At 62.7% G+C, this 113,364-nt stretch carries 102 protein-coding genes and 2 tRNA genes (2 of these 104 cut by a window edge); 58 read left to right on the plus strand and 46 right to left on the minus strand.

Features of this window, described 5'->3' with window-relative positions:
• The 7 genes from AC1RTB_RS04975 to AC1RTB_RS05005 all read right to left on the minus strand — a co-directional run.
• Positions 1-180 carry the 5' end (the start) of an ABC transporter permease gene (locus tag AC1RTB_RS04975; protein ID WP_492876318.1) on the minus strand. 822 nt of this gene lie to the left of the window's left edge, so only the first 180 of its 1,002 coding nucleotides appear in the window; its start codon is at positions 178-180; its stop codon lies off the left edge, out of view.
• A gap of 236 nt (positions 181-416) precedes the next feature.
• On the minus strand, positions 417-2,024 hold the full coding sequence (locus AC1RTB_RS04980) for an ABC transporter substrate-binding protein (RefSeq protein ID WP_492875296.1): 1,608 nt from the start codon (positions 2,022-2,024) through the stop codon (positions 417-419).
• Positions 2,025-2,267: 243 nt separating this feature from the next.
• Positions 2,268-3,095, minus strand: coding sequence for an ABC transporter ATP-binding protein (locus AC1RTB_RS04985; RefSeq protein ID WP_492875297.1), 828 nt, complete (start codon positions 3,093-3,095; stop codon positions 2,268-2,270).
• On the minus strand, positions 3,092-3,943 hold the full coding sequence (locus tag AC1RTB_RS04990) for an ABC transporter ATP-binding protein (protein WP_492875299.1): 852 nt from the start codon (positions 3,941-3,943) through the stop codon (positions 3,092-3,094). Before AC1RTB_RS04990 ends, AC1RTB_RS04985 begins: the two co-directional genes overlap by 4 nt.
• A 1-nt stretch (position 3,944) precedes the next feature.
• Entirely contained in the window at positions 3,945-4,853 is a 909-nt protein-coding gene (locus AC1RTB_RS04995; RefSeq protein ID WP_492875300.1) for an ABC transporter permease subunit, read from the minus strand.
• Positions 4,854-4,862: 9 nt separating this feature from the next.
• On the minus strand, positions 4,863-5,867 hold the full coding sequence (locus tag AC1RTB_RS05000; RefSeq protein WP_492875302.1) for an ABC transporter permease subunit: 1,005 nt from the start codon (positions 5,865-5,867) through the stop codon (positions 4,863-4,865).
• 112 nt (positions 5,868-5,979) lie between these two features.
• Positions 5,980-7,575 carry an ABC transporter substrate-binding protein gene (locus AC1RTB_RS05005; protein ID WP_492875303.1) on the minus strand — a complete coding sequence of 532 codons (1,596 nt, stop codon included), beginning with the start codon at positions 7,573-7,575 and terminating at the stop codon, positions 5,980-5,982.
• 454 nt (positions 7,576-8,029) lie between these two features.
• On the opposite strand from AC1RTB_RS05005, the gene AC1RTB_RS05010 reads away from it, so the two are divergent.
• A complete protein-coding gene (locus AC1RTB_RS05010; protein ID WP_492875304.1) occupies positions 8,030-10,363 on the plus strand; it encodes a long-chain fatty acid--CoA ligase in 2,334 nt (777 codons plus the stop codon).
• A gap of 955 nt (positions 10,364-11,318) precedes the next feature.
• On the opposite strand, the gene AC1RTB_RS05015 is transcribed toward AC1RTB_RS05010, so the two are convergent.
• Both AC1RTB_RS05015 and AC1RTB_RS05020 read right to left on the minus strand, forming a co-directional pair.
• A complete protein-coding gene (locus AC1RTB_RS05015; protein WP_492875306.1) occupies positions 11,319-11,771 on the minus strand; it encodes an SRPBCC family protein in 453 nt (150 codons plus the stop codon).
• A 73-nt stretch (positions 11,772-11,844) separates the two neighbouring features.
• Positions 11,845-12,582: a class I SAM-dependent methyltransferase gene (locus tag AC1RTB_RS05020; protein WP_492876320.1), complete on the minus strand. Its 738-nt coding sequence runs from the start codon at positions 12,580-12,582 to the stop codon at positions 11,845-11,847.
• Positions 12,583-12,774: 192 nt separating this feature from the next.
• Between AC1RTB_RS05020 and AC1RTB_RS05025 the strand changes: the two genes are divergently transcribed.
• Complete coding sequence (locus AC1RTB_RS05025; protein WP_492875308.1) at positions 12,775-14,577, plus strand: IlvD/Edd family dehydratase; 1,803 nt, start codon at positions 12,775-12,777, stop codon at positions 14,575-14,577.
• Between the two features lie 24 nt (positions 14,578-14,601).
• Here AC1RTB_RS05025 and AC1RTB_RS05030 read toward each other — a convergent pair whose 3' ends face one another.
• From AC1RTB_RS05030 to AC1RTB_RS05050, 5 genes are all read right to left on the minus strand, one after another.
• Positions 14,602-14,847 (minus strand): hypothetical protein, encoded by a 246-nt coding sequence (locus AC1RTB_RS05030; protein WP_492943796.1) that lies wholly within the window; start codon positions 14,845-14,847, stop codon positions 14,602-14,604.
• 42 nt (positions 14,848-14,889) lie between these two features.
• Positions 14,890-15,660, minus strand: coding sequence for a DUF899 domain-containing protein (locus AC1RTB_RS05035; RefSeq protein WP_492875312.1), 771 nt, complete (start codon positions 15,658-15,660; stop codon positions 14,890-14,892).
• 72 nt (positions 15,661-15,732) lie between these two features.
• Positions 15,733-16,179 carry a GFA family protein gene (locus AC1RTB_RS05040; protein WP_492875314.1) on the minus strand — a complete coding sequence of 149 codons (447 nt, stop codon included), beginning with the start codon at positions 16,177-16,179 and terminating at the stop codon, positions 15,733-15,735.
• Between the two features lie 110 nt (positions 16,180-16,289).
• Positions 16,290-16,757, minus strand: coding sequence for an SRPBCC family protein (locus tag AC1RTB_RS05045; protein ID WP_492875316.1), 468 nt, complete (start codon positions 16,755-16,757; stop codon positions 16,290-16,292).
• Entirely contained in the window at positions 16,741-17,100 is a 360-nt protein-coding gene (locus tag AC1RTB_RS05050) for an ArsR/SmtB family transcription factor (protein WP_492875318.1), read from the minus strand. Before AC1RTB_RS05050 ends, AC1RTB_RS05045 begins: the two co-directional genes overlap by 17 nt.
• Before the next feature lie 152 nt (positions 17,101-17,252).
• Between AC1RTB_RS05050 and AC1RTB_RS05055 the strand changes: the two genes are divergently transcribed.
• From AC1RTB_RS05055 to AC1RTB_RS05065, 3 genes are all read left to right on the plus strand, one after another.
• On the plus strand, positions 17,253-17,963 hold the full coding sequence (locus tag AC1RTB_RS05055; RefSeq protein WP_492875320.1) for a DUF6065 family protein: 711 nt from the start codon (positions 17,253-17,255) through the stop codon (positions 17,961-17,963).
• A 116-nt stretch (positions 17,964-18,079) separates the two neighbouring features.
• Positions 18,080-18,478, plus strand: a complete 399-nt coding sequence (locus AC1RTB_RS05060) for a hypothetical protein (RefSeq protein WP_492875322.1) — start codon at positions 18,080-18,082, stop codon at positions 18,476-18,478.
• Between the two features lie 74 nt (positions 18,479-18,552).
• Positions 18,553-18,951 carry a hypothetical protein gene (locus tag AC1RTB_RS05065; RefSeq protein WP_492876322.1) on the plus strand — a complete coding sequence of 133 codons (399 nt, stop codon included), beginning with the start codon at positions 18,553-18,555 and terminating at the stop codon, positions 18,949-18,951.
• A gap of 7 nt (positions 18,952-18,958) precedes the next feature.
• On the opposite strand, the gene AC1RTB_RS05070 is transcribed toward AC1RTB_RS05065, so the two are convergent.
• Together AC1RTB_RS05070 and pdxR are read right to left on the minus strand one after the other, a co-directional pair.
• Entirely contained in the window at positions 18,959-20,548 is a 1,590-nt protein-coding gene (locus tag AC1RTB_RS05070; protein WP_492875324.1) for a trimethylamine methyltransferase family protein, read from the minus strand.
• Positions 20,549-20,730: 182 nt separating this feature from the next.
• Entirely contained in the window at positions 20,731-22,224 is a 1,494-nt protein-coding gene (pdxR, locus tag AC1RTB_RS05075; RefSeq protein WP_492875326.1) for a MocR-like pyridoxine biosynthesis transcription factor PdxR, read from the minus strand.
• Between the two features lie 250 nt (positions 22,225-22,474).
• On the opposite strand from pdxR, the gene pgi reads away from it, so the two are divergent.
• The 3 genes from pgi to AC1RTB_RS05090 are packed head-to-tail and all read left to right on the plus strand — an operon-like array spanning position 22,475 to position 25,329.
• On the plus strand, positions 22,475-24,118 hold the full coding sequence (gene pgi, locus AC1RTB_RS05080) for a glucose-6-phosphate isomerase (protein ID WP_492875328.1): 1,644 nt from the start codon (positions 22,475-22,477) through the stop codon (positions 24,116-24,118).
• A gap of 5 nt (positions 24,119-24,123) precedes the next feature.
• Positions 24,124-24,837: an HAD family hydrolase gene (locus tag AC1RTB_RS05085; RefSeq protein ID WP_492875330.1), complete on the plus strand. Its 714-nt coding sequence runs from the start codon at positions 24,124-24,126 to the stop codon at positions 24,835-24,837.
• 27 nt (positions 24,838-24,864) lie between these two features.
• Entirely contained in the window at positions 24,865-25,329 is a 465-nt protein-coding gene (locus AC1RTB_RS05090) for a GNAT family N-acetyltransferase (RefSeq protein ID WP_492875332.1), read from the plus strand.
• Between the two features lie 250 nt (positions 25,330-25,579).
• Here AC1RTB_RS05090 and AC1RTB_RS05095 read toward each other — a convergent pair whose 3' ends face one another.
• A complete protein-coding gene (locus AC1RTB_RS05095) occupies positions 25,580-26,755 on the minus strand; it encodes an Mrp/NBP35 family ATP-binding protein (protein ID WP_492875334.1) in 1,176 nt (391 codons plus the stop codon).
• A 219-nt stretch (positions 26,756-26,974) separates the two neighbouring features.
• On the opposite strand from AC1RTB_RS05095, the gene AC1RTB_RS05100 reads away from it, so the two are divergent.
• From AC1RTB_RS05100 to AC1RTB_RS05150, 11 genes are all read left to right on the plus strand, one after another.
• Positions 26,975-27,388 carry a VOC family protein gene (locus AC1RTB_RS05100; protein ID WP_492875336.1) on the plus strand — a complete coding sequence of 138 codons (414 nt, stop codon included), beginning with the start codon at positions 26,975-26,977 and terminating at the stop codon, positions 27,386-27,388.
• Between the two features lie 32 nt (positions 27,389-27,420).
• Positions 27,421-27,828 carry a DoxX family protein gene (locus tag AC1RTB_RS05105; protein ID WP_492875338.1) on the plus strand — a complete coding sequence of 136 codons (408 nt, stop codon included), beginning with the start codon at positions 27,421-27,423 and terminating at the stop codon, positions 27,826-27,828.
• Between the two features lie 26 nt (positions 27,829-27,854).
• A complete protein-coding gene (locus tag AC1RTB_RS05110; protein ID WP_492875340.1) occupies positions 27,855-28,406 on the plus strand; it encodes an SRPBCC family protein in 552 nt (183 codons plus the stop codon).
• Between the two features lie 84 nt (positions 28,407-28,490).
• Complete coding sequence (locus AC1RTB_RS05115) at positions 28,491-28,868, plus strand: VOC family protein (RefSeq protein WP_492875342.1); 378 nt, start codon at positions 28,491-28,493, stop codon at positions 28,866-28,868.
• Positions 28,869-29,282: 414 nt separating this feature from the next.
• Positions 29,283-30,182 (plus strand): LysR family transcriptional regulator, encoded by a 900-nt coding sequence (locus AC1RTB_RS05120; RefSeq protein ID WP_492875344.1) that lies wholly within the window; start codon positions 29,283-29,285, stop codon positions 30,180-30,182.
• Between the two features lie 140 nt (positions 30,183-30,322).
• Positions 30,323-30,802, plus strand: coding sequence for a formate dehydrogenase subunit gamma (locus AC1RTB_RS05125; protein WP_492875346.1), 480 nt, complete (start codon positions 30,323-30,325; stop codon positions 30,800-30,802).
• Positions 30,799-32,355: a formate dehydrogenase beta subunit gene (locus tag AC1RTB_RS05130; RefSeq protein WP_492875348.1), complete on the plus strand. Its 1,557-nt coding sequence runs from the start codon at positions 30,799-30,801 to the stop codon at positions 32,353-32,355. The genes AC1RTB_RS05125 and AC1RTB_RS05130 overlap by 4 nt, the downstream gene beginning before the upstream one ends.
• Before the next feature lie 11 nt (positions 32,356-32,366).
• Entirely contained in the window at positions 32,367-35,246 is a 2,880-nt protein-coding gene (fdhF, locus tag AC1RTB_RS05135; protein WP_492875350.1) for a formate dehydrogenase subunit alpha, read from the plus strand.
• Between the two features lie 151 nt (positions 35,247-35,397).
• A complete protein-coding gene (gene fdhD, locus AC1RTB_RS05140; RefSeq protein WP_492875352.1) occupies positions 35,398-36,225 on the plus strand; it encodes a formate dehydrogenase accessory sulfurtransferase FdhD in 828 nt (275 codons plus the stop codon).
• Complete coding sequence (locus tag AC1RTB_RS05145) at positions 36,215-36,466, plus strand: formate dehydrogenase subunit delta (protein ID WP_492875353.1); 252 nt, start codon at positions 36,215-36,217, stop codon at positions 36,464-36,466. The genes fdhD and AC1RTB_RS05145 overlap by 11 nt, the downstream gene beginning before the upstream one ends.
• Positions 36,467-36,823: 357 nt before the next feature.
• Positions 36,824-37,141, plus strand: coding sequence for a hypothetical protein (locus tag AC1RTB_RS05150; RefSeq protein WP_492875355.1), 318 nt, complete (start codon positions 36,824-36,826; stop codon positions 37,139-37,141).
• 1 nt (position 37,142) lies between these two features.
• Here the strand turns inward: AC1RTB_RS05150 and AC1RTB_RS05155 are convergent, their stop codons facing one another.
• On the minus strand, positions 37,143-37,760 hold the full coding sequence (locus tag AC1RTB_RS05155) for a DedA family protein (protein ID WP_492875357.1): 618 nt from the start codon (positions 37,758-37,760) through the stop codon (positions 37,143-37,145).
• Positions 37,757-38,356: a class I SAM-dependent methyltransferase gene (locus AC1RTB_RS05160; RefSeq protein ID WP_492875359.1), complete on the minus strand. Its 600-nt coding sequence runs from the start codon at positions 38,354-38,356 to the stop codon at positions 37,757-37,759. Before AC1RTB_RS05160 ends, AC1RTB_RS05155 begins: the two co-directional genes overlap by 4 nt.
• A 210-nt stretch (positions 38,357-38,566) precedes the next feature.
• Between AC1RTB_RS05160 and AC1RTB_RS05165 the strand changes: the two genes are divergently transcribed.
• The gene (locus AC1RTB_RS05165; RefSeq protein ID WP_492875361.1) at positions 38,567-39,241 is read left to right on the plus strand and encodes a response regulator transcription factor; all 675 of its coding nucleotides are present in this window, start codon (positions 38,567-38,569) and stop codon (positions 39,239-39,241) included.
• Positions 39,238-40,620, plus strand: coding sequence for a sensor histidine kinase (locus AC1RTB_RS05170; protein ID WP_492875363.1), 1,383 nt, complete (start codon positions 39,238-39,240; stop codon positions 40,618-40,620). The genes AC1RTB_RS05165 and AC1RTB_RS05170 overlap by 4 nt, the downstream gene beginning before the upstream one ends.
• Here the strand turns inward: AC1RTB_RS05170 and AC1RTB_RS05175 are convergent.
• Positions 40,617-41,390, minus strand: a complete 774-nt coding sequence (locus tag AC1RTB_RS05175) for a DeoR/GlpR family DNA-binding transcription regulator (RefSeq protein WP_492876324.1) — start codon at positions 41,388-41,390, stop codon at positions 40,617-40,619. The two genes, AC1RTB_RS05170 and AC1RTB_RS05175, sit on opposite strands and share 4 nt — an antisense overlap.
• Before the next feature lie 217 nt (positions 41,391-41,607).
• Here AC1RTB_RS05175 and AC1RTB_RS05180 point away from each other — a divergent pair, with 217 nt between their 5' ends.
• From AC1RTB_RS05180 to AC1RTB_RS05190, 3 genes are all read left to right on the plus strand, one after another.
• On the plus strand, positions 41,608-42,492 hold the full coding sequence (locus tag AC1RTB_RS05180; protein WP_492875365.1) for a phosphotransferase: 885 nt from the start codon (positions 41,608-41,610) through the stop codon (positions 42,490-42,492).
• Between the two features lie 2 nt (positions 42,493-42,494).
• Positions 42,495-44,936, plus strand: coding sequence for a GcvT family protein (locus AC1RTB_RS05185; RefSeq protein WP_492875366.1), 2,442 nt, complete (start codon positions 42,495-42,497; stop codon positions 44,934-44,936).
• An 85-nt stretch (positions 44,937-45,021) separates the two neighbouring features.
• On the plus strand, positions 45,022-45,495 hold the full coding sequence (locus tag AC1RTB_RS05190; protein ID WP_492943797.1) for a CAP domain-containing protein: 474 nt from the start codon (positions 45,022-45,024) through the stop codon (positions 45,493-45,495).
• A 376-nt stretch (positions 45,496-45,871) separates the two neighbouring features.
• Here the strand turns inward: AC1RTB_RS05190 and AC1RTB_RS05195 are convergent, their stop codons facing one another.
• The 7 genes from AC1RTB_RS05195 to AC1RTB_RS05225 all read right to left on the minus strand — a co-directional run bounded on the left by AC1RTB_RS05195 (position 45,872) and on the right by AC1RTB_RS05225 (position 53,691).
• Positions 45,872-46,792, minus strand: a complete 921-nt coding sequence (locus AC1RTB_RS05195) for a DMT family transporter (RefSeq protein WP_492875370.1) — start codon at positions 46,790-46,792, stop codon at positions 45,872-45,874.
• Positions 46,793-46,903: 111 nt separating this feature from the next.
• Positions 46,904-47,149 (minus strand): hypothetical protein, encoded by a 246-nt coding sequence (locus tag AC1RTB_RS05200; RefSeq protein ID WP_492875371.1) that lies wholly within the window; start codon positions 47,147-47,149, stop codon positions 46,904-46,906.
• An 83-nt stretch (positions 47,150-47,232) separates the two neighbouring features.
• Positions 47,233-48,525, minus strand: coding sequence for an amidohydrolase family protein (locus tag AC1RTB_RS05205; protein WP_492875373.1), 1,293 nt, complete (start codon positions 48,523-48,525; stop codon positions 47,233-47,235).
• Positions 48,522-49,463 (minus strand): ABC transporter permease, encoded by a 942-nt coding sequence (locus AC1RTB_RS05210; protein ID WP_492875375.1) that lies wholly within the window; start codon positions 49,461-49,463, stop codon positions 48,522-48,524. The genes AC1RTB_RS05205 and AC1RTB_RS05210 overlap by 4 nt, the downstream gene beginning before the upstream one ends.
• Before the next feature lie 226 nt (positions 49,464-49,689).
• The gene (locus AC1RTB_RS05215; RefSeq protein WP_492875377.1) at positions 49,690-50,739 is read right to left on the minus strand and encodes an ABC transporter permease; all 1,050 of its coding nucleotides are present in this window, start codon (positions 50,737-50,739) and stop codon (positions 49,690-49,692) included.
• Between the two features lie 234 nt (positions 50,740-50,973).
• Entirely contained in the window at positions 50,974-52,506 is a 1,533-nt protein-coding gene (locus AC1RTB_RS05220) for an ABC transporter ATP-binding protein (protein ID WP_492875379.1), read from the minus strand.
• A 159-nt stretch (positions 52,507-52,665) separates the two neighbouring features.
• A complete protein-coding gene (locus tag AC1RTB_RS05225; RefSeq protein ID WP_492875381.1) occupies positions 52,666-53,691 on the minus strand; it encodes a BMP family protein in 1,026 nt (341 codons plus the stop codon).
• A 223-nt stretch (positions 53,692-53,914) separates the two neighbouring features.
• Between AC1RTB_RS05225 and AC1RTB_RS05230 the strand changes: the two genes are divergently transcribed.
• From AC1RTB_RS05230 to AC1RTB_RS05245, 4 genes are all read left to right on the plus strand, one after another.
• Complete coding sequence (locus tag AC1RTB_RS05230) at positions 53,915-55,669, plus strand: ABC transporter ATP-binding protein (RefSeq protein ID WP_492875383.1); 1,755 nt, start codon at positions 53,915-53,917, stop codon at positions 55,667-55,669.
• A gap of 164 nt (positions 55,670-55,833) precedes the next feature.
• Positions 55,834-56,481, plus strand: a complete 648-nt coding sequence (locus AC1RTB_RS05235) for a glutathione S-transferase family protein (protein WP_492875385.1) — start codon at positions 55,834-55,836, stop codon at positions 56,479-56,481.
• Between the two features lie 12 nt (positions 56,482-56,493).
• Complete coding sequence (locus AC1RTB_RS05240) at positions 56,494-56,847, plus strand: ArsR/SmtB family transcription factor (RefSeq protein ID WP_492875387.1); 354 nt, start codon at positions 56,494-56,496, stop codon at positions 56,845-56,847.
• Positions 56,844-57,314 (plus strand): SRPBCC family protein, encoded by a 471-nt coding sequence (locus AC1RTB_RS05245; RefSeq protein WP_492875389.1) that lies wholly within the window; start codon positions 56,844-56,846, stop codon positions 57,312-57,314. The genes AC1RTB_RS05240 and AC1RTB_RS05245 overlap by 4 nt, the downstream gene beginning before the upstream one ends.
• Before the next feature lie 2 nt (positions 57,315-57,316).
• Here AC1RTB_RS05245 and AC1RTB_RS05250 read toward each other — a convergent pair whose 3' ends face one another.
• Positions 57,317-58,798: an aldehyde dehydrogenase family protein gene (locus AC1RTB_RS05250; protein WP_492875391.1), complete on the minus strand. Its 1,482-nt coding sequence runs from the start codon at positions 58,796-58,798 to the stop codon at positions 57,317-57,319.
• A gap of 119 nt (positions 58,799-58,917) precedes the next feature.
• Positions 58,918-59,562, minus strand: coding sequence for a carbonic anhydrase (locus tag AC1RTB_RS05255; protein ID WP_492875392.1), 645 nt, complete (start codon positions 59,560-59,562; stop codon positions 58,918-58,920).
• A gap of 243 nt (positions 59,563-59,805) precedes the next feature.
• Between AC1RTB_RS05255 and AC1RTB_RS05260 the strand changes: the two genes are divergently transcribed.
• Positions 59,806-59,976: a hypothetical protein gene (locus AC1RTB_RS05260; RefSeq protein WP_492875394.1), complete on the plus strand. Its 171-nt coding sequence runs from the start codon at positions 59,806-59,808 to the stop codon at positions 59,974-59,976.
• Between the two features lie 16 nt (positions 59,977-59,992).
• Here the strand turns inward: AC1RTB_RS05260 and AC1RTB_RS05265 are convergent, their stop codons facing one another.
• The 7 genes from AC1RTB_RS05265 to AC1RTB_RS05295 all read right to left on the minus strand — a co-directional run bounded on the left by AC1RTB_RS05265 (position 59,993) and on the right by AC1RTB_RS05295 (position 68,038).
• Positions 59,993-61,306 (minus strand): BatD family protein, encoded by a 1,314-nt coding sequence (locus AC1RTB_RS05265; protein ID WP_492875396.1) that lies wholly within the window; start codon positions 61,304-61,306, stop codon positions 59,993-59,995.
• Complete coding sequence (locus AC1RTB_RS05270; protein WP_492875398.1) at positions 61,303-62,868, minus strand: vWA domain-containing protein; 1,566 nt, start codon at positions 62,866-62,868, stop codon at positions 61,303-61,305. The genes AC1RTB_RS05265 and AC1RTB_RS05270 overlap by 4 nt, the downstream gene beginning before the upstream one ends.
• The gene (locus tag AC1RTB_RS05275; protein ID WP_492875400.1) at positions 62,865-63,872 is read right to left on the minus strand and encodes a vWA domain-containing protein; all 1,008 of its coding nucleotides are present in this window, start codon (positions 63,870-63,872) and stop codon (positions 62,865-62,867) included. Before AC1RTB_RS05275 ends, AC1RTB_RS05270 begins: the two co-directional genes overlap by 4 nt.
• A complete protein-coding gene (locus tag AC1RTB_RS05280) occupies positions 63,859-64,386 on the minus strand; it encodes a DUF4381 domain-containing protein (RefSeq protein ID WP_492875402.1) in 528 nt (175 codons plus the stop codon). Before AC1RTB_RS05280 ends, AC1RTB_RS05275 begins: the two co-directional genes overlap by 14 nt.
• Positions 64,387-64,388: 2 nt before the next feature.
• Positions 64,389-65,393, minus strand: coding sequence for a DUF58 domain-containing protein (locus AC1RTB_RS05285; RefSeq protein WP_492875403.1), 1,005 nt, complete (start codon positions 65,391-65,393; stop codon positions 64,389-64,391).
• Positions 65,394-65,404: 11 nt separating this feature from the next.
• Positions 65,405-66,379: an AAA family ATPase gene (locus tag AC1RTB_RS05290; protein ID WP_492875405.1), complete on the minus strand. Its 975-nt coding sequence runs from the start codon at positions 66,377-66,379 to the stop codon at positions 65,405-65,407.
• 93 nt (positions 66,380-66,472) lie between these two features.
• Positions 66,473-68,038, minus strand: a complete 1,566-nt coding sequence (locus AC1RTB_RS05295; protein ID WP_492876326.1) for an arylsulfatase — start codon at positions 68,036-68,038, stop codon at positions 66,473-66,475.
• A gap of 384 nt (positions 68,039-68,422) precedes the next feature.
• Between AC1RTB_RS05295 and AC1RTB_RS05300 the strand changes: the two genes are divergently transcribed.
• The 23 genes from AC1RTB_RS05300 to AC1RTB_RS05410 all read left to right on the plus strand — a co-directional run bounded on the left by AC1RTB_RS05300 (position 68,423) and on the right by AC1RTB_RS05410 (position 93,783).
• On the plus strand, positions 68,423-69,430 hold the full coding sequence (locus tag AC1RTB_RS05300) for an HAD family hydrolase (RefSeq protein WP_492875406.1): 1,008 nt from the start codon (positions 68,423-68,425) through the stop codon (positions 69,428-69,430).
• A 39-nt stretch (positions 69,431-69,469) separates the two neighbouring features.
• Positions 69,470-70,354 (plus strand): polyphosphate kinase 2 family protein, encoded by an 885-nt coding sequence (locus AC1RTB_RS05305; RefSeq protein WP_492875408.1) that lies wholly within the window; start codon positions 69,470-69,472, stop codon positions 70,352-70,354.
• A 99-nt stretch (positions 70,355-70,453) separates the two neighbouring features.
• The gene (locus AC1RTB_RS05310; protein WP_492875410.1) at positions 70,454-71,407 is read left to right on the plus strand and encodes a formylglycine-generating enzyme family protein; all 954 of its coding nucleotides are present in this window, start codon (positions 70,454-70,456) and stop codon (positions 71,405-71,407) included.
• Positions 71,408-71,548: 141 nt separating this feature from the next.
• Positions 71,549-71,812 carry a hypothetical protein gene (locus AC1RTB_RS05315; protein ID WP_492875412.1) on the plus strand — a complete coding sequence of 88 codons (264 nt, stop codon included), beginning with the start codon at positions 71,549-71,551 and terminating at the stop codon, positions 71,810-71,812.
• Positions 71,813-71,941: 129 nt separating this feature from the next.
• Positions 71,942-72,904, plus strand: coding sequence for a transcriptional regulator GcvA (gene gcvA, locus AC1RTB_RS05320; RefSeq protein WP_492875414.1), 963 nt, complete (start codon positions 71,942-71,944; stop codon positions 72,902-72,904).
• Between the two features lie 239 nt (positions 72,905-73,143).
• The gene (locus AC1RTB_RS05325) at positions 73,144-74,670 is read left to right on the plus strand and encodes an ABC transporter substrate-binding protein (RefSeq protein ID WP_492875416.1); all 1,527 of its coding nucleotides are present in this window, start codon (positions 73,144-73,146) and stop codon (positions 74,668-74,670) included.
• A 113-nt stretch (positions 74,671-74,783) separates the two neighbouring features.
• Positions 74,784-75,731 (plus strand): ABC transporter permease, encoded by a 948-nt coding sequence (locus AC1RTB_RS05330; protein ID WP_492875417.1) that lies wholly within the window; start codon positions 74,784-74,786, stop codon positions 75,729-75,731.
• On the plus strand, positions 75,728-76,606 hold the full coding sequence (locus AC1RTB_RS05335) for an ABC transporter permease (protein WP_492875419.1): 879 nt from the start codon (positions 75,728-75,730) through the stop codon (positions 76,604-76,606). The genes AC1RTB_RS05330 and AC1RTB_RS05335 overlap by 4 nt, the downstream gene beginning before the upstream one ends.
• Positions 76,603-77,601: an ABC transporter ATP-binding protein gene (locus AC1RTB_RS05340; protein ID WP_492875421.1), complete on the plus strand. Its 999-nt coding sequence runs from the start codon at positions 76,603-76,605 to the stop codon at positions 77,599-77,601. The genes AC1RTB_RS05335 and AC1RTB_RS05340 overlap by 4 nt, the downstream gene beginning before the upstream one ends.
• Complete coding sequence (locus tag AC1RTB_RS05345; RefSeq protein ID WP_492875423.1) at positions 77,598-78,698, plus strand: ABC transporter ATP-binding protein; 1,101 nt, start codon at positions 77,598-77,600, stop codon at positions 78,696-78,698. Before AC1RTB_RS05340 ends, AC1RTB_RS05345 begins: the two co-directional genes overlap by 4 nt.
• 2 nt (positions 78,699-78,700) lie before the next feature.
• Positions 78,701-79,696: a succinylglutamate desuccinylase/aspartoacylase family protein gene (locus tag AC1RTB_RS05350; protein WP_492875425.1), complete on the plus strand. Its 996-nt coding sequence runs from the start codon at positions 78,701-78,703 to the stop codon at positions 79,694-79,696.
• 1 nt (position 79,697) lies between these two features.
• Positions 79,698-80,765 carry a peptidase C39 family protein gene (locus AC1RTB_RS05355; protein ID WP_492875427.1) on the plus strand — a complete coding sequence of 356 codons (1,068 nt, stop codon included), beginning with the start codon at positions 79,698-79,700 and terminating at the stop codon, positions 80,763-80,765.
• A 78-nt stretch (positions 80,766-80,843) separates the two neighbouring features.
• Positions 80,844-81,386 (plus strand): Chromate resistance protein ChrB, encoded by a 543-nt coding sequence (locus AC1RTB_RS05360; RefSeq protein ID WP_492875429.1) that lies wholly within the window; start codon positions 80,844-80,846, stop codon positions 81,384-81,386.
• 48 nt (positions 81,387-81,434) lie between these two features.
• Positions 81,435-82,652, plus strand: a complete 1,218-nt coding sequence (locus AC1RTB_RS05365; RefSeq protein ID WP_492875431.1) for an MFS transporter — start codon at positions 81,435-81,437, stop codon at positions 82,650-82,652.
• A gap of 101 nt (positions 82,653-82,753) precedes the next feature.
• The gene (locus AC1RTB_RS05370; RefSeq protein ID WP_492875432.1) at positions 82,754-83,749 is read left to right on the plus strand and encodes a BMP family lipoprotein; all 996 of its coding nucleotides are present in this window, start codon (positions 82,754-82,756) and stop codon (positions 83,747-83,749) included.
• A gap of 32 nt (positions 83,750-83,781) precedes the next feature.
• On the plus strand, positions 83,782-85,350 hold the full coding sequence (locus tag AC1RTB_RS05375; protein ID WP_492876328.1) for an ABC transporter ATP-binding protein: 1,569 nt from the start codon (positions 83,782-83,784) through the stop codon (positions 85,348-85,350).
• On the plus strand, positions 85,325-86,422 hold the full coding sequence (locus AC1RTB_RS05380; RefSeq protein ID WP_492875434.1) for an ABC transporter permease: 1,098 nt from the start codon (positions 85,325-85,327) through the stop codon (positions 86,420-86,422). The genes AC1RTB_RS05375 and AC1RTB_RS05380 overlap by 26 nt, the downstream gene beginning before the upstream one ends.
• Before the next feature lie 2 nt (positions 86,423-86,424).
• On the plus strand, positions 86,425-87,384 hold the full coding sequence (locus AC1RTB_RS05385) for an ABC transporter permease (RefSeq protein WP_476783659.1): 960 nt from the start codon (positions 86,425-86,427) through the stop codon (positions 87,382-87,384).
• 1 nt (position 87,385) lies between these two features.
• Positions 87,386-88,183 carry a purine-nucleoside phosphorylase gene (locus AC1RTB_RS05390; RefSeq protein WP_492875436.1) on the plus strand — a complete coding sequence of 266 codons (798 nt, stop codon included), beginning with the start codon at positions 87,386-87,388 and terminating at the stop codon, positions 88,181-88,183.
• An 83-nt stretch (positions 88,184-88,266) separates the two neighbouring features.
• Positions 88,267-89,202: a sugar-binding transcriptional regulator gene (locus AC1RTB_RS05395; protein ID WP_492875438.1), complete on the plus strand. Its 936-nt coding sequence runs from the start codon at positions 88,267-88,269 to the stop codon at positions 89,200-89,202.
• 11 nt (positions 89,203-89,213) lie between these two features.
• The gene (locus AC1RTB_RS05400) at positions 89,214-90,449 is read left to right on the plus strand and encodes a phosphopentomutase (RefSeq protein ID WP_492875440.1); all 1,236 of its coding nucleotides are present in this window, start codon (positions 89,214-89,216) and stop codon (positions 90,447-90,449) included.
• Positions 90,442-91,440 carry a deoxyribose-phosphate aldolase gene (gene deoC / locus AC1RTB_RS05405; RefSeq protein WP_492876330.1) on the plus strand — a complete coding sequence of 333 codons (999 nt, stop codon included), beginning with the start codon at positions 90,442-90,444 and terminating at the stop codon, positions 91,438-91,440. Before AC1RTB_RS05400 ends, deoC begins: the two co-directional genes overlap by 8 nt.
• A 15-nt stretch (positions 91,441-91,455) precedes the next feature.
• The gene (locus AC1RTB_RS05410) at positions 91,456-93,783 is read left to right on the plus strand and encodes an aldehyde dehydrogenase family protein (protein WP_492875442.1); all 2,328 of its coding nucleotides are present in this window, start codon (positions 91,456-91,458) and stop codon (positions 93,781-93,783) included.
• A gap of 183 nt (positions 93,784-93,966) precedes the next feature.
• Here AC1RTB_RS05410 and AC1RTB_RS05415 read toward each other — a convergent pair whose 3' ends face one another.
• The 5 genes from AC1RTB_RS05415 to AC1RTB_RS05435 all read right to left on the minus strand — a co-directional run bounded on the left by AC1RTB_RS05415 (position 93,967) and on the right by AC1RTB_RS05435 (position 103,601).
• Entirely contained in the window at positions 93,967-100,824 is a 6,858-nt protein-coding gene (locus AC1RTB_RS05415) for an autotransporter domain-containing protein (RefSeq protein WP_492875444.1), read from the minus strand.
• A gap of 236 nt (positions 100,825-101,060) precedes the next feature.
• Positions 101,061-101,912 (minus strand): hypothetical protein, encoded by an 852-nt coding sequence (locus AC1RTB_RS05420; protein ID WP_492875446.1) that lies wholly within the window; start codon positions 101,910-101,912, stop codon positions 101,061-101,063.
• A gap of 248 nt (positions 101,913-102,160) precedes the next feature.
• Positions 102,161-102,237 (minus strand) — tRNA-Arg (locus AC1RTB_RS05425).
• A gap of 198 nt (positions 102,238-102,435) precedes the next feature.
• The gene (locus AC1RTB_RS05430) at positions 102,436-102,951 is read right to left on the minus strand and encodes a GFA family protein (protein ID WP_492875448.1); all 516 of its coding nucleotides are present in this window, start codon (positions 102,949-102,951) and stop codon (positions 102,436-102,438) included.
• Between the two features lie 2 nt (positions 102,952-102,953).
• Positions 102,954-103,601, minus strand: coding sequence for a TetR/AcrR family transcriptional regulator (locus AC1RTB_RS05435; RefSeq protein WP_492876332.1), 648 nt, complete (start codon positions 103,599-103,601; stop codon positions 102,954-102,956).
• Between the two features lie 128 nt (positions 103,602-103,729).
• Between AC1RTB_RS05435 and AC1RTB_RS05440 the strand changes: the two genes are divergently transcribed.
• Together AC1RTB_RS05440 and AC1RTB_RS05445 are read left to right on the plus strand one after the other, a co-directional pair.
• Positions 103,730-104,095, plus strand: a complete 366-nt coding sequence (locus tag AC1RTB_RS05440; RefSeq protein WP_492875450.1) for a VOC family protein — start codon at positions 103,730-103,732, stop codon at positions 104,093-104,095.
• Positions 104,096-104,261: 166 nt separating this feature from the next.
• Positions 104,262-104,663, plus strand: a complete 402-nt coding sequence (locus AC1RTB_RS05445) for a nuclear transport factor 2 family protein (RefSeq protein WP_492875452.1) — start codon at positions 104,262-104,264, stop codon at positions 104,661-104,663.
• 192 nt (positions 104,664-104,855) lie between these two features.
• On the opposite strand, the gene AC1RTB_RS05450 is transcribed toward AC1RTB_RS05445, so the two are convergent.
• Both AC1RTB_RS05450 and AC1RTB_RS05455 read right to left on the minus strand, forming a co-directional pair.
• Complete coding sequence (locus tag AC1RTB_RS05450) at positions 104,856-106,310, minus strand: DUF1254 domain-containing protein (protein ID WP_492875454.1); 1,455 nt, start codon at positions 106,308-106,310, stop codon at positions 104,856-104,858.
• A gap of 41 nt (positions 106,311-106,351) precedes the next feature.
• The gene (locus tag AC1RTB_RS05455) at positions 106,352-107,740 is read right to left on the minus strand and encodes a DUF1254 domain-containing protein (RefSeq protein WP_492875456.1); all 1,389 of its coding nucleotides are present in this window, start codon (positions 107,738-107,740) and stop codon (positions 106,352-106,354) included.
• Here AC1RTB_RS05455 and AC1RTB_RS05460 point away from each other — a divergent pair.
• Complete coding sequence (locus AC1RTB_RS05460) at positions 107,709-108,080, plus strand: hypothetical protein (RefSeq protein WP_492875458.1); 372 nt, start codon at positions 107,709-107,711, stop codon at positions 108,078-108,080. The two genes, AC1RTB_RS05455 and AC1RTB_RS05460, sit on opposite strands and share 32 nt — an antisense overlap.
• On the opposite strand, the gene AC1RTB_RS05465 is transcribed toward AC1RTB_RS05460, so the two are convergent.
• From AC1RTB_RS05465 to AC1RTB_RS05475, 3 genes are all read right to left on the minus strand, one after another.
• A tRNA-Arg gene (locus AC1RTB_RS05465) sits at positions 108,051-108,127 on the minus strand. The two genes, AC1RTB_RS05460 and AC1RTB_RS05465, sit on opposite strands and share 30 nt — an antisense overlap.
• A 172-nt stretch (positions 108,128-108,299) precedes the next feature.
• On the minus strand, positions 108,300-109,136 hold the full coding sequence (locus AC1RTB_RS05470) for a universal stress protein (protein ID WP_492875460.1): 837 nt from the start codon (positions 109,134-109,136) through the stop codon (positions 108,300-108,302).
• A 108-nt stretch (positions 109,137-109,244) separates the two neighbouring features.
• On the minus strand, positions 109,245-110,732 hold the full coding sequence (locus AC1RTB_RS05475) for an ATP-binding protein (protein ID WP_492875462.1): 1,488 nt from the start codon (positions 110,730-110,732) through the stop codon (positions 109,245-109,247).
• A 352-nt stretch (positions 110,733-111,084) separates the two neighbouring features.
• Between AC1RTB_RS05475 and rpmH the strand changes: the two genes are divergently transcribed.
• The 3 genes in view from rpmH to yidC are tightly spaced (at most 16 nt apart) and all read left to right on the plus strand, a layout consistent with a single transcriptional unit that may run on beyond the window.
• Positions 111,085-111,219 carry a 50S ribosomal protein L34 gene (gene rpmH, locus AC1RTB_RS05480; protein ID WP_287093473.1) on the plus strand — a complete coding sequence of 45 codons (135 nt, stop codon included), beginning with the start codon at positions 111,085-111,087 and terminating at the stop codon, positions 111,217-111,219.
• Between the two features lie 16 nt (positions 111,220-111,235).
• Positions 111,236-111,604 carry a ribonuclease P protein component gene (rnpA, locus tag AC1RTB_RS05485; protein ID WP_492875465.1) on the plus strand — a complete coding sequence of 123 codons (369 nt, stop codon included), beginning with the start codon at positions 111,236-111,238 and terminating at the stop codon, positions 111,602-111,604.
• A gap of 9 nt (positions 111,605-111,613) precedes the next feature.
• Positions 111,614-113,364, plus strand: the 5' portion of a protein-coding gene (gene yidC, locus AC1RTB_RS05490; protein ID WP_492875467.1) for a membrane protein insertase YidC. Its footprint extends 70 nt past the window's final position; the window shows 1,751 of its 1,821 coding nt (coding positions 1-1,751); its start codon is at positions 111,614-111,616; its stop codon lies off the right edge, out of view.

Raw genomic sequence — 113,364 nt, forward strand, 5'->3', positions numbered from 1 at the left:
CCCCCAGTTCTGGCGCAGCGCCTCGATCATGCCGGCGTCGCCGCCGACCGACGCGATATAGGCGTCGACGGCATCGCCGGGCGCGGCTTCGAGCAAGAGGAACGAGCCGACAACAACGATCAGCAGCACCGGAATGCTGCCGATCAGCCGGCGCCTCAGCATGTGCAAGGCGCGGGTCACCGGCGTACCACCGGCGCCCAGGTGGTTGGGCAATCACCCCCACCCCTAACCCCTCCCCACAAGGGGGAGGGGAATTCCCTTCGCGCCACGTCAGATGTCGCACGGCTGAGGACGCTCACGCCGACGCGTCCCCCTCCCCCTTGTGGGGAGGGGTTAGGGGTGGGGGTAATTTTAGGCACTGCAATTCCCAGGGGCATGCTCAGTAACGGATCATCATCCCAACTGGAAAGATGATGTCACGTTTCGACATAGGTGTCCGCCCAGTTCGAAACCGCCCAGCGCGGGTTGTTCGCAACGTTCTTCACGCTGTCGCGGGCGACGGTGATGAAGCCCCATTCGGCGACGTTGATCAGCGGCAGGTCCTCGACCACTATCTGCTGGAACTGATCGTAGAGATCGGTGCGGGCGGTATCGTCGAGCGTTTCCGCCGCCTTGGCGATCAGCGCGTCGAGCGCGGCGTTCTTGTAGCCGCCCTGGTTGGAGAAGGGCACGCCATCGGGGATGCCCGACTGCACCAGGATGGTTGTCGAGATCGCCGGGTCCCCACGGAACACGGGCGGTGCGATGGCCAGGTCGAAGGCGTGGTCGGTATAGACGGCCTTCTGGTGCGCGGCGGAATCGTTGTTGACCAGCTCGGCATCTATGCCCACGGTTGCAAGCGCCTGGCGCAGATAATCGCCGAACTGCTTGGTCTCGCTGAAATAGGGTGCGGGCAGAAGCTTCAAGCTGAAACGGTTGCCGTTGTCGCCCTTGGGATAACCGGCTTCGTCGAGCAGCGCATTGGCCTTGGCGACGTCGAAGCGATAGGCCGGCACGTCGGACGAATAGAACTGCTTGTCGTTGACCGGCACCGGCCCAGTCGAGGGGGTGGCGTGGCCGAGGAAGATCGTCTTGACGACAAAATCCTTGTCGATGGCGTGCGCGATCGCCTGGCGCACCTTGAGGTCGGCCAGTTCCTTGCGGCGATGGTTGATCTCGACGACCAGCTGATAGGTCAGCGCCTCGTAGCCCTCCCCGATCACCTTAATACCCGGCACTTTGGAGATGCGCTCGAGATCGGCCAGCGGCACCGCCGAGAAAGCGGCGAGCTGGATTTCTTCCGCTTCCAGCGCACCGGCAGCAGCCGCGCGGTCGGGCAGCACGCGATAGATGATCTCGTCGAGCTGCGGCTCGCCTTCGCGCCAGTATGTGTCATTGCGCACGAGCCGGTAATATTCGCCCGCCTTGTGCTCGGCAAACTTGAACGGCCCGGTGCCGATGGGGGCGTTGTTGGCCGGGTTCGTGGCAATGTCGGTGCCTTCATAGACATGCTTGGGCACGACAGATGTCAGCGCCGGCAGCGCGTTCTTGATCAGCTGCAGCGGCGTCGGCGTGGAGAATTTGAAGACCGCCGTGTGCGCGTCAGGCGTTTCGACCGCATCGAGGTTCTTGAAGACGACGCGGCCGAGATTCTGCAGCGGCTTCCAGATGCTGAGCGCGGAAAACGCCACGTCGGCCGAGGTGAACGGCTTGCCGTCGTGCCAGGTCACGCCCTCGCGCAGCTTGAAGGTCACCGACAATCCGTCGTCGGAGCCCTCCCAGCTCGTTGCCAGCCGTGGGTCGAGCCCGCCCTCGCCGTCGAACGAGGCTTCGGCCAGCGGCTCGATCACCTTGCTCGACACGAAGAACACGCCGTTGGAGGCAACGATCGCCGGGTTGAGGTTGCGCGGCTCGGAATCGGCGGCGACCACCAGGCGACCACCCTTCCTGGCCTGCGTCCAGCCGATCGAAGGCAGTGCTGTCGAAGCCAGCAGCAATGCCGACCCTGCCAGAACCTTGCGCCTGGAAATTTTGAAATCAGCCATGTCAGCCCCCTGAACCATCGGCGCGACGAAATCGCCGGCCCGTCAAATGATGGCCGGGATTATGATCCGGGAAAGCCGTTTTGCGAGAGACGAAATTGGCGTTTTCAGCCTCTGGCCCAAAACATTGTGCTCCTTGAGCACCGCACCGCACCGGTGAACGCCTTTCAAATGCGTCGGCCCGGAAACCGTTTCCGATTTCCGGGCCGAAATGTTTCGCCGTCAGTCGAAGATTCGGGCTGCCTCTCAGGCCGCCTTCTTCTTGGCGATGCGGGCGCGGATGCTTTCGACATCGGCGCGCGGCGTCGCTGCAAACAGCGTCTTGGTGTAGCTGTGCTGCGGGTTGGAAAACACCTCGTCGCGGCTGCCATATTCGACAGCTTCGCCGAAATACATCACCATCACATCGTCGGCGATGTAGCGCACCACGCTGAGGTCATGGCTGATGAAGACGTAGGTCAGCTGGAACTCGTCCTGCAGGTCGGCCAACAGGTTGAGCACCTGGGCCTGCACCGACAAATCGAGCGCCGAGACAGGTTCGTCCAGCACCAGCAGCTTCGGGTTCAGCATCAGCGCGCGCGCGATGGCGATGCGCTGGCGCTGGCCGCCCGAAAACATGTGCGGGTAGCGGTTGTAGTGCTTCTCTTCGAGGCCGACCTTCTTCAGCAGCTTCATCGCCCGGTCGCGGCGTTCGTCGGCCGGCGTATTGGTGTTGATGACCAGCGGCTCGGTCAGGATGTCGCCGATCTTCTGGCGCGGGTTAAGCGAACCGTAGGGGTTCTGGAACACGATCTGCACCTTGCGGCGCATCTCCGGCGTGAGATCCCCCTTGGCGATGTCGACCTTGTTGCCTTCGAGCAGCAAATCGCCCGACGTCGCCGGGTCGATCAGCGTCAGGATGCGGCCGAGCGTGGACTTGCCGCAGCCGCTTTCGCCGACGATCGCCAGCGTCTTGCCCTTCTCGACGTTGAAGCTCACGCCCTTCACGGCGTGCACGGTCTTGGCCTTCTTCAGAAAGCTGCCAGGCACATGGTAGTCGCGCACGATGTTGCGCGCTTCGAGAATGACGCTCATCGTGCAGCCCCTTCCACCTGGTCGTCGACGAAGAGTTCGGAGATCGTCGGCAGCCGATCACCGGTCGCATTGTCCGGCAAGGCCGCGAGAAGCGCGCGCGTATAGTTGCTCTTCGGATTCTCGAACAGCGTCAGCACGTCGGCTTCTTCCATCTTGCGGCCCTTGTACTGCACGACGACGCGGTCGGCGGTCTCGGCCACGACACCCATGTTGTGAGTGATCATGATCAAGCCCATGCCATGGTCGGCCTGCAGCTTCATCAGCAGATCGAGGATCTGCTTCTGGATCGTCACGTCGAGCGCGGTGGTCGGCTCGTCGGCGATGAGCAGCTTCGGGTTGCAGGCGATCGCGATGGCGATCATCACGCGTTGGCACTGGCCGCCCGACATCTGGTGCGGATAGGAGCCAAGGCGCTCGGCCGGATCGGCAATGCCGACAGCTTCAAACAGCTCGATCGCGCGCTTGCGGCGGGCGGTCCTGTCGAGCCCCAAGTGGACGCGCAGCACTTCCTCGATCTGGAAGCCGACGGTGAAGCACGGGTTGAGGCTCGCCACCGGCTCCTGGAAGATCATGGCAATGTCCTTGCCGATGATCTTGCGCCGTTCGCTGGCGGGCATCGCCAGCAGGTCGCGGCCGTTGAAGGTCAGCTTGTCGGCGGTGACATTGGCCGTCCAGGGCAAAAGCCCCATCGCAGCCAGCATCGCCACCGACTTGCCCGAGCCGGACTCGCCGACGATGGCGAGAACCTCGCGCTCGTGGACCTTCATCGACACGCCGTTGACAGCCCGGAACGGGCCGGAGGCCGTCTGGAACTCGACGACAAGGTTTTCGATTTCGAGAAGCGCCATGTCAGGACCTCTTCAGCTTCGGATCGAGCGCATCGCGCAGGCCATCGCCCATCAGGTTGATCGCCAGCACCGTGACCAGGATCGCGATGCCCGGAAGCGTCACCACCCACCACTTGCTTTGGATGAACTCGCGGGCCTCGGCCAGCATGGTGCCCCATTCCGGCGTCGGCGGCTGCGCGCCCATGCCGAGGAAGCCCAGCGCTGCGGCGTCGAGAATGGCGCTGGAAAACGACAGCGTCGCCTGGACGATCAGCGGCGCCATGCAGTTCGGCAGGATCGTCTTGAACATCAGCCGGGCATGGCTCGCACCGGCGACCTTGGCGGCGACGACATAGTCGCGGGACTTTTCGCTCATCACGGCTGCGCGCGCCAGACGCACGAAATGCGGCTGGTACACGAGCGAGATGGCGATCATCGCGTTGACCAGGCCCGGCCCGAGGATGGCCACCAGCACCAGGGCAAGCAGCAGCGAGGGGAATGCGAGAATGATGTCCATCACGCGCATGATGGCAGTGTCGACCCAGCCGCGGAAATAGCCGGCGATGACGCCGAAGACGACGCCGACGACGAGCGACAGGGTCGTCACGATGACACCGACGAACAGCGAGAACTGGGTGCCGTAGATCAGTCGCGAAAGCATGTCACGGCCGACGGCGTCGGTGCCGAGCAGGAAGTCGGCGCGGCCGCCCTCCTGCCAGAACGGCGGAACCAGAACCGCGTCGCGGTATTGCTGGGTCGGATCATGCGGCGCGATCAGCGGTGCGAAGATCGCCAGCAGCACCAGAAAAATGAAGAACACGAGGCCGATGACAGCGCCACGGTTTTCGGAGAAGTAGTACCAGAATTCGGCCAGTCGCGCCCGGCGGGACGGATCGGTCGAGACGGCGCTGGTTGCAGCAGCTTGAGACATGACGCCCTCCTAGTGCCGGATACGCGGATTGATGAGCCCGTAGAGCAGGTCCACGGCAAGGTTCACCAGCATGATGACAGCGGCGATCATGAGCAGGCCGCCCTGGATGACGGCATAGTCGCGCCGCGACACGGAATCGACCATCCACTTGCCGATACCCGGCCAAGAGAAGATCGTCTCGGTCAGGATCGCGCCGGCGAGCATGACGCCGACCTGCAGGCCGATCGTGGTGACGACCGGGATCATGGCGTTGCGCAGCGCATGGACGCCGACGACACGGAAGGTCGACAGGCCCTTGGCACGCGCGGTGCGGACATAGTCCTCCGACAGCACTTCCAGCATCGCCGAGCGCGTCTGGCGCGCAATGACGGCGAGCGGAATGGTGCCCAGAACGATCGTCGGCAGGATCAGGTGGCTGACGGCCGACTTGAACGCGCCGGCCTGGCCTGAGAGCAGCGAGTCGATCAGCATGAAGCCGGTGACGCGCGGGAAGTAGAACATCAGCGAGATGCGGCCGGAGACGGGCGTCCAGCCGAGCATGCCTGATACCAGCATGATCAGCAGCAGGCCCCACCAGAAGATCGGCATCGAGAAGCCGACGAGTGCTGTGCCCATCATCGCCTGGTCGGCGAAGGAGCCGCGCTTGATCGCGGCGATAATGCCTGCCGGAACGCCGAGCGCGATGGCGAAGATGATGGCGCAGAGCGAAAGCTCGACAGTCGCCGGAAACAGTTCGAAGAACTGGTCGATAACCGGCCTCTTGGTGACGATCGACGTGCCGAAATCGCCGCGCACCACGCCCCAGAGATAATCGAGATACTGGATGACGATCGGCCGGTCGAAACCGAGCTGGGCGGAGATTTCCGCGTGCCGCTCAGGCGACATGACGCGCTCGCCGGACAGCAGGGCGACCGGATCGCCAGGCAGAAGTCGGATGAATGAGAATGCGATGATGGAAACCCCGACGAACGTCGGGATGAGGACGGCTAGCCGCCCCAAGAGGAACCGGAGCATGTCAGACCTTTTAAGTGAATGTTCCGAGATTTCGGTAAGGGTAGCACAAAATGTGCATTGGGGCGCTTGTGATCCAAGCGCCCCAACCCAAGGCTGATCTGTTTAGGCAGCCTTACTCGGTGATGTCAACACCGTCGAAGGCGAAGTCGCCGAGCGGGCTCTGGACGAAGCCTTCAACGCCCTTGCGCATCGGGACGATCGACAGCGAGTGGTCGATGGTTGCCCAGGGCGCTTCCTTCTTGAACACAACCTGCGCCTGCTCGTAGAGCTTGGTGCGCTCGGCCAGGTCGGTCGTCTCCTTGGCCTTCTTCACCAGATCGTCGAACTCCTTGTTGCACCACTGCGCGCGGTTGTTGCCGCCGACGGCCGTGCAGCCGAGCAGGGTGTCAAGGAAGTTGTCCGGATCGCCATTGTCGCCGGTCCAGCCGAGCATGACAGCGCCGTCACGATCCTTGGCCTTCGACTTGTCGAGGTACTCGGCCCACTCGTAAGAGACGATCTCGGCCGTGACGCCAACCTTGGCGAAGTCGGACTGGATCAGCTCGGCAGCGCGGCGGGCGTTGAGCATGTAGGGACGCGAAACCGGCATCGCCCACAGCTTCATCTTGAGGTCCTTGACGCCAGCGGCCTCAAGCGCCTTCTTCGATGCTTCCGGATCGTACTTATCGTCTTGGATCGACTTGTTGTACGACCACATCGTCGGCGGGATCGGGTTGGTGGCAGGCGTGGCCGCACCCTGGAACACGGCGTCGACGATGGCCTGCTTGTTGATGGCCTGGTTCAGCGCCTTGCGGACTTCCGGCTTGTCGAACGGAGCCTGGGTGGTGTTGTAGGCCATGTAAGCGACGTTCAGGCCTTCCTGCTCCATCACCTTCAGGTTCGGATCGGTCTTCATCGCAGCGACATCGGCCGCGTTCGGGAACGGCATCAGGTGGCATTCGCCAGCCTTCAGCTTCTGGTAGCGAACCGATGCGTCAGGGGTGATCGCGAAGACCAGGTCGTCGATCTTCTGCTTGCCGCCCCAATAGTCCGGGTTGGCCTTGTAGCGGATGATGGCGTCCTGCTGGTAGGCAACGAAGCTGAACGGACCGGTGCCGAGCGGCATCTGGTTGAGCTGGTTCATCTTGCCGTCGGCCTGCAGCTTGTCGGCATATTCCTTCGACATGATCGATGCGAAAGGCATCGCGATGTTGGCCAGGAACGGTGCTTCCTTGCGGGTCAGCACGAACTTGACGGTCAGGTCGTCGACCTTTTCAACCGACTTGATGACTTCCGGGAAGCCCATGCCGGCTGAGTATTCCCACGAAGCGCCCGCAACATACTTGTTCCAGGGATTGTCGGCCTTGAGCTGGCGCTCATAGGAGAAGACCACGTCGTCGGCATTGAAGTCGCGGCTCGGCGTGAAGAACTCGGTGGTCTGGTACTTGACGCCCGGACGCAGCTTGAAGGTGTACTCCAGGCCGTCGTCGGAAATCGTGTAGCTCTCGGCCAGGCCCGGCTCGGTCTCGGTGGTGCCCTTCTTGAACTCAAGCAGGCGGTTATAGACGGTGTGCGCCGACGCGTCGAAGGTCGTACCGGCGGTATAGAGGCCCGGATCGAAGCCTTCAGGCGAACCTTCCGAGCAGTACACGAACGTCTTCGCGCTCGCCGCACCGCTCAGGACGGTTGCAGCCAGCAACGCGGCCGCAAAGGTCGTTTTTTTGATCATTGAACACTCCCTATGATTTTGCCCAAGCCCATCCCAGTTCAGGCTCGCAGGCGCGCATATAAGCACCGTTTATTGAGCATTGGAACTCCCCGCCTACCTGCCCTTTGGTAAGCACAATAATTTACCCACAGATGACTTCGAAATAGTCGAAAATCGGCCAGTTCCACTGCGTGACGTGGAATTTGAACTTGCCGTTAGATTCGGCCTTGGCGAGTTATATCATCGCAACGACAGGCAATTCGCCCCGGCCGGTGCACGGGGCCGTGTAGCTGCTGGCCCTGACAATTCACTTTCCAAGGTGACGTTGGGTGATACTTGCCGTGCACGTCAGCTAGCAATACAAACAACTACAACATGCCCCGACGCGGCACTGTTCTTATGCGCTGCGACGTAGACGAGGGCGAAAGCCGGCGGACCACCACAGCCGGAAACAAGAACATCGAGGGAGGTTGCATTGGCTAAATCCACCGGCAAGGCAGGTACGGCGCAGACCGCATCCAACAAGGCGGCGGCCCAGCCAGCCGACAAGGCAAAGTCCGAGACCAAGCCTGCCGTGAAGGCAGCGGCACCAAAGGCAGTGCCTGCCAAGACGAAAGCAGCACCGGTCAAGGCCAAAGCCACCCCCGCGCCCAAGCCTGTGGTCAAGGCCGACACCGCCAAGCCGGCAGCCAAGACACCGCCCCCCGCCAGGAAGTCCGAGGCGAAGCCCGCCGCGACTACTCCTAAACCCACTGCGAAAGCGAAGGCTGAGCCGTCAGCTCCGACCAAGGCAGCTGTCAGCAAGCCGGCGGCGGCGATTTCCGCCAAACCGGCAGCCAAAACGCCAGCGGCCAAGACCACGACCGCCAAAGCCAAGCCCGCTGCCGCCAAGGTTGCGGTCGCAAAGCCCAAGCCTGCGACCGCAGCTCCCGTGAAGGGCGAAGCTGCCAAGCCCGCGACCGCAAAGCCTGAAGCAAAGTCCACGCCGGCCAGGATCGCCGAAATGCCGAAGCCGGTTGCCAAGGCGAAGACCGCGGCTCCAGCCGCCAAGGCCAAGCCCGCCGCCAAGGCACCGGCGGCAAAGGCTGCACCGGCTGCACCGGCTGCAAACGCCGCACCTGCCAAGGCGGTGATCGTCAAGGCCGACGCCAGGCCCTGGCTGAAAAGCTATCCCGCCAACATGCCGGCCGAGATCGCGCCTTTGGCCTACAACTCCATCGGCGACCTGTTGAGCGAAGCCTGCCGTCAATATGCCGGCCGCCCCGCCTTTTCGTGCATGGGCAAGTCGCTGAGCTATGGCGAGCTCAACCGCCTGTCGACCGCCTTCGCCGCCTGGCTGCAGTCGAAAGGCTTGGCCAAGGGCGCGCGCGTGGCGATCATGATGCCCAACGTGCTGCAATATCCTGTCGCCATGATGGCGATCCTGCGTGCCGGCTACACCGTCGTGAACGTCAACCCGCTCTACACGCCGCGCGAGCTCGAATACCAGCTCAAGGACTCCGGTGCCGAAGCGATCATCATCCTCGAAAACTTCGCCACCACGCTCCAGGCGATCATTGCCAGGACCCACGTCAAGCACGTCGTCGTCGCCTCGATGGGCGAGATGCTCGGGCTCAAGGGCCTGCTGGTCAACCTTGTGGTGCGTCGGGTCAAGAAGCTGGTGCCGGCGTGGTCGCTGCCCGGCCACGTCAAGTTCCAGACAGCGCTGAACGAAGGCGCTGCCATGACCTTCAAGCCGGTCACGGTCAAAGCCGACGACGTCGCCTTCCTGCAATATACCGGCGGCACCACAGGCATCTCCAAGGGCGCGATGCTTGTCCACTCCAACGTGCTGGCCAATGTCGCCCAGCTCGCGCTGTGGGTGGAGGACGCCTACACCGTGCGGCCCAAGCCGCCGCATTTGACCTTCATCTGCGCGCTGCCGCTCTATCATATCTTCGCGCTCACGGTGAACGCGCTGATGGGCATGCAGCAGGGCGCGCTCAACGTCTTGATCCCCAATCCGCGCGACATCCCGGGCTTCGTCAAGGAACTGAAGAAGTTCAAGTTCAACATCTTCCCCGGCCTCAACACGCTGTTCAACGCGCTGACCAATAATGAGGAATTCCGCAAGCTCGACTTCTCCGGGCTGATGCTCAGCCTTGGCGGCGGCATGGCCGTGCAGAGGCCTGTCGCCGAGCGCTGGAAGAAGGCGACGGGCAACCACATCACCGAAGGCTACGGCCTGTCGGAAACCTCGCCGGTGGCAACCGCCAACAAGTGCAGCTCGCCCGATTTCACCGGCACCATCGGCCTGCCCCTGCCCTCGACCGACATCGCCATCCGCGACGAGGACGACAATGATTTGCCGCTCGGCGAGGTCGGCGAGATCTGCATCAAGGGCCCGCAAGTGATGGCTGGCTACTGGAACCGCGCCGACGAGACCGCCAAGGTGATGACCGCCGACGGCTACTTCAAGTCTGGCGACATGGGCTTCATGGACGCGCGCGGCTTCACCAAGATCGTCGACCGCAAGAAGGACATGATCCTGGTCTCGGGCTTCAACGTCTATCCCAACGAGCTCGAAGACGTCGTCGCCCAGCATCCCGGCGTGCTCGAAGTCGCTGCCATCGGCGTGCCGGACGAGCATTCGGGCGAAGTGCCAAAACTGTTCGTGGTGCGCAAGGACCCCAATCTGACGGTCGAGGCGCTGATCGCCTACTGCCGCGAAAACCTGACCGGCTACAAGCGGCCGAAATACATCGAGTTCCGCACCGAACTGCCGAAGACCAATGTCGGCAAGATTCTGAGGCGGGAACTGAGGGGGTAAGGCGCAGCTCTATCGCGATGAACAAGCGGCCACCGTGGGGAGCTTCTCCACTGTGGCCGATTTTTTGTGGCCTTCGGTTTGGGTCCTCCCTCCACGTCGCGATCCTTCGCACCCCCCTCTGGCCTGCCGGCCATCTCCCCCTCAAGGGGGGAGATTAGTCACGTCCGCGACGGTGCTCATCCTGCAAGTTCGCAAGAAATCAGCGTGCAAAGTCAGCGTGCAAAGTTGGTGATTAGCTGGGGCGCCGATGGCGGCGTGATCTCCCTCCTTGTGGGGGAGATGGCCGGCAGGCCAGAGGGGGGTGCGAAGGAATGAGGCGTTCCAGAACTGTCCTTTGAACGCGCAACCGCTGTCACCATCTGTCAGCAATCACCGTGGATAGCCGGCCCCTGTTTCTCCACGCCCTCTCCACCTCCCGTATCATTCACCTCGCGTTCTTCCACGGGACCCCGGTGCGCACCGGGCATCGGGGGGAAGCGCCGGTGCCGGGCTGGCAGGGGGTCGGTTCTCCTGCTGGGTGATGAGCCCCCAAGCCCAGGCCTTGCGGCGGCTGGCGGCGCGAAAGCGTTGAGGCGACTGAGCGGGGCAAGAACACCGGGCGGGGCGCGAGGTTCGCGCCACATAATAACTAATCGGACGGCACGGCCTCGCGCCCCGCTTCCCGAACCACCTCCTGCAAGGGAGTGCTCTTTGACAATGGCCAGACCGGAAACGGGGCGTGGCGGTGAAGAAGTGTGTCAGCCCCACCGAAAGGGCGAGACGTGCGCGATTTTGCCTTCTCCCCTTGTGGGAGAAGGTGGCCGAGCGAAGCGAGGTCGGATGAGGGGTGTTGGAAGAAACGCGAGGTCGCAAAGGAGCCTCTGGATGGCGTATAATCAGAGATGCTACACTCCGGCCAGCACCCCTCATCCGCCCCTTTGGGGCACCTTCTCCCGCAAGGGGAGAAGGCAAGACTTCAGGCGCCCCCGACCTTCTCGCCAAAAGTCGAAAAAAACTGCCCGGCGAGCTTCTTCGAGGTCGAGGTGATCAGGCGGCTGCCGAGCTGGGCGATCTTGCCGCCGACATCGGCCTTGGCCTCATATTTGAGGATCGTCGTATCAGGCCCGTCCTCGGTCAGCGTGACATCGGCGCCGCCCTTGGCAAAGCCGGCGATGCCGCCCTTGCCTTCGCCTGTGATGGTGTAGGAATGCGGCGGGTTGAGGTTTTTCAGCGTCACCTCGCCGGTGAAGGTCGCCTTGATCGGTCCGATCTTGAGCACCACCTTGGCGGCCATCTCGGTCGGCGAACTCATCTCCAGGCTCTCGCAGCCGGGAATGCTCTCTTTCAGGATTTCGGGATCGTTGAGCGCCTTCCACACCACGTCGATGGGGGCGGCGATCTTCTCTTCGCCTTCGATCACCAGGGCCATGCGCAATCCTCCCGAATTCCGATGCTTGAGGGGTAACGCAGCGTCCAGCGATTGTCCATCACACCGGCGGCGGTCAGGCCTTGTGGCCGATCGGGATGATTTCGCTGGCATCAGGCGCATAAAGCGCGCCTTGCCAGCTGCCGAGCCAGCGGTCGACCACGAGTCCGGCCTCGGCCATCATCGCGGCGAGCGGCTCCTTCTCGGCAAAGGCGATGCGCGATTGCGCGTGGAAGCGCTGCCCGGTGGCCGGCACACGGTAAAACGTATCGTAGGTGACGATGCCGGTGGCCTCGTCGCGAACGGCGTCGTTCCAGGCCTCGACCGTGCCGTGGGCCGGATGCTCGACGCTGCGCCGCGAATCCTCGGGACCCCAGCTTTGCCATTCGTTTGCCTGCGGATTGCGCGTGTCGAAGATGAAACGGCCGCCCGGCGCGAGATGGGCGGCGATGGTGTCGAGTGCTGCCCGCTGATCGTCGGCCGTCAGGAACACCTGGAAGGCGTGGCCGGTCAAAAGCACAAGGTCAAAGCTTTTGCCAAGGCGCAGCGAACGCGCGTCGCCCTCGACCCATTCGACACGGTCGCCGCCGGGGCGTTTGCGGGCGACATCGAGCATCGCCGCAGCCGGATCGGCGCCGGTGACGGCGCGGCCGGGCGACAGCATCACCGTCAGCGCGCCAGTGCCGCAGCCGAGATCGAGTACACTCCGGGCCTCGCCGGCAAATTTTAGGCAAAAATCGACGTCGTCGCCGCCATCGTTCTCGAGGTCGTAGAACTGGACAAGCTCGGGGTCGATATAGAGGCGGTCGTCGATCAAGGCACTGGCCCTCATGTCATTGGCGGCGTTTTCATAGCATCGCAGCGCTTCAAGAACAGCCCTGTTTGGCAAGGCCAAAGCCCATTCGAAGGCCGTGTGATCACGTGTCCACCGGGCCACGCCTTCGCCGCCCTTGCAGCGATTCGGTCCTTGCCATAACGATGCGGATCCGGATTTCGGGAGGAATTTATGGCCGGCACTAAGACGACGAAGAAGCTCCGTTCGCAGGAGTGGTTCGACAATCCCGACAATCCCGGCATGACCGCGCTGTATCTCGAGCGCTACCTGAATTTTGGCCTGACGCGCGAAGAGCTGCAGTCGGGCAAGCCGCTGATCGGCATCGCCCAGACCGGCTCCGACCTGTCGCCGTGCAACCGCCACCACATCGAACTGGCCAAGCGCGTGCGCGAAGGCATCATCGCAGCCGGTGGCGTGCCGTTCGAATTTCCCTGCCATCCGATCCAGGAAACCGGCAAGCGCCCGACCGCCGCGCTCGACCGCAACCTCGCCTATCTCAGCCTCGTCGAGGTGCTCTACGGCTACCCGCTCGACGGCGTGGTGCTGACCATCGGCTGCGACAAGACCACGCCAGCGCTGCTGATGGCGGCTGCCACCGTCAACATCCCGGCGATCGCCTTGTCGGTCGGGCCGATGCTCAATGGCTGGCACAAGGGCGAGCGTACCGGCTCAGGCACCATCGTGTGGAAATCGCGTGAAAGGCTGTCTGCCGGCGAGATCGACTACGACCAGTTCATGGACATCGTCGCGTCTTCGGCGCCCTCGGTCGGCTATTGCAACACCATGGGCACGGCAACGACGATGAACAGCCTGGCCGAGGCGCTCGGCATGCAACTGCCCGGCTCGGCGGCGATCCCCGCACCTTATCGCGAGCGCGGCCAGATCTCCTACGAGACGGGAAAACGCATCGTCGACATGGTGCGCGAGGATCTGAAGCCATCCGACATCATGACGCGCGAAGCCTTCGAAAACGCCATCGTCGTCAATTCGGCGATCGGCGGATCGACCAACGCGCCGATCCATCTCAACGCCATCGCCCGCCATCTCGGCGTGCCGCTCGATAATGACGACTGGCAGAAGATCGGCCACCATGTGCCGCTGCTGGTCAATCTGCAGCCGGCCGGCGAGTATCTCGGCGAGGATTATCACCATGCCGGCGGCGTGCCTGCCGTCGTCGCCGAATTGATGAAGGCGGGGCTCTTGCCGCATCCCGATGCTGCCACCGTCAATGGCAAGACCATGGGCGAGAACTGTGGTGCGGCGGAAAACCACGATGAAAAGGTCATCCGCACGGTCGCCGACCCGCTGAAGAAAGATGCCGGCTTCATCAATCTCAAGGGCAACCTGTTCGACAGCGCGATCATGAAGACCAGCGTGATCTCGAAAGAGTTCCGCGACCGCTACCTGTCGAACCCCAGCGACCCCGAAGCCTTCGAAGGCACCGCCAAAGTGTTCGACGGGCCGGAGGATTATCACGCCCGCATCGACGACCCAGCCGAGAATATCGACGAGAACACGGTGCTGTTCATGCGCGGTGCAGGCCCCGTCGGCTATCCCGGCGGCGCGGAAGTCGTCAACATGCAGCCGCCCGCCTATCTGCTCAAGCGCGGCATCCACTCGCTGCCTTGCATCGGCGACGGCCGCCAATCGGGCACGTCGGGTTCGCCCTCGATCCTCAACGCCTCGCCGGAAGCCGCCGTCGGCGGCGGGCTGGCGCTGCTGAAATCGGGCGACCGGGTGCGCATCGACCTGAAGAAGGGCACCGCCGACATTCTGGTCACCGACGACGAGATCACCCGTCGCCGCGCCGAACTGCAAAATGATGGCGGCTACCACTACCCGGCACACCAGACGCCATGGCAGGAGATCCAGCGCGGCATGGTCGACCAGCTGTCGGAAGGCATGGTGCTGAAGCCAGCGGTGAAATACCAGCGCATAGCCCAGACCAAGGGCATCCCGCGCGACAATCACTGAGATACCGAAGCGCAGGGCTTTCGATCAATTCAGCCTCGATATCTGCTGCTCGTCGCCAACAGACGTGCCATCACAGATCGGCTGGGCCCAGATCTCAGCCAGGATGGTGCGCCGATGGATATCAGCGCGTTCGGCGTAGTGCTGAAAATGCTGCGTGGCAGTGGCCGCCCCCACACCAAGAACCAGGGCCGCGGCAAATGCCGCAGCCCATCGCACCCCGCGATGCCAAGCTGACGCCGCATTCATCACGCGGCGCCAAGCGGCAATCATGGCGATGACCAGCGCTCCAAGGGCGCAGCACATCGACGTCGCTCAACCGTGCTTGCCGCAGCCGCAATCGGCCGGGTGATAGCGGCCAGTGGGCTCGACCATGCCACCCTTGCCATACATGTCGTGTGGCCGCACCCAGCTCGCCAGGTTGTTGAAAGGCCCCGCTTCGTTGCGGCCCTTGGGCATGACATCGAGAAAGCCATAGGCTCCGAGGAATTGCTCGGCGCCACGCCCGAAGGTCGAATAGGTATGGTAGATCTGGCCGTCATCGTCCTTGTAGAAGACGCTGTCGCCGGACAGATCCTCGATCTCGAAGTCGAACGGCGCGAAGTTGTAGACCGCCCGCTTCGCCGCAAGCTGCTCGGGCGTGTAGGAGACATTGAAGTCGTAGTTGAAGTCGCTGTCGAAGGACGAGACGAAGCGCGCCTGCCAGCCCATGCGGGCCTTGAGCGCCTCGACTTCGGCGAGCGGCGCCCGCGCCACGGCGACATAGGTGACATCGTGATTTTCGAGATGGACGAGCACGCTGTCGGCGTTGTCGAGTTCGAACGAGCAGCCGACGCAATGGTGCTGCTGGCCAGGGCCCATCATGAAATGCTTGATGAACAACTGGCTGCGGCCGTCGAAGAGATCGGACAGCGACATCTCTCCCGAGGGGGTGTCGAAGACATAATCCTTTTCGATTTTCACCCAGGGCAGCGCGCGCCGCTCGGCGCTCAACTGATCACGCGCTCTGGTCATTGCTTTTTCCTTGGCCAGCAGGGCTACGCGCGCGGCCAGCCATTCGTCTCGTGACACGATTTCATGCTGCATCATGCTCTCCATCGTTGGACTTTCGCCGGCAGCACCATTGCGGCCGGCACACTGCAATGACTGAGCCGGCGCTCACATATAGGCCGTCTGGGCCGGCGGCTTGTCCCAGGCGTCGTTGCGGCCGTCCTCATAGGTGATCGGAACAGCGGCGAGTTCTTCACGTGCAACGTCATCGAGACAGGCGAGGTTGATGGCGACGAAATCGCCGCCCATCGGCTCGAAGCTGGCGGTCGCGAAGGGACGGACACCGCAGTGGCTGCAGAAGGTGTGGCGGATGGCGCGCTCGCCGAAGCGGTATTCGGTCAGCATCCCGGCGCCCTCGGTCACGCGGAAGGCGGCCGGACGGGCGAAGGCTTTCCAGAACCGTGTCTTGGCGCACCACGAACAGTTGCAGCGGAAGCTGGACCTCCACCACACGCCATCAAGTTCGGGTTTGGAACGCTGGCCGTGCGGTGCAAGGTCGAGTTCACACTCGAACCGTACCGCCCCGCAATGGCAGCTACCGCGATAAGTCTTCAACGTCGTCTTCTCCAAGGCATGACGCATCGATCCGAAAATCGATTGAGATCTTCGGCAAGCGCTGGTCAAAATGTGCAAGTCGGCTGGCGCCCGTGCGGGTCGCGCGTTTTTCAGATCACCGGGCGGCCAGCGAGGGCGTCGACCAGGCGATCGAGGCATTCGCCCCAGCCACCCATGTGCGAGTCGCGTGTTTCGATGTCGGCGAACGGCTCCTGCCGGAAAGTCAGCCGCGTAGCCGTGCCTTCAGCGCGGAGCGTCACCGTCACCAGCGTCTCCCAGGCCGGGTCGTGGTCCCAGGCGAAGGTGAAGACGATCTTTTCGTTCTCGACGATCTCGCGGAAAGTGCCAGTCATGCCGTCGTGATGGTCGTTGGGGCCGTGGATGAGCAGGTGATAGCGACCGCCCTTGCGGAATTCGAGCTTCTCGCAAGTCGAGGTAAAGCCCTTCGGCCCCCACCAGCGAGTCAGATGTTCCGGGCTCGACCACATCTTGAAGACAAGGGCGGGCGGTGCGTCGAAGACGCGCGAAATTTCGAGGAAAAGCGGCTCTGCGGCCACGGTGCTAGTTCTTGCGGTCATCGGGTCCTCCCTTGGGTTGAGCGGTCTGCAATTCCTTGAGGTAATCACCCATGCGGTCGAAGCTGGCATCCCAGAAGCGGCGGTAATGCTCGACCCAGTTGGCGATGTCCTTGAGTGGCCCGGCCTCCAGCCGGCACGGCCGCCACTGTGCCTCGCGGCCACGGCTGATCAGTCCGGCGCGCTCCAGCACCTTAAGGTGACGTGAGATGGCCGGCAGGCTCATCGCGAAGGGTTCGGCGAGTTCGTTGACTGTCGCCTCGCCAAGCGCCAGCCGCGCGAGAATGGCGCGCCGCGTCGGATCGGCGAGCGAAGAGAAGGTGGCGCTGAGGCGATCGTCGGTCATTTATTTAGCAATCATGTTAATTAACATATCAGTTAATTACAGCCGGCGAACTTCACTGTCAAGCGCAGGCTGCTGAATGCGCCAGGCAAAGGCCATCTCATGGAATAGACCTCGCGCCTGCGCGTTCTCCTGCCATCACGCAGGAGAAAAAGATGTTTCCATTTTCGCCGAAGCCGCCCTCGATCCGCTTTTTGTGCCGCCCGGAGGATGACGGCGTCATCCCGCCGCCCGTGCCGGCCAAGACGTTCCTGCCCGACTGGTTCCGCAAATTGCCCGCCGTCGACCCGACGACGCTTTCGACCGGGGACAGCGGTCTCACCATCAAACGCTGCATGCCGTTTCTCGATGCGATGACGGCTGGCTGGATCATCAGGCTCGCCGCCACGGTACGCATGGAAATCACTGACGGCGGCAAGACGGTAAACTCTGCCTGGGATTTCGACCGCACGCTGGTCAGCAATCACGGTGCGCACCAGGTCGCGGGCAATCCGCGCCAGCCGGCGCCGCCGTGCAAGTTCCACAACTACTGGAGTGTGCGCACACCACCCGGCTGGAGCTGCCTGTTCGTGCAGCCGCTGAACCGGCCGAACGGCATTTTCGAACTGGTGTCGGGCATTGTCGATACCGACACCTATACGGCGGAAATCCATTTTCCGTTCTTTGCGACCGGAACCGACGGTCTGCACATCATCGAAAAAGGCGCGCCGCTGGTGCAGGTCATCCCGTTCGAGCGCAAGGCGCTTGAACTGACCGCCGACATCCGAGCCGAGCGCAAGGACGAAGAGCATGACCGTCGCCGCGTCTTCCGCAACACCATCGCGTCCGACGGCTGGTATCGCAAGATCGCCCGGGCGCCACGCTGACAAAAGCCCCAAACGCAAAGGGCCGGTGGAATTCCACCGGCCCTTCAGCTTGATGATGCCCTGCCCGCGATCAGTCGTCGTCGGAAGATGAGTTCGACGAACTGTTCGAACTCGAGTTGGACGAGGAATTCGAGCTGGAATTGGACGACGAGTTGGAGCTCGAATTGCTCGACGAATTGGACGAGCTGTTGGAGCTCGAGTTGTTCGACGAGTTCGACGAACGGTTGGAACTCGAATTGTCCGAAGAATTGGACGAGCGGTTGCTGCTCGAATTCGACCAGCCATTGCGCCCGTTCGATTTCTTGCCGCCCGAAACGACTGACTTGAAGAATTTCGAAATATCGTCGTCGGCCATTGCAGGTGTCTGCGTGGCAGGTGCTGCGACAAGCAGTGCACCAAGGATGGCGAGGATCTTTTTCATCTGTCATCTCCTATTCGGCAATCTTGCTGATTGCCTTGGAGGAACGGGAGACGTTTGGATCTATTCCATAAGCGGCAGAAATATCGGCCGATGAAGGTGTCCGCCGGCGGTCGCCCTTTGTATTCCGTTCCGAACCACCTAACTGGTTGGGAAACGGACAGGGACATGATGGCCAGACGACGTTCTTCCCTTGGATTTCTCGGCATGTTCGGCCGCTCGGGCGATCTGCGCGAGTTGGACGCGGCCTTGCGCGGCGTCGACCTGCATCCGGCACTGGTGCCGGAAGGTGTGAAACTCACCATCGTCAATCTGATGAAGGATCACTGGCCCGAGGAACCGCCTTCACACGCCTATCCGCCGGTGGCGCAGCTGTTTGGCTATTGCATCGCCGGGCCGGAAGCGTTCGAGCGGGCCAACGGCCGCGACTATATGGAGCAAGCCGAGCAACGGATCGAGGCAGCGCTGCAAGCCGGTGATGGTTTCGACGCCGAGATCGTATTGCTTGCGCTGCATGCCAAGCTAATCAACCCCGAGGTGGTCGAGCGTTTCGGGCTGAGCGCGGACTGAACGGCCCCTACCCGCCCATGCCGCCGCGCGGCAATTTGATCAGTTCGCCAAAGCGGGCGCGCAGTTTGTCGTCGGTGGTTTTTGCAACATGGCGCGGAAAACGTTCGGCCAGGATGCGTTTTTTCTCTGATATCGCCTTGCCCAGCAGATCGGGCTTGCCCTTTTCGATCCACTCCTTGGGCGAGAAACGGTCGGCAACGGCGGGGTAGAAATACTCTGTCTGCATCAGCCTGAGCGTCTGCTCATTTCCGAGATAATGGCCGGGGCCGTTGAGGCAGACTTCCGAGATCGTGTCGATCGACAGTGCAGCGTCGGTGACCTCGATGCCGCGCACGCAGCGCAGGCACTGGCCCAGCATGTCGTTGTCGATGATCAGGCTTTCCAGGCAAAAGCCGAGCAGCGAGGCATGCATGCCGGCGGACTCATAGACCAGATTGAGGCCGGAAAGGCCGGCCATGACGTTGGTGATGCCCTTCTCGTAGCCTGACTGGATGTCGGGCAGCTTGGAGTCGGCCATGCCGGCGGCGGAGCCACCGGGCAGATCGTAGAACTGGGCCATCTGGGCGCAGGCCGCTGTCAGCAGTGCCTGTTCGGCCGAGCCGCCCGACATGGCGCCGGTGCGCAGGTCCGAGACAAACGGCCAGGTGCCGAAGATCGCGGGGTGGCCGGGCTTGAGCGCGTTGACATAGACGAGGCCGGCAAGCACCTCGGCCACCGCCTGGACCACCGCTCCGGCAATCGCCGCCGGCGCGGTCGCTCCGGCCTGGCCGGCAGAGAGCAGCAGGATCGGGATGCCGCCATCAACGCAGGCTTCGAGCACGCCGCAGGCATCCTCGGCGAATTTCATCGGCGGCACGACGAAACAGTTGGAATTGGACACGAACGGCCGGGCCCTGAAATTCTCCTCACCGCCGGCAATTTCGTAGAGCATCTCCAAGGCCGGGGCGACGTTCTCGCGCACGGTAAAGCTGGTGCCGACATGCTTCGACGTGCCCGACACGCAGGCGTAGAGCGTGTTGAAATCCATTTCGAGCGGGTCGGGGATGTCGCGCGGCACCATCGGGCGCTGGAAGAAGTGGATGTTGTCGAGCCCATCGACGATGCGGGCGGCGTCGTAAATGTCCTGCAGCAGGCTTTCGCGGTATTCGCGCTTTTCGACATCGACAAGATGCACGGCTGCACCGGCCGTGCCGTAGTGCACGCGCTTGCCCTGGATCAGCATATCGTGCCTGGGGTCCTGGCCGCAGAGCGTGAAGTTGCGGGCGGCGTTCTTGATGGTGGAAAGCACAAGCTCGCGCGGGAAGCGGATGCGGCCATCTTCGCTGTGCGTCGCGCCAACCCGGGTCAGCGCTTCGATGCAGCTTGGAATGGCGTTGGCGAAGCCGACGGTTTCAAGCAGGGTCAGCACCGCTTCGTGGATGCGTTCGAGGTCGTTTGGCGCCAATGCCTTGAAGCTGCCGCCTTCAAGGCCAGCGCGGATGGGGCGGATGTCGTCGGCAAGGGGTGCCGCGCGCATCGCCCGCCTGGCCTCCCGGCCACCGGATCGGCGCGAGCGTTGCTCTGCCGACAGGTCATGGCTTTCGATGGCATGCGACATGCAAGTCCTCCGAATTTTCTGTGAGGCTGGCCCGCAGTGATTATGCCACCGTCGTTCAGCCTCGTTCCCTTTGCGCGACTATGCCGTGTCCATTGGCCCAGACTATGGGCCAGCGGATTTCGCCGGATATGCCAGAGCGCTGATATAAGCCGGCGGCACGGAGGCGCCGCCGGCGAAAGGAACTATGCGGCCGCGGGGCGGCGCCCGGCGGCGGTCGCCAGTTCGCGGATTCCAGGCTCGATGTGCTGCAGCGCAATCGAGGAAATGCCCAGCCGCATGAAGCGGGTGGGCTTGTCGGAATGCTCGAAGAAGCGCTCGCCCGGCTCGATGATGACGCTGCGCGCGGCGGCTGCCGCCGCGAGCCCGCGCGAGTCGGTGCCGCGCGGCCCTTCGAGCCACAAGGACGTGCCGCCGGCGGAGTCGGTCGACTGCCAGTCTGGCAGGAAAGCCGAAAGCGCGTGGACCAATCGCTTGCGCCTCTCGCCGAAGGCAGTGGACAAGCGGCGCACCAGCGCCTCGTGGTGGCCGAGCGACAGGAACAGCGCGACAGCGCGCTGGTTGTTGGCCGGCGGGTGGCGCAGCATGAAGCGGCGCAGTGCGCGCAGCTCGGAGATCAATCCGGCAGAAGCGACGATGTAGCCAAGGCGCAGGCCAGGCGCGAGCGTCTTCGACATCGAGCCGACATAAACGACGCGGCCCGAACGATCGAGGCTCTTCAATGCCTGCTGCGGCGCCTCGTCGAGCAATTGGCTGTCATAACCGTCCTCGATGATGATCTGGTTGTTGCGCGTGGCACGGGCCAGAAGGTCCTGCCGGCGCTCGGCACTGAGCGGCACCATTGTCGGGCACTGGTGGCTTGGCGTGACGAAGACAAAACCGGCATCCGACGGGATCGCCGAGGTGACGATGCCGGAATGATCGACAGGAACCGGCTCGATGTCAGCACCGGCAAGCCGGAAGATCGAGCGCGCATCCGGGTAACCAGGGTCTTCCATCGCGACCTTGGAGCCCTTGGTCATCAACAGCGTGGCCAGCATATAGAGCGCGTTCTGTGCGCCCAGCGTGACGATGATCTCGTCGGGATTGGCAAAGATGCCGCGACGCGGCAGCAGGCGCGCCTGGATCTGCTCGATCAAAAGCGGGTCGTCGCGGTCGACCATGTCGGCCGCCCAGTTGCGGATTTCGAGCACAGCCAGCGCCATGCGGTTGCACTCGCGCCATTCGGCGGTGGGAAACAGCGTCGGGTCGAACTGGCCGTAGACGAAGGGGTAGGACGACTTGATCCAGTTCTCGAGCTTGGCGGGCGGCGGCATGTCGGACGCTGCGATCTTGCGGCGCGCCTTCCAATCGATTTCATTGGCCTGGTCGGGGCTCTTCTGCTGCGGCTTGGCGGGCGTTGCCAGCACTTCGGGATTGACGAAGTGCCCCCGGCGCTCGCGCGCCACGAGGAAACCCTGATCGACAAGCTGCTGGAAGGCCAGCACCACGGTGCCGCGCGCCACACCGAGCTTTTCGGCGAGGATGCGGCAGGAAGGAAGCGGCATCGAAGCTGCGATCTGGCGGTCGAGAATGGCGGCGACGATCGCCTGCCTGATCTGGGCCTGGAGCGTCTGACCTGATTCCGCCGAAATCCGGAACAAGCCTGACCAGATCGCCGTGTCGTTTCGCTGTGGCATGGAACTCTTCCCGCATGTCCAGTCGTTTTGACTTTGCTGGACCATAGAAAGCTATCCTTGGTACAAGCGGTTGCACCAATCAATTTTTCTAATCCTATAGATTTGTGCCAGTGAACCTTTCCAGCATCGGTTGCAAACGGAGGCAATTGAACCGATTGAAATTTGGAACGATAGTCCGCCACGACGCCTCTCAATGAGTCCCAAGGTCTGTTAGGATGATGCCAACAGCTCACATTCCCGGAGTTCCCAGATGATCGACCAACCCTTTCATGCGGCGTTGACCGCGCTGCGCAACCATCATCAGGACGCGCCGAAGAATTTGCGCGCGGCATTTGCCTCCGACCCGAAGCGGTTCCAGCATTTTTCGGCTGTAGACGGCGACCTGTTGTTCGACTGGTCCAAATGCGCCGTCGACGCCACCACCATGGCGCTGCTTGAGAAGCTGGCACAGACTGTCGATCTCGCCGGCAAGCGCGCGGCGATGTTTGCGGGCGCGCGCATCAATGTCACCGAGGATCGCGCCGTGCTGCACACGGCATTGCGCAACCCTGTGGGCGCACCTGTCATGCTCGATGGCCATGACGTGACGGTGGATGTGCATGCCGTGCTCGGCGCCATGGCGGCGTTTGCCGACGACATCCGTTCGGGCAAGGCTGCGGGCGCTACCGGCAAGAAGATCACCGACATCGTCAATATCGGCATCGGCGGTTCCGACCTCGGTCCGGCGATGGCGACGCTGGCGCTGGCGCCCTATCACGACGGGCCGCGCGCGCATTTTGTCTCCAACATCGACGGCGCCCATATCCACGACACGCTGAAGGACCTCGACGCAGGGACCACGCTGTTCATCGTCGCGTCCAAGACCTTCACCACCGTCGAGACCATGACCAATGCGGCGACCGCACGGCGCTGGGTCGAAGAGAAACTTGGCGCCAAGGCTGTGGGCAGCCATTTCGCGGCGGTCTCGACAGCGCTCGACAAGGTCGCGGCCTTCGGCATCGAGCCGGATCGTGTTTTCGGCTTTTGGGACTGGGTCGGCGGCCGTTATTCCCTGTGGTCGGCGATTGGCCTGCCGATCATGATCGCCATTGGCCCCAAGAATTTTCGCGATTTCCTCGCCGGCGCGCATGCCATGGACCAGCATTTTGTCACGGCACCACTGCTGAAGAACATTCCGGTGCTGATGGGGCTGGTCGGTTTCTGGCACCGGGCGATCTGCAATTACCCGGCGCGCGCGGTCATCCCTTACGACCAGCGCCTGTCGCGGCTGCCGGCCTATCTGCAGCAGCTCGATATGGAATCGAACGGCAAGAGCGTGACGCTTTCCGGCGGTGGCGTGGTGACGCCGACCGGCCCGCTGGTCTGGGGCGAACCCGGCACCAACGGCCAGCACGCCTTCTTCCAGCTGCTGCACCAGGGCACCGACTTCATCCCGGTCGAGTTCCTGGCGGCCGCCGAGGGCCATGAGCCCGACCTTCAGGAGCACCACGATCTTTTGCTCGCCAATTGCCTGGCGCAATCGGAAGCGCTGATGAAAGGCCGCACGCTGGAAGAAGCGCGGCGGCAGATGCTGACCAAGGGCATCAAATCAGAAGAGGTCGACAAGATCGCGCCGCATCGCGTTTTCTCGGGCAACCGCCCGTCGGTCACCCTCCTTTACCGCAAGCTCGATCCGCATATGCTTGGCCGGCTGATCGCGCTCTACGAGCATCGCGTCTTCGTCGAAGCGCAGCTGTTCGGCATCAACGCCTTCGACCAATGGGGCGTGGAACTGGGCAAGGAACTGGCCACCGGGCTGTTGCCTGTCGTGGATGGGCGAGAAAATGCCGCGCGTCACGACTCCTCGACAGCCGGCCTCGTGGAGCATATCCACCGCCTGAGAGCAGGGGAGTAGTCATATTGCGGGGCATCAAGGGCATACTTTTCGACAAGGACGGAACCCTTGTCGATTTCCAGGCGACGTGGTTCGCCATCGGCGAAATGATGGCGCTGAAGGCAGCCGACGGCGACAAGGCACGCGCCAACGCGCTGATGGAATCAGCCGGTTACGATTTTGAGGCGCATGGCTTCCGCGCCGATTCGGTGTTCGCAGCCGGCACCAACGCCGATATCGTGGCGCTGTGGTATCCCGACGCCGGCAATGACGAGCGGGCCGCACTGGTCAAGGTTTTCGACCAGGTGTCGGCCGAACAGGGTTCGGCGAAGGCCGTGCCCCTGCCCGGCAGCAAGGACGCACTGGCAAGCCTGCATAGTGCTGGCTTCCGACTCGGTGTCGCCACCAACGATTCGACCAGCGGGGCGGAAAAGACGCTGTTGACCCTTGGCGTCGCGCAGATGTTCGAGGCCGCCTATGGCTATGACGCTGTCGCCAACCCGAAGCCGGCGCCCGATTCGATCCATGCCTTTTCCGATCTCACCGGGCTGAAGCCGTCGGAGATCGCCATGGTCGGGGACAATCGCCACGACCTCGAAATGGCCCGCGCCGGCGGTGCAGGTCTCGCGATTGCCGTGCTTTCAGGCACCGGCACGCGCGAGTCGCTGACGCCGATGGCCGACGTGGTGCTCGATTCGATCGCCGACCTGCCAGCCTATCTCGCGGCCAACAACCGATAGAGCGAGCCGGGGCTGCGGGGGGACGTCATGCCATCCGAACTCACCATTCGCCGGGCAACCCGAAAGGACCTGCCTGAGCTTGTTCAGCTCTACCGGCACCTCGTATCAGGCGACGAGCCACTGGATGATGAGAAGGCCGGCCTGATCTGGGACCGGTTCTCGCGCATCGAGGGCGGCTCGATATTTCTCGGCGTGCGCGATGGGGCGCTCGTTGCCACTTGCACGCTGGTGGTCATTCCGAACTTCATCCGCAGCGGCGCGTCCTACGCGCTGATCGAGAATGTGGTGACCCATGCCGATTTTCGGGGGGCAGGCTACGGCAAGTCGGTGTTGCGCGCAGCCGTGGAGGCTGCGTGGTCGCTCGGCTGCTACAAGGTGATGCTGCTGACAGGCTCGAAAGACCCGGCAACCCTGGGCTTTTACGACAATGCGGGGTTTGCGCGGACCAAGACAGGTTTTGAGATGCGGCGGCTGCCGGCGCGGGAGAGCTGAGGCGCGGCAGGGTAGCGATCCTTCGCACCCCCCTCTGTCCTACCGGACATCTCCCCCTCAAGGGGGGAGATTGGCAGCTTCGCTCTGCTTGCCAGTCCTGCAATATTGACGATTGGCGAAAGCCGATGTGACAGCTGATCTCCCCCCTTGAGGGGGAGATGTCCGGCAGGACAGAGGGGGGTGGGAAGGAACTCCACCTCAAGGCAGTCACACCCCGCAACGTGCGCGACTGAACGACGCGACTGAGTCCCTACTCAAACACGATGGTCGGTACAGCCGCTTCGGCAGCACCCTGCTCTTCCTGCAGCCGCTCCCAGACCTTGGTGGCGATGTCGCGGTAGATTTTGGCTTCGGCGCCGTCCGGTTTCGACACCACGACAGGCGTGCCGGCGTCCGAGCTTTCGCGGATGCCCATTTCGAGCGGCACTTCGCCAAGGAAGGTCACGCCGAGGCGCTCGGCTTCCTTGCGGGCGCCGCCATGGCCGAAGATGTCGTAGCGCTTGCCGGTGTCGGGGGCGATGAAATAGCTCATGTTCTCGACGATGCCGAGCAGCGGCACGTCGACCTTCTTGAACATGTTCAAACCCTTGCGGGCGTCGATCAGGGCCAGGTCCTGCGGGGTCGAGACGATGACGGCACCTGCCAGCGGCACCTGCTGGGCCATGGTCAGCTGGGCGTCGCCGGTGCCGGGCGGCATGTCGACGACGAGCACGTCGAGCGGACCCCATTCGACCTCGCGCAGCATCTGGGTCAGAGCCGACATGACCATCGGGCCACGCCAGATCATCGGCGTCTCCTCATCGACGAGGAAGCCCATCGACATGACCTTGAGGCCGTAATTGCCCATCGGCTTCAGGATCTTGCCGTCGACCGTCTCGGGCCGGCCATGGATGTTGAGCAGACGCGGCATGGACGGGCCGTAGATGTCGGCATCAAGCACGCCGACCTTGAGGCCAATCGCCTGGAGGCCAAGCGCGATGTTGACGGCGGTGGTCGACTTGCCGACGCCGCCCTTGCCCGAGGCGACCGCGATGATTGCTGATATACCCGGAACGCCGCGTTTGCCCTGGCTGTGCGAGGCCGGCGCATGCTGTGCAGGACGCGCGGCCGGTGCGGCGGCTGCTGCCGGACGCGGCGGTGCTGGGCGCTGCGGTACGGGAGCCTCCATGCCACCACCCTTTTTCTCGGCGGTCAGGGCAACGACAGCCCCGGTGACGCCGGGGATGGCCTTGACGACACGCTCGGCGGCGGCGCGCAGCGGCTCCATTTCCTGGGCGCGGGCAGCAGGAACTGTGATCGAGAAGAACACCTTGCCGTCAGCGATAAAAATGTCGGACAGAAGTCCGAGATCGACGATGTTGCCTGAGAAATCCGGGCCGTTGACCGTCTTGAGACGCTCCAGAACGGTTTCTTTGGTGACTGTCATTTGGGCCCTGCCTTACTGCTCCACTACGCCACTGAGATAGTGCAGTTTGCCGCAAGAACCAAGCTACCTGATACGGCGGCCCGGCCCTGGCCTAATGGGCAAGCGCACCAATCGCCCCATATTGGATCGATGAAAGAAAATCCGCGCAAGCATGTCGGCTGAGCGCTGCCTGCTTCGTCCTTGGGGTAGACCGCAAGCAAAACACCATGGAGAACTGACATGAAATTCGTCAATTACCTCTTCTTCAATGGCAACACCCGCGAGGCTTTCGAGTTCTACGCCAAGGTCTTCGATGGCAAGATCGTGGGCTTGCTCACCCACCGCGAAACGCCCGCCACCAAGGAAGTTTCGGAGGAGTGGCAAGACAAGATCATCAACGCCCAGCTCGTCATCGGCGACCAGATGCTGATGGCCTCGGATTCTCCGCCGCAATACCGCACGGAAATGTCGGGCTTTTCGGTGTCGGTCGACTTGGGCGACCTCGCCAAGGCCGAACGCGTCTTCAACGCGCTCGCCGATGGCGGCACGGTCAACATGCCGTTCAGCCCGACCTTCTGGGCCAAGGGTTTCGGCATGGTGAAGGACAAGTTCGGCACGCCCTGGATGATCAGCAGCGGCAACGCCGGCGAATAAATTCAAACAAGCGGATCACGAGGAACCAGACCATGCAATCGGCACTTGAAACCCCGACAATTTCCAACCCTGCCCTGTGGACCGGACGCGTCCTCAGCGGCACCCTCATCGCTTTCCTTGTCTTCGACGCGGTGATCAAGCTCGTGCCGTTGCAAGTGGTGATCGACACCACGGCAGCACTTGGCTTTCCGCCTGAACTGGCACGAACGCTCGGTGCGCTGACGCTTATATGTACCGCACTCTATGCCTGGCCGCGGACGGCGATCCTTGGCGCGATCTTGTTGACCGGCTATCTCGGCGGCGCCATCGCCATTCACCTGCGCATCGGCAACCCGCTGTTTTCGCACACCTTGTTCGGCGTCTATCTCGGGCTGATGGCCTGGGGCGGGTTCTATTTGCGTGACGAGCGGTTGCGCGCACTGATCCCGTTCCGCCGCTGAACGCAACGACATTCACGGAGACGACAATGCAGATTCTTGCCATCATCTTAGGTGTGATCGTGCTGGCGATCCTCGCCATACTGGCGCTCGCCGCAACCAAGCCGTCCACCTTCACGGTGCGGCGCAGCGCCGATGTCGATGCCGCGCCCGACGCGATCTTTCCGCTCATCAACGACTTCCATAGATGGCGGGATTGGTCACCCTATGAGGGCAAGGACCCAGACATGGAGCGGACGCTCAGTGGCGCGGAGGTCGGCCGGGGTGCGGTCTACGAATGGGCCGGCAACAAAAACGTCGGCACCGGCCGGATGGAAATCACCGATGCGGCCCAGCCGAACAAGGTGGTGATCAAGCTCGACTTCATGAAGCCGTTCGAGGCGCACAACATCGCCGAATTCACCATCGAGCCGAAAGGCGGCTCGAGCCGGGTGACCTGGGCGATGCGTGGACCGTCTCCGTTCATGTCCAAGGTGATGCAGGTGTTCATGAACTTCGACACCATGATCGGCAAGGATTTCGAAAAGGGCCTCGCCAATCTCAAGGCCATCGCCGAACAAAAACGCCTGGTGAGCTCTTAGAGGTTCCGGCTCCAAAAACACTGTCGCCCCGGTGGGGCGACGCTATCTCTGGGAATGGGGGAGCAAACACGGAAGGAGAAAGTCATGCTTGGTCAAACCAACGCCATTGCCAATCTCGCAGTCAGGGATATCGCCCGCGCCAAGGCCTTTTACGAGCGCACGCTGGGCCTCAAGGAGGTCGACCACATGGGCGAGGACGTGTCGGTGCTGAAGAGCGGCGACACGGTGATCAACGTCTATCGCTCCGAATATGCCGGCACCAACAAAGCGACGGCAGTGACCTGGAAGGTCGGCGACAAGATCGACAACATGGTCAGGGAGCTCAAGACAAAGGGCGTGAGCTTCGAGCATTACGACCTGCCGGATACCCGCCTCGAAGGCGACGTCCATGTCTTTGGCGACATGAAGGTTGCCTGGTTCAAGGATCCCGACGGCAACATCCTCAACCTGATCAATCAGTAGAAGTTGCGGTCCGGCAACTCCGGAGCTGGCTGGCCGAGATGTTGCCCCGGCTGGCCAGCCAGTTCTTGACCTATCCTGGGTTCACATCTGTTGCGGCATGGATTCCCGACACTCTCCGCTCGCTTCACTCGCTCACGAGGTCGGGAATGACGGATTGCAGGGAACGCTTCCGCAAATCTCCAACTTCGGCGATTGACGGCAACGGCAAATGAAATGCGTCATTCCCGACCTCGTGAGCGAGTGAAACGAGCGGAGAGTGTCGGGAAACCATGCCGTGACGTCGATGAACAAGTCGAAATGCCGACATTCGACAGGAACCACCGCCGCGACGGTGCCACGCGCCGCTCAGACAAGGGAAACGACTGGGACGTAACCAGTCTGGCGCAAGACATCGGCTGCAGATAGCTTGTCGGCATGATCGACAAGCTGGAATTCTTCATCGCACTCGCAAGGGAGCAACATTTCGGACGCGCCGCCGAGCAATGCGGCGTCACGCAGCCGACGCTGTCGGCCGGCATCAAGCAGCTCGAAGACATTTTGGGCGTGATGCTGGTGCAGCGCGGCTCGCGTTTCCAAGGCCTGACGCCGGAGGGCCGGCAGGTTCTGGAGTGGGCGCGGCGCATCGTCGGCGACACGCGTGCGATGCGCGAGGAAATGCGCGCCGCACGCCACGGCCTGTCCGGCCGTATCCGCATCGCCGCCGTGCCGACCGCGCTTGCCATGGTGCCCAAGCTGACCACGCCGATGCGCGAAAAGCATCCCGGCGTCACCTTTTCGATCCTGTCGCGCACCTCGATCGAAATCCTGTCGCTGCTCGGCAATTTCGAGATCGATGCCGGCATCACCTATCTCGACAACGAGCCGCTGGGGCGAGTCACCTCCGTGCCGCTCTATGCTGAGCGCTACCAACTGATCACCGCTGCGGGGAACGAATATTCCGACCGCGACAAGGTCACCTGGGAGGAAGTGAGCACCTTGCCGCTGTGCCTGCTGACCCCCGACATGCAGAACCGGCGCATCATCGACCAGCATCTCGCCGAAGCGGGCGTGCAGGTGCGCCCGACACTCGAATCGAATTCGATGATCGTCTTGTTCTCCCACATCCGGACCGGCAAATGGTCGTCGATCATGCCGCTCAACCTCGCCGAGACGTTTGGGTTCGCCGAACCGATCCGGGCGATTCCGATCGTCGAGCCCGATGCCAGCCACAGTGTCGGGCTGGTGGCGGCACCGCGCGAGCCGCATACGCCGCTGGTCAAGGCGTTGCTTGACGAAGCCATGGCGCTGGCGGGCGATTTCCGCCGCAAGGCCTGAGCTACAAATACCCTCCGTTCGTCCACTCGATAGAAAATTTTTATCATGTGACGAAACAGCTTTATTGATTCCGGTGGCCGAGATCGGGTTCAATAGGGATATTGCGCCTAAGCTGGCGCCAGTGTCAGGGAGGGCGCTGCATGGTTTTGCAGCCTGCAAGTACCGAAATCGCAGCAAGAACAGCTGCGGTGATCAGCGAATTGAAGAACCTCGAGGGTCCGCTGATCCCGATACTTCACGGTGTCCAGGAGGAGTTCGGCTACGTTCCGCAGGAAACCCTGCCGATAATCGCCGAAGCACTGAACCTGTCGCGCGCCGAAGTGCACGGCGTCTTCACCTTCTACCACGATTTCCGCCACCACCCGGCTGGGCGCCATGTGCTCAAGGTCTGCCAGGCCGAAGCCTGCCAGTCGATGGGCAGCGACGCGATCGCCGCCCAGATCAAGCAGAAATTCGGTATCGGCTTCCACGAGACGACCAAGGACGGCGCCGTCACGCTGGAGCCGATCTATTGCCTCGGCCTATGCGCCTGCGCTCCCGCCGCCATGCTCGACGGTGAAGTGATCGGCCGACTCGACGCCGACAAGATCGATGAAATCGCCGAGGAGGTACGCTCATGAGCGTGACGATCTACGTTCCCGGCGATTCCGGCGCGCTGTCGCTCGGCGCCGAAAAGGTCGCCAAGGCGATCGAAAAAGAGATTTCCGCACGCGGCATCGACGCCAGGATCGTACGCAATGGCTCGCGCGGCCTGTACTGGCTCGAGCCGATGGTCGAGGTCGTCACCGAGGCCGGCCGTGTTGCCTACGGACCTGTCGCGGCCAAGGACGTGGCGTCGCTGTTCGACGCAGGTTTCGTCACCGGCGGCGCGCACAAGCTTACGCTCGGCGATCCGGAAAAACTGCCATTCGTTGCCAAGCAGACGCGGCTGACCTTTGCCCGCTGCGGCATCACCGATCCGGTTTCGCTGGAAGATTATGAAGCGCATGGCGGCCTCGTCGGCCTGCGCAACGCGGTTGCCATGGCACCGGCCGACATCGTCAAGCAGGTGACCGAGTCCGGCCTGCGTGGCCGTGGCGGCGCGGGCTTCCCGACCGGCATCAAATGGAAGACGGTCCTCGATACGCCGGGCGAACAGAAATACATCGTCTGCAACGCCGACGAAGGCGACTCGGCGACCTTCGCCGACCGCATGATCATGGAAGGCGATCCTTTCGTGCTGATCGAAGGCATGGCGATTGCCGGCCTCGCGACCCATGCCACCAAGGGCTACGTCTACATTCGCTCTGAATATCCGCACGCGATCGCTACGATGGAAAAGGCCGTGAAGGTCGCCCGTAGCGCCGGCGTTTTGGGCAAGAGCGTTCTCGGATCCTCCCAAGGCTTCGACATCGAGATTCGCTCGGGCGCTGGCGCTTATGTCTGCGGCGAAGAAACCTCGCTGCTCAACAGCCTCGAAGGCAAGCGCGGCGTGGTTCGCGCCAAGCCGCCGCTGCCGGCGATCCAGGGCCTGTTCGGCAAGCCGACAGTCATCAACAACGTGATCTCGCTCGCCTCCGTGCCGATCGTCATGGACAAGGGCGCGCAATACTACAAGGACTTCGGCATGGGACGCTCGCGCGGCACCATCCCGATCCAGATCGCCGGCAACGTCAAGCATGGCGGCCTGTTCGAAGTCGCCTTCGGCCTGACGCTCGGCGAGATCGTCGACGAGATCGGCGGCGGCACGGCGACCGGCCGACCAGTCAAGGCGGTGCAGGTCGGTGGTCCGCTCGGTGCCTATTTCCCGCGCGCGCTGTTCGACACGCCCTTCGACTATGAGGCGTTCGCTGCCAAGGACGGCCTGATCGGCCATGCCGGCATCACCGTGTTCGACGACAGCGCCGACATGCTGAAGCAGGCGCGCTTTGCCATGGAATTCTGCGCCATCGAAAGCTGCGGCAAGTGCACGCCCTGCCGCATCGGCTCGACGCGTGGTGTCGAAACGCTCGACAAGCTGGCCCAGAACATCGAGCCGGAAAAGCAGCTCGCGCTGGTGACCGACCTTTGCAACACGATGAAGTTCGGTTCGCTTTGCGCTCTCGGCGGCTTCACACCCTATCCGGTGATGAGCGCCATCAACCATTTCCCCGAAGATTTCCGGCCGGCAGCGGTCTCTCAGGCAGCGGAATAGGAGACGGCATCATGGGTCTCATTCAAGAAATCGATTTCGGCACCCCGGCCTCCAAATCCGAAAAGCAGGTCACGCTGACCGTCGACGGCTTCCAGGTCACGGTGCCGGAAGGCACCTCGATCATGCGCGCTTCGATGGAAGCGGGCATTGCCATTCCAAAACTCTGCGCCACCGACATGGTCGACGCGTTCGGTTCCTGCCGGCTGTGTCTGGTGGAGATCGAGGGCCGCAACGGCACGCCGTCCTCCTGCACGACACCTGTCATGCCCGGCATGGTGGTGCACACCCAGACCGGCCGTCTCAAGGACATCCGCAAGGGCGTGATGGAGCTCTATATCTCCGACCATCCGCTCGACTGCCTGACCTGCGCTGCCAATGGCGACTGCGAGTTGCAGGACATGGCCGGTGCTGTGGGCCTGCGCGACGTGCGCTACGGCTATGAAGGCGACAACCACGTTCGCGCCAAGAACAACGGCGCCGAAAACTTCAAGTGGATGGCCAAGGACGAGTCCAACCCCTATTTCACCTATGATCCGTCCAAGTGCATCGTCTGCTCGCGTTGCGTACGCGCCTGTGAAGAGGTGCAAGGTACGTTTGCGCTGACGATCGAAGGCCGTGGTTTCGGCAGCCGCGTTTCGCCGGGCGCGCATGAACTGTTCCTCGACAGCGAGTGTGTTTCCTGCGGCGCCTGCGTGCAGGCCTGCCCGACGGCGACGCTGACGGAAAAGTCGGTCATCCAGATCGGCCAGCCCGAGCATTCGGTGGTCACCACCTGCGCATATTGCGGCGTCGGCTGCTCGTTCAAGGCCGAAATGCGCGGCGACGAGTTGGTGCGCATGGTGCCGTGGAAGGACGGCAAGGCCAATCGCGGCCACTCCTGCGTCAAGGGCCGCTTCGCTTATGGCTATGCCACGCACAAGGAACGCATCCTCAACCCGATGATCCGCGAGAACATCGCCGATCCATGGCGCGAAGTGTCGTGGGAAGAGGCTATCGACTACGCCACCAAGGAATTCCGCCGCATCCAGTACCAGTACGGTCGCGGCGCTGTCGGCGGCATCACCTCGTCGCGCTGCACGAATGAAGAAACCTTCCTCGTGCAAAAGCTGATCCGCCAGGGTTTTGGCAATAACAACGTCGACACCTGTGCGCGGGTCTGCCATTCGCCGACCGGCTATGGCCTCGGCCAGACCTACGGCACCTCGGCCGGCACGCAGGATTTCGACTCGGTCGAAGACACCGACGTCGCGCTGATCATCGGCGCCAACCCGGCCTCGGCTCACCCGGTGTTCGCATCGCGGCTGAAGAAGCGGCTGCGCGCCGGCGCCAAGCTGATCGTCATCGATCCGCGCCGCACCGAAATGGTGAAGTCGGCGCATATCGAGGCAGCGCATCACCTGGCGCTCAAGCCGGGCACCAACGTCGCCGTCGTCACCGCGATGGCGCATGTGATCGTCACCGAAGGCCTGTTCGACGAGAAGTTCATCCGCGAGCGTTGCGACTGGTCGGAGTTCCAGGATTATGCCGAGTTCGTCTCGGACCCGCAGTACAGCCCCGAGGAAGTGGAAAAGCTGTCGGGCGTTCCGGCCGAGACCATTCGCGGTGCTGCCCGCCTCTACGCCACCGGCGGCAATGGTGCGATCTATTACGGCCTCGGCGTGACCGAGCACAGCCAGGGCTCGACCACTGTCATCGGCATCGCCAACCTCGCCATGCTGACCGGCAATATCGGCCGCAAGGGCGTCGGCGTGAACCCGCTGCGTGGCCAAAACAACGTGCAGGGCGCCTGCGACATGGGCTCGTTCCCGCACGAACTGCCGGGCTACCGCCACATTTCGGGCGACGCCGTGCGCGACATCTATGACAGCCTGTGGGGCGTGAAGCTCGACGACGAGCCGGGCCTGCGCATCCCCAACATGCTGGATGCCGCCGTCGACGGCACGTTCAAGGGCATCTACATCCAGGGTGAGGACATCCTGCAGTCGGACCCCGACACCAAGCACGTCTCGGCCGGCCTCGCCGCCATGGAATGCGTCGTCGTGCAGGACCTGTTCCTCAACGAGACGGCGAACTACGCGCATGTCTTCCTGCCCGGCTCGACCTTCCTCGAAAAGGACGGCACCTTCACCAATGCCGAGCGCCGCATCAACCGCGTGCGCAAGGTGATGGCTCCGAAGAACGGCTATGCCGACTGGGAAGTGACGCAGAAGCTCGCCCAGGCGATGGGGCTGAACTGGAATTACCAGCACCCCTCCGAGATCATGGACGAAGTGGCCAAGACGACGCCGAGCTTTGCCAACGTCTCCTACGAGTTCCTGGAAAAGATGGGCTCGGTGCAGTGGCCGTGCAACGACAAGGCGCCGGAAGGCACCCCGATCATGCACATTGATGGCTTCGTGCGCGGCAAGGGCAAGTTCATCCGCACCGAATATGTGGCGACCGACGAAAAGACCGGCCCGCGTTTCCCGTTGCTGCTCACCACCGGCCGCATTCTCAGCCAGTACAATGTCGGCGCGCAGACCAGGCGTACCGAAAACGTCGCCTGGCATGCCGAGGACCTGCTGGAAATCCACCCGCATGACGCCGAAAATCGCGGCCTGCGCGACGGCGACTGGGTGCGGCTGCAAAGCCGCGCCGGTGAGACGACGCTGCGCGCGCAGATCACCGACCGCGTGTCGCCGGGTGTGGTCTACACGACCTTCCACCATCCCGACACGCAGGCCAACGTCATCACCACCGACTTCTCCGACTGGGCGACCAACTGTCCGGAGTACAAGGTGACGGCGGTTCAGGTTGGTGCTTCCAACGGGCCGTCGGAATGGCAGAAGGAATACACCGAGCAGGCGCAGCAGAGCCGCCGCATCGCCGGCCAGTTGGAAGCGGCGGAGTAATGGTGCACGGGACGCAAGCCTTTCCTTCTCCCCGTTCACGGGGAGAAGGTGGCCTGAAAGGCCGGATGAGGGGCTGTACCAGCCTCGAAAGGTTTGCGCTGCCCCTCATCTGCCTGCCGGCATCTTCTCCCCGTAAACGGGGAGAAGAACGATGACCGACCGCCCCGCAATCTCCGCGACCTCCCGCTTCGCCCGCCGGGCGAGCGGCACGACTGTTGCCAACCGCATGGTGCCGGAGGAGACGCCGATCGCGTTGTCTTATGGCGGCACCACGCATGCGGTAATGATGGCGAGCCCGGCGGATTTCGAGGATTTCGCGCTCGGCTTCTCGCTGACGGAAGGCATCATCGGCTCGGTTGAAGAAATCGAGTCGATCGAGGTGCTGGATGTCGAGGCCGGCATCGATATCCAGATCAGGCTCAAGGACAAGGCCAACAAACGCTTCGAGTTGCGGCGTCGTAGGCTCGCCGGCCCCGTCGGTTGCGGACTGTGCGGCATCGAATCCATCGAAGAGGCGATGCGTTCGGTCGATGACGTGCACACGCCAAAGCTCGGGCTTTCGGCCGACGACATCGTCCAGGCGGTGAAGCTGTTGTCCAAGGTGCAGCCGCTGCATGCGGAAACCGGTGCGGTTCACGCCGCAGGCTTTTACGTTCCCGGCAAGGGCATTGTCGCCGCACGCGAGGATGTCGGCCGCCACAATGCGCTCGACAAGCTTGCCGGCGCGCTCGACAAGGCCGGCATTTCCGGCGGATCGGGTGCCGTGGTGGTGACCAGCCGCGTGTCGGTGGAAATGGTTCAGAAGACGGCCGCCATCGGCGCCCCCTTCATCATCGCCGTGTCAGCCCCGACCGCACTTGCCATCCGCACCGCCGAACAGGCCGGCATGACGCTCGTCGCACTTGTGCGCGGCGACGATTTCGACATCTTTACCCATCCAGAGCGCGTAAATACCGGAGCCGCCAAAAATGTCGCATGAAGAGCACAAGATGGGGACGAAGGAAAAGCTCGTCTACATGGCGAACCAGATCGCCACCTTCTTTGAATCCAAGCCGCATGACGAAGGTGTCGCGGGTGTTGCCGAACACATCAACAAGTTCTGGGACCCGCGCATGCGCCGCCAGTTCTTCGAAATGTTCGACGAAGGCGGCAAGGGCATGAAGCCGCTGGTGATAGAGGCTGCTGCCACGATCAGACGGCCCGTCGACAAGGCAGCCTGACGCCGCCTCCTCCTTTGAGTTAACGCGCGAAGCCCCTCACCTTTGGGCTGAACATCTGCTATGTTAGCCATTCCTAATGCAATTCGCAGGCGGAATGGCTGTGCCAAGGCCGATCGCGACCCGATATGCCCGCAGCGGTGACGTGCGGATCGCCTATCAGGTGGTCGGCCAAGGGCCGGTTGATCTCGTTTTCGTCCCCGGCTTTCCGCCTTTTCCCACCTCATCCTGTTCGACAAGCGTGGCACGGCGTTCTCCAACCGTGCCGCGCATGCATTGCCACGCCTCGAAACGCGCATGGATACGTGCGCGCAGCGATCGAATGCGGGCGAATGGTCGCCCGCAAAATGGGAGGAAGCCATGTTCGTCGCACGCTGGAAAATCGACGCCCGCTTCGGGCACAAGCAGAGCGCAATCGAACTCTTGCGCCAATGGGAGCGCGAGATCGGCCCGCAGGCCGGTGTCGACAAGATGGCGATGCAGATCCTGAGCGGATCGGTCGGCGCCAAGGAAGCCACCATCGAAGTCAATCATACGGTGGAGAGCCTGGCGCAACTGGAAGAGATGTTCGCCAAGATCTCCAAGATCGACGCCCATGCCAAATGGGGCAAGCAGCTTGAGCCGCTGGTGGTTTCAGGTTCGTCCTACTGGAACATCTACCGGGTGATTCAGGATTAAGTCAGGGATGCGTTTCGCCCGAGGGATGGTCTTCAGCCGTCCCTCGGGTGCTGTGGCGCAGCACCAGGATGAACACGATCTCGGCGATGACGACGATGGCAACGATGCGGCAGCCGATGGTCACCGGATCGTGGTCGCCGTCGCGCATCAGATAGCCGCCGATCAGGAAGGCGGCATTCCAGATGAAGGCACCAGTCACGGTGGCAAGCGCGAAAGGCGCGAATGAAAGGCGCAGGACGCCCGCCTCGAGCGCGAGATAGGTGCGCGCCACCGGCACCAGCTGGGCGATCAGCGAAGCGCGAAAATTGTTGCGGCGATAGGCATGCGTCAGCTTTTGATAGGTCGCGTGCTTGAGGAAGACATATTTGCCGAAACGCTTGACGAAGGCATCGGCGCGGTCAGGCCCCAGCCACGAGCCGCCCTTGTACCAAATCATCGAACCCAGGGTTGAGCCGAGCGTGGTCGCAAACATCAGCGCGACAAGCATCGGCATGTCGGGTGCGGCCGTCATGCCGAGAAACAGCAACAGCACATGGGACGGGGGGACCGGCGAAACCTTTTCGGTGAAGGCAAGACATGCCGCGCCGACAAGACCGAAACCCAGGATCGATGGAATCATGCAAAACGCCAGTCGTAACTTTTTGCCGGCTTCATCCTGGTGATCCGATAGACAGCCGCCGGCGGCAGATTGCGGAAAGTATGGCCAACACGCTCCACTTCGAGATCGAGCCTGTCGAGTAGCGGCTGATCAATAGGGCAACGGAAGCCGTAGGTGAAGATATACATCGCCCCGTCGGGCCTGACATTAGCAAAAATGCCTTCGAGGATGGCCAGCGTCTGGCGCGGCGGTATCGCCAGGAATGGCAGCCCGCTGATGGCGGCACCGGCGAGCGGGCCTTCGTAGAGCGGCCGATAGCGCAGTTCGGCGGCATCCATTTCCAGCACGCGAGACCTGGGGAACCGGCACCGGAGCATGTGGGCGAAATCAGCGTTGAACTCGATCAGCGTCATGTCGCTTTCCTTGACGCCGCGCGCCAGCATGGCACGGGTGAACGGCCCGGTACCGGCGCCAAGCTCAAGCACCGGCCCAGTGTCGGGGCCGAGGTCCCTTGTCATCAGCGTTGCCAGGCTGGAACTGGACGGCGTTATGGAAGCGACCTTGAGCGGCGACGTGGCCCATGCCATGAGAAAGGACAAAGTGTCATTTGCGGCCATTGCGAACCTCTTTCGAAATCGTCTGCCGGCGAATCACCCGCCAGCCCTTAGCGAAAGCTGTTTGCGACTGCTGGATTACACATGCATTGCGGGAATGGCGCGAAACCAGGCATTTTGGTGGTTGCACCCTTTCGCCAGCTTCATTTCGCAATGCTTCCGCAATGTTCATGACATAGCCGGGCGGCAGCGAGGGGCCTTTCGAGGAAACAAATGCGCATATTGCTAGTGGAAGACGAGCCAGAACTGGCGTCGGCCATGCGTACGGCGTTGCGTCGATACGACATGGTGGTGGACCACGCGACATCATTGCTGGAGGCGGACGAATTCGCCGCCAGCGAGAGCTATGATGCGATCCTGCTCGACCGCCAGTTGCCCGATGGCGATGGCCTGACCCTGGTGCCCAAGCTGCGCGCGCGCGGAAACGCAACGCCAGTGCTGGTGCTGACGGCCCGCAGCGACACCTCCGACAAGGTCGACGGGTTGGACATGGGGGCCGACGACTACCTGGCCAAACCCTTCGCCTTCGAGGAATTGCTGGCCCGGCTGCGCGCGCTGCTGCGCAGGCCGGCCAATGTGCAGACCCAGGTCATCCGCGCCGGCGATCTCGCCTTCGATTTCGGCCACCGCGAGGTTTTGGTCCGCGGCGAACCGCTGACCCTGCCACGCCGCGAGCTTTTGGTTCTGGAAGCGCTGTTGCGGCGCACGGGCCGCATGGTGCAGCGCTCATCGCTGATGGAAGCGGTGTTCGGCCTCGACGACGAGATCCAGTCCAACGCGCTCGACACGCATGTGTCGCGGCTGCGGCGCAAGCTGGCGGAAGCCGACGGCAAGGTGGAGATCAACGGCGTGCGCGGCGTCGGCTACCTCTTGCGTGAGATTTCATGAACTTCAGGCGCATTATCCCACCGCTCATGCGCTTCTTCCGCCCGATCTCGCTGAAATGGCGGCTGGTGTGGCGATTGGTGGTGCTGCAGGTGATCCTGCTCACGCTGCTGATCGCCTTGATCCTCGGCGCCCTCATTGTCACCGGCGTCATCCCGGACAGTTATGAGGGCCGCGCGGTCGAAATCCTCAAAAAAGCTGTCCAAAAGGACGCATCAGGCGAACTCGTTCTCAAACAGGGTCGGGCTCTGGCCGACCTGCGCGAAGAGGTGCCAGACCTGTGGTTCGTGCTCCGCGACGAGCAAGGGCATACGCTGTCGGAAGGTACCGTCCCGCCCGAGTTCACGCGCATGACAGCCGCGCTCGACCACATAGACAGCGCCACGTTTGTTTGGAAGAAGGGGACGACGCTGCCAGCCGCGACGGTGCAGTGGTACGATACCAGCGCCGGCAAGGTTCAGATTTTCACCGGCGCGCAAGGCCGGTTCCAGATCACCGCGCTGCTTGACGTGACGCCTGGAATATTCCTGGAGGTCATCCTGCCGGTTGGCGGCGTGATGGCGGTGGCGACGCTGCTGGTGATCCCGCTTGTCGTGCGCAGCGCGTTCCGGGGTTTGAGGCAGGCGGCCGTATTGGCCGAGAAGATCGACATCGACGAGCGCGGCGTGCGGTTGCCGATGGAGCGCATCCCCTCGGAGATCGCGCCGCTGGTCAAGGCCGTCAACGGCGCGCTCGACCGCCTGGACAGGGGCTATGAACGCCACAAGAGGTTCCTGATCGACGCGGCGCATGAATTGCGCACGCCAGTCGCCATCCTCAACACCCGCATCACCTCGCTGCCGGCGACACCCGAGCGGGCGCGGCTTTTGCAAGATACAGCACGGCTGTCGACGCTGACCGACCAGCTTCTCGACATCCAGCGCCTCGGCCGGCAGGCGCCAAGCTTCTCGCGCATCGACCTTGTCGCGGTAGCGCGCGGGGTTGTCCTCGATCTGGCGCCGATGGCCTTTGCGGCCGGCTACGAGGTGTCATTCGAGCCGTCGCGCGGCGAACTTTTCGCCAAGGGCGACCGCACAGCGATGGAGCGTGCGATCACCAATCTTGTCCAGAACGCTATGGAGCACGGCGGCGGTGCGGGCAAGATCACGATTGCGGTGAATAGCCCGGCGACTGTCGAGGTTTCGGACGAAGGCGAAGGCGTGCCCTTGGCCGAGCGCGAAAAGATCTTCGAGCCGTTCTACCGCCTGCGGCCGCGTGGGCATGGGGCGGGCCTCGGCCTCAACCTGGTGCAGGAGATCATGCAGATCCATGGCGGCCGCATCGAACTTGTCTGCAGCGAACGAAAAGGCGCCTGTTTCAGGCTGGTCTTCGTGCAGGCTTAGACAGCTGAAGCACCGGCGATGGTGAGCAACGCGCCGGCGTCGGTGAGCGCCTTCGCCAGATCGTCCGCTGGCTTTTGATCCGTCACCAGTTCGGTGAAGCCGGAGAAGCCGCAGACCTGGACCAGGCCCTTGCGGCCAAATTTGGTGTGGTCGGTGACGACGACCGCGCGCTGGCCGCGCGACAGGACCACGCGGGCGAACTCGGCCTCCTCCAGATTGTAGTCCATCACGCCATTGGCGACGTCGACAGCACCGGCCGAGATCACCGCATGGGTGACGGCGAAACGGCTGACGAACTCTATCGCCGAGACACCGAAGGCCGCACCGCTGTCGCTGCGCAGCTCCCCACCCGCCATGTAGACCTTGTTGCCGTTGACGGTGGCCAGCGTGCGGGCGATGTCGGACGAGTTGGTCACCACCGTCAGGCGGCGATGGCCGAGCAGTTCGCGGGCGAGATAGCTGGTGGTGGTGCCGGTATCGAGCATGACCGCCTCGCCGTCATGGATGGTGGCGGCGACCACCTTGGCGATGGCGCGCTTGGCATCGGCATTGTCGCGCATTCGCCGTTCGAAGGGCGCTTCGCCCACCACCGACGGCAGGCCGATGGCGCCATGCATCTTCAGGATCGAGCCGTCCGCGGTCAGCGGCTTGACGTCGCGCCGTACGGTTTCGAGCGACACGCCGAGCTTGTCGGCGAGATCGGCGATGGTGATCGTGCCCTCATCGTTGAGCAGGCGCAGGATTTCGTTGTGGCGCTTGGAATGGTTCATCATGCGGCCCTGGTCGAATGCGCGGCATGGCCGCAAATGGGGAGTTTACTGCCCGAGTCTACCGCGACATTGCGCTTCATCTCAACAGATACGGTCATAAAAACAACTAAAGCCACAAACTTGCGTTGACATCAGCGCTTCCGCTGCGTGAGACTATCACCCAATAAGATCAAGACGCGACAATGGGGAACGCGTCATGCACAGCGCGGAGGGCTGGATGACAACGAGCGAGGACCGCATCCGCGCCCTGCCGCTGTGGAACGGGGCGCTGACGATCGCGCCGCTCAAGGGCGGCATCAGCAATGAAAGCTGGGTGGTGACGGATGCGTCGGGCCGCCACGTCGTGCGCTTCGGCAAGGATTTTCCCTTCCATCATGTCTTTCGCGACCGCGAGGTGATGGTGGCCAAGGCGGCATATGAAGCGGGTTTCGCTCCGGAACTGCAATATGCCGCGCCGGGTGTGATGGTGACCGAATTTCTCGGTGCCAGGACCTATGGCGCCGATGACGTGCGGGCCAATGCCGCGCGCATCGCCCAACTGGTCAGGCGCTTCCATGACGAAATGCCCCGGCATGTGTCAGGCCCCGGCTTCATGTTCTGGGCGTTCCACGTCATCCGCGATTATGCCCGCACGCTTGAGGCTGGCAAGAGCAGGATGGTTGCCGAGTTGCCTCGCTATCTCGAATTGGCGGACAGGCTCGAAAGAACACAGACGCCGCTGCCGATCATCTTCAGCCATAACGACCTGCTGCCGGCCAATTTTCTCGACGATGGCGAGCGGCTTTGGCTGATCGACTTCGAATATGCCGGGTTTTCGACTGCGATGTTCGACCTTGCCGGCACGGCTTCCAATGCCGGAATGACGGGTGAAGAGTCGGACGAGCTGCTTGCCAACTACTTTGGCGCGGCACCCGACCAGGAAATCAAGCGCTCGCACGCGGCCATGCAATGCGCCTCGCTGCTGCGCGAGGCGATGTGGAGCATGGTCTCGGAACTCCACCTCTCCGCCCCCGGCGTCGACTACGTCGCCTACACCGCTGAGAACCTCGAAAAACTCGAGGCGGCGCTCGAAACCTATCGCACGCAATACGGAAAGCTCTGAACATGGCCCTCCCTACTCATGCGCAGATCGTCGTCATCGGCGGCGGCATCATCGGCTGCTCGACGGCCTACCATCTTGCCCGCGACCACAAGGCCGACGTGATCCTGCTCGAACAGGGCAAGCTGACCTCTGGTTCGACCTGGCATGCGGCCGGTCTTGTCGGGCAGTTGCGCTCGTCAGCGTCGATCACGCGGGTGCTGAAATATTCGGTCGACCTTTACAAGGGCCTGGAAGCCGAAACGGGGCTTGCCACCGGCTGGAAGATGACCGGTTGCCTGAGGCTCGCCACCAACCAGGACCGCTGGACCGAATACAAGCGGCTGGCAACGACGGCCAAGAGCTTCGGCATGGACATGCAATTGGTGTCGCCGGAGGAGGTCAAGCGGATGTGGCCGCTTATGGAGACATCCGATCTCGTTGGCGCCTCTTGGCTGCCGACCGACGGCCAGGCAAGCCCTTCCGACATCACCCAGTCGCTCGCCAAGGGCGCGCGCATGCACGGCGCCAAACTGTTCGAGAATGTGCGGGTGACCGGCTTCGAGATGAAGGACGGCCGCATCCTGAAGGTCAGGACCGACCAGGGCGACATCGCCTGCGACAAGGTTGTGAACTGTGCCGGCCAATGGGCGCGGCAGGTCGGTGCCATGGCCGGCATCAACGTGCCGCTGCAGCCAGTCAAGCACCAGTACATCATCACCGAGAAGGTGCCTGGGCTATCGACCGACGCGCCGACCATACGCGACCCCGACCGGCGTACCTATTTCAAGGAAGAGGTCGGCGGGCTTGTGATGGGCGGCTATGAGCCCAACCCGCAAGGGTGGACCACCGGCGATGTGCCCAATGACTGGGAATTCCGCCTGTTCGACGACGACTATGACCATTTCGAACAGCACATGACGCAGGCCATCGCGCGCGTTCCGGCTTTAGAAACCATCGGCGTCAAGCAGATGATCAACGGCCCGGAGAGTTTTACCCCCGATGGCAATTTCATCCTCGGTTCGGCACCGGAATGCTCGAACATGTTCGTCGGCGCTGGCTTCAACGCCTTCGGCATCGCCTCGGGCGGCGGTGCTGGCTGGGTGCTGGCGCAGTGGGTGGTCGACGGCGAGGCGCCACTCGACCTTTGGGTCGTCGACATCAGGCGTTTCTCCAACCTGCACCGCGACCGCCAATGGGTGCTGGACCGCACGCTCGAAGCCTATGGCAAGCACTACACGATCGGCTTTCCGCACGAGGAATATGAGAGCGGCAGGCCCTACATCGTCTCGCCGCTCTATGAGCGGCTGAAGAAGCATGGCGCGGTGTTCGGCTCCAAGCTCGGCTGGGAGCGGCCGAACTGGTTCGCGCCTGATGGCATGGAGGCCAAGGACATCTATTCGATGGGCCGTCAGAACTGGTTTGCACCTGTCGGTGACGAGCACGCTCATGTGCGCCAGGCGGTCGGCATTTTCGACCAGTCGTCCTTCGCCAAATACGAGATGAGCGGCCCCGATGCGGAACAGGCGCTCGATTTCATCTGCGCCAATGACGTGTCGAAGCCAGCGGGACGGCTGACCTACACGCAGTTGCTCAACACACGCGGCGGCATCGAAGCGGATTTGACGGTGGCGCGGCTGGCCGACGACAAGTTCTACATCGTCACAGGTACCGGCTTCCGCACGCACGACCTTGCCTGGATCAGCGACCACATTCCGGCCGGGTTGGAAGCCAGGCTTGTCGACGTGACCGAAGAATTCGGCACGCTTTCGCTGATGGGGCCGAAAGCGAGGCAGGTGCTCGAAGCGGTAACCGACGCCGATGTTTCCAACGCCGCGTTCCCGTTTGGCCACGTCCGCGAGATCACCATCGCCGGCACCACCGTCAGGGCGCTGCGCGTCACCTATGTCGGCGAACTCGGCTGGGAACTGCATGTGCCGATCGGTGCCACAGGCGAGGTATTCGACGCGCTGATGGCGGCTGGCAAGGCGCACGACATCCGCCCCGTGGGCTATCGCGCGCTGGAATCGCTGAGGCTGGAGAAAGGCTACCGCGCCTGGGGCTCCGACATCACGCCCAACGACACGCCCTTCGAAGCAGGGCTTGGCTGGGCGGTGAAACTCAGGAAGAACACCGATTTCCTCGGCCGCAAGGGCCTGGAAAAGCTTGCCGGCACAGCCCTCCCCAAACGTCTTGTCGGCTTCACTGTCGACGACAAGGATGTCGTTCTGGTCGGGCGGGAGACGATCCTGCGCAATGGCGAGCCGGTCGGCTATCTGACCAGCGGCGGCTATGGCTACACGCTGGGCAAGAACATCGGCTACGGCTATGTCCGCAACGCTGCCGGCATCAGCGACTACTACCTCAAATCGGGCGAATACGAGCTAGTCGTGGCGACTGAAAAGGTGGCTGCAAAAATCCATCTCGAACCGATGTTCGACCCGACAGCGGCTAGGGTGAAGGCCTGAGAACTACCGACCTTCGCCAAAAAGCCATGATCTGCACTATCAAGGCTGGCGGGGACGGAACAAGGACTGGACAATGGCGAAGCGGATGATCAGCGCAGTGTCGCGCGCGATGGTGATGGGCGGGCTGTTTTTCCTGGCCGCCTGCCAAACCGGGTCCAACGTGGTTGGCGAAGGTGCCGGTGCTTCGACGACCGGTGTCGCCTATCTCCAGACCATCCGCTCGGAACACGGCCTGCCGCCGCTGAAGCCAGACGCGACGCTGGAGCGCGCCGCGCTGCAGCAGGCCGGCTATATGGCGCGCGCCGGGCGCATGGCGCACACCACCGGCCTCGGCAAGGATTTTGCCGCGCGTATGAACGACAATGGCGTTGCCGGTGCGGCAGCCGAAAACATCGCGCATGGCCGCATGGAGCCGGTCAAGCTCTTTTCGATGTGGATGAATTCGGACGGCCATCGCCGCAACATGCTCGACCCACGCTTTTCCAGCTTCGGCCTCGCTTATGTCCGCGCCGGCGCGGGAAGCGATGAACGCTACTGGGCGCTGGTGCTGGGCAGATAGCCAAGGTGCGATGCGGGCCGCATCCGGCGAGGCCTGATTCCCTGACCCGTTGGCGGCTTCATTGATGTCACGGCATGGATTCCCGACACTCTCCGCTCGTTCCTCGCTCACGAGGTCGGGAATGACGGATTGCAGGTGTCGCCTCGGCAAACCTTCGACGTCAGGGTAGCAAGAACCGTACATGGACGAGAACGGTCATCATTGGCGGAAGCGGCCAACAGGACCCGTCATTCCCGACCTCGTGAGCGAGCAACGCGAGCGGAGAGTGTCGGGAATCCATGCCGTGACCTCCGCGAAGTCAGGGCCGGTGAAGACGTTTCGACGGAGATAGCCGACCAAGGACCGGCCGGTCTGGAGGCTGCCCGCAGCAGCCCAATCAGTGAACGCTGGTCGGGACCGTCTCGGGCTCGGCCTTGTCGACCACCTTCTGGCGGTGGAAGATGAACAGGCCGGCAATAACGATGATCGCCGAGCCGATGAGGCCCTGGGCATCGGGGTAGTCGCCGAAGAAGACGATGCCCATGACCACCGCCCACAACAGCAGCGTGTATTGCAGCGGCGCCAAAAGCGAGGCCGGGGCGAGCTTGAGCGCGCGCGTGATCATCAGATGTGCCGCGCAGGAGACGACGCCGAGCAACAGCATGGCCGACCAGTCAAGCGCATTTGGCGCGCGCCAATCGGTGATCGCGAGCACACCGCCGACAGCGAGTGCGCCCAGCGTCTGCCAGGTGACGAGCGTGGTGTCGTTGGTGGCGCGCAGCTTGCGGCTGAGGATCAGCGTGATCGAGAAGGACAGGCTGCCGACGATGGCAAAGAGCGAAGGCCACGACAGCGAGGCGGTGGATGGGCGCAAGGCGATGACCACGCCGCAGAAGCCGAGCACGATGGCGATCCAGCGGCGCCAGCCGACCTTTTCGCCGAGGAAGAAGTGCGACAGGGCGGCAATATAGATCGGCCCGGCCATGTAGAAGGTCATGACGTCGGCGAGCGGCAGATAGGCGACGGCGGCATAGAAAAACCCGGTGTCGGCGGTGGCGAGCACGACGCGCAGCACCTGCAGGCCTGGACGCTCGACCTTGGTCAGCGGGCCGACGCCTTGCTTGGCGATCATCGGGCCCAGGATGATGAAGGCGCCGATGGAGCGGATGAGCAGGACCTGGCCGACGGAAAAGCTGGTGACCAGCCATTTGCCCATGGCGTCGTTGAGCGCGAACATGAAGTCGCCCAGCAACATGAGAAGGATGCCCGCAAGAACCAGATTGTTCTTCGGGAGGGCGATGGCTTGTCGGAAGGTCATGGGTACAGAATCCGCCGGGCAAAGGGCCCGAATGGCGCTATCTAGGCCCAGAGAGCCGCATTTGCGAGGGCTAACTGCGTCATTGCGATGCGTTGCGGCGTCGCACGCCGGTCAGCGCCTGACGATGACCGGGCGATAGACGACGAAGGGCTCGTTGAAGTCGTCATATGACCTCTCCCTGAACGCCGCGCGGCGGTCGAGATCGATGCGTTGCATGCACGTTGCGAAAGCATCGTTGCGCTTGGTGAAGCCATAGGAGCGGCACTTTGCTTCGTCCGTGGCACGCTGTTCTTCGGCAGTAACGCAGCCGGCGAGCAAGGTTGCGATGAAAAGCATCGAAACTGTCCTGACCCTCATGGCCTTGCTCCTTCTGCGGTCGCCAGAATCTGGATCGCGATTGTAAGCTTTTCGTGAGAATACGAAAAGCTGTCCACCGAACCTCAGATGGCCTGCGGCGGCACGATGTGCCGGCGATTGACCGAGGCCGGGCGGCCCTTGATCGACAGGCTGGTCTCGCGCTTTTCCCGTTCGGCGACGACCTTGCCCTTGGCAACAACGCACAGACGCTCGGCGCGCAGGCGCACCGCCTCGATCGGGTTGCCGGCGTCGAGCACGACAAGGCTCGCGGTCTTGCCGACAGCGAGGCCAAGATGGTCGAGCCCCATGATCTCGGCATTCACCCTGGTGACCATGTCGAAGCAGTGGCGCATGTCGGCCGGGCTCGACATCTGGGCGACGTGCAGGCCCATGAAGGCCACGTCGAGCATGTCGGCTGTACCGAGCGAATACCAGGGGTCGAGCACGCAGTCCTGGCCCCAGCCGACACGGATGCCAGCCTTGAGCATCTCGGGCACACGCGTCATGCCGCGGCGCTTGGGGTAGCTGTCGTGGCGGCCCTGCAGCATGATGTTGATCAGTGGATTGGGGATGGCCGAGACGCCGGCTTCGGCGATCAGCGGGATGAGCTTGGAGACATAATAGTTGTCCATCGAGTGCATCGAGGTCAGATGCGAGCCGGCCACCCTGCCCTGCAGGCCAAGGCGCTGGGTCTCGTAGGCGAGCTGCTCGATGTGGCGCGACAAAGGATCGTCGGTCTCGTCGCAATGCAGGTCGACCATCAGCCCGCGCTGGGCGGCGATTTCGCAGAGTTCGGTCACCGAGCGCGTGCCGTCGGCCATGGTGCGCTCGAAATGCGGAATGCCGCCGACGATGTCGACGCCCATATCAAGCGCACGAATGGTGTTTTGCCGCGCATTGGGCGAGCGGTAGAGGCCGTCCTGCGGGAAAGCGACGAGTTGCAGGTCGATGTAGGGCGCGATCTCCTTCTTGACCTCGAGCAGGGCTTCCACGGCCAGCAGGCGGTCGTCGCAGGTGTCGACATGGGTACGTATGGCAAGCAGGCCCATCGACACGGCCCAGTCGCAATAGGCAAGCGCGCGCTCCTTGACGGCTTCGTGGGTCAGCAGCGGCTTGAGTTCGCCCCACAGCGAGATGCCTTCGAGCAGTGTGCCCGAGGCATTGATGCGCGGCAGGCCGTAAGACAGCGTCGCATCCATGTGGAAATGCGGATCAACGAAGGGCTGGCTGACGAGATTGCCTGACGCTTCGACAACGGACTTCGCCGCAGCTTCGATCCTGGGCTCTATCGCGGCGATCTTGTCGCCCTTAATGCCGATGTCGGCAATGGTTCCATCTGATAGCGTGCCGCCCTTGACGATCAGGTCGAAGCTCATCTTTCGCCTTTCTGATAGGGGATCATCAGCGCCTTGGGATAGGTGGCGCGGCGCGCCACCAGGATCAGCGCCAGGATCGATAGTGCATAAGGCATCATCAGGAACACCTGATAAGGCACGATGCCGCCGGAAAGCTGCTGCAGCCGCACCTGGTAGGCATCGAAGGCAGCAAACAGGATGGCGCCAAGCAGCGCCTTGCCCGGCCGCCATGAGCCGAAGACGACCAGAGCAATGCAGATCCAGCCGCGGCCATTGATCATCTCGAAGAAGAACGAGTTGAACGCCGACATGGTGAGGAACGCGCCACCCACCGCCATCAGCGCGCTGCCGACCATCACCGCGCCCATGCGAATGGCAGTGACGGAGATGCCTTGCGCCTCGACTGCGGATGGGTTTTCGCCAGCGGCGCGGACGGCAAGGCCGACCGGCGTGCGGTAGAGAACCCAGGCGACGACAGCGACGGTGACGAAGGCGAGATAGGTCAGCGGCGTCTGTGAAAACAGCGCCTCGCCGAGCACAGGGATCTTCGACAGGCCGGGGATCGGCAAGGGCTGGAACGGCTCGATCTTCGGCGGCGAGGTCACTTCGGGCAACGCCAGGCGATAGGTGAAATAGGTAAGACTCGTGGCAAGCAGCGTGACGCCGATGCCAACGACATGCTGCGACAGGCCAAGCGGCACGGTGAGCGTGGCGTGCAAAAGCCCAAACATCGCACCGGCAAGGGCAGCGACGAGCACCCCGGTCCACAGGTCACCGCCGGCATAGACGGTGAACCAGCCGGCGAAGGCGCCGGCGGTCATGATGCCTTCGATGCCGAGATTGAGCACGCCGGCGCGCTCGCAGATCAGCTCGCCCATGGTGGCGAAGATCAGCGGCGAGGCGATGCGGATGGCAGCGACCCAGAACGAGGCGGTGAAGAGGATGTCGAGCGCGTCCATCAGCGGCATCCTCGCGGGCAATGGCCTGTCGTTGGAAGGCCGAGTTCTTGCTCGCCCCCCTCTGGCCTGCCGGCCATCTCCCCCTCAAGGGGGGAGATCAGCAGCTTGGCTGCCCCGACATCTTCTGCGAAAGCGATTAGAACGGACCGCAATGAAGGCTGATCTCCCCCCTTGAGGGGGAGATGGCCGGCAGGCCAGAGGGGGGTGGGACGGAGTGCTGACATCATCACTTCCACCTCACCTTGAATCGCGTCAGAAGGATCGCGACCACCATGGTGAGCAGGGCTGTCGCGACCATGACGTCGGCGATGTAGCTCGGCACGCCCGCGGTGCGGCTCATGGCGTCAGCGCCGACGAAGATGCCGGCAACGAAGATCGCCGAGGCAATGACCCCAAGCGGATTGAGCATCGCCAGCATGGCAACGACGATGCCCGAATAACCGTAGCCCGGCGACAGGTCGAGCGTCAGATTGCCCTTGAGACCGGACACTTCCGAAAAGCCGGCAAGGGCGGCGAGGCCGCCAGACAGCAGTGCTGTCTTCATCAGCACACGATTGACTGGAATGCCGACGAAACGCGCGCCCTCGGGGTTGTGACCGACCGCCCGCATCTCGTAGCCGAGCACGGTCTTCTTCATGATGACCCAGACGACGATCGCCGAGACGATGGCGACAACGAAGCCGTAATGCAGGCGCTTGCCCTGGATGATGCGCGGCAACTGGGCCGAGGCGATGACCTTTTGCGACTGCGGCCAGCCAAGCCCCATCGGGTCCTTGAGCACGCCTTCGAGCAACATGGAGACAAACAGCAGCACGATGAAATTGAGCAGCAGCGTGGTCACGACCTCGTCGACGCCGAAACGGGTCTTGAGGATCGCCGGACCAAGCAGCAACAAGCCGCCGGCGAGCATCGCCGCCGCCATGATGACGGGGATGAGGATCACCGAGGGCAGCGGCAGCGCTCCAGTGCCGAGCACGACTGTGACGACGCCGCCGATATAGAGCTGGGCTTCGGCGCCGATGTTCCACAGCTTGGCGCGAAAGGCGACGGCAACGGCAAGGCCGGTGAAGATCAGCGGGGTGGCGCGGGTCAACGTCTCAAGCAGGGCGAATTGCGAGCCGGCAGCGCCCTTAGCGACGAGGTAGAATACCGACAACGGCGAAGCGCCGGCAGCGAGCACGAGCAACGAGGTGATGAGCAGTGTGGCTGCGATGGCCGCCAACGGAAACAGCAAAGTCATGCCGAGCGAGGGCGCGGGTTTGGGCTCAAGCCGCATGATGTTGCCTTCCAGCAGCTTGAGATGTTCGCGGGACAGCGCCCCCCTCAGTCCTGCCGGACATCTCCCCCACAAGGGGGGAGATTGGCAGCGTCTCCCTCGCTGTTTGTCCTGCAACGTCGGCGATTGGCGAGAGGGGCCATGGAGGCTGATCTCCCCCCTTGTGGGGGAGATGTCCGGCAGGACAGAGGGGGGCAACGTAGAGCGCGGCCCGAGCAAAGGTGCATTCGTCGTTCACGCCGCCGCCCCCTCTTCACCATGCCCGGCCATCAGTTCTCCCAGTTCGCGAATGCTGCGCTCGCCGCGCGCAGACGGGCGCGACAGCCGGCCCTTGGACATCACGACGATGCGGTCGGACAGGGCCAAAATCTCTTCGAGGTCTTCGGAAATCAGCAGGATCGCGGCTCCCCTTTGCCGCGCGGCGAGCAGCATGCGGTGGACATAAGCGACGGCGCCGACATCGAGGCCGCGCGTCGGCTGGCTGGCGAGGATGACGGACGGCTCGGGGTCAAGCGCGCGGCCAAGGATGAGCTTTTGCATGTTGCCGCCCGAAAGCAGGCGGATGCGCGCCTCGGGCGACGGGCATTTGACGTCGTAGTCGGCGATGATCTGTTCGGCGAAATCACGCGCTGCCTTCCAGTCGAGAAAACCCATGCGGCTGAAGCGCGGGCTGGCGTAGCGCTCGGCAATGACATTCTCTGTCACGCTCATGTCGCCGATGGTGCCGACGGCATGACGGTCCTCGGGGATGCGGGCAATGCCGTGATCAAGAGCTGCCTTCGGTGACCAGTCGCCAATTTGCGTGCCGCCGATCACTACTTTTCCACCGGTTGGGCGTTCCGTGCCGGCGAGCAAAGCGGCAAGTGCTGCCTGGCCGTTGCCGGAAACACCGGCAAGGCCGGTGATTTCACCGGCGCGCAAAGTGAGCGAGACACGGTCGAGTGCAGCACCGTTACGGCGCGCGGTCGAAACACTGTCGAGCATGAGAAGGGCCGCGCCGGGTTTGACCGCCGTGACCTCGGCCGGCTTGACCTCCTGTCCAACCATCAGCGCAGCGAGTTCCTTGCGGTCGGTTGCGGCGGTGGCGCGCTCGCCGGCAAGGCGACCTGACCGCAGCACAAGCACGCGGTCGCTGACGGCCATGACCTCATGCAGCTTGTGGGAGATGAAGATGATCGACAGGCCCTTGGCGACGAGCAGCTTGAGCGTGCGAAACAGCGCGTCTGTCTCGGCCGGCGTCAGCACCGCCGTGGGCTCATCGAGGATCAGGATGCGGGCGTCGCGGTAAAGCGCCTTGAGGATTTCGACGCGCTGGCGTTCGCCGACCGAAAGGCTGGACACGGTTGCGGCCGGATCGACCGCCAAGCCAAAGTCGGTCGAAAGCTGCTCAATGCGCAGGCGCGCCGCCGCCCGGTCGAGACGCGGCAGCCACAGGCTTTGCGTGCCGAGCGCGATGTTTTCCAGCACGGTCATATTGTCGGCGAGGGTGAAATGCTGGTGGACCATGCCGATGCCGGCGTCGAGTGCCGCGCGCGGATCGCCCGGCGGCAAGGGCTTGCCGAATGCCTCGACACTGCCCTCGTCGGCGACATAGTGGCCAAACAGGATGTTCATCAGCGTCGTCTTGCCGGCACCATTTTCGCCAAGCAGGGCAATGACCTCGCCGCGCTTGAGCGCGAAGGAAATGGCGTCGTTGGCCGTGAGCGGGCCGAAACGCTTGGTGATGCCGGTGAGGCGCAGGACGGGAAGTTCAGGGGCGATGGACATGGGATGGCCGCAGCGATGGAGATCCCTTCTCCCCGTTCACGGGGAGAAGGTGGCCCGAAGGGCCGGATGAGGGGCGGCTCCAACTTCCGAGAGGCCAATGCTGCCCCTCATCTGCCTGCCGGCATCTTCTCCCCGTGAACGGGGAGAAGAGAGCTGTCATCAGCTCGATTTCGGCTCGGCGTCGTTGATCTCGACGGTGAACGAGCCGTCCTTGATCGCCTTTTCCTTCGCCGCAACCTTGGCCTTCACATCATCAGGCACCTTGCTCTCGAAGGTGCCGAGCGGGGCAAGCGACGAACCGCCGTTCTTCATGAACGAATAGACGCCATAGTCCTCGGCCTTGAAGGTGCCGGCCTTGACCTCGGCAATCGCCTTGTCGAGCGTCGGTTCGAAGTGCCAGAGCGCGGAGGCAACCACAGTTTCAGGATAGTCGACCTGGGTGTCGATGACGTTGCCGATGGCCAGGACCTTCTTTTCCTTGGCGGCGTCGGAGACACCAAAACGCTCGGCGTAGAGCAGGTCGGCACCACCATCGATCTGGGCGAAGGCGGTCTCCTTGGCCTTGGGCGGGTCGAACCACGAGCCGATGAATGCGACCTGGAACTTGGTGTCGGGCGCACTTTCCTTCACGCCGGCCATGAAGGCGTTCATCAGCCGGTTGACCTCGGGGATCGGATAGCCACCGACCATGCCGATGTTCTTCGACTTGGTCATAGCGCCGGCGACAATGCCGGAGAGATAGGAGGCGTCCTGGATATAGTTGTCGAACACCGAGAAATTCGGCACCGCGGCATCCGGCTTGAAGCTGGAACCCATCAGGAAAGCAACGTCGGGATAATCCTTGGCGACGGCGCGGGCGGCATCCTCGACGCCGAACACCTCGCCCAGGATCAGCTTGTGGCCGGCCTCGGCATATTCGCGCATGACGCGCTCATAATCGTTGTTGGCGGTGTTTTCCGAATAGACATATTCGATGTCGCCGCGTTCCTTGGCAGCGTTCGCCGCCTTGTGGATACGGCTGACCCACTGCTGCTCGACAGGCACGGTGTAGACGGCGGCGACCTTGATCGGATCGGCCGCAAACAGGCGGACGGGCATTCCAGCCACCGCGACCACCGCGGACGCACCCGCTGCCTTGATCAGGGTACGCCTGGACAAGCCGAAATCAGTTGAATTTCTTGGCATTCTTTCCACCTCTGGCTGGTTTTGGTCTTCTTTGGCGAAGGCGTCTTTTTTATCGTTTGGTCAACGGTATGCGAAATCGCCGATAGCGGCAATCGGTGGCCGCCCGCTGTCCACCATGTCCTTGCTGCCCGCGACGGTTGGTCCCTAAATTTGGCAGTTTCCCTTCGCCAATCGTTGCTTTATATAGACCCGCGCAGGGGTGCGACCCAAGGGACTCATTGATTTGTTTGGTTTTTTTCGTCCGACACAGAACCATCTCCTGATCTGGCGGCTGATACGGGAGTCATTCCGCCAGCATGCGTTCGGCTATGCCGTTGCAATCGCTTCGATGATGGTGGTGGCCGGCATGACCGCAGCCAGCGCCTGGATCATGCAGGACATCACCAATGAGTTCGTGATCGGCAAGGATCTCAACCGCGTCTACCAGATCGCGGGGTTGGTGGCGGGTATCTTCATCATCAAAGGCCTCGCCACCTTTCTGCAGGCATTTTTCCTGAGCCGTGTCGGCAACAGCATCATCGCCGACCGCCAGCGAAAAATCTACGATCGCATCCTGGCGCAAGGCATCTCTTTCTATCATTCGGTCCCGTCGTCGGACCTGATCACCCGCGTCACCCACAACGCCCAGGCGGCGCGAAATGTGCTCGACGTCATCGTCACCTCGTTTGTGCGCGACCTGTTTTCGCTGATCGGCCTGATCTTCGTGATGGTCTACCAGCAGCCGGTCATGTCGCTGGTCGCCTTCATCGTCGGACCGATCGCCATTTTCGGCGTCAATCTGATCCTGCGCCGGGTGCGCAAGATCATGGAGGCGGAGTTCCTCTCGCTCGCCCAGATCGTACAGGTCATGCAGGAGACGACTGTCGGCGTCAGGATCGTCAAGTCCTTCAATCTCGAGCCGATCATGCGCACCCGCATGCACCGCGCGGTTTCCGACGTCGAAAAGCGCGCCAACTCCATAGCGGCGCTCGAAGCAGGCACCAGCCCGATCATGGAAACACTGGCGGGCCTGGCCATCGCCGGCGTGGTTCTGGTCAGCGGCTATCTGGTCGTCCAGGGTGGACAGACGCCGGGCAGCATCATGTCGTTCATCACGGCCCTGCTGCTGGCCTACGAGCCTGCCAAGCGCCTGGCGCGCTTCCGCGTGTCGCTGGAGGCCGGCCTGATCGGTGTGCGCATGATGTTCGAGCTTTCTGACCGTCCGCTGACGCTTGCCGAGAAACCTGGAGCAACAGCACTGGTGCCCGGTACCGGCATGATCGAGCTCAAGGACGTCAGCTTCTCTTATGCCGACGGCGAGCCGGTGCTGCGCGATCTCGACCTCATCTTCCCGCCCGGCAAGATGACGGCACTTGTCGGCCCATCCGGCAGTGGCAAGTCGACGGTCATGAACCTGATCATGCGCATGTACGATCCCGACAGCGGCGAGGTGTTGTTCGATGGACAAGACATCGCACACGCGACGCTGCACTCGGTGCGTGACCGCATCGCTTATGTCAGCCAGGACACGTTCCTGTTCTCCGGCACGATCATGCACAATATCCGGCTCGGCCGAGAAGGCGCGAGCGACGAAGAGGTGATCGCAGCCTCCAAGGCCGCCAATGCGCACGATTTCATCATGTCGCTGATGAACGGCTACGACACCCAGGTCGGCGAGAACGGCGCCCTGCTTTCGGGCGGCCAGAAGCAGCGCCTGTCGATCGCACGCGCCATCCTGCGCGACGCCAACGTTCTGTTGCTCGACGAAGCGACCAGCGCGCTCGACGCCGAGTCGGAGTCGCTGTTCCGCGAAGCGCTGGAGAAGCTGTCGTCCGGGCGCACCACGATCGCCATCGCGCACCGTCTGTCGACCGTGCACCAAGCCGACAACATCGTGGTGATGCAGGACGGCAAGGTTGTCGAGCAGGGTCGCCATACCGATCTCATCAAGGCCGATGGCCTCTATCGCAGGCTCTACGAATTCCAGCTCATGGGCTGAGCCGAAACCAGCCTACAGAACTTTCGAAAGCCGCGACCGGGATGCCGGGCGCGGCTTTTTCATTTGGTGCGCATTCCCAACCGCACTTGCCGATATGCCGACGCCATGATACTTAAGTAATTGCTTCAGTGTTTAGAAACAGCATGATCAATGAGGTTTCCGGCATGTCGTTGACGTTCCATTTCCACCCTCTGGCCTCGTTCTGCCACAAGGCTCTGATTGCCTTGTACGAGAACGACATCGCGTTCGAGCCGCTGATCGTCGACCTGGGGGAGCCGATATCACGAGCGGCGTTCCTGAAACTCTGGCCGATCGGCAAGATGCCGGTGCTGCAGGATCATGCGCGCGGCTGCGTCGTGCCGGAATCGAGCATCATCATCGAATATCTCGATCAGCATTATCCTGGGCCAGTGAAGCTTGTTCCCGTCGACCCTGACGAGGCGCGACGGACGCGGTTCAGCGACCGCTTCTTCGACCTCTATGTCCAGGTACCGATGCAGAAGATCGTGACCGACAGGATCCGACCCGCAGGCAGTAACGACCCGCACGGCGTGGCGACGGCTAGGGCGCAGCTTGAGACCGCGCTCGGCATGGTGGAGCACGACATGCAATCCAAGACCTGGGCAATGGGCGAGAGCTTCACGATGGCCGACTGTGCCGCGACCCCTGCCCTGTTTTACGCCGACAAGATCATGCCGCTCGCGGCCAGCTATCCCAAGGCGGCCGCTTATCTCGGCCGGCTGATGGCGCGGCCTTCGGTGGCACGCGTCTACAAGGAGGCCGAGCCTTATTTCAAGATGTTCCCCGGCTGATAGGAAATCCCAATGCTGCATGATCCGGCACAACTCGACCTGATGTTCCAGGCGCTGGCCGACCCGGCCCGGCGCGGCATGGTCGACCGGCTGTGCCAGGGGCCGGCTTCGGTCAGCCAGTTGGCGGAGCCCTTCGCCATGTCGCTATCGGCGGTGGTGCAGCACCTGCAAGTGCTGGAGGCGAGCGGTCTTGTCCGCACGGCCAAGGTGGGCCGCGTGCGCACCTGCCAGATCGAGCCGACGGCCCTGAGGCGCGCCGAAAGCTGGATTTCAGAACGCCGGATGCTGTGGGAGGAGCGCCTCGACAGGCTGGGCGAATTCCTGGCCGAGACATCAAACGAACCGGAGCAAGGGAGTTCGACGTGACCAAACGATCCGTAACGCATGCCACATTCACCATCGAGCGCCGCTATGACGCGTCGCCGGCGCGGGTCTTTCATGCGCTGAGCGACCCTGTCGCCAAGGCGCGCTGGTTTTCCAGGCCCAAGGAGTGGGGCAGGATGGAGCACAAGATCGACTTTCGTGTCGGTGGCCGCGAGCTGAATTCGGGCGGACCGAAGGGCGGACCGGTGCATAGATTCGATGCGGTCTATCATGACATCGTGCCCGACGAGCGCATCGTCTACAGCTACGACATGCATCTCGGCGACACCCGCATCTCGGTGTCGCTGGCAACCTTCGAATTGGCACCTGAAGGTACCGGCACACGGCTTACCTTCACCGAGCAAGGCGCGTTTCTCGATGATTTCGACGACGCTGGCGGCCGCGAGCGTGGCACACGCCAATTGCTCGACGCGCTGGGCGCCGAGCTTGAACGGCAGGCGGTCGCCTAAGCTCAGTCGATGCGGATGAACACGCCCTTGGTGTTGAGATACTCGTCGAGGTGCTCGGCACCGCCCTCACGGCCGTAGCCGCTCATCTTGTAGCCACCGAAGGGAATGGCCGGGTCGATGGCGTGGTAGGTGTTGACCCACACAGAGCCGGCATGGAGCCGCCGCGACAGCTGGTGCGCGGTGACGAGGTCGCGGGTGAAGACACCAGCGGCAAGGCCATAGGGCGTGTCATTGGCGCGGCGCACCACCTCGTCGAGCGTGTCGAAGGGCAGCGCCGAGATCACCGGTCCGAAAATCTCCTCACGTGCAATGCGCATGGTGTCGGAGACATCGGCGAAAACCGTGGGCGCGACGAAATTGCCGGCCGCGAACGCACCATCCGAGAGCCTGCTGCCGCCAGCGACGAGGCGAGCGCCCTCCTCGGCGCCGGCACGCAGATAGCCCTCGACGCGGTCGAGCTGGCGCTGTGAGATCAGCGGGCCGATCTCGGTGTTCGGGTCAATGCCGTTGCCGATGCGCAAGGTTCCGGCATAGGCCGCCAGTCGCGCGACGAACTCATCATGGATGGAGCGCGCAACAAACAGCCTGGAGCCGGCGATGCAGATCTGGCCGGAATTGGCGAAGACCGACATGGCGGCGACTGGCACAGCGCGTTCTAGGTCAGCATCGGCGCAGACAATGACCGGCGACTTGCCACCGAGTTCGAGCGACACGCGCTTGAGGTTGCCGGCGGATGCCCGCACGATGCTCTGGCCGGTGGCGGTGGAGCCGGTGAAGACAATCTTGTCGACGCCCATATGTTCCGCAAGTGGCGCGCCGGCCTCGGGGCCGGTGCCGGTGACAATGTTGACGACACCGTCGGGAACGCCCGCCTCGGCCATCAGTTCGGCGATCAGGAGCGGCGTCAGCGGCGCTTCCTCGGACGGTTTCAGGACCACTGTGCAGCCGGTGGCGAGTGCCGGGCCGATCTTCCAAACCGACGCGGCGGTCGGCGCATTCCACGGGATGATGGCGCCAACGACGCCAACCGGTTCCTTGCGTGTATAAGAAACGATGTCGCCGGCCAGCGAGTTCTCGATGGTCTGGCCGTGGATGGCGGTGGCCATGCCGGCGTAATAACGCAGCATGCCGAGTACCCGGTTGGCGTTGCCCCGCGCCCTGACGATGGGCAGCCCCATGTCGATGGTGTCGGAGATGCAGATCTCTTCCCAGTGACGCTCGAACAGATCGGCGATCTTCAGCAACAGCTTCTGCCGCTCATGCGGCTTGAAACGGCTCCACGGCCCGTCAAAGGCGTTGCGAGCGGCAGCGACGGCGCGCTCGACGTCCTTTTTGCTGCCGCGCGGCACGGTGGCGATGACCTCGCCAGTGGCGGGATTGCGGGTCTCCATCGTCTGGCCGGAAGCGGCCTCAACCCAGGCACCGCCGATAAACATCGGGCGATGGCGGCCGTCGAGCAAATGGCGGGGCTGGGCGATGGTCATGACTTGGCTCTCCGCGACGCCGCAACGGGCAACGGTGCCCAACGCTTCGTCAGTCCCGCAAGCCTAGGCTGGAGACATCAGGCCATTCAAGTCATTGCGATGGGGCCAGCCGCCAAGCGTCAGGCGATGGCGGTGCGCTCGAAGTCGCCAGTGTTGCGGTCCATCAGCCACAATTCGCCCGCCGAGATGTCGAACCAGGCGCCGAATATCTCCAGCCGCCCCTTCTGTTCGAGAATCTTGACGCATGGGAAGGTGCGCAGATTGTTGATGGAGTAGCGGATCGAGATGCGTTCCAGCGCGGTCTGCCGCTCGGCCTGGGTCATCATCGTGTTGCCGGTGACGGCTTCGGCCGCGGGTGCGACAAGGCTCATCCACTTGCCGATGAAGTCGCCCGGCGAAAGCGGTGCTGAATTGGGGTCGAGCGCCGAGCGGATGCCACCGCAACGGCCGTGGCCCATCACCACGATGTTCTTGACCTTGAGGCTCTGCACCGCGAACTCAAGCGCTGCCGACGTCGAGTGGTATTCGCCGTCGGGCGAATAGGGCGGCACCAGATTGGCAACGTTGCGGACGACGAACAGCTCGCCCGGGCCGGAATCGAAGATGGTTTCAGGCGCAGCGCGGGAATCGCAGCATGCAATGACCATTGTCTCAGGCGACTGGCCTTCGCGTGCCAGCGACTTGTAATGGTCGGTCTCGGCCGCATAGCGACCGGTCATGAAGTTGCGGTAACCGGCGAGCAGTGTCTCTGGCAGGTGCGACATGAGCTTGGCCTTAAACAAAAAAGGCCGTCGCGGCAAATGCAAATGCGGCGACAAAGCGATGCTTGCCACTTCGGATATGCGCCCACCCCGGCATCCTCTCAACCAGTGGATGAGAGCCCTATAGCTTTACCATGCCGGCAGTTGGGTTATGCTGCGCTTGCGGCCGTGAGAGAACGCCTTGGCAGGTTTGCCCGCTCAAGATGTTGCGGCCAGCCCAATCTGCAACGCATCAAGGAGAGTGACATGCGCTTGCTCCTTTTCGCAGTTTCGATCTTCTGTCTACTGGCTGTGCCGGCCACGCCGTTCCAGTTCACCGCTCGTGCACAAGCCCAGGAATGCACGGGGGAAAATTGCCCCAAGCCGAGCGGCCAGGGCCGCGACTGCGAACACAAGAAGGAAAAGACAGTCAGCTGACGCCTCGGCAGACGGCTTAGGGATTGAGCGCAGGCAAGGCCGGGGGTGAAGCGATTCTGCCCGCGTTGCTGGCCAACCATTGTTTTCTGGCGCGGGCTATTCCGGTCGACAGCTTTTGAGGATCACCGGGTCCGGCATCCGGCTTCGCTGCGAAGATTGCACTTTCGAACCGCTCGAACTCTTGCTGAGTCGCCTCGTCGCCGGTCTGGCGTAGCCAGGCAGAAACCGGCGCGACACCCGCCCGTCGCGACCAGGAGTCGAGCGCCGCATAGATGACGGGCAACTTGCCCGACCGGCATGCTTGCTCAAAGTGCTGGAAGTAGGCAGCCTCGGATTGTTCATGTTCCAGCCGCCGCGCATGGCGCCAAGCGCTGAGGCGCGGCAAGACGCTCGTGAGGAGCCAGGCCAAGGCCGCGAGCCCACCAACCAATGCAGCCGCCCATGGCCAATAGTTCAGCCATGTTTTCCATGCCGGGGGCGCTGCCTCCTTTGGCGCCGCCGGCGGTGCGATGGCCGGCTTGAAGGCAGCGGCCTCGGCGACCGACACCGCGATTTCGGGTGCCTGCGCCGTTTCATGCTTTTGCGATGCTGGATCGTACCAATCGATTTCGACAGCCGGCAGCACATAGCTGCCCGCCTTTTCGAAAGCATATGTGACGCGGTCGATGCGTTTGCCGCCGCCGTCCTGATCGGAGAGCACGGGGTCGTGCGGATAGATGCGCACGCCATCGGGCGCGGCAAAATCCGGGACCGGGATCATCATCGCCTGCATGCCCTGGGCGCTGACGGTAACAGTGCGAACCAGCGTATCCCCGGCTTTCAGGCCGCCGGGCTCGCGGTCGAGGTTTTGCGTGACAGTCAGCTTGGTTGCGGCCGCCACATTTCCGGCGGCAGCGCCCGGCACGCCGGCAACGGTGAATTTCACCTGCGGCAGCGTGACCGATCCATTGGTCGCCTGGCCCGGAACCGCCGCATAGGCGAACGTGATCTCGGCGGGCGGCAGCACGTAGTCGCCGGGCACTTGCGGGGTGACGAAATAAAGCCGGCGAATGCCCGAATAGCTCTCGCCGCCGATTGTCTCGACGAGATTCAACGCCCGTACATCCGGCAAGGTGACGATGGCATTCGGAATGTCGAAATTCGGGAACTGCGGCGCCGACATGAAGAAATTCGGCACCAGAACGTCGACCTGGACCTGAACCTGCTGGCCCGAAACGATGGGCGCCGGCGTCAGAATGTCGACTCGGACGACAGGCTCGGCGGCATGCAGCGGCGCAACGGAAACCAGGGCCAGGAACAGCAAAACCAGGAAGCGGGCGACGACGTTCATTGCTTCGCTCCCGCCACTTCGAGGGCGAACCGTCGGGCCAGCAGGTCGGTGGGCGTGACCTGGATGTTGCGCATCCACATCTCGGCCGTCTGCTGCGCCAGGTCTACCGTGCCCTCCTTGCCTTTCTTGCCCTTGTCGTCGAACTGGATCTGGTCCGGCTTGTCGCCAGGCGCTTCCTCCGGATTGTCGTCGATCTCCTTCTTGTCGGCGATCACCTTCTCCAGAAGCGCGAGATTGGCCTTGGCCTCGGGCCAGTCGGGCCGCAGCTTCAGCGCCTCCTTGAGGCTCGCCACTGCTTCGTCGAGCTTGTCGAGATAGGCCAGCGCATTGCCCTGATTGTAGTAACTCTCGGCGGTTCTGACCTGCGCGAAGGCGTCAATCGCATCTGAAAACTTGCCCGCGCGATAGAGCGCGACGCCGCGCCACATCGGGCCGGTGAAATGCGCCGCCGCGCCGGCATAGTCGCCCTTGTCGAAGGCCACGCGCCCTTGCTGGTCGGGCGTCAGCCACATGCCGGCGAAATCGAACTCGGCGGCATCGGCGCGGCCGGGTGCCACAAGGGTGGCTGCGACGAGTGCTGCGAAAACCCATTGCACGGTCCAGCCGCGACGAAACCAGAACGCACCCAGCACGGCAATGGGAATGACGAGCCACCAGCCGACATCCAGCCAGCGTGTGTGGCCTTCGGCGAGCTTGGCCTGCAAATGGCTTTGCACGCGCTGCGCGATCCATCTGACATCGCTGTCATCGGCGGTGATGGTGGCGACACGAACCCCGGCATCGCGCCCGAGCGCCTGCAACTGCGCCACATCGAGCTTCGCGATCACACGGCCGCCGCCTTCGGACAGGAACTCGCCCTCGCCTGTCTTGACCGGCCCGCCCTCGGCGGTGCCGACGCCCAGAACCATGATCTCGTTGTTGCCGGCATAATTTTTGAAGGCATTCGTGGCCGCCGGCTCGACCCCATCGGTGAGAAACAGCAGCGTGCCCGGCACCTCTTCGTTTTTCAGCCCGGCCTCGGCGGCTTGCAGCGCCTTGGCCGTATCCTTGCCCGCGACGGGCATGATCCTTGTCTGCAGCGCATTGACATAGGTCTTGACCAGATCGGCGTCATCGGTCAGCGGCAGCACCATGTGGGCGGAACCGGCATAGGCGTAAACCGCGGTGCGCGCGCCGGGCCTCAGCTTGAGCAGGTCCTGGACCTTGAGCTTGACCCGCTCAAGCCGCGAAGGCGTGATGTCGATGGCATCCATCGTCTGCGAGACGTCGATCACCAGCACCAGCGGCGCCCTGTCCTCGACGAAAGGCGGCTGCTGGCGCTGCCAGGTCGGCCCTGCCGTAGCGAAAGCGCCGAGCGCGATGAGGACGCCGATAAAATGCACCGGCCGCCACCGCTTGCTGCTTTGCCGGTCGATCAGAAGATTGTCGAGCAGATGCGGCGCGATGAGACCGCTCAGCCGCGCCCGCGCATCGGTCTGCCGGGACACGAGAAACACCAATGCGGCGGCCGCAACAAGCGCGAGAAGCCACCAAGGCCGGAGGAAATGAAAATCCGCGATCATGAGGCCTGCCCCGTCCGAATGGCCGGCGCGCGGCGGAGAAGGGCCCAAAGCCATGCGAACAGGTGATAGGCGATCAGCAGCAGCAGTGCGGCTCCCAGGGGATAGCTGAACAGTTCGATCTTGGGGCGCCAGGAAAGCGTCGTCTGGTTGGCGGGCGTGATCTTGTCGAGTGTGGCGTAGATGTCCGCCAGCTGGCTCTGGTCCTGTCCGAAGAAATAGCGGCCACCGGTCGTCGCGGCGATCTTCTGCAGCGCGGCGATGTCGAGCTTGTCTTCGCCCGTGGCGCTCGGATCGCCGATACCGACGGTATGGATGACGATCTTGTTTTGCTTGGCGATATCGGCCGCACGGTCCGGCGGCATCTTGCTTGCCGTATCGTTGCCGTCGGTCAGAACGACAAGCACCTTTTCCGGCGCCTTGCTGTCGGCGAACATCTTGATGGCAAGGCCGATGGCATCGCCCAGCGCCGTGCGTGGCCCCGCCATGCCAGGCAGAGCATCCTCGATCATGGTCTGGACGGTAAGGTGGTCGAGCGTGAATGGCACAAGCGGATAGGGCGCGTCGCCAAAGGCAATCAGCCCGACACGGTCGCCTTGCCGGCGCTTGACGAAGTCGCTGACGACCTGCTTCACGGCTTCGACACGGGCTTCGAGCTGGCCGGACGGATCGCGAAAATCGCGCGTGTCCATCGATTGCGACAGATCGAGCGCCAGCATCAGGTCACGCTGCGGTTCGGTCTTGGTGATCGGCGGCTCGATAAATTGCGGACGGGCCAAGGCCAGGACGATGAGGAACCAGCAGATCGGGGCGAGCAGCCTTTGCACCCAGTTGGTGCGTGGCACGACCGAGCCTTGGGTCGGCACCACGCCCGCGGCATCCGCCACCTCGCCGAAGAACGGGATGCGGATGGCCGCCGTTTCCTCGCGATAGGCCGGTACCAGCCACCAGATGAGCAATGGCAGCGGCAGTACGGCGAGCAGCCATGGATACTCAAGCTGATACAATATGGCCCTCGATCCATCGGCGCGCGGAGGCCGCGAACATGCGCGCGTCGTCTTCGCTGACGCTGGCGCGGCTTTGCCTTGAACGGTATTCGAGATCGTCGAGCAGCTGTGCCGCCGGCTCCGGGAAGGACTTTTCGCCGCCGTGCTTGCGCAGGAAAGCGAGCCAGTCCCCGCCGCTGAGCGAAGCCACGGCATCGCGAGGCCAGGCGGCGAGAGCGACGCGCTTGAGCAATTCCGGCATGGCTTCAAGCGCTTGCGCACGCGCCGCCGCATCCCCCAGCCTCTGCTCGATCCGGGTCAATTCGGCAAGCGCGTCGCGGCGATAGCGGTTGGCGACGCGGCGCCTGTGCCAGCGCCACACGGCAAGGGCGAGCAGCAGCGCTGCGACCAGTGCCAGCAGCGCCCAGCCCCAGGTCTGAGGCATCCACGAAACAGGTTGCGGAACGGCGATGTCGGCCAGTTTCTGCAGCGCCAGGCGGGTGATCGGATCCCCTTTGAGCGGATCTGGCTCCATGGTCAGCGCCTTCTTTGCCGCCAGGCAAGCTGGCCGAGCGTCCGGCGCAATTGCGGTGCGGTCGCCTCGGCGGCCGAGACCAGAAGCATCGGCAGGCCAAGCTCCTGTTGCCAGGCCATCAGTTCCTCGCCACGCTTTCTGGCGAAGTCGGCGACACCGCTTCTGACCTTGCCGTGTCCGAGCGGCAGCTCCGCCTGCATGCTGCCGCCGCTGACGACGATGTGGCCGCTCTCGGGCAGGTCGAGTAGGAACGGATCGTAGACCAGCACGGCGAGCACATCATTGCTGATCGTCAGCCGCAAAAGCAGGTCGCGGGTGCGCTGGCCGTGGCCTTCGAAATCGCTGATGACGATGACCAGGTGATCGTGGCGCGCCACATTGGCGACAGCCTCGAGCGCGAGGTCGAGCTGGCCCGATCCGCGATGGTCGGACAGGTCGGCGCTCAGCTCGCCATTTTGCCTGGCGATCGCGCCGGCCAATTCGATGACGGCGGCACGGCTGCGATGCGGCCTAAGTTCGTCGATGCGGGTGTCGTTGAACACAAAACCGCCGACACGGTCGCCGAGGTTCATCACCCGCCAGGCGCAGAGCGCCGCGGTCTCTGCCGCCGTCACCGACTTCATCATCAGGCGGCTGCCGAAAAACATGTTCATGCGCTGGTCGACGACGATCAGCGCGGGCCGATCCTTCTCCTCGTCATAGACGCGAACGAAGGGCTTGCCGGTGCGCGCGGTCACCCGCCAGTCGATGGTCCTGATGTCGTCGCCGGGCAGATAGTCGCGCAGTTCCTCGAAGGAAAGCCCGCGCCCGCGCATATTGGACGCGTGGCGGCCGGCGAGCAGGCGATTGACGGGCTGCTTGCGGAGAAAGCTGAAATCCCGCGCGGCGGCTTCAAGCGCTACCAGCTGCTCGACAGTCGTATAGACGCCCGTGGTCGGGCCCGGCGCCGCGGTGCGCGGCCTCGTCAGCCCTTTCGACCGTCCCAGCGCTGACAGGGAGAAGCCCATGGATGCCTCCGTCAGGCGACCGCCACAAGTTCGACGACACGGTCGACCACCTGGTCGGCGGTGACGCCGGCGGCATGCGCCTCGTAGGACAATATCAGGCGGTGACGGAAAACGTCATGCACAACCGCCTTCACATCGTCGGGACTGACATAGTCGCGGCCCTTGAGCCAGGCATTGGAGCGGGACACCTTGTCGAGCCCGATCGAACCGCGCGGACTGACGCCGACCTGGATCCAGCTCGCCAGATCCTTGTCGAGCTTGGCCGGCTCGCGTGTCGCGTAGACAAGGGCGACGATGTAGTTCTCCACCGCTTCGGAAACGGTGATGCCACCTATCTGCTTGCGCGCTTCAAAGACCGATTTCGGGTCGAGCTTGGCGGCCTGCTTGCCGGCGGGCTTGGCGTTGCCATCTTCTTCGCTGCGCACCAGCCGCATGATCTGGGCTTCGGCCTCGCGGGCGGGATAGTTGACCTGGACATGCATGAGGAAACGGTCGAGCTGGGCCTCGGGCAGCGGATAGGTGCCCTCCTGCTCGATCGGGTTCTGCGTCGCCATGACCAGGAACAATTCGGGCAATGGGTGGCTTTCGCCGCCGACAGTGACCTGCCGCTCCTCCATCGCCTCCAAAAGGGCGGACTGCACCTTGGCGGGCGCGCGGTTGATCTCGTCAGCGAGGATCAGGTTGGCAAACACCGGTCCCTCCTGAAACTTGAACTCTCCCTTGCCACCCTCAGTGAAATAGACCTCCGAACCGGTGATGTCGGACGGCAGGAGGTCAGGCGTGAACTGGACGCGCGACAGCTTGGCATCGAGGTTCTTCGCCAGGCTCTTGATGGCGCGGGTCTTGGCAAGACCGGGCAAGCCCTCGACCAGCAGATGGCCGTCGCTCAGCAGCCCCAGCAACAGGCGCTCGACCATGGCGTCCTGGCCGATGATCGACTGGCCGATGCGCTTGCCAAGGTCGACGATGTCGTCGCGTGCGGTCATGCTGAGCCCCCGTAAGAAGTTGCCGGACGCATCGCCAATGGCGATGCGTCCGTTTGTGCTTTGAGATCGAGCTAGAGCCGCTCGATTATCGCGTTATTTTTCGATGCCGCGATCCTTGAACGACTTGTCGATCGCCTTGTTCACCTCTTCGCGAACCCCTTCGATGTTGAAGCTGGCAACGCGCTGGCTGGGCGGATACTTGACGAAAGTTTCAAGCAAGGCACCGGCCTTCAGCTGGCCCTTGACGAGAAGATAGTCGTTCCTGACCAGCCAGTCATTGTACTGGTCGGAGACGATGTCTGCCCGCTCGTAGGGATCCATGCGCAGGTTGTAGAGCTTGGGAACGCGCAGCGTGACCAACGGCTCCTGCCAGACTCCAAATCCGCCGGGGACCCGCTGCTCGTGGAAGACGACCTTCCAGTCGTCGTAACGGGTAGCGACAAGATTGCCGTCATCGTCAAAGTAGAAGAAGTCGCTGCGCGCGCTCTTGTCTGCCTTGCCGGTGAGGTAATCGAGCTGGTTGTAGCCGTCGAGGTGGTTGGTGAAGGTCGTCTGGCTTCCCTCGGGCTTCCATCCCTTCAGCAGGCGGTCCTTGATGTCGGTGTCGCCAGCGGCTGCAAGCAGCGTCGGGAACCAGTCGAGACCGGAAACCATTCCGTTGGAGACCTGACCCGGCTTGACGTGACCCGGCCAGCGAACCATCGCGGGCACGCGGAACGCGCCTTCCCAGTTGGTGTCTTTTTCGCTGCGGAACGGCGTCGTCGCCGCATCCGGCCACGACCACTGGTTCGGGCCGTTGTCGGTCGTGTAGACGATGATGGTGTTGTCGGCGATGCCGAGATCATCGATCGCCTTCAGCAGCTTGCCGACGTCGCCGTCATGCTCGACCATGCCATCGGCATACTCGTTGCCGACCATGCCGCTCTGGCCGCGCATGGATTCGCGCACGTGCGTGAACGCATGCATGCGGGTTGTGTTCATCCAGGTGAAGAAAGGCTTCTTGGCCTTGGCCTGGCGATCCATGAAGTCGATGGCGGCGGCCGTCGTCTCGTCGTCGATCGTCTCCATGCGCTTCTTGGTCAGCGGACCGGTGTCCTCGACCTTGCCGTCCGCAGAGGCTTTTATGACGCCGCGTGGCGAGTATGCCTTGAGGAATTCCTTGTCGTCCTTGGGCCAATAAGGGGCTTCCGGCTCTTCTTCGGCGTTGAGGTGGTAGAGGTTGCCGAAGAATTCATCAAAACCATGCGCGGTCGGCAGGTACTTGTCCTGGTCGCCGAGGTGGTTCTTGCCGAACTGGCCGGTTGCATAGCCCAGCGGCTTGAGCGCCTGGGCAATGGTGATGTCGCCGTCCTGCAATCCGACCGGCGCGCCGGGCGCACCGACTTTGCACAGACCCGTGCGCAGGCAGACCTGGCCCGTGATGAAGGTCGAGCGGCCCGCCGTACAGCTGTTTTCACCGTAATAATCGGTGAACATCATGCCTTCTTTGGCGATGCGGTCGATGTTGGGCGTCTTGTACCCTACCAGGCCCATCGAATAGGCGCTGATGTTGGTCTGGCCGATATCGTCGCCGAAGATGACGAGGATGTTGGGTTTCGCGTCCTGCGCGTTGGCGGATGAAACCGCCCCGATGGCCAGGCAACTGGCCGCGGCGATCATCATCGCCTTTAACGTATTTCCCTTCCGCATAGTCATACTCCTGTGCGAAATCAGTTGAAATGAACGGGTGATTTAAGACAGGGGCGCCCGCCCTGATTGTCGGCGGACTTTGCGCCGGGCCTCCTTTCGGCAAGGTCACTGTATTGGCGCCTTTCCCATTAGGGAAGACGGAACGTTTGCGGATTCTGCCCGCGAGCAGATGTTTCGGCACCCAAGCTTATGTCGTGTAAACAAAATGATAATGCGCTTTGGCCCGACATCTGTTGGTATTTGTATTAATATTAATGGATACTAATGGATGCCCCGCTTTCGGCTTTTGCTCTGGCTGCCCGGTTGAAAGGCCTATAGCATTCCAGGTGAACAGTTTGGCCGGAGACGACTTCCATGACCCATTCATGCAACTTCTTGTTGCGGGCGGCGCTCGCAGCCCCACTCCTGGTGCTGACACTTGTGTCGAGCGCGTTTGCACAATCAGCGCCCTTGCCGTCCTGGAAGGATGGCGCGGTGAAGTCGGCGATCACGGAATTTGTCGCCAAGGTGACGAAGGATGGCGGGGCGGATTTCGTCAAGCCGGAGGAGCGCATCGCCGTTTTCGACAATGACGGGACGCTGTGGTCGGAACAGCCGATCTACTTCCAGCTGGCCTTCGCGCTCGACCGCATCAAGGCGATGGCGCCGCAGCACCCCGAATGGAAGGACACCGAGCCCTACAAATCGGTGCTGGCCGGAGACGCCAAAGGCCTCGCTGCTTCAGGCGAAAAGGGCCTCATGGAGATCATGGCGCTGACCCACGCCAGCATGACGACGGATGAATATGCCGCCATCGTTTCCGACTGGCTGAAGACAGCGCGCCACCCCCGCTTCGACCGCCCTTACGACCAACTGGTCTACCAGCCGCAACTGGAACTTCTCGACTATCTCCGCGCCAACGGCTTCAAGACGTTCATCGTCTCGGGCGGCGGCGTCGAATTCATGCGCGGCTTCACCGAAAAGGCCTATGGCATCCCACCGGAGCAGGTCATCGGCTCGGCCGGCGTGACCAAGTTCGAACTGCGCGACGGCAAGCCGGTTCTGGTCAAGGAACCCAAGGTCCAGTTTGTCGATGACGGCCCCGGCAAGCCGGCTGGCATCAATAATTTCATCGGCCGCCGCCCGATCTTCGCCTTCGGCAATTCGGACGGCGACCAGCAGATGCTGGAATGGACCGCAGCCGGTGACGGCGCGCGCTTCATGGGCATCGTCCACCACACCGACGCGGACCGCGAATGGGCCTATGACCGCGACTCACATGTAGGCAAGCTCGACAAGGCGCTCGACGAGGGCACGGCCAAGGGCTGGACGATCGTCGACATGAAGAGCGATTGGCTCGCCGTCTATCCCCAGGCAAAATAGCCGGCGGCGCGCTCCCGTTCAGCATCAGAGGCGACCTAAATGCTGCCAGCCGAAATCGTCAAAACCTTTCGGGTCAAGAAAGGCCGGAAGTTCCAGCTCGCGGATTTCGATCCGGGCGACACATGTGGCCTCGACATCGAAAAAGGTGACGCCAAGGAACTTCTGGAAGCGGGCGTGAAGCGTCTGCGCGGGCTGCAGGAACGGCTTTACGCCGAGGGCCGCTGGTCGGTGCTGATCGTCCTGCAGGCGATGGACGCCGCGGGCAAGGATAGCGCCATCGAGCACGTCATGTCCGGGGTCAACCCCCAGGGCTGCGACGTGACCTCTTTCAAGGCACCGAGTTCGACCGAACTGCGCCACGACTATTTATGGCGCTGTGCGGTCAATCTGCCGGAGCGCGGCCGCCTCGGCATCTTCAACCGCTCCTACTACGAAGAAGTGCTTGTGGCGCGTGTGCACCCCGAAATCCTCACCAGTCAGAACCTGCCGCCGGAACTCGTGACCGACGACATCTGGAAGGAGCGTTTCGAAGACATCTGCACTTTCGAAAAACACCTGGCGCGCAACGGCACTGTCGTTCTCAAGTTCTTCCTGCATGTCTCGAAGGAAGAGCAGAAACGGCGCTTCATCGAACGCATCGAGGAACCGGAAAAGCGCTGGAAATTCTCCAGCCAGGATCTTGTCGAGCGCCAGCGCTGGGGTGCTTACATGGACGCCTATGAGGACATGATCCGCCATACGGCAACGAAAAGCGCGCCCTGGCATGTGGTGCCTGCCGACAACAAATGGTTCACGCGCCTTGTCATTGCGGCAACCATCGTCGACCAGTTGCAGAAGCTTGATCCGCAATTTCCCGAGGTCGACGACAAGGCCTTGCGGGCGATGGAAAAGGCCCGCAAGCAGCTTGCCGACGAGAAATCCTGAGGCCCCAAGGCACGCGTGCGGGCCAGCGAAAAGGTCGACACCGCCGAGGCAAAGTGTATGCTGCCACGCCGTGCGAAGCCGTTGAAAGAGAAAGTCGCCATGAACGAAAGCGCAGTCATCGGCAAGGCGGATATGCTGTGGATTCCAGGCGGCACGTTCCGCATGGGCTCGGACAATCACTATGCCGAAGAACGCCCTGCCCATAGCGTCACCGTTGACGGGTTCTTCATGGACAAGACCCCGGTCACAAACCGCCAGTTCAGGCGTTTCGTCGAGGCGACAAACTACACCACCTTTGCCGAGATTCCGCCAAACCCGGCTGACTATCCCGGCGCGCTGCCGCATATGCTGCAAGCCGGGTCGCTGATCTTTTCGCCGCCGAAAGGACCGGTCGACCTGCGCAACTGGGGCCAATGGTGGGCCTTCAAGTTCGGTGCCAACTGGCGCCGTCCGTACGGCCCGGGCAGCAATATCAAGGGGCTCGACGAGCATCCGGTGGTTCACGTCGCCTATTGCGACGCGGAGGCCTATGCCAGATGGGCGGGCAAGGAACTGCCGACCGAAGCCGAATGGGAGTTCGCGGGCCGCGCCGGGCTCGAGGACGCCGAATATGCCTGGGGCCACGAACTCACCCCTGGCGGCAAGCACATGGCCAACACCTGGCAAGGCATGTTCCCGCACGAAAACCTCAAGAGCGACGGCTACGACCGCACCTCGCCGGTGACCGCCTTTCCGGCCAACGGCTACGGCCTCTACGACATGATCGGCAATGTCTGGGAATGGACCAGCGACTTCTGGTCGACCAAGCACACCGAAGATGCGCCCAAGGCCTGTTGCGTGCCGACAAATCCGCGCGGCGGGCCCATCGAGTCGAGCTTCGACCCGAACCAGCCGCAGATCAGGATTCCGCGCAAGGTGCTGAAGGGCGGCTCGCATCTGTGCGCCCCCAACTATTGCCGCCGCTACCGCCCTGCCGCGCGGCATGCCGAGCCGGTCGATACCTCGACCAGCCATGTCAGCTTCCGCTGCATATTGCGCCAAAAGCCGGAGTAGGGTCGAGAGGCTTCAGCCAGCCGCGCTGCGGCAACCATTGGAATGCCGAGTTGCGATGGCGCCACCGGCGTTCACCAGGCCCGGCAGCCAAATTCCTATGACATTTTGATTTCCGTGCCGTTTCGGTCACCTCGAAACCCCATGCGCCGAGACGTATTGGTGTCGCGCAAGCTGGCGCCTCAAGCGCTGGCGACATCGGGTGGCGGGACGAAAATGTGGCTCAGCGCTATCGATCATGGATTGCAGTGGTACGACCGATTGCAGGTCTTTTCGCAAGGCGGCCCGTTCGAGCGCTTCGTTCCGCAACCGGTCAAAACGCCTCGCTTGGAGAACGCGGCCGCCATACTCATGGTCTTGTCGGTCGTCGGTTCCGCTGGCGCAATCCTTGCGAAAATCCTGCTCTGAAGCGCCCAGGCCGCATCGGCGGCAAGTAGCCGCCCAAGGTGAGCGAGGCCCCTCACCCGACATTGCGGCGCAACGACAAGCACTCCATAGTCGCCTCCGACATTTGCCAGTGCCCAGTTCGGAATCGTCATGCGCCGCGTCTTGCCTTCGCTACCATCGCTGACGATCTTTGAAGCTGCGGCGCGCCATTCGAGCTTTACCCGCGCCGCCGAAGAGCTGAACCTGTCGCAGAGCGCGGTCAGCAAGCAGGTCCAGTCGCTCGAATCCTTCCTCGGCCTGCGCCTGTTCGAGCGCATCCGGCAGCGCATCGTTTTGACCGAGGCCGGGCAGCTTTATCTTGCCCGGGTGCGCGAGGCCCTCGAAATCCTCGAATCGGCAACGATGGAGGCGCTCGCCTTCCAGGGCGGCGGCGGCATGCTCAACATCGCCACGCTGCCGACCTTCGGTTCGCGCTGGCTCGCCTCCCGCATCGGCCGCTTCAGGGCACGCCACCCCAGGATCGCGCTCAATTTGACGGCGCGGACATGGCCCTTCGACCTTGTCGAGGAAAACATCGACGTCGCCATCTATTTCGGCGAAAAACCATGGCCCGGCGGACCGTCCGACCAGTTGATGGAGGAAGAAGTCATTCCGGTCTGCGCGCCGTCGCTGATGGCGCCGGACGGACCGGTGAGCCGCGTCGCCGACCTCGCACGGGTCGCCCTTTTGCACCATCGCGCCCGGCCGCGCGCCTGGAAGGACTGGCTGCAAAATGCGGGCGAGGCTACTGTCAATCCGTTCCACGGCGTCCGCTTCGAACAGTTCGAGATGATCATCCAGGCCACCATCAGCGGCATGGGCATGGCGATCGTGCCGAGGTTCATGATCGAGGCCGAACTGGCCGACGGCACGCTGGTCGCGCCCTTTGGCCGGCCGATGAAGAGCCCGGAATCCTATTATCTCGTCTGTCCGGAACGAAAGAGCCATCTGCCCGCGGTACAGGCCTTCCGGCAATGGCTGCTCGACGAGGTGGCGGCATCCAAGCGGCCACCTTCCGTTGGCCACGAGGTGCCGCGTCGGCGCGGCGCGATAGTTCATTCCGTAGAGGAATGATTTGACGCGATCTTATCGTTTGAACGAGCATCGCCGGCCACTCTACTCTTCAGCTCACGACGCCGGACATTTTCAACCTCGAAGTTTGCGCCAGGACGCTCCTTGCAAGGAGACGGTTGGCGCTGGCCAAAGGTTTGCCGCAACGGCGTCCAATGACAAAGGGGAGTGAGTAAATGGGAATCATCGGAAAACGAGCCGTCGGATGCATGCTTTCGCTCGCATTGGTCACGACGGCCGCCATGGCACAGGAACCAGATACCGCCGTGGTCTTGCGCATCAGTGACGCGGATCGTTACGATCCGCAGCGCTCCACCGCGCTCGCCGCGGCCGAAATCCTCTACATGGTCGGCGAAACGCTGGTGACGCTCGACCACGATCTGAAGACCCTTCGCCCCGGCCTGGCCGAGCGTTGGGACGTCAGCGCCGACGGCCTCACCTACACCTTTCACCTGCGCCGCGACGTCAGCTTCTGCGATGCCAAGCCGTTCACCGCCAAGGCCGTTGTCGGCACCATGGATCGCTGGCTCAACGCGGATTTTCCCGGCGTCAGCAAATGGAAGGCCGGCAAGGTCGAAAGCGTCAAGGCGCTCGACGACTACACCGTCGAATACCGGCTGAAGGAGCCCTATTCGGAACTGCTGTACCAGATGACGCAGTTCAACTTCATCATCATCGACCCGGACCAGGCGACCGCGCTCAAGGATGATTTCGGGGTCGCTGCCTTCAACGGCACCGGGCCATTCTGCTTCCAGTCGTGGACGCCGCGCACCCAAACGGTGCTGACCCGCCACGACAATTATCGCTGGGGGCCGTCCTTCATGGAAAATCCCGGACCGGCCTCGGTCGCGAAAATCGTCTGGAAGATCGTGCCGGAAGAGGCAACCCTTGCCGCCGCGCTGCAGACCGGCGAAGGCGACGTGTCCTTCGCGGTGCCGGCCTGGGCGCTCTCCCAGCTGCAGGCGACGCCTTCGATCCAGCTGCTGCGTCCCGAAGCGGGCTTCCGCACCCACTATGTCGGCATGAAGATCACGCGCCCCGACCTTGGCGACAAGCGCGTCCGCGAGGCGCTCAGCCTGGCGATCGACCAGAGCGCCATCGCCGACACGATCTTCTTTGGCGAGGCCGAGGCGGCCAGGTCCTACTATTCCCAGGCCGCGCGCGACTTCAATCCGACGATGAATCTGGACGCTTTCGGCTATGATCCCGAAAAGGCCAAGGCGCTGCTCGACGAGGCAGGCTGGGTCGCCAAGGACGGCGGCGTCCGCATGAAGGACGGCAAGCCTCTGTCGCTGGTCTTCTATGGCTTCACCGGCGATTCGGACAAGCAGATGGCCGAGACCGTGCAGGGCGACCTGCGCAAGATCGGCGTCGACCTGAAGGTCGAGCTCTACGATCCGACGATCGTGTGGGGCAAGCTGAAGACCCAGGACTTCGACCTCTATCAGATGAGCTATCCCTATCTGAGCGCGGGCGATGCCATGAACCTGTATTTCCTGTCGTCGAACATGCCCACGCCCAACCGGATGAACTGGAACGACCCCAAGACGGATGAGCTGATCGACGCCGGCAACCGCGCGATCTCGGCGGAAGCACGCTTTGCCGCCTTCGCCGAGGCCGGCGCGATCATCCACGACGCCGTGTTGTGGAAGCCGCTGGTCAACGAGAAGCTGGTCGTGGTGGCCGGGCCGCGCGTGGCGCCGTTCAAGCCGCACGGCATCAGCGGCGCGCCTCTCTACAACGGGCTGGATCTCAAGCTGGCGAAATGACGGCGATGGTCCACCGCGCCCAGCCTGGCGGCGGCGCGGTGGACCGCTTGAACGCCAGGGATTTCGGGCCCGCCCGGAATCCCTGAAATGACGCCTGCTTGGGAGAAGACAACGTGACGCGACAGCTCCTTTGGCGCTTGTTGACCTCGATACCAGTGCTGCTCGGTGTGCTTCTGATCGGTTTCCTGATGCTTCAGGTCATTCCGACGGACCCCGCCACCATCATCGCCGGACCGTCGGGCACCGCTGCCGAAATCGAAGACATCCGACATAAGCTTGGCCTCGACGCGCCGATCATGATGCAGTTCTGGTTCTATCTGCTGCGCGTCCTGCAAGGCGATCTCGGCCGCTCGATCATCAACAATGCGCCGGTCGCCAGCGAGCTTTTGACGGCACTCGGGCCGACAATCGAGCTGATGGTGGCAAGCCTGATCTGGGCTGTGCCGCTTGGCATCCTGCTTGGCACGCTTGCCGCCATGCGCCGTGGGCAGGTCTTCGACCGCGCCGTCACCGCGTTGTCGGTGGCCGGCGTTTCGGTTCCCGCTTTCTGGGTCGGGCTCCTGCTGCTGCAGTTCGCCGCGTTTCGGTGGCAGCTGTTTCCGTTGCAGGGGCGCGGCGGGCCGCTGTGGACGCTCAACGGGCTGCATCACGTCGCGCTACCCGCGCTGACGCTGGGGCTGATCTTCATCGGCCCGGTCGCGCGGATGACCCGCACCGCGGTGGTCGAGGTGCTGGGCGTCGATTTCATCCGCACCGCCCGTGCCAAGGGCGCATCGGAGTTCCGCGTCGTCACAAGACACGCGTTGCGCACCGCGCTGATACCGGTCGTGACGCTGATCGGCCTGCAGATCGGCTCGCTGCTCGGCGGCGCGGTCATCGCCGAAACCATCTTTGGCTGGCCCGGCATCGGCCGGCTGGCGGTCGGCTCCATCGTCTCCAGCGACTTTCCGATGGCCCAGGGCTGCATCCTGGTGCTCGCCTTCGGATTCATCGTGGTCAATTTCGTCGTCGATGCACTCTACGGCCTGCTCGACCCCCGCATCCGGAGCAAGGTCCGATGAGCACCGACGCGACCGCCGCCCAAACAGCCAATCCCGCTAGCGTTTCGAGGCCGCCGCTGCTGCGCCGCCTGTCACGCGATCCGCTGGCTCTCATCGCGTTGATCTTCCTTGTCGTGATTGTCGTTGCGGCCGTTCTGGCGCCCGTGCTGGCACCGTTCGATCCCTATGACACCAATCTCAGGATGCGGCTCCGCCCGCCCGGCGGCGAACATCTGCTGGGCACCGACACCCAGGGTCGCGATATGCTGACCCGCCTGCTTTACGGCGCGCGGACGACACTTGCGCTTGGCTTTGCCAGCATCGTCGTCGGCAGCCTGATCGGCACCAGCATCGGCCTGGCCGCCGCCTTCTATCGCCGGCTCGAGGGGCCGCTGATGCGTCTGGTCGACATCCTGCTGTCGTTTCCATCGATCCTGTTTGGCCTGGCATTGGCGGCAATGCTCGGCGTTGGCATGGACAGCCTGGTGATCGCGCTCGGCCTGTCTGCCGTACCGCCCATCGCTCGCGTTGCCCGCGCCGCCACTGCCTCGGTGATGCAGGCGGAATACATGGATGCCGGGCGCGTCATCGGCCTGTCCGACGGTGCCCTGATCCGGCGTTATCTCCTGCGCAACTGCTCAGCTCCCATCGTCGTTTACTGCTCGCTGCAATTCGGCGAGACGATCCTTCTGGCCGCGGCACTTGGCTTCCTTGGCCTTGGATTGCAGCCACCGACGGCGGAACTCGGCAGCATCGCTGCCGAAGGGCGCAGTTTCATCTTCCTGGCGCCGCATATCTCGACCGCCGCGAGCCTGCTGATCTTCATGATCGTGCTGTCCTGTAACCTGCTGGGGGATGCGTTTCGCGACCTCACCGACCCGAAGCTGCAGCGATGACCCCAGATGCGCCCCTGATCGAGGTCCGCGGCTTGCGGGTCGGCTTCCACACCTCAGGCGGAACGGTGACGGCCGTCGACGACGTCGATTTCACCGTGCGTGCCGGCGAAACCCTGGCGATCGTCGGCGAGTCCGGTTCGGGCAAGAGCGTCATGTCGCTGTCGCTGCTGCGGCTGGTTCCCAGTGCCATCACGACAGGCCAGATCCTGTTTCATGGCGAAGACCTGCTGACCAAGCCGGCCCACGCAATGCGCGACATTCGCGGCGGCCGCATCGGCATGATCTTCCAGGAGCCCAACACATCGCTCAATCCGGTGCAGACGATCGGCGACCAGATCGTCGAGGCGATCCAGCTGCACGAGGCGGTCGGCAAGGCGGCAGCGCGAGCCCGTGCGGTCGAAGTGCTGGAACTGACCGGCATCCCCTCGCCGAAGGCGCGGATGAAAAGCTATCCGCATGAACTCAGCGGCGGCATGCGCCAGCGGGCGATGATCGCCATGGCGCTGGCCTGCCGGCCCGAGCTGCTGATCGCCGACGAACCGACGACCGCGCTCGACGTCACCGTTCAGGCCCAGATTCTCGACCTGATGCGTGAGCTCAAGACAAGCAGCGGCGCGGCCATCATCCTGATCACCCACGATCTCGGCGTGGTTGCCGAGATGGCCGACCGGGTCGCTGTCATGTATGCCGGCCGCATCGTCGAGATCGCCCCGGTCGCCGATCTGTTCGACGGGCCCGAGCACCCCTACACGATCGGGCTGCTCAGCTCGATGCCGGCGATCGACGGCGACAGCGAAACGCTGACGCCGATCGAAGGCAACATGCCCGATCCGCTGGCCTTGCCTCCCGGCTGCCGCTTTCAGCCGCGCTGCCCCTTCGCCATCAAGCGTTGCGCCGTCGAGGCGCCGCCACTCCAGACCGTCAGGCCGGGCCATTTGTCCGCCTGCTGGCGCGCGCCCCTGCTGGAAAGCCTCACCCCGGGAGGACAACAATGACGTCGCCCAACAACACGGCCGCCCCTTTGCTGCAAGTCGAGGGGCTGAGCAAGAAGTTCAGCGTCTCCGGTAGCTGGCCATGGCAAAAACGGATGCTCAGCGCCGTCAACGACATCAGCTTCCGCATCAATCCGGGCGAGACCCTGTCGCTGGTCGGCGAAAGCGGCTGCGGCAAGTCGACCGCCGGGCGCATGCTGGTCGGGCTCACCGCGCCGAGCTCAGGCCGTATCCTGTTTGAAGGCCAGGACCTGTCCGGCCAGACCGCCAGCCAACAGCGCGCCATGCGCCGCCGCATCCAGCTGATCTTCCAGGACCCTTACGGCTCGCTCAACCCGCGCATGACAGTCGGCGAGCTGATCGCCGAGCCTGCGCTGTTGCATGGGCTGGCCGACCGCCGCAACGTCAATGACAGGGTCGCCGAACTGCTCGGCCTTGTTGGCCTGGCGAAGCGGCATGCCGGACGTTACCCGCATGAATTCTCCGGCGGGCAGCGCCAGCGCATCGGCATCGCCCGCGCACTGGCCGTCGAACCCAGGCTGATCGTTTGCGACGAGCCCGTCTCCGCGCTCGACGTCTCGGTTCAGGCGCAGATCGTCAACCTGCTGCAAAGCCTTCAGGATCGCCTGGGGCTGAGCTATCTGTTCATCTCGCATGGCCTGTCCGTCGTCCGTCACATCAGCAACCGCATCGCGGTGATGTATCTCGGCAATATCGTCGAGATCGGCCCGAAGGCTGTGATCTTCGACCAGCCGTCGCATCCCTACACACGAGCGCTTCTCGCTGCAGCACCTGTGGCGCGGCCGGGCGCGCGCCAGGCCAGCGTGGCGCTGAGCGGCGATATGCCAAGTCCGCTCGATCCACCTTCGGGCTGTCGCTTCCACCCAAGATGCCCGTTCGCGGTCGAGCGCTGCCGGCGGGAAATCCCCGCCCTTTCGCCCGGCGACGACGGGCGGCTGGTCGCTTGCCATCGCTGGCAGGAAATCCCTGCCTTTCAGGCAAACACCTCAGGCGCGCAACACGCGCCGAAAACCACCCGGCTGCTGGCGCTCTATCGCCAGGCAGCTGCCAATTCCCACTCCCGCATGAGCAGCAACTGAAGATGTCGACGCAAATCTGGACGCAGCTGGACTATGACCGACCGGGCAAGCAGATCGGCAATCTGCATCTGCCGCATTCGGTTCATCGCTCGGCCTATGGCACGATCACCATCCCGGTTGGGGTCGTTTCAGGCGGCAAGGGCCCGACAATGCTGCTCACCGCAGGCACCCATGGCGACGAATATGAAGGCCAGATCGCGCTGACCAAGCTGCTGCGGACCATCGATCCCGCCTCGATCAACGGCCGGCTGATCGTGCTGCCGATGCTCAACGCGCCGGCGGCACTTGCCGGTTGCCGTGTCTCTCCGCTCGACGGCGGCAATCTCAACCGTGCCTATCCCGGCGATCCCCTGGGCGGGCCGACTGCGGCCATCGCCGACTATGTCAGCTCCGTGCTGCTGCCACTCGCCGATGTCTATCATGATTTCCACGCCGGCGGCTCGTCGCTGAATTATCTTCCGTTCGTCTCCATCCGCCGCAGCGGCGATGCCGAACTCGACAACCGCGCGCTCGCGGCCGCACGGGCGTTCGGGGCGCCGCATTTGCAGGTCTGGGGCTACAGCCCCGATCCCCGGCTCTCGACCTCGGAGTCAAACCGCCAGGGCATCATTTCGCTCGGCGGCGAGTTTGGCGGCGGCGGAACGGTATCGCGACAGGGGCTTGCGCTGATCGAAAACGGCATCCAGCGCCTGCTCGCCCATTTTGGCATGATCGAGCCAACATTGGACGAACCCTTGCCTCCCGCCGTCGAGTTCGAGGTGCTTGGGCGCGACTATTATGTCTACGCGACCGAGGACGGCGTGTTCGAGCCGATGACCGATCTCGGAGACCACATCGAGGCTGGCGCCCTATGCGGTGTGATCCATGCGGTGAATGATCCGGCGCGCGCAGCGACGCCCCAGTATTTCGACATTTCCGGCATCGTCGTGTGCCAGCGCCACCCCTCGCTGGTCGTGCGCGGCGATTGCCTCGCCCATCTCGCAACTCCAAGGATCTGACATGGCCGAGCCCATCAACGTCACGCAACTTCTCGATGGCCGCGAAGCGCCGCAAGGACTGCCAGCTGATATGGCCGAGCGCCTTGCGGCAATCCAGTCGGCGCGCGGCCGCATCGTTTTCATTGCGCATCGTGGCGATGCCATCGTCGGGCTGTTGGTCGGGCGCAGGCGGCGCACCACGACAATGCTGCGGATCGCCTGTTTCTGGGTCGATGCCGATGACATCGACAGCAACGCTGTCGGCCGCGAACTTGTATCGGCATTGGAGCAGCTGTCGCTCGACAGCGATATCCTGACCTGGCGCATCGCAGCTGACACAGCGGAAAACGATATCTCCGCAACTTTGAGAGGCCTGACCGGCATCGCCACCGCGCGACCAGGCGCGACATATGCGGAACGACGATTGCGAAACGACGGGCTGACGGCAAACTCAAGGACGCCGATATACACGCAAACGACAGGTTTCACCTGTGGCTCGGCCTCGCTGATGATGGCTTTTGCCGGCCTCGATCCTTCGTCTGGCATGGACCGTCTTCTGGAAATAGCAATGTGGCGCGAGGCAACGACTGTGGTGTCGATGGACGGCCCCGGCGGCTGCGATCCTTACGGCCTCGCTCTTTCAGCAGCATCGCGCGGCTATGCGGTGAAGGTGTTCATGAGCACATCCGAAGCGATCCTCATCGATCGCGGCAACACCGAAGCCAAACGCGACCTGATGAAGTTCGTCCAGGCCGACTTCAAGACCCGTGTGCTTGATGCCGGCATCGAGGTCGCGGAGCGCGCTTTCACCATCGCCGAACTGCGCGGCGCCGTGGCCGCAGGCTCGATCGCAGTGGTCCTGATCGACCAAAGGGAGACCCACGGCCGCACCGCACCGCACTGGGTTGTCGCCCATGCGGTGAGCGCGGAGCATTTCCTCGTCAACGACCCATGGTTCGAAGTCGATGCGCTCGAAACCAGCGTCGATGTTGCCGATCTGCCGATCCGCGATGCCATGTTCGATCGCATGGCCTGGTACGGAGAACCGGCCTATCGCGCGGCCTTGATCATCGGGCCACGGGCGGTTTGAGTCCTATCGATCGAGCGCACCGGAAATGTGTCAATAGTTGCAATTGATTTGTAACGGCCGTTGCACCATGATGTAGCCATGGTTGTTTCCGCTTGGCTTCTTCTGACCTACAAAGTGCCGCCCGAACCGGCTACGAAACGCGTCGCGCTGTGGCGGCGGCTCAAAGGCATGGGCGCGATTTACCTGCAGAACGGCGTCTGCCTGCTGCCGAAGACCGACGATCATATCCGGCGGCTGAAGATGCTGGAGAACGATGTTTCCGAGATGGGTGGCGAAGCCGTGATCCTGGAAACTGTCGCGCTCGACCGGACCCAGGAAGAAAAGGTCGTTGCCCGCTTCAAGGCGGATCGCGATGAGCAGTATCGCGAGTTTCTCGGCAGATGCGCCGACTTCGAAGCGGAGATCGCCAAGGAGGTCGCGATCAACAAATTCACCTATGCCGAGCTCGAGGAGGGTGAGACCGACCTGAAGAAGCTCCAGGGCTGGCTGGAGAAGATCAAAAAGCTCGATTTCTACGGCGCGACGCTGGCGGACGAGGCAGCGGAACGGTTGCGGGCCTGCGAGACCTTGCTCGACAGCTACGCGCAACGGGTCTTCGACGCCCATGACGAGAACCACTGACATGGGCGGCCGCGTGACTTGCGCGGCCAAGATGACGGAACAGTTGCGATGACTTTCGAAGTTGCAAAACGCCCCGGGGCCCGCAGCGGGATTCCAACCGGTATATGGGTCCTCGGCTTCGTCTCGATGCTCATGGACATCTCGTCCGAGATGATCCACGCGCTCTTGCCCGTTTACATGGTGGCGGTACTCGGAACCTCGGCGCTTACCGTTGGCATCATTGAAGGCATCGCCGAAGCGACAGCCTCGATCACCAAGGTGTTCTCGGGCGCGCTGAGCGACTGGCTCGGCAAACGCAAGCTCCTGGCAGCGCTTGGGTATGGCCTTGCGGCCATCACCAAGCCGATTTTCCCATTGGCGTCCACGATCGAATGGCTGATAGCTGCCCGTTTCATCGACCGTATCGGCAAGGGCATCAGGGGTGCCCCTCGTGACGCCCTTGTCGCCGACATCGCTCCGCCGCATCTGCGCGGCGCGGCCTTCGGCTTGCGCCAGTCGCTCGACACCATCGGCGCCTTTATCGGTCCGCTCCTCGCCATCGGCCTGATGTGGCTGACTGCCGATCATTTCCAGGCGGTGTTCTGGATCGCCGTCATTCCTGCGTTCCTGTCAGTCGGCCTGATCCTGGTTGCGGTGAAGGAACCGGAGAGGCCAAGAGAACTGCGCCGTGTTCGCATGCCACTGCATCGCGATGAACTGAAACGTCTCGGGTCGACATATTGGTGGGTCGTTGGGGTCGCAACCGTCTTCACGCTCGCCCGCTTCAGCGAGGCGTTTCTGATCCTTCGTGCTCAATCGATCGGTTTGCCGCTGACGCTGGTTCCGATCGTGCTGGTGATCATGAGCCTTGCCTATTCACTCTCGGCCTATCCGGTCGGCGTGCTTTCGGATCGCGTCAATCGCCTGACTCTTCTGGCCATCGGTCTCGTTCTTCTTCTGGGGGCCGACCTCGTGCTCGCTTTCGCGGCGGATATCATCTGGCTCGGCGCAGGTGTCGTGCTCTGGGGCCTTCATATGGGCTTCACCCAGGGCTTGCTGACAACGCTTATCGCCGAGACCGCTCCGGCCGAGCTGCGCGGAACGGCCTTCGGCATGTTCAATCTGATGACCGGGGTCGCGCTGCTCGTCGCCAGCGTCGTTGCCGGCGCGCTTTGGGACATGGCGGGGCCGCAAGGCACGTTCCTGGCAGGAGCCACCTTTACCATGCTGACCCTCGCCGGATTGTTTGTCATCCGCGGCCGGCTGAGAGAGCGGGCTGGTGCGTAAACGCCTGCGCCAGCACCCGCTGGAAAATGCGTTTGAATAATAATTCATAGTGTGCATTATTATCAACCAAGGGTCGGGAGCCCTTGTTTGGAGAGGACATCATGAATTTTGTGCGCGCCGTCGTTGTAGCCGGCTCAATGCTTGGAGCCGTGTCTGCGGCCCTGGCCGATGCCAACCCGGCGGTCATTTTCGACCTGGGTGGGAAGTACGACAAATCGTTCAACGAGGCGTCGTCTGTCGGAGCCGAAAGGTTTCGCCAGGAAACCGGCATTGCCTACCGCGAATTCGAGCTGCAGTCGGATGCGCAGAGAGAACAGTCGTTGCGGCGCTTCGCCCAGCAAGGGCACAATCCGGTCGTCGTCACCGGGTTCTCGTGGGGCCCGGCGGTAAAGGCGGTTGCGCCGGAATACCCTGATACGAAGTTCGTGCTCATCGATTCCGTCGTCGACCTTCCCAATGTGCGCTCGGTGATTTTCAAGGAGCAGGAAGGCTCCTATCTGGTGGGCCTCATGGCCGCCATGGCCTCGAAATCAAACAAGGTTGGCTTTGTCGGCGGGATGGATATTCCGATGATCCGCGCCTTCGCCTGCGGCTACAAGCAGGGCGCCAAAGCGACCAAGGCCGACATCGAGGTGCTTGAGAACATGACCGGAACCACCGGTGCTGCCTGGCGCGACCCGGTGAAGGGCGGCGAATTGGCCAAGTCGCAGATCGGCCGGGGCGTCGACGTGGTCTACCATGCCGCCGGCGGAACGGGCATTGGCGTGCTGCAGGCGGCGGCCGATGCTGGCGCGCTTGGTATTGGCGTCGACAAGAACCAGAACCACCTGCATCCCGGCCACGTGCTGACCTCGATGCTCAAGCGCGTCGATGTCGCCGTTTATACGGCCATGATGGACGTTCAAAAAGACACCTTCACGCCCGGCCTTCAATCGCTCGGCCTAGCTCAGGACGGCGTCGATATCGCCGTGGACGACAACAACAAGGCTCTCATCTCGCCCGAGATGGCTGCGGCTGTCGCAGCGGCCAAGGCCCGGATCGTCTCCGGCGAGATCAAGGTGCACGACTACCGCACTGACGACACCTGCCCGCTCTGAAAATTTGAGGCCGTCAGATGGTCAGCAACAACATGGAGGAGACCACTTCGGTCTCCCCCGCGATTGAGCTCATTGGCATATCCAAATCGTTCGGTTCTGTTCACGCGAACAAGAACATCTCGATGACGGTGGCCAAGGGGACCATTCACGGCATTGTAGGTGAAAACGGCGCCGGGAAATCGACATTGATGTCGATCCTGTACGGCTTCTACCAGGCCGACAAGGGCGAGATCCAGGTCAACGGCAAACGGGTGGCGATCCGCCACTCCAACGATGCGATCGCGGCTGGAATTGGCATGGTTCACCAGCATTTCATGCTGGTGAAGCCGTTCACCGTGCTGGAAAACATCATTCTGGGCGCCGAAGACGGCGTGCGCTTGCAGCATTCCTACAGCAAGGCGCGGCAGGTCCTCAAGGAATTGGCCAGCGAGTACGGTCTCGAGGTCGATCCCGATGCCGTGGCCGGCGATCTTTCTGTCGGCTTGCAGCAAAGGGTCGAGATCCTCAAGGCGCTCTATCGCCAAGCCGAGATTTTGATCCTCGACGAGCCGACCGGCGTGCTCACGCCGGCTGAAGCCGACCATCTGTTTCGGATTCTGCAGGGCCTCAAGGCGCAAGGCAAAACGATCGTTTTCATCACGCACAAGCTGCGTGAGATCATGGCGATCACCGACACTGTCAGCGTCATGCGGCGTGGCGAAATGACCGCGACGCATCCGACCGCCGACATGAGCGTGACGAAGCTTGCCGAACTGATGGTTGGGCGCTCGGTCGAGTTGAAAGTGCACAAGCCTACGGCAAAGCCCGGCAAGGACGTGCTTTCCGTCCACGATCTGACCGTCGCAAAAGACGGCGTCGAACGGCTGAAGTCCGTCTCGTTCAATATTCGCGCTGGCGAGATCCTTGGGGTGGCAGGCGTAGCCGGGAACGGCCAGTCCGAACTGCTGGAGATCTTGTGCGGGATGCGCCCGGCGACAAGCGGCGAGGTCCGGCTGAACGGTTCGGTCCTCGACGTCTCGCGCGGCGGCCGCGCGGCTGAAAAGCGCCAGAAACGCATCGGCCATGTTCCCGAGGACCGGCATCGCCACGGGCTGGTCATGCCATTCAGCGTTTGGGAGAATGCAAGCTTCGGCTATCACCGCAAGCCCGCCTTCACAAAGTGGCTGTTCTCGCGCCCCGGCAAGATGAAACAGGCCGCGCGCGCGCTGATAGAGGCGTTCGACGTCCGGCCAGACGATCCATTCCTGAAAACCGCCAATTTGTCGGGCGGAAACCAGCAAAAAATCGTCCTGGCACGCGAGATCGGACAAAATCCCGACCTGCTGCTGATCGGCCAGCCGACGCGCGGGGTGGATATCGGCGCCATCGAATACATTCATCGCGAGATCATTTCGCTGCGCGAGCAGGGCAAGGCGATCCTGCTGGTTTCGGTCGAGCTGGACGAGATTCTCGGTCTCTCGGATCGGGTGATCGTGATGTTCGATGGCCGCATTTCGGGCGAGCGATCCGTTGACGACACCGATGAAAACGACCTTGGCCTGCTCATGGCTGGCGTGAACCAAAGGGAGAGCTCCCATGCCCCAGCTGCCAAAATGGGCTGATGTATTTCTGGTTCCGCTGCTGAGCGTGTGTCTGGCGCTTGTCGTGTCGGGCCTCGTCGTGCTGGCAATCGGAGAGGACCCGCTGAAGGCCGTTCGCGTGATGGCCACAGGCGCATTCGGCAACAGCTACAATCTCGGTTTCACCCTCTTTTACTTCACCAATTTCCTTCTCACCGGCCTTGCGGTTGCTGTCGCTTTCCACGCCGCGCAGTTCAACATCGGCGGTGAAGGCCAGGCGATTTTTGCCGGGATCGGTGCCGGGCTTGTGGGGCTTTCGCTCGACCAGACGCATTGGCTGATCGTCCTGCCTGTGGGAATTCTTGTTGCTTTCGCCTTTGGCGCGGCTTGGGCTGCGATACCTGCTTATCTGCAGGCGCGCCGTGGCAGCCACATCGTCATCACCACGATCATGTTCAACTACATCGCAGCAGGCTTGCTGGTTGCGCTGCTCAGCAACATCCTCAAGCCGATCGGCGCGTCCGCGCCGCAATCGCGCACCTTCGACGACGCCGCCCACCTGCCCCGGATCGATGAAGTGCTGGCCTGGTTTGGCTTCGAGGTGCAGCGCATGGAGGGCAACATCATGTTCTTCGTTGCACTGCTGGCCTGCGTCCTGGTTTGGCTGCTGCTGTGGCGGACCCATTTCGGCTATGAAATCCGCGCCTACGGACATAGCGAAAAAGCCACCGACTACGCTGGAATATCCAGTTTCCGCATCGTCATGCTTGTGATGCTGATTTCAGGCGGGCTGGCCGGATTGATGGCCACCAATTCAGTCCTGGGGCAGCAGCACGCACTGGTGCTTGGATTTGTCGAGGGTGCGGGCTTTACCGGCATTGCGGTCGCGCTGATGGGACGATCCCATCCATTCGGGGTTGCACTGGCCGCGCTGCTGTTCGGCGCGCTTTACCAAGGTGGCGCGGAACTGGCGTTCGAGATGCCGGCGATCCCCGCGAAGATGATCGTCATCATCCAGGCGCTGATCATCTTGTTTGTCGGCGCGATGGAAAACCTTGTCCGCATCCCGCTCACCCGCCTGTTTGCATTCGCCCAATTCTCGCGGAAGTCGTGATAATGGACGTCGATATCATCATTCAAATTCTTGGTGCGACGCTGCGCGTGGCGACGCCGATCCTGCTGGCGTGTCTGGCGGGGCTGTACTCCGAACGTTCCGGCATCGTCGATATCGGGCTGGACGGCAAAATGCTGATCGCTGCCTTTGCGTCCGCAGCGACAGCAGCGCTTGTCGGCAACATCTGGATAGCACTTCTCGTTGCCGTGCTGGCATCTTCGGGGTTTGCGCTCATCCATGGCTTCGCATCGATCACACTGCGCGGCAACCAGCTGATTTCGGGTGTCGCCATCAACATGCTGGCGCTCGGCATCGCCTACCTGCTAGCGCAAACGATATTCGGAACGGGTGGTCAAACGCCTGGCCTCAATGCCGACCAACGCTTCCTGGGCATCGAGTTGCCTTTCCACAATCAGTTGGGCGGCGTTTACCAGCAGGTGATCTCCGGCCAGAGCGTGATCGTGTACCTGGCGCTTGCGCTGGTTCCATTGACCTGGTGGATCTTGTACCGGACACGCTACGGCCTGCGGCTAAGGGCTGTGGGTGACGCACCGAGTGCTGTGGATACGGCCGGCATCAGTGTCACCAGGCTTCGCTATTCGGCCGTCCTGATCGGCGGCGTGCTCTGCGGTGTCGCCGGCACCTATCTTTCCACCGCCCAGGCCGCCGGCTACACGGACGGCATGACGGCGAACCGGGGTTTCATCGCCCTTGCCGCGTTGATCTTTGCGAAGTGGCGCCCCTACCCCGCCCTCGGCGCATGCCTGCTGTTCGGCTTTGTCGAGGCCGTGGGTTATCAGATTCATGGAAACGTACACTTCGACAGCCGCGTGCTCGCGGCACTTGTCGAGTTCCTTGAAAGCTCGCTTCCCTACATTTTGACGATCGTAATCCTTGCCGGGTTCGTCGGAAAAGCAACACCGCCCGCCGCGGGCGGTATCCCCTACACAAAGGAACGTTGAAATGAGCACTGAAGAGTCTCTGAAGGTCATCAATGCCCGCTGCGGCAATCCCAAGGTTCGCATCGGCTTCATCCTCGGATCGGGCCTGGGACATCTGACCGAGGCCGTTGACGGCATCGCCATCGACTATACCGATTTGCCCGGCTTCCCGCATGCCGGCGTGTCCGGCCACACCGCCAAGCTTGTCATCGGCAAGCTTGAAGGCGTCGATGTCGCCGTCTTTGGCGGACGTGCGCATTTTTACGAAAAAGGCCAGGCTGACGCGATGCGCGTTCCCCTCGAAGTCCTTGCTGCCTTGGGTGCCGAACAGCTGTTTGCGACGAATGCTTGCGGTTCGTTCTCGACCGACATTCCTCCGGGCGAACTGATGCTGATTTCGGACCACATCAACTTCTCCGGCCGCAGCCCGCTCATCGGCGAGCCGACCGACAAGCGGTTTGTCAATCTGGTCGACGCCTACGATCCAGCGAGCCGCAAAAGGCTGATGGAAATTGCGGCAGCCGAAGGGATCGCGCTGAAGGAAGGCGTCTATTCCTGGTATTCGGGCCCGAACTTCGAGACACCGGCAGAAATTCGCGCGCTGAAAATCCTCGGCGCCGACGCCGTTGGCATGTCCACCGTTCCCGAAGTCATCCTGGCCAGGTTCCTCGGCATGAAGTGCTGTGCCGTGTCGGTGATCACCAACATGGCCGCGGGCCTCGGCACCGAGCACATCAGCCACGAGCACACCAAGGCCAGCGCGCCCATTGGCGCGATGAAGCTCGAAAAGCTTATCCGCGGCTTTCTGCGTGGCCTATAAGTAGCTCACGGCATCGCCGTTCGCATCGGCCAAGGGGGACAAGAACGATGAAAGAAACATCCAGCGACTGGCACCAGTACAATGTGGTCAAGGCTGCCTGGATGTATTTTGTCGGGGGCAAAAGCCAGGCTGAGATCGCCAAAGCACTGAACATGTCTCAGCCCAGCATCAACCGCCTTATCGCCCAGGCGCAGCGCGAGCGGATCGTCCAGGTTTCGGTCAGCAAACGGCCGAGCGAGTGCATTGAGCTCGAAATGGCGCTTTGCGCAGAGTTTGGGCTCGACAACTGCGTCGTCGTGCCGGTCGATGCCGCGTCGTCGCGCCGGTTCGAAGACGTTCTTCAGCCCGTCAGCAAGATCGCGGCGGCTTACCTGACCTCGGTGCTGTCAGATACATCGATCAAGCGCATCGGTATCGGCATGGGCCGAACCTTGGCTTGCACGTTCGCCGAAGTGGTGACGATCGAGCGGCCGGATCTGGAGGCGGTGTCGATTTCCGGCTCTCTGACCCGCTCGCTCGCCTCCAACAGAATGGACCCGGTTCAGGTTCTTGCCAGAAACGTTCGCGGAGACATGTACTTCCTGCCGGTTCCCTACCTCGCCAACAGCGTGGAGGAAAAGAACGTTTTCCTGTCCCAACCGAGCGTTCAGCAATTGTTGGACAAGGCCCGCGCATCGGATCTGTTTGTCGTCGGCATCGGCTCGCTTGGCCGAGAAGACCATTTGTTTGCAAATCAGGTCATCACCGAGGCCGAGTATGACGAGCTGGTCGCCACCGACGCAGTGGGGGATCTGATGGGCAGGTTCTTCGACATCGACGGAGGGCTGGTTCCGGTTGAACTCGCCGACAAGGCTGTCGGGATATCTCCCGCGGAAGTGTCGGATCGGCGATGCATCGCCATCGTTTGCGGAGAGACCAAGGCCAAGGCAACGCTCGGCGTGCTGCGCAGCGGATACATCAACGAGCTCGTCATCGACGAAGCTCTTGCAAGACGCGTGCTCAAGAGCTTCGATAGCTGAAAACTGGTATCATGACGAACAACCGAGCCATCTTGATCGTTCTGGATTCCGTCGGGATCGGCGGTGCCGACGACGCGATTCCTTACGGTGACAACGGTTCCAACACCTTGGGCCACATCATTGAGGCAGCCAACCAGGGCAAGGCCGATATCGAAGGCATTCGCCGTGGGCCGCTGATGCTGCCCAACCTGGCCAAGCTGGGGCTGTTCAATGCATTGCGACTGGCTGGCGGCGAGGCAGTCTTAAGCGAACCGGCAACCGGCACATGGGGCGTTGGAATAGAAAGCTCCAAGGGCAAGGATACGACATCGGGCCATTGGGAGATTGCCGGAACACCTGTCAGCAAGGACTTCCACTATTTTCCGAACCAGGTTCCGACCTTTCCCGACCGCCTGATCGACGACATCGTCACGCGCTTCGGCCTGCCCGGCGTGATCGGCAACAAACATGCGTCGGGCACACAGGTCATCGAGGAATTCGGCGCCGAACACGTCGCCACCGGCAAGCCCATTTTCTATACCTCCGCGGACTCCGTCATCCAGATCGCCGCTCACGAAACCCATTTTGGCCTCGAGAGGCTTTACGCGCTTTGCGCATTCACGCGTGATCTCGTCGACCCGCTGGTGGTCGGACGCGTCATCGCCCGGCCATTTGTCGGCGAAGAAAATAGCTTCGTCCGGAGTGCCAACCGCCGGGACTTCTCGATGCCCCCCTTCGACCAGACCCTGCTCGACGAGCTGGTGGCGGCGGGGCGGCACGTGACCGGCGTTGGCAAGATCAGCGACATATTTGCCGGCCGAGGCATATCGGAATCGCGAAAGGCGACAGGCATCGAAGGTACTGTCGATGCGACGCTTCAGGCGATGCGCGATCTGCCGCCTGGCGGGCTCGTGTTCTCGAACATCGTCGAGTTTGACAGCGAATTTGGACACCGCCGCGATGTGGCCGGCTACGCCAACGCCCTGGAAGTCGTTGACGGACTCATTCCCTCGATCCTGCGCGAGCTGGGTCCAGGCGACCTGCTCATCCTGACCGCCGACCACGGCAACGACCCGACCTGGCCAGGAACGGACCATACCAGGGAAAGAACACCCATCCTGATCGCCGGGCCGGGCGCAAAACCGGGATCGGTCGGGCTCAGAGGGTTTGCCGATATCGGCGCGACCATCGCGGCGCATCTTGGCATCAAGACGAACATGCAAAGCAACAGTATCGATTGGAAGGGGAACGTGGATGTCCATGCCTGAAATTGGCGAAGGGATGATCCCTACTGCCCCCATTGGGCACAATCTGCCGCGCAATCCCGGGATGGCACTTGATCTCGATTGGGTCGAGGCTGTGCGGGCGAATACCTCGGCGATCGAGCGCCGGACCAAGAGCCTCGTTGCGAGGCGCACCGCCAAGAAGGATTATCAGGCGGCCTGGCTGTTGCGAGCCGTGTCATGCATCGACCTGACCACCTTGTCGGGTGACGACACCGAGGGGCGGGTTCGCCGCCTTTGCGAAAAGGCAAAGCGCCCGATACGCGCCGACATCCTTGAAGCGCTCGGCATGTCCGGGGTGAACCTGACGACGGGCGCGGTCTGCGTCTATCACGAGATGGTCGAGCCGGCGAAACGCTTCCTCAGCGGCAGCGGCATCCCTGTCGCTGCGGTTTCCACCGGCTTCCCCGCAGGTCTTTCGCCTCTTGAGCTTAGGCTGAAAGAGATCGAGGCGTCTGTTGCAGCAGGGGCAAGCGAAATCGACATCGTGATCTCGCGCCGCCACGTGCTCACCCAGAACTGGACGGCACTTTACGACGAGATTTCGGCCTTTCGCAAAGCTTGTGGCGATGCGCATATGAAGTCCATTCTTGCCACGGGCGAGTTGAAGACGCTGCGCAACGTCTACAAGGCGTCACTCGTCGCGATGATGGCGGGCTCCGATTTCATCAAGACCTCGACCGGAAAAGAGGCGGTGAACGCGACGCTGCCGGTGTCGCTGATCATGGTGCGCGCCATTCGCGACTACCATGAGCGAACCGGCCATTTCGTCGGCTACAAACCGGCCGGCGGTGTCAGCACGGCCAAGGACGCGCTTTCCTATCTGATCCTGATGAAGGAAGAGCTGGGGCGCCGCTGGATGGAACCAGACCTGTTTCGGTTTGGCGCATCGAGCCTGCTTGGCGACATCGAACGCCAGCTCGAGCATCATGTCACCGGCGCATATTCCGCCTCTTTCCGCCACCCGCTTGTCTAAAGGGGCTTGAAGGCAATGAACGTAAGAGAGATCTACGAAACGATGGAATACGGCCCGGCACCCGAGAGCAAAACCGAAGCTCTGGCCTGGCTGAACGCCCACGACCGCCGCTTTGGCCTGTTCATCAATGGCGCCTTTTCGGCTCCCTTGTCGGGCTCCACCTTCAAGACATCCTCCCCGGCCTCCGGCGAGACGCTGGCCGAGATCGCGCTTGCCGGCGACGCCGATGTCGATGCGGCGGTGAAAGCGGCAAGACGCGCGCAGCCAGCCTGGGCGGCTTTGAAGGGAAGCGAGCGTGCCCGCTACCTCTACGCGCTGGCCCGGCACCTGCAAAAGCATGCGCGCCTCTTTGCCGTGCTTGAGACCATGGACAATGGCAAAACGATCCGCGAAAGCCGCGACATCGATATCCCGCTCGCCGTGCGGCATTTCTACTATCACGCCGGCTGGGCCTCGCTTCAGGCGAAGGAGTTCGCCGGCTATGAACCGCTTGGCGTTGCAGGCCAGGTCATCCCCTGGAACTTCCCGCTTCTGATGCTGGCATGGAAAGTGGCACCCGCGATCGCGATGGGCAACACGGTGGTGCTGAAGCCGGCCGAGCAGACCCCGCTCACCGCGCTCTTGTTTGCAAAAATCTGCCAGGAAGCGGGACTGCCCGACGGCGTCGTCAACATCATCACCGGCGATGGCGCAACGGGTGCAGCACTTGTCGACCATCCAGACGTCAACAAGATCGCTTTCACCGGGTCGACCGCTGTCGGCAAGCTCATCCGCGAGCGCACCGCCGGCAGCGGCAAGAGCCTGACGCTGGAACTCGGCGGCAAGTCTCCGTTCATCGTGTTCGACGATGCCGACCTGGACAGCGCGGTTGAAGGGATCGTGGATTCGATCTGGTTCAACCAGGGTCAGGTTTGCTGCGCCGGATCGCGCCTGCTGGCCCAGGAAGGCATTGCCGAAAAGCTGTACGGCAAGCTTGCCGCGCGCCTGCGCACGCTGCGTGTCGGCGACCCGCTGGACAAGTCGGTCGACATGGGTCCCATCGTTTCAGCCGAGCAGTTGGCGCGCATTCGCGAGCTGGTGAAAATCGGAACCAGCGAGGGAGCCGAACTCATCCAGGCACCCTGCGATCTGCCCGACACCGGCTATTTCTACCCGCCCACGCTTTTGACCAATGTCGAGACATCTCATCTGCTCGCGCAAGAAGAGATCTTTGGTCCTGTCCTGGTGGCGATGACGTTCAGGACACCCGGCGAGGCAGTCGAGATCGCCAATCACACGCGTTACGGCCTTGCGGCGAGCGTGTGGACCGAAAACGTCAATCTCGCACTCGACATGGCGCCGAAGCTGAAGGCTGGCGTGGTGTGGATCAATTCGGCCAATCTGTTCGATGCGGCCGCCGGCTTCGGTGGCGTCAAGGAATCCGGTTATGGCCGCGAGGGCGGACGTGAGGGGCTGTTTTCCTATCTCAAGCCCATCGCTCCGGCAAAAGCAGCACAAAAGCCGGCCAAGAAAAACAAGGTTCAGGCGGTCGAGGGCGTCGATCGCACGCCCAAGCTGTATATCGGCGGCAAGCAGGCGCGGCCCGATGGCGGATACTCCATGGAGGTCACAGCACCTGACGGTTCCTTGCTTGGCCATGTCGGCCTAGGCGGCCGCAAAGATATAAGAAATGCGGTTGAAGCCGCGCAAAAGGCCGGCGGCTGGGCCGGCGTGTCGGGCTACAACAAGGCACAAATCCTCTATTTCGTCGCGGAAAACCTGGCTGCCCGCCGCCAGGAATTCGAGGCAAGGATAGCGGCCATGACCGGCCGGGACGATGGCGCCGCCGAGCTGGATGAGGCGCTCGACATCCTGTTCACCTATGCCGCATGGGCCGACAAATATGACGGTGCCGTGCATGCCGTGCCGATCCATGGCGCGGTGCTGGCGATGAACGAACCCAATGGCGTCGTTGGCGTCGTCTGCCCGAATGAGCGTCCATTGGCTGGATTGCTTGCTCTGGTCGCGCCAGCGCTTGCCACCGGAAATCGCGTGGTCGTCGTTCCAAGCGAAACGCACCCGCTGTCGGCGACCGATCTCTATCAGGTGTTCGACACATCCGACCTGCCGGCCGGCGTGGTGAACATCGTGACCGGCAATACGCTCGACCTGGCGCAGGTTCTGGCGCAGCACAATGAAGTCGACGCGCTTTGGTATGACGGCCCCAGCGAGGGCGTGGCGCCGGTGGAGAAGGCGTCTGTCGGCAATCTGAAAAAGGTCTGGATCGTCGGCCCCGAAGGCGACCGTGACGTGCTCCGTCACGCAACACAGGTCAAGAATGTCTGGATCCCCTACGGCGAGTAGGGCTGAAACAGCTCGGTCGACGCCAGTCTTTTAGGCGTCGACCGACAAGGACATGAAACGGCAGATCAGGTGTCTCCGCCATCGGCCATTCACGCGCGGCGCTGGCAGTGGCCCTGCCCGCCCGCAGTTCTGGCGCTCAGGCGACGCTGTTGCCCGCGCGGGGTCTGCAGTTGGTGCCAAAGTTCAAAACCTCACGCCGAGATTGGCCTTGAAGCTCTGGTCGATGGCCTCGCCGCCGAACTGGCCGGTGTAGGAGACCCCAAGCGTCGCGTCGGGCGTCAGCTCGAAGTCGAGCCCCGCTTCGATAATCGCGCTATCCCGAGCGATCGGCGCGCCTGCGACGATGAAGGCGCTGGAGCCGGCGAAGGCAAGCGCGGACTGCGGCGTGATGTCGCCGAAGGCGTGGCGCCAGCCAACCATGCCGCGCACCGTGGCATTGACGTTGCCAGCGGCAAAGTCAGTCGCTGCCCTCAACCCCGCTGTGGTGAAGGTCGTTTGGGTGGTCGAACCCGCACCGGTCAGCGCGGCGTGGCCGCCCTGCTCGGTGAAACCGTCGGTCTTGACGCTGACATGGGCAAGTCCGCCGAACGGTTCGAGCGCCACACCGCCAAGCTGCAGCCGATAGCCGAGTTCACCGAAGACCTGCGCGGTGCCGGCATCGTATTTCGCCGCAAGGCTGTCGGAGAAGCTGCCGAAGGCCGCGTCACGGCTGGTTTCGATGTCGTGCCAGCTGTATGCCGCCCCGGCACGCAGGCCGAATGCGCCCCACTGGCCGCCGCCGAACAGGCCGACATGGTAGTTCGTGCTGTTACCCGACGAGGCCCGGTCGGTGGCATCGAAGGAGGTGTGGCTATAGCCGCCGAGGACGCCGAGGCGCCAGTTGTCACCGATGGCGGTGTCGGCACCGCCGATGAAACCGCCCGTCCGGCGGCTGAAAGCTGCGGCGTTGCCGTCGCCGTCAGTGTCGCCCCAAGAGCCGTAGGCCTGGCTCCAAACGGCGAAACGCTCGGTCGTGGCCGCAGCAAGGATGGGGCCGTCGGGGCCATAGGCCATGACAGGAACGCTTGCCGCGCCGGCTTCGCCAAAAGCGGCCCGTATCCGGTTGTTGGCGGCATCAGCCAGGAAGCGGCTGTCTTCGACCAGCATGCCGTTCACCGAGGCGTGAACCTCACCCGACAGCGCGTCGAAAGCCTGGCGTGCGGCGCTTTCGTCGAGGCCAGTGATCGCCTTGTAGAGCGCATTGGTGTTGGCGAGTTCGTCCGCGCCGCCGGCGCTGGCGATCTGGTTTCTTGTGCGCCCGATGCTGGCAAATGCAATGTTGTTGCGGGCGAGCGAAAGGCTGATCGCATCGACCGTGTAGGCAAGCGTCGGCGTCAGGAAGGCGAGGTTGGAGGTCACCGACGCAAACTGGCCGACAACGCCCGACACCGCTGTCAGGATGGTGTATTGGGTCGTTGCCTGGTAATTTCCCGCCGCCGCGAGCACCTGCACCGTTCCGCCGGAAAGCGTTGCCTTGCCCGCCACCGCAAGCCTGTCCGACTTGCCGGTCGCATCGGCTTCGACCTGATAGATCGAGCCGGCAGCGAAGCTTGCATCGCCCGCGACGTTGAGCGTGCCGATGGAGTTGCCGGCGGCGATCGTCGAACCGCTGAGCGCCGTCACATTGCCGACCGTTCCCGTGCCGCCGAGGCTTGCGCCCGATTGCAGCGTGACGGCCGAATGCGCCAGCGAGCCGTTCACCGAAAGCCACCCCGCCTCGACTGTGGTTTCGCCCGAAAGCAGGCTGGTGCCGGTGAGGTTGAGCATGCCGGTGCCTGACTTGGTGAAGGAGCCGGTGCCGTTGATAGCGTTGGCGAAGGTGGCGTCTGCTGCCTGGTCGATGATGAATGCGGCGTGGTTGAGGATGGCGCCGCTGCCGAAGCTCGATGCCGAGCCGGAGAGCGTACCGGCTGAAATCGTCGTGCCGCCGGCATAGCTGTTGGTGCCGGTGAGCACGGTCTCGCCGATGCCGATCTGTTGGAGCGCGCCGCTGCCGGAGATCGCGCCGGCGAAGGTCAGTTCATTGGAGCGGTTAAAGGCAAGCGCGCCGTTGTTGGCGACGTTGCCAACGATCGAACCTTGCTCGCTGCCATTGCCCAGCTGAAGCGTGCCGCCATTGATGAAGGTGCCGCCGCCATAGGTGTTGGTGCCGGTCAGGGTCAGCGTCGCCGCACCGGTCTTGATCAGCTTGCCTTGACCGGAGATCGTGCCCAAGGCGGTGAGATCGGTGTCGGTGGCCAAGGTGCCGCCCGGCATGCGCAGGTCGATGTCGCGCGCGGTGGCAATCGCTGCGGTGTTGCTCAGCGTGCCACCGGCGAATGCCAGTCCCCCAGCCGCATCGCCGAGATTGGCGTCGGACGAGATCGACAGCGTGCCGCCCTTGACCAGCGTGCCGCCGGTGTAGGTGTTGGTGCCGCTGAGTGTAAGCGTGCCGTAGTCGTCCTTGACGAGGGTGCCTGAGCCGACGAGTTCGGAGGCGATCGTCGCCTTGGTGCTGGCGCTGGAGGCGGTGCCATCGCCGACGCGAATTGTCGTTGTTTCCGCACCGAGCTCGATCGCGTCGCCCTCGATACGGTAGCCGTCGGTTGCGAATTGCATGCCGGTGACGGAGATGGCGCCTTGGCTATTGTCCACCGTCACGATGCCCGACTGGCCCTGGAAGATGGCGTATCCGGGCTGTGGCGTCATCGGGGCGTTGAACGTGCCATCCTGCCGGGTCCAGTTGCCGCCCCCAGCACTCCATACCCCGTCGCCACCGTCGATCGCGCCATTGTTGAGGTTCGCGTTCGCGCCGCCGTCCCAGTAGGCCAGCACCGTTCCCCCTGAATTGACAAGGTTGACCTGCGAGGCCACCCCGGTCTGCACCGTCAAGTCGCCAGCCAGGAAAGCGGGGGGAATGCTACCGATGGTCAGCCCGTTGTCGGTCAGGGTGCCGCCATAGTTGAACAGGCGGTAGATGCCGGCGCCGAAATCGTTGCCGCCACTGACATTGAGCGTGCCGTCGAGCGTCAGGTTGCCGTCGACATCGATGCGGTCGCTGGTCAGGCCAAGCTCGAAGTCGAGATAGGCACCTGCCACCAAAGCCAGCGAGCCCAGGGTCAACGTGCCTTTGCCCGATCCGGGTGCGAGACGACCGCCGTCGGATATTGTCACCGCACCGTCGATGGTGCCTGCGCCACCGAGCGTTGCACCGCTGTCGACGGTGACGGCGGTGTTGCCCAGCTTGCCGTCCACCTGCAACTGCCCTGCCTTGATGGTTGTCGTCCCGGTGTAGGTGCTGGTTCCGGTCGCGGTGAGCGTACCGGTTCCCTGCTTGACCAGGCCACCGCCGCCGGAGATGACGCCGGAGAAGCTGGTGTCGCCAGAATTGCCTGCGGTCAGCGTACCGGCACCGAGCGCGACATCGCCAGCGCCGGCAAGCGAGCCGATGGTCTGGTCGTAGCCGTCGAGGTCGAGCTTCGCGCCTGAGCCGAGCGAGAAGTTGCTGTCTGTTGCAAGCACGCCTGCCGCACCGGCCGTGAGCGTGCCGGCATCGACATTGGTGGCGCCGGTATAGGTGCTCGCCCCGGTCAGGGTGAAGATGCCCGCGCCAGCTTTTGTCAGGCCGCCGGTGCCGCTTATACCGCCTGAAAATGCCGTCGATGTCCCGTTGCCGCCTGCCTTCAGGGTTCCAGCCCCAAGGGCGACGCTGCCGGCACCCGCAAGCGATCCGATGGTCTGATCATAGCCGTCGAGATCGAGCATCGCGCTCGAGGCGACGTCGAAGGCGCTGCCTGAGGAAAAGCTGTTTGCCGCACCGGCCTTCAGGGTGCCGAAATCGACCCGGGTGACGCCGGTATTGATGTTGGCGCCGCTGAGCGCGAAGACGCCGGTACCGAGCTTGACCAGGCCGCCGGAGCCTGAAATCGCACCGGAAAATGCCGTCGTCGTGTTGTCTCCGCCGGTGGTCAACATGCCTGTGCCAAGAACCACGCTGCCAGCGCCAGCCAGCGAGCCAATGGCCTGGTCGGAGTCACCGAGGTCGAGCTTGGCGCCGGAAGCCACTGAAACGGCGCTGCCCAGCTCGAATGCGCCCGCGAAGCCGGCCTTAAGCGTGCCTTCGCTCACCGTGGTCGCGCCGCCATGGCCCATCCAGCTGACAACCAGCGTGCCGGCGCCTTTCTTTTCGACCGCATGCGGCACACCGCCTCCACCGATGATGAGGCCCGACTGTCTGGCTGTGCCTTGCTTGACCCAGAGTTCGATATCCCCCTGCTGGACGATCATGTCGTTGGTAAGATCGACGCCGTCGCCATAGTCGAGCGCGCCGCCGTACATCATGAGATAGCCGGTGCCGATCGCCGAGCTGTTTTCGACCCGCAATGTACCGGCGAGCATATTGACGGTACCGTTGTAGCTGCCGCTGTTGCCTGACAGCGTCAGCACGCCGGCGCCATACTTATTGAGCAACCCGGAGCCGCTGATGTCGCCGCCAAACGTGATGTCGTCCGACCTGTCGAACACAAGCGTACCAGCATTGGCCACGTTGCCGGCCAGCGAGCCGTTTGTCGCCCCGTCGCCGACCTGCAGAAAGGTATTGCTTTCGATCGTGGTGCCGCCGGCATGGCTGGCGTTGCCGGTCAGCATCATGCCGCCACCGCTACCGCCGGCCACGGTAAGCGTTCCGGTGCCGGAAATATCGCCGGTGAAAATACCGTAAGTGTCCGAGCGATTGAACACCAGCGCGCCGTTGTTGATCACATCGCCGGCAATCGCGCCGGTGCTTCCGCCGTTGCCGACTTGCAAGGTGCCGCCTGAAATTGTCGTTCCGGCGGTGTAGGTGCTGGCGCCGGTAAGCACGAGCGTTCCGCTGCCGGCCTTGGTCAGCGCACCATTGCCCGTGATCTCGCCTGCATAACTCGATGAGGCATTGCCGCTACCGACCGTCAGCACGCCGCCACTGCCGAGCCTGACCTCGCCCATGCCGTCGAGCTGGGCGATCGTCTGCACATGGCCGTTGAGGTCGAAGACGCCGGTTGCCGAACTGATGGAGATGTTGCCACCGCTGCCCAGGCTGCCGCCCGCGCCGAGCTTCAGCGTGCCGTTATTGATCAATGTGCCGCCCGAATAGGTGTTGGCGCCGGTCAGCGTCATGATGCCTGCGCCATTTTTGTGAACCGCACCGGTTCCACTGATGATGTCGCCATAGGAAAAATCATCCGAGCGGTCGAACCTCACCGTCGCATTGTTGGTGATATTGCCGATGATCGAGCCCTTCAGACCGCCATTGCCGATTTGCAAGACGCCGGCGCTGACGGTGGTGCCGCCCGAATAGGTGTTGGTGCCAGCCAGGATCAACGTGCCGGCGCCCGTCTTGGCAAGGGCGCCGGCGCCGGCAAGGCTGGCGCCGATCGTTCCGGCCGAGAGGTTGAACGCGGTCGTGGCGGTGATCGTACCCGTGCCGGTGACGCTGCCGCCGGCCATCGTGAAGGTTCCGACGCCGAGATTGTAGCCCGCCGCAACATTCACCGTCGCGGTCCCGCTGTTGGTCAGCGTGCCGATGCCGGTCATGTTGCCGCCGGTCAGCGACAGCGTGCCGTTGTTCTGGTTGCTGATGTCGCCGGCAACTGCGACGTCGCCTGCGAGCACCTTGATCTGCCCGTCATTGTTGATGCTGTTGGTTCCCGATGACAGCGTCGCCGTGCCGCTCGGACCGTTGAAATTGATCGTGCCGCCGCCCTGGTTGTTGATCGCGCCGGCGTCGATGATGCTGCCCCCGGCACCTACATTGATGACCGCGTTGTTATTGAGCGTGTTGCCCGTTCCCCGCAGCGTCGCACCGGCGCCGATGTCGATCGTGCCAGCGCTGTTGGTAATCGTCTGGGCGCTGAGCGTGCGCCCGGCCCCGACCGAGGTCGTCCCGTAGTTGGAGAACGTGGTTATCCCGCTCACATCGTCGTCGGCGCTCGATCCGGTAACCGACATGGTGACGCCGCCATGAACCAGGATCGTGTTGTTGAAAACACCCGCCAAGGTGGTAGTGCCGCCAAGTTGGATCGCGCCAATGTTACTGCCGGCCAGCGCCTTGATACTGTTGATGCCGCCAGTCAGAACGATGGCGTCAGAGACAGCGCCGGAATGTCCCGCAGCACCGCCCTGGACGCCACCGGCGATGGTGCCGCTGTTGATGATCGTCAGGTTCTGGCCGATGATGCCGAGGCCGCCTGCTTGCGGCCGGTAGGGCTGGGCATTCTGGAAATCGGAGCCGCCGTCGCCGCCCTTGATGGTGCCGGTGTTGGTGATCACCAGCCCGGCCGAGCCGGTCCCGGTAATGCCGTTGCCGCCCCGGCCGCCCGCTCCATTGCCGGAGGGGTCGATGAACGGATTGATTGCTCCGTTGGGCGAGCCGCCACCGCCGCCGTTGCCGCCGGTGATCGTGCTGGAATTGGTGAGGTTTGCACCTGTCGTGGCGATGATGCCGGAACCGCCGCCGCCGCCGCCACCACCACCGCCATACGAATAGTTCGGCACGGAATTGTAATTTCCACTACCGCCATTGCCGCCATTGCCGCCGGCAATGGCATTGATGTTGTTCAAATCGGCGTTGAGGGTCAGACCGGCACCGCCGGCACCGCCTCCGCCACCACCTGCGCCAGCCGCGTAGCCGCCGCCGCCGCCACCGGCACCATCCGAGCCGCCGCCGCCGCCGCCGCGAGCCCCCTGCCCCGAGGTCGAGCCGCCGCCGCCGGCGCCGGCAGTCGCGCTGCCGTCTCCGTAGGCACCGCCTGTTCCGCCGCCACCTGCCGTATAGCCATTCGGTGCGGAGGCGCCTTTGCCACCATTTTGTCCGGTGAACTGCGCCAAAGCGGGCATCGTCGCCAGCGCGAGCGGCGCGATCAGGGCCGTGCAGGCAAGCAGGACAGCGCGATAGCGCTCATGTCTGCCGGGCGTCCTTGCACCCGCCGGCGCCTTCGGCTCGCAATCGTTCTGGGCGTTCTGTCCGCTACGGCAAATGCTGCTCACTCGGTCTTCCCCGTATTCGCGAACACGAGCCGGCAGCGGGCACAGCTCAAAGCTCCGCCGTCGCCGAAAACAGCCATGCTGTCGGTCACAGTTCACATTGGTTTCAAAATTCAGCTCCGGCGCCGCCCCAAAACCCCAAGCACCGGATGAGCGGGACCCTATGCCCGCCTAAAATCGCGGTCAATTCTCGGGAGCTGACTATTATTGGGAGGAATTTTACTCGTTTTTGCAGGTATTTAGCCGATTTCGGCGCCGAAGCAGGCGTCGAACGCGGTATCGATGACGGCAAGCTTGACGGCTTGCGCCATGGCGATCTCGCGGATGAAATCACGCGACACCCACATCACCGAATTACCCCGCTTGCCGCGCCAGCCGATGCTGCCCAGGCTCTCTGCCTCGCGCAGTTTGCGCGCAAGATGGGAGCGCGACAGCTGCAGCCACTGGCCCATTTCGGTGACGGAACTGATGCTGGTCGACAGCTGCCCGGCATCGGCGTCGGTGTCCTGCAGGCCGGCGATCAACCGCTCCATGATGATTCCGCCATTGTTCAGCCAGGTGAACAAGGAGAAGGTATCAGCCGGCTGCCTGATCGCATGCGAGGACAAAAGCCCGTCGCAGATGAGCGGTTCGATACGTTCCAGACCATCCGGTACAGCCAGGAACGTCGTCAGGCGATGACCTCCGTCAAGGCCGTCGAGCGTTGCCAGATGCACCATCACCCAGCCATTGATGGCGTCGAGCGTCGTCTGGGCGGGCTTCACCGGGCGCGCGCGCCGGTCGTCGCCTTCCGGGCAATATTCCACGAAGCCATAATTCAGCAATTCCTTGACGAAGGCATCGGCGGTATTGCGACTGGCCACCGAATGGACCTGGATCAGATCGAGGAAGCGCGACGTCTTGAGGCCAGGCTCTCCGGCTGCGCGCTGGAAGTGGAGGGCGAGCCCTATATGCGCCATCAACCAGCGCTGCTGGGTGGCAAAGATCGACGCCAATCGCGGATTGGCCTCATAGGCGATCAGCAGTGCCTGCGACTGCCGCCGGATGAAATCCTGCAGCGCTGGATGATCGGCAATTTCGTCCGCAGTCATTCCCAAGAATCTGCCCTCGAATTGTCCACTATATCGACGCCTTGGCACGGCGCTGTCCAGTCCTGTCGAAGTATTCGGACAATCATGTCGGGGCGGCGGCGCTCCACGCTTTCAACGCCCGACCGCAACTAGAAGCAGAAAGGACCGCAATCCCCCCTTCACGGCCATCGCGGGCGTCGCCCTCAAGGGCAGGCAGCCCCAGAATGCGGACTTTGGTGCCCAGCTCTATTTCGCAGTGGTTGGGGAAATGGCGCGCCCGAAAGGATTCGAACCTCTGACCCCCAGATTCGTAGTCTGGTGCTCTATCCAGCTGAGCTACGGGCGCGCATCAGGCCATCAACAATGGCCGGTCGTTCCGATCAATGGACCGCAGCGACCGGCGCTACCTAGCGGCTGACATGGCGAATTGCAAGCCGCCACAGCCAAACTTTTCCGGGAAAACGCCCCACCCGCCTATGACCGGCTTGGGTACCCCAAGCAAAAACAGCCATAGACGGCGCAATACCCCAGCCGGCACTGCTTCTCAGCGGCGCAGCAGCATGGCGATATTGGAGGTCACCAGCCTGACGATGAAGCCGAACGGGTACATTTTGGAGCTGGGGACATCTTTGGGAGGCTCGACAGCCTCAGCCTTGAACTTCGTGCAGATGCGCCACTCCAAGGGCGGGGCATCGCCTTCAAAGCGCATGCGGTAGATCGGCAGCCAATGCCTGGAATCGTCGAACTTCATCGCCATGGCCGCGTTGCAGCAAGAGGCGACAAGACGATTCGTCGCCGATGTCTCTTTGATCTTGTGGCTCTGCAACAGTTCAGCACCCTTGGCATATCGGACGCGATCGGTGCGGTAGAGAACATAGGCGGTGCCACCATCGGCATCTTGAACAGCGCTGGCATTCGGCAACGCTTCGAGTTGGCGCGAGCCGGCCTGGCAGTCGTCGCAATAGCACACGACACTTGCGATGGGAGCGCCGGTGGCTTCGAGTTCAACGCTGCCGCATGAACAACGCACGGTGGTCGCGGATTTCGGTGTCTGCGCCATGATCATTTCTTTCCGTATGCGGCGAGGAAAACACGGACGCCGTCGGCGGCATGTCGGCGAAGTTCCGCAGGGGTTGGTATCGCTTCATCGCCCAAAAGCATGGCCTGGTTCACCGGGGCGGACATGACCAGCCAGTTGAAATGCGACGCGGCCACCATCGGATCGTCGATCGTCAGCAGGCCGCGATCGGCCAGGCGCTGGAATGACGCCGCAAGGGCGTCCATCGCGCGCTGGGGTCCGCGCTCGTAGAGCACCTTCGCCAGTTCGGGAAAACGACTGACCTCGCCGATCACCAGGCGGCGCAGCTTCATCAGGCGCGGTGTCAGCACCACCATCAGCTGGCGCTCGGCATAGTCGTAGAGATAGGTGGCCAGATCACCGCTTTTATCGAATTCGGGGACCTGGTCATGGACGCTGTCGCCGGCGGCACTCGTCATGCTGGTGACGATCTCGATGAACAGCGCCTCCTTGCTGGCGAAGTGCTTGTAGACTGTCTGTTTCGACACCTCCGACAGGGCCGCGATCTCGTCCATGTTGGTGCCGAGATAGCCGCTTTTCAGAAAGACCTCGGTTGCGGCCGCCAGGATCGCCTGACGCTTGCGGGGGGATCGCGGCCCGTCCGGTTTTTGCTCTGTCGCCACATCCGCCATCAAACCGCCTATCCATCGAAATCGAGACTCGGATTGACTCATCAGTACTGTACGGTCTAGTTTTACGCAATACGGGTACTGGACCGTCCAGTCTATTTGATCAAAACCAGATTGCAGGAGAGCCAACCATGCACATTCAGTTTGCCGAGCTGCCCGTGTTCGACCAGGACCGCGCCAAGGCGTTTTACGTCGATCATTTCGGCTGCCAGGTCGCAGCCGACGCGCCGATGGGCAAGGACGGCTGGCGCTGGATCGAACTCAAATTCGCTGGCGCTGAAACGGCTCTCCACTTCGTCAGGCGCCCCGATGATGCACCCTCGGTGGAGCCGGTGCTGGTGCTGGTCGACAGCGATGTCACAGCGACAGTCGGGAAGCTCAAATCGCGCGGCGTGGAGATCGTCAGCGAACCGCAGGAAGCACCCTGGCAGCCCGGCCGCATCGTCGCCGAATTCCGCGACAGCGAAGGCAATCGCCTGGTGCTCGGCAGCAAGTGACGATGTGAGGGACGGCCCAAAGGCATCGACGCTGAGGAGCGGATATCTGCTATGAGGTCCGGGGATTCGCTGGTGACGATAGCTGACGGTAGACTCAACGCGCCAGCGCGGCACCCGCGCCCACGCTTTCGATCGCGCGATCTCTCGTTCTCACATGGAAAAACCTATGACAAAGCCCGCAGCCTCTGCCTCGCTAGACAATGAAGCCGATCTCATCCGCGAGACGGAACGTGCGAGGCTTCGCGCCCTGGTCGGCGCCGATATCGCCGAGGCCCAAAAGGTTCATGCCCCGGACTTCCAGCTGATAACGCCGATCGGCGCCGTTCTTTCAAGGGACGAATATCTGGGTGCGATCGCAGCCGGGCAGATCAAGTACCTGGCGTGGGAGCCGGGCGAGATCGCCGTGCGCCTCTACGAAAAGGTCGCGGTCATTCGCTATCGCGCGCAGCTTGAGGTCGTCTTCTCAGGACACAAGGTTCCCCTCAGCGGCTATTGGCACACCGACACTTATGAGTATCGCAACGGGCAATGGATGGTCGTGTGGTCGCAAGCCACTGCCATCAGCTAGTCCCGGAGGTTGATTGCCTATAGCGGAGAAATGGCGCACCCGAGAGGATGAAACTGGGCACTCTTATGTGATTGTTTCTGCTATATGATTCTCTACGCTGCATTCCTAGCGGACAGCGCCAGGACTCCGACAAGGCGCTGTTGAGAGTCACTCGCTCCAAGGCGCGTGGCGTACGCTCGCTCGACCGACCCGCTATTTGATTTCCACTATATCATTCAACTGCCAGACCTTATCGAAATACGCTTGCTTGGGACCGTAGAGGCGGAAGTAGGTGAACCAACCTTTGTTGGGCGGCGTTTGGATGAAATTCGCGTTTGCGCCCGGCGGCGGCTTCGGGCCGAAATAGAGATCGACCGAACCGTCAGCGTTCTTCACGAGGTCATGCTTGCGCGACGATATGTCGGCTGCGCCTTGCGCCGTAATCAGCGGCCCGCGCGTGAGGTTGTCGTAGATCGTAAATGACCAGAATTGCTCGACCGGCGGGTTAGGCGGCACTCGCAAATGATAGCTCTTGCCACCGTCCAGCCACGCGCCTGTATTGTCCTTCTGCGACTCGAGATAGACTTGGCCGAATCCGAGGGTTTTCCCTTGCATGCCGGTCGAATTGGCAATCGCCTCATAGAACCACGAAGCGCGTTCATCCAACTGCGCGTACCCGTTGTGCCATTGATCCAATTCGACCATGTTCGAATAATCCCAATGCTTGCCCTCCCAAACCGAGGCGCCAGCCACGCGTTTGGAGTAGGCGGTCAGCCCGCCCAATAGATCGCCGATCTGGGCGGCATCGGTCAGGATTTTCGTCTGACTGACATCGGGCGAAAACGGTTTGTCCTTCTCGAAACCTAAGGGCAGCAACATCGCGTAAAAGAATCCGTCGCGCTCTTCCGGTGGTTCGGGCGCGAGCACGTCATGCAGGTATTCCCAGAATTTGATGTCGCGCGGTTGCTCTGATGACCAGTCCCTGCCGCCTACCGGCACAATCTTGCTTGCAGTGGGAGGATTGTCCTTGTTGGCCCATGAATAAAGCTTGTGCTTGGCCACCAATTCATCGGCGGTGTTCGGGTCAAGCCCGCGTGTCGCAAACCAGAGCTGATTGGTTTTCGAACGGAATACGATGTATCCCTCGGCTCTCACGTCGGGGCTGCCAGGCGGCAGTATCAGATACTTGCCGCCCTTTCCCTTATCGGGGCCGGTCTGGCCGGTGTCAGTAACCGGCCGCTGCCAGACATCCATGATGCCGCCGGCAATCGCGCCTTCGGGAACGTCAACGACCAGCGGTCCTTGCTCGGCCATGTTCCAGAAACTCATGGCATAGAGCGTGGTGATGTTGGGCGTCAGCATGCCGGCCTTATCCTTGAGCGTCTGGTAGACGACGATCTCGCCGTCCTTGGCGCCAAAGATCTTGAGATGGGCGAGATGCAAAGCGTGAAAGCCGACGGCCGGCAAGCCCCAAAGATAGGCTTGCGTGGCGCGCTGGAAGTCGCTTTCTGCGAACAGTTTCTTGGCTGCGTCAGCCGTCGGGAATCCATTTTCGATCTGGAGCCTGCCGATGCGGGTATCCACCTCAGTCGTCTCAGCGCGCACATTCCAGGCGAAGGTGACGACTGAAGCGAAAAGCAGGGAAACAAGTGTCTTGCGCGAGTACATATTTGTCTCCTTGGTAGGGAGCGCGGGGACAGTGCATTCCCTCACTTTGCCTTCGCAATGTCGCCTGGCTTCCAACTTTTGTTGATAGCGGCTTCGGTCGGGCCATAGAGCCTGAGGATCGCGAAGTAACCCTTGCCGGGGGCGGTGGCGAGCCAGTTGCCCTCTTTGCCTGCGAGCGCTTTCGGTCCGAGATAGAGCGTGGTCGAACCGTCAGCCTCCTGAGCCGGCTTGTCGCGCGAGCCGAGCGACGGGAAAGGCTGGCCGTTGGCGAGACCCGATGCGTTCTCGGCCTCGTAGAGCGTCACCGACCAGAAGTTGGCGGCGGGAATGTCGGGCGGCAGCTTGATGCTGTAGCTTGAGCCTCCGGACAAGGGAGCCCCGTCGCTGTCGGTGAAGGCAATCATATATTTGGCACCCGCACCGGGTGTCTGCGAGACCATGCCGGGGCTGATCGAGTAATAGTCGGTGAACATCCAGATGCGCGCGTCGAGGTCGAGGTACCCGCCGGACTTGTTGATCCACGCCAAATTCAGTGAGCCCTCGGGATTCGCCGGCGTCCCATCGGGCACTGGATTGAGCCAGCGGCGATCCGGGTAGACCCGGAACGACCGGCCGCTGATGGCATCCTCGAAGCCTACGACGCGGCTCATCTTGTAGCCGGTCTTGGCCGCCTGATCGAGGATTGCCCTCGTCGCAGGATCGGGGGCGAACGGTTTGCCCTTGACGATGCCGATCGACGCCAGCATGCCGAGCCAATCCTGACCGGCAAGTCCGTTGCCCTCGCTGTCGACGAGCTGCTTGAGCTGGTCAAAGGCGCTGGCGTCGCTGACGGGCAGCATGTTGGCCGCCACGCCGGAGGCATCCGGATACTGCATTGCCTTTGCCGTCGCCTCGCCGCCGAGCGGATAGATTTTCGCGGCTTCCATCAGTGACACCGCAGGCGTCAGGTCCTTGGGGTCCTGGTAGAACGAGCGCAGGAACACGAAGACGTTGTTGGTCTCCGAGCGGTAGACGAAATAGCCCTCTGGAACCGGCTGGTCGTAGCCGGGCGGCAGGATCAGAAACTTGCCGCCCTTGCCGGCATCGGGACCAAAGAAACCAACATCCCCTTGAAAATTCCGAGCCTCGGTCTTTGGCCCCTGGATCGGGCGTTGCCAGAAGTCGAGCAGGATACCCTGCAATCCGGGCGATGCCTCGAACACCATCGGGCCATCCTTGCCGAGGTCGAGGTAGCTCATCGCGTAGATGACGTCGGAGTTCGGCGTCGTCACCAACGTCTTGGCGTCGAGGCGTTTCTTCCAGACCGGCAGAATGTTGTAGCCGGCGCCGAATACCTTCTCGGAGCCGAACTTCATGCCGAGTGTGTTAATGAGAGGTAGCGCCCAGAGATATGTCTGCGTGGCGCGCTGGAACAGCAGTTCGTCCCTCAAGAGCTTTGCTGTATCGGGCGTCGGCCGGTTCTCCGAAAATGGCGCATTTGCGAGCTCATCGAATCGGCTGGACTGCGCGAGTGCGGTGCTGCTGACGGCAGCCATCAAGATTGTGGGAAGCAGGAATTTTGCGGAACTCACGATCATGGTGTTCCCCGTCTGCGGACCTTTGGATTTCGCCGCGCAAATCAGCGTGAATGCCATTGTGATAGCTGTCAACGGCAGAAATGTTACAGGAACTATGATCGCAACCGATGGTTGCCAATCCGTGACCAATACCAGCGCAGCTTCGGCATGGACCGTGGGGAAATGGCGCGCCCGAAAGGATTCGAACCTCTGACCCCCAGATTCGTAGTCTGGTGCTCTATCCAGCTGAGCTACGGGCGCGCATCAGGCCATCAACAATGGCCAAGTCGTTTCGGTCAATGGACCGCAGCGACCGGCGCTACCTAGCGGCTGGCTTTGCGAAATGCAAGCCGCCGCCGGCAAAGTTTTTCCAAGCCATGGCCGGACGCAAGGTTGCCCGGCCATTCGTCTTGCGACACGCCGGTGGCTGGCGTCAGTGCGACAGCAGCACCGGCAGCCGCAGGTCGCTCAAGATGCCCTCGGTCGCGCCGCCGAGCACGAAGTCGCGCACGCGGGAATGGCCGTAGCCGCCCATGACCAAAAGCTTTGCCCCCAGCGACATCGCGGTTTCCTGAAGGGTGACGCCAATGGAGGAGCTGCCGATTCGGGTTGGCACCGCCTCGGCCACAAGGCCGCGCTGGCGCAAGCCTTCGGCCAGCTGTTCGGCAGCGTCGGTGTCGCGCAGCTTCTTTTCATTGAGGACGGTGATCACGGATATCCTTGACGCCTTTTCCAGGAACGGGCGCGCGTCGGCAACGGCGCGGGCTGCAACGCGGCTGCCGTCCCAGGCGATGGCGACATGGTCGATAGCGCCCACAGTCAAAAGGTTCGGCAAGATCATGGTCGGGCGCCCAGCGCCGAAGACAACCGCCTCGGCAAGCATGCGCGAGGTCTGGTTGCCCGTTTCCCAGCCCAGCAGCGCGAGGTCGAAATAACGGGCCTGTTCGCAAGCCGCCTCACCAAAGCCGGCAACAGGCGTGGCGACCTCGCCAGTGGTGAGCTCGACGCCAGCCTGTTTCGCGCTCACCTCGACGGCCGCGATAAGTTGCTTGCCATGCCTGCGGCTTGAAGCCTCGGCATCGCGGATCATCTGCGGTGTATCGAGCAGCAGTTTCGAAAGCGCGTTGGAAACCTGTGGAATGGCCGGATTGAACACCACCGCATGCAGGCCCGCATTGAACTGGGCTGCGATCGACGCTGCACTCGATGCCACTGCCTCGGAATTGGGCTCGGGATAGGTGGCAAGGGGGAGGAAGAAATGCGGCTTCATCGGAGTACTCCTGTTTTGACGCGCCAAGCCATGCGGCGTTGGCGCGTACTCAGCTGAGATTATCCTATGGCGGCCCACCCTTCATTGAGATGGATCAAGACAGGCTCCTCACGCCGGCCTGCGCAGACCGTGGCGTGCTTCATCGAGGCGAACCGGCTGGTCGGGGATGGCAACGGCAAAGACGGTGCGGCCGCCGGAGCTCTCGACGAGTTCCAGCGTGCCGCCATGGGCGCGCACCAGTTCATGGGCGATGGCAAGGCCAAGGCCGGTACCGCCGCTGCGGGCCGAGCCGCGGAAAGCGGTGAACAGATTTTCGCGCGCCTTTTGCGGCAGGCCGGGGCCGGTGTCGGCAACCAGGATGCGGCTGACGCTGCCTTCGCGTTCGGCATAGACGGTCAGCCGATTGACGATGGCGCTGTCGGCGACGCCGGTCATCGCCTGGATGGCGTTGCGGCAGAGATTGGTCAGCACCCGGAAAAGCTGGTCGGGATCGGCATCGATCTCGAAACTGGTGTCGACGGCATTGTTGAATTCTATGCCGGACTCCGGCTCGAGACCGAGCAAGCCGTGCACATCGTCGACCAGTTGGGCGAGCCGCAGGCGCCGCCGCGCCGGCGGCGATTCCTGGGCGCGGCCGTAAGACAGCACGTTTTCCGAATAAGCAACGGCGCGGTCGAGCGTCCTCAGCAGTTTCGGGGCAAAGGCCTGGACGGCTGGGTCCTTGACCATGCGCAGGCGGTCGGACATCAGCTGCGCGGAGGCCAGGATGTTGCGCATGTCGTGATTGATCTTGGACACGGCGAGGCCGAGATCGGCCAGGTGCTTCTGTTCGTTCAGCATCTTTTGCAGATGCATCTGCATCGCCGACAGCTCGCGCTCGGCGAGGCCGATCTCGTCGGCGCGGGCTTCCGGGATGATGACGCCGGCGGGACTGTCGGGCGCGTCGGAGAAGGTCAGCATCGAGCGCGTCATGGCGCGGATGGGCTTGATCATGATGCGGTCGATGGCGAAGTAGACCAACGCTGCCGTGCACAGCGAAATCAACAGCGAGACAAAGACGATGTAGCGCGCATTGGCCAGCATCGCGCGATGCAGCCGATAGTCGGAGATGACCAGCTCGAATTCCTTGGGGCTTTCACCGACAGTGCCAAAGACGCGCAGCATCCGGTTGCCGCCAAACAGCAGCGTGTCGATCGCAGCCGGCATCGAACTCAGCACGCCTGCCTTTGCAATCTCGATATGTTCGTCGACTTCGGGGGGCATGTCGGTAACGACGAGCAGCCTTGAAACACCGCCATCGCGCACAGCGATCGCCTTGGCACCGATGGCCGCCAGCACGTCGTTCTGGGCGGCGCGCGACAGCGACGTCGGATCGCCCTGCACCAGAATGGTCGCAACCGCGGCAGCCGTCGCGAGCCGCTCTTCAAGCCAGCGCAGCCGGAAACTGGCTATCGAAGGCAGGAAGAACAGCACTTCGGCGAAAAGCACGAAAGTGACGGTCAAAAGCAGCAGCTTGGCCGATAGGCTGCGCGTGCGCGGAACCGACCGTTCCGCCTGTTTTCCGGCATATGCGCCGGTATCGGCTGCTTCAGTCATGCTATTCTTTGCTGCAAATCCGCCCTGGGAGAAATTGCCTCGGCTCCGTCATATCCCGAAACGCCTATGCTTCCCGTTCTGGCAAAGATAGGCTATCGCAGCGCAGTTGCAAATTTTGCAACGCAAAAAACAACCTTTCGGCGCTGCTGCGAGGGGTTAATCGCCGCAGGCGACAACTGTTGTAGCGGCCAGCGCGAGCCGATTGACTTCGCGGCACCTTCTTTCTATAAGCCCGCACACGCTCGGGACCCGCTTCCGTCGCGGTTTTTGATCGCGTCGAGGCAAGCTGAGCCAAGCTCCTGTTACAAAGTGACAGAATCAAGAAGGGCCGCACCCCGCGGTATAAAAACAAATGAAGCGTACCTATCAGCCGTCCAAACTCGTTCGTAAGCGCCGTCATGGTTTCCGTGCTCGCATGGCCACCAAGGGCGGTCGCGACGTCGTCGCAGCTCGCCGCAACCGCGGCCGCAAGCGGCTCTCCGCCTAAGCCATAGGCGGGAACCTTGCCCGCTGACAGCAAGCCTGAGGGGTCTGCTCCGCATGGACGCGGCCCCGAACGGCTTCTGAAAAGAAAACAGTTTCTGGCCGTCCGCCGTGGTGAAAAGCGGCGCGGACGGTTTTTTCTCGTCGAGGTTTTGGATCGCGACGACAAAGCGGGGCCCAGGGTCGGCTATACCGTCACCAAGAAGGTCGGTAATGCGGTTGTCCGCAATCGTGTCAAACGGCGCCTCAGGGAAGCCGTTCGTACACATGCCGCAGGTGACATGGCCGCCGGCAAAGACTATGTGATCGTCGGGCGCGAAGACGTGCTCACCGCCCCTTTCGGCCAGATTACGGCCGAACTTTCTCGGCGCATTCGCGGAACGCGATAAGGGCTTTCGATGGAAAACAACCGTAATTTCTTTATCACCATCGCCTTGTCGGTGCTGATCCTGACGCTCTGGCAGGTGTTCTACATGAACCCCCGCGTCGAAACGCAGCGGGAAACCGCGCGGATCGAAGCCGAGCGCGTGGCCCAGCAGCAGAAGGCCGCCCAGCCGGCAGGCACGACGCCTGGCGCCAGCACCGGAACGCCAACGGCACCGCAAGCCGGCATTCCCGGCGCACCGGCAACCCAGGTCGCGGTCGCCGACCGTGCGCAGGCGATTGCAGCTTCGGGCCGCATCGCGCTCGACACGCCAAGCCTGAAGGGTTCGATCAACCTGACCGGCGCGCGCATCGACGACATCAGCCTCAAGCACTACCGCGTCGCCGTCGACCCCACTTCGCCTGTCATCGAGCTGTTGAACCCGCAGGCGCTGCCATCCGGCTTCTATAGCGAGATCGGCTTTGTCGGCAGCGAGGCAACCGGTACCGTTCCGGGCCCCGATACGCTCTGGACCGCCGAAGGCAACCAGACGCTGACGCCGGCCACGCCTGTGACGCTGACCTTCACCAACGAAAAGGGCCTGACCTTCAAGCGCACCATCGCTGTCGACCAGGACTACATGTTCACCGTCACCGACACGGTGACCAATGCCAGCGGCGCCGATGTCTCGCTGTCGAACTACGGCCGCATCACCCGCTTCGACAAGCCGCTGCATGCCTCGACCTACGTGCTGCACGAAGGCCTGATCGGCGTCACCGGCACCGAAGGCCTGCAGGAGATCAAGTACTCCTCGATCGAGAAGGACAAGCAGGTCCTGCCCGGCAAGTCGACCGACGGCTGGCTCGGCATCACCGACAAGTACTGGGCCGCATCGCTGGTTCCTTCGGGCAAGCAGCCGTTCCAGCCGCGCTTTTCCTATTTCGAAGACGGCCGTCCGCGCTACCAGGCCGACTATCTGACCGACCCGATCACAGTTGCTGCCGGCCAGTCCGCTACGGTCGAGACGCTGGTCTTTGCCGGCGCCAAGGAAGTGGCCAAGATCAACGCCTATGAGAAGGATCGCCAGATCCGCCAGTTCGAGCTTCTGATCGACTGGGGCTGGTTCTACTTCATCACCAAGCCGATGTTCTGGCTCATCGACACGCTCTACAAGGTGCTCGGCAATTTCGGTCTGGCGATCCTCGCCACCACCGTCATCGTCAAGGCCATCTTCTTCCCGCTCGCCAACAAGTCGTACAAGTCGATGGCGAACATGAAGATGGTGCAGCCCAAGATGCTGGAAATCCGCGAGAAATACGCGGACGACAAGATGAAGCAGCAGCAGGCGATGATGGAGCTGTACAAGACCGAGAAGATCAATCCGCTGGCAGGCTGCTGGCCGGTGCTGATCCAGATCCCGGTGTTCTTCGCGCTCTACAAGGTGCTGTACGTCACCATCGAAATGCGCCATGCGCCGTTCTTCGGCTGGATCCACGATCTGGCGGCTCCCGATCCGACGTCGCTGTTCAACCTGTTCGGCCTGCTGCCATGGGGCGTGCCCGCCTTCCTGATGATCGGCGTCTGGCCGCTGATCATGGGCGTGACCATGTTCCTGCAGATGCGCATGAACCCGACACCTCCGGATCCGACCCAGGCGATGATCTTCACCTGGATGCCGATCCTGTTCACCTTCATGCTGGCCTCGTTCCCGGCGGGTCTCGTCATCTACTGGGCGTGGAACAACTCGCTTTCGGTCCTCCAGCAGGGCGTGATCATGAAGCGCCA

It is taken from the genome of Aminobacter sp. GW821-FHT11F06 (assembly GCF_058808215.1).

What these genes read in the sequence shown, in the direction of transcription:
- AC1RTB_RS04980 (WP_492875296.1), bottom strand. Translation starts at nt 2,024, where the DNA reads ATGGCTGATTTCAAAATTTCCAGGCGCAAGGTTCTGGCAGGGTCGGCA.
- AC1RTB_RS04985 (WP_492875297.1), bottom strand. Translation starts at nt 3,095, where the DNA reads ATGAGCGTCATTCTCGAAGCGCGCAACATCGTGCGCGACTACCATGTG.
- AC1RTB_RS04990 (WP_492875299.1), bottom strand. Translation starts at nt 3,943, where the DNA reads ATGGCGCTTCTCGAAATCGAAAACCTTGTCGTCGAGTTCCAGACGGCC.
- AC1RTB_RS04995 (WP_492875300.1), bottom strand. Translation starts at nt 4,853, where the DNA reads ATGTCTCAAGCTGCTGCAACCAGCGCCGTCTCGACCGATCCGTCCCGC.
- AC1RTB_RS05000 (WP_492875302.1), bottom strand. Translation starts at nt 5,867, where the DNA reads ATGCTCCGGTTCCTCTTGGGGCGGCTAGCCGTCCTCATCCCGACGTTC.
- AC1RTB_RS05005 (WP_492875303.1), bottom strand. Translation starts at nt 7,575, where the DNA reads ATGATCAAAAAAACGACCTTTGCGGCCGCGTTGCTGGCTGCAACCGTC.
- AC1RTB_RS05015 (WP_492875306.1), bottom strand. Translation starts at nt 11,771, where the DNA reads ATGGCCCTGGTGATCGAAGGCGAAGAGAAGATCGCCGCCCCCATCGAC.
- AC1RTB_RS05025 (WP_492875308.1), top strand. Translation starts at nt 12,775, where the DNA reads ATGGCCGGCACTAAGACGACGAAGAAGCTCCGTTCGCAGGAGTGGTTC.
- AC1RTB_RS05030 (WP_492943796.1), bottom strand. Translation starts at nt 14,847, where the DNA reads ATGATTGCCGCTTGGCGCCGCGTGATGAATGCGGCGTCAGCTTGGCAT.
- AC1RTB_RS05035 (WP_492875312.1), bottom strand. Translation starts at nt 15,660, where the DNA reads ATGCAGCATGAAATCGTGTCACGAGACGAATGGCTGGCCGCGCGCGTA.
- AC1RTB_RS05045 (WP_492875316.1), bottom strand. Translation starts at nt 16,757, where the DNA reads ATGACCGCAAGAACTAGCACCGTGGCCGCAGAGCCGCTTTTCCTCGAA.
- AC1RTB_RS05050 (WP_492875318.1), bottom strand. Translation starts at nt 17,100, where the DNA reads ATGACCGACGATCGCCTCAGCGCCACCTTCTCTTCGCTCGCCGATCCG.
- AC1RTB_RS05055 (WP_492875320.1), top strand. Translation starts at nt 17,253, where the DNA reads ATGTTTCCATTTTCGCCGAAGCCGCCCTCGATCCGCTTTTTGTGCCGC.
- AC1RTB_RS05065 (WP_492876322.1), top strand. Translation starts at nt 18,553, where the DNA reads ATGGCCAGACGACGTTCTTCCCTTGGATTTCTCGGCATGTTCGGCCGC.
- AC1RTB_RS05070 (WP_492875324.1), bottom strand. Translation starts at nt 20,548, where the DNA reads ATGTCGCATGCCATCGAAAGCCATGACCTGTCGGCAGAGCAACGCTCG.
- pdxR (WP_492875326.1), bottom strand. Translation starts at nt 22,224, where the DNA reads ATGCCACAGCGAAACGACACGGCGATCTGGTCAGGCTTGTTCCGGATT.
- pgi (WP_492875328.1), top strand. Translation starts at nt 22,475, where the DNA reads ATGATCGACCAACCCTTTCATGCGGCGTTGACCGCGCTGCGCAACCAT.
- AC1RTB_RS05090 (WP_492875332.1), top strand. Translation starts at nt 24,865, where the DNA reads ATGCCATCCGAACTCACCATTCGCCGGGCAACCCGAAAGGACCTGCCT.
- AC1RTB_RS05095 (WP_492875334.1), bottom strand. Translation starts at nt 26,755, where the DNA reads ATGACAGTCACCAAAGAAACCGTTCTGGAGCGTCTCAAGACGGTCAAC.
- AC1RTB_RS05100 (WP_492875336.1), top strand. Translation starts at nt 26,975, where the DNA reads ATGAAATTCGTCAATTACCTCTTCTTCAATGGCAACACCCGCGAGGCT.
- AC1RTB_RS05105 (WP_492875338.1), top strand. Translation starts at nt 27,421, where the DNA reads ATGCAATCGGCACTTGAAACCCCGACAATTTCCAACCCTGCCCTGTGG.
- AC1RTB_RS05110 (WP_492875340.1), top strand. Translation starts at nt 27,855, where the DNA reads ATGCAGATTCTTGCCATCATCTTAGGTGTGATCGTGCTGGCGATCCTC.
- AC1RTB_RS05115 (WP_492875342.1), top strand. Translation starts at nt 28,491, where the DNA reads ATGCTTGGTCAAACCAACGCCATTGCCAATCTCGCAGTCAGGGATATC.
- AC1RTB_RS05120 (WP_492875344.1), top strand. Translation starts at nt 29,283, where the DNA reads ATGATCGACAAGCTGGAATTCTTCATCGCACTCGCAAGGGAGCAACAT.
- AC1RTB_RS05125 (WP_492875346.1), top strand. Translation starts at nt 30,323, where the DNA reads ATGGTTTTGCAGCCTGCAAGTACCGAAATCGCAGCAAGAACAGCTGCG.
- AC1RTB_RS05130 (WP_492875348.1), top strand. Translation starts at nt 30,799, where the DNA reads ATGAGCGTGACGATCTACGTTCCCGGCGATTCCGGCGCGCTGTCGCTC.
- fdhF (WP_492875350.1), top strand. Translation starts at nt 32,367, where the DNA reads ATGGGTCTCATTCAAGAAATCGATTTCGGCACCCCGGCCTCCAAATCC.
- fdhD (WP_492875352.1), top strand. Translation starts at nt 35,398, where the DNA reads ATGACCGACCGCCCCGCAATCTCCGCGACCTCCCGCTTCGCCCGCCGG.
- AC1RTB_RS05145 (WP_492875353.1), top strand. Translation starts at nt 36,215, where the DNA reads ATGTCGCATGAAGAGCACAAGATGGGGACGAAGGAAAAGCTCGTCTAC.
- AC1RTB_RS05150 (WP_492875355.1), top strand. Translation starts at nt 36,824, where the DNA reads ATGTTCGTCGCACGCTGGAAAATCGACGCCCGCTTCGGGCACAAGCAG.
- AC1RTB_RS05155 (WP_492875357.1), bottom strand. Translation starts at nt 37,760, where the DNA reads ATGATTCCATCGATCCTGGGTTTCGGTCTTGTCGGCGCGGCATGTCTT.
- AC1RTB_RS05160 (WP_492875359.1), bottom strand. Translation starts at nt 38,356, where the DNA reads ATGGCCGCAAATGACACTTTGTCCTTTCTCATGGCATGGGCCACGTCG.
- AC1RTB_RS05165 (WP_492875361.1), top strand. Translation starts at nt 38,567, where the DNA reads ATGCGCATATTGCTAGTGGAAGACGAGCCAGAACTGGCGTCGGCCATG.
- AC1RTB_RS05170 (WP_492875363.1), top strand. Translation starts at nt 39,238, where the DNA reads ATGAACTTCAGGCGCATTATCCCACCGCTCATGCGCTTCTTCCGCCCG.
- AC1RTB_RS05175 (WP_492876324.1), bottom strand. Translation starts at nt 41,390, where the DNA reads ATGAACCATTCCAAGCGCCACAACGAAATCCTGCGCCTGCTCAACGAT.
- AC1RTB_RS05180 (WP_492875365.1), top strand. Translation starts at nt 41,608, where the DNA reads ATGACAACGAGCGAGGACCGCATCCGCGCCCTGCCGCTGTGGAACGGG.
- AC1RTB_RS05185 (WP_492875366.1), top strand. Translation starts at nt 42,495, where the DNA reads ATGGCCCTCCCTACTCATGCGCAGATCGTCGTCATCGGCGGCGGCATC.
- AC1RTB_RS05190 (WP_492943797.1), top strand. Translation starts at nt 45,022, where the DNA reads ATGATCAGCGCAGTGTCGCGCGCGATGGTGATGGGCGGGCTGTTTTTC.
- AC1RTB_RS05195 (WP_492875370.1), bottom strand. Translation starts at nt 46,792, where the DNA reads ATGACCTTCCGACAAGCCATCGCCCTCCCGAAGAACAATCTGGTTCTT.
- AC1RTB_RS05200 (WP_492875371.1), bottom strand. Translation starts at nt 47,149, where the DNA reads ATGAGGGTCAGGACAGTTTCGATGCTTTTCATCGCAACCTTGCTCGCC.
- AC1RTB_RS05205 (WP_492875373.1), bottom strand. Translation starts at nt 48,525, where the DNA reads ATGAGCTTCGACCTGATCGTCAAGGGCGGCACGCTATCAGATGGAACC.
- AC1RTB_RS05210 (WP_492875375.1), bottom strand. Translation starts at nt 49,463, where the DNA reads ATGGACGCGCTCGACATCCTCTTCACCGCCTCGTTCTGGGTCGCTGCC.
- AC1RTB_RS05215 (WP_492875377.1), bottom strand. Translation starts at nt 50,739, where the DNA reads ATGCGGCTTGAGCCCAAACCCGCGCCCTCGCTCGGCATGACTTTGCTG.
- AC1RTB_RS05220 (WP_492875379.1), bottom strand. Translation starts at nt 52,506, where the DNA reads ATGTCCATCGCCCCTGAACTTCCCGTCCTGCGCCTCACCGGCATCACC.
- AC1RTB_RS05225 (WP_492875381.1), bottom strand. Translation starts at nt 53,691, where the DNA reads ATGCCAAGAAATTCAACTGATTTCGGCTTGTCCAGGCGTACCCTGATC.
- AC1RTB_RS05235 (WP_492875385.1), top strand. Translation starts at nt 55,834, where the DNA reads ATGTCGTTGACGTTCCATTTCCACCCTCTGGCCTCGTTCTGCCACAAG.
- AC1RTB_RS05240 (WP_492875387.1), top strand. Translation starts at nt 56,494, where the DNA reads ATGCTGCATGATCCGGCACAACTCGACCTGATGTTCCAGGCGCTGGCC.
- AC1RTB_RS05250 (WP_492875391.1), bottom strand. Translation starts at nt 58,798, where the DNA reads ATGACCATCGCCCAGCCCCGCCATTTGCTCGACGGCCGCCATCGCCCG.
- AC1RTB_RS05255 (WP_492875392.1), bottom strand. Translation starts at nt 59,562, where the DNA reads ATGTCGCACCTGCCAGAGACACTGCTCGCCGGTTACCGCAACTTCATG.
- AC1RTB_RS05260 (WP_492875394.1), top strand. Translation starts at nt 59,806, where the DNA reads ATGCGCTTGCTCCTTTTCGCAGTTTCGATCTTCTGTCTACTGGCTGTG.
- AC1RTB_RS05265 (WP_492875396.1), bottom strand. Translation starts at nt 61,306, where the DNA reads ATGAACGTCGTCGCCCGCTTCCTGGTTTTGCTGTTCCTGGCCCTGGTT.
- AC1RTB_RS05270 (WP_492875398.1), bottom strand. Translation starts at nt 62,868, where the DNA reads ATGATCGCGGATTTTCATTTCCTCCGGCCTTGGTGGCTTCTCGCGCTT.
- AC1RTB_RS05280 (WP_492875402.1), bottom strand. Translation starts at nt 64,386, where the DNA reads ATGGAGCCAGATCCGCTCAAAGGGGATCCGATCACCCGCCTGGCGCTG.
- AC1RTB_RS05285 (WP_492875403.1), bottom strand. Translation starts at nt 65,393, where the DNA reads ATGGGCTTCTCCCTGTCAGCGCTGGGACGGTCGAAAGGGCTGACGAGG.
- AC1RTB_RS05290 (WP_492875405.1), bottom strand. Translation starts at nt 66,379, where the DNA reads ATGACCGCACGCGACGACATCGTCGACCTTGGCAAGCGCATCGGCCAG.
- AC1RTB_RS05295 (WP_492876326.1), bottom strand. Translation starts at nt 68,038, where the DNA reads ATGATCGCCGCGGCCAGTTGCCTGGCCATCGGGGCGGTTTCATCCGCC.
- AC1RTB_RS05300 (WP_492875406.1), top strand. Translation starts at nt 68,423, where the DNA reads ATGACCCATTCATGCAACTTCTTGTTGCGGGCGGCGCTCGCAGCCCCA.
- AC1RTB_RS05305 (WP_492875408.1), top strand. Translation starts at nt 69,470, where the DNA reads ATGCTGCCAGCCGAAATCGTCAAAACCTTTCGGGTCAAGAAAGGCCGG.
- AC1RTB_RS05310 (WP_492875410.1), top strand. Translation starts at nt 70,454, where the DNA reads ATGAACGAAAGCGCAGTCATCGGCAAGGCGGATATGCTGTGGATTCCA.
- AC1RTB_RS05315 (WP_492875412.1), top strand. Translation starts at nt 71,549, where the DNA reads ATGCGCCGAGACGTATTGGTGTCGCGCAAGCTGGCGCCTCAAGCGCTG.
- gcvA (WP_492875414.1), top strand. Translation starts at nt 71,942, where the DNA reads ATGCGCCGCGTCTTGCCTTCGCTACCATCGCTGACGATCTTTGAAGCT.
- AC1RTB_RS05325 (WP_492875416.1), top strand. Translation starts at nt 73,144, where the DNA reads ATGGCACAGGAACCAGATACCGCCGTGGTCTTGCGCATCAGTGACGCG.
- AC1RTB_RS05335 (WP_492875419.1), top strand. Translation starts at nt 75,728, where the DNA reads ATGAGCACCGACGCGACCGCCGCCCAAACAGCCAATCCCGCTAGCGTT.
- AC1RTB_RS05340 (WP_492875421.1), top strand. Translation starts at nt 76,603, where the DNA reads ATGACCCCAGATGCGCCCCTGATCGAGGTCCGCGGCTTGCGGGTCGGC.
- AC1RTB_RS05345 (WP_492875423.1), top strand. Translation starts at nt 77,598, where the DNA reads ATGACGTCGCCCAACAACACGGCCGCCCCTTTGCTGCAAGTCGAGGGG.
- AC1RTB_RS05350 (WP_492875425.1), top strand. Translation starts at nt 78,701, where the DNA reads ATGTCGACGCAAATCTGGACGCAGCTGGACTATGACCGACCGGGCAAG.
- AC1RTB_RS05355 (WP_492875427.1), top strand. Translation starts at nt 79,698, where the DNA reads ATGGCCGAGCCCATCAACGTCACGCAACTTCTCGATGGCCGCGAAGCG.
- AC1RTB_RS05360 (WP_492875429.1), top strand. Translation starts at nt 80,844, where the DNA reads ATGGTTGTTTCCGCTTGGCTTCTTCTGACCTACAAAGTGCCGCCCGAA.
- AC1RTB_RS05365 (WP_492875431.1), top strand. Translation starts at nt 81,435, where the DNA reads ATGACTTTCGAAGTTGCAAAACGCCCCGGGGCCCGCAGCGGGATTCCA.
- AC1RTB_RS05370 (WP_492875432.1), top strand. Translation starts at nt 82,754, where the DNA reads ATGAATTTTGTGCGCGCCGTCGTTGTAGCCGGCTCAATGCTTGGAGCC.
- AC1RTB_RS05375 (WP_492876328.1), top strand. Translation starts at nt 83,782, where the DNA reads ATGGAGGAGACCACTTCGGTCTCCCCCGCGATTGAGCTCATTGGCATA.
- AC1RTB_RS05380 (WP_492875434.1), top strand. Translation starts at nt 85,325, where the DNA reads ATGCCCCAGCTGCCAAAATGGGCTGATGTATTTCTGGTTCCGCTGCTG.
- AC1RTB_RS05385 (WP_476783659.1), top strand. Translation starts at nt 86,425, where the DNA reads ATGGACGTCGATATCATCATTCAAATTCTTGGTGCGACGCTGCGCGTG.
- AC1RTB_RS05390 (WP_492875436.1), top strand. Translation starts at nt 87,386, where the DNA reads ATGAGCACTGAAGAGTCTCTGAAGGTCATCAATGCCCGCTGCGGCAAT.
- AC1RTB_RS05400 (WP_492875440.1), top strand. Translation starts at nt 89,214, where the DNA reads ATGACGAACAACCGAGCCATCTTGATCGTTCTGGATTCCGTCGGGATC.
- deoC (WP_492876330.1), top strand. Translation starts at nt 90,442, where the DNA reads ATGCCTGAAATTGGCGAAGGGATGATCCCTACTGCCCCCATTGGGCAC.
- AC1RTB_RS05410 (WP_492875442.1), top strand. Translation starts at nt 91,456, where the DNA reads ATGAACGTAAGAGAGATCTACGAAACGATGGAATACGGCCCGGCACCC.
- AC1RTB_RS05420 (WP_492875446.1), bottom strand. Translation starts at nt 101,912, where the DNA reads ATGACTGCGGACGAAATTGCCGATCATCCAGCGCTGCAGGATTTCATC.
- AC1RTB_RS05430 (WP_492875448.1), bottom strand. Translation starts at nt 102,951, where the DNA reads ATGGCGCAGACACCGAAATCCGCGACCACCGTGCGTTGTTCATGCGGC.
- AC1RTB_RS05435 (WP_492876332.1), bottom strand. Translation starts at nt 103,601, where the DNA reads ATGGCGGATGTGGCGACAGAGCAAAAACCGGACGGGCCGCGATCCCCC.
- AC1RTB_RS05440 (WP_492875450.1), top strand. Translation starts at nt 103,730, where the DNA reads ATGCACATTCAGTTTGCCGAGCTGCCCGTGTTCGACCAGGACCGCGCC.
- AC1RTB_RS05445 (WP_492875452.1), top strand. Translation starts at nt 104,262, where the DNA reads ATGACAAAGCCCGCAGCCTCTGCCTCGCTAGACAATGAAGCCGATCTC.
- AC1RTB_RS05450 (WP_492875454.1), bottom strand. Translation starts at nt 106,310, where the DNA reads ATGTACTCGCGCAAGACACTTGTTTCCCTGCTTTTCGCTTCAGTCGTC.
- AC1RTB_RS05470 (WP_492875460.1), bottom strand. Translation starts at nt 109,136, where the DNA reads ATGAAGCCGCATTTCTTCCTCCCCCTTGCCACCTATCCCGAGCCCAAT.
- AC1RTB_RS05475 (WP_492875462.1), bottom strand. Translation starts at nt 110,732, where the DNA reads ATGACTGAAGCAGCCGATACCGGCGCATATGCCGGAAAACAGGCGGAA.
- rpmH (WP_287093473.1), top strand. Translation starts at nt 111,085, where the DNA reads ATGAAGCGTACCTATCAGCCGTCCAAACTCGTTCGTAAGCGCCGTCAT.